Here is a 115,343-nt window from a genome sequence, read left to right as displayed (position 1 = left end):
TCGGCGCCGACCACCACGGCTACATCGGCCGGATGATGGCGATGTGCGCGGCTTTCGGCGACACCCCGGGCGTCAACCTCGAGATCCTGATCGGCCAGCTCGTCAACCTGCTCCGGGACGGGCAGGCGGTCCGGATGTCCAAGCGCGCGGGCACCGTGGTGACGATGGAGGACCTGGTCGAGGCCGTGGGCGTCGACGCCGCGCGCTACTCGCTGGTGCGATCGTCGGCCGACTCCTCGCTCGACATCGACCTCGACCTGCTCACCAAGCGCAGCAACGACAACCCCGTCTACTACGTGCAGTACGCGCACGCCCGCACCCGCCAGGTGGCGGCCAAGGCGGAGGCGTCGGGCGTGCCGCGCGAGCCGTTCGCCCCCGAGACGCTGGTGCACCCGAGCGAGTCGGCGCTGCTGGGCGGACTGCAGGAGTTCCCGCGCATCGTGGCCCTCGCGGCCGAGCTGCGCGAGCCGCACCGCGTGGCCCGCTACCTCGAGGAGATCGCCGGTCTGTACCACCGCTGGTACGACAACTGCCGCGTGGTCCCGCAGGGCGACGACCCGATCGAGGCCGTGCACTCGACCCGCCTGCGCCTGAACGACGCGACCGCGCAGGTCCTGCGCAACGGGCTCTCGCTGCTCGGCGTGACCGCTCCGGACCGGATGTGACCGCCGCCGACGCCGGTGCGCCGCGCCGCGGCCGCCGGATCGCGATCGTCGCCGTGATCGTGATCGTGCTGCTGGCGGTGGCCGCCGTCGTCGGCGACGTGCTCGCCCGCCGCGCCGTCGCCGACACCGCGGCGTCGAGCATCCGGGACGCGCTCTCGCTCCCCGCGGACCACCCCGTCGAAGTCGAGGTCGCTGGCTGGGCGGTGCTGCCGCAGCTGATCGCCGGCTCGCTCGACCGGCTCGACATCCGCAGCGAGGACGTCGCGTTCGGTGACCTGAACGGCGATGTCGAGGCGACTCTCGAGGGCGTCCCCGCTAGTGGCGACGGTCCGCTCGAGGCGGGACGCGCGACCGTGGCCCTCGACCCCGACTCGGTGAGCACGCTCGTCGCCGCGCGGAGCCAGGTGCCGATCGACGGAGTGACGCTCGATCCGCCGCTGGTGCGCGTGAACACCTCGGTCGACGTGCTCGGGCTCACCCTCGCCGCGGGCGTCGGCATCGAGCTCGGCGCGGCCGACGGCGCGATCGAGCTGACGCCGTCCGAAGTGACGGCGGGCGGCACCACGATCAGTGCCGCCGACGTCGAGGACCGCTTCGGCGCCGTGGCCGAGGGGCTGCTCGCCGCGCGCTCCGTCTGCATCGCCGACGCCGTGCCGCAGGGGCTCGGGCTCACCGACGTCACCGTGACGGCCGACTCGCTGGACGCCTCCTTCGACCTCTCTCCGACGTTCCTCAGCGACCCGGCGCAGCAGGAGACCGGCGTCTGCTCCTGACCCGGGACGGACGCGCAGCGCCCGACCGGTAGGATCGGAGCCCTGTGCCCGCGTGTCCCGCGGGCCGAACGCCGGCAGTGCGCGCACCGAGAGCACTGCCACCGACAGCACTCTCAAGGATCTTGCTGGCTTCAGGGGTCAATCCGGACTCGCTCGCCACGCAGTGACGCTCCCACTCTCTCCTGTGAGGTCTCACCCGTGGCACACGCCGACGCACCCGTCCGCGCCCCCCGTCATCCCCTCGCTCCGGACTGGCTGCACCGCCCCGAGGACGCGAACGCGCTCGCCGACGGCGTCTGGTCCGGCGGCACGCTCCGCTCGGCGGACGGCGTTCTCGAGATCGCCGGCGTCGCGGCCACCGAGCTGGCCGCCCGCTTCGGCACCCCGCTCTACGTCGTGGACGAGGACGACGCCCGCCGCCGCGCCGTCGCGACGCGGGAGGCCTTCGAGCGCGAGCTCGGCCGGATCGGCACCGGCGTCACCGTCTACTACGCCGGCAAGGCCTTCCTCTCCACCGAGGTCGCGCGCTGGATGCGCGCCGAGGGCCTGAACATCGACACCTGCAGCGGGGGAGAGCTCGCCGTCGCGCTCGCCGCCGGCGTCGAGCCCGAGCACATGGGCCTGCACGGCAACAACAAGTCGCTCGCCGAGATCGACCGGGCGGTCGAGGCCGGCGTCGGCGCGATCGTCCTGGACAGCGTGCTCGAGATCGAGCGGGTCGCCGCGGCGGCCGAGCGCCACGGCCGTGTCCAGCCGGTGCGGCTGCGGGTGAACAGCGGCGTGCACGCGCACACCCACAGCTTCCTGGCCACCGCGCACGAGGACCAGAAGTTCGGCATCACCCTCGAGGACTGCCCGGACGCCGTCGCGCGGATCCGCTCGCACGGGAGCCTGCGCTTCCTCGGCCTGCACTGCCACATCGGCTCGCAGATCTTCGGCTCGGCCGGCTTCGCCGAGTCGGCCTCGCGACTGCTTGCGGTGCACGCGGCGCTCCTCGCGGAAGGGCCGGTCCCGCAGCTCAACCTCGGCGGCGGCTTCGGCATCGCCTACACGAGCGCCGACGACCCGACCCCGATCGACGAGATCGCCGCGGCGATCGCGGACGCGGTCGGCGAGCAGTGCGCGAGCCGCGGGATCCCGGTGCCGCACATCGCCATCGAGCCGGGCCGCTCGCTGATCGGGCCCGCCGGGCTGACCCTCTACGAGGTCGGCACCATCAAGGACGTCGCGGTCGGCACGGACGGCGTGCGCCGCTACGTCAGCGTCGACGGCGGGATGAGCGACAACGCGCGGCCCGCCCTCTACGGCGCGGACTACACGGCGCGGATCGCCAACCGCGTCTCCGACGCCGAGCCGGCCCTCGTGCGCGTGGCCGGCAAGCACTGCGAGTCGGGCGACATCGTCGTCCACGACGACTTCCTCCCCGCCGACGTGCAGCCGGGCGACCTGCTCGCCGTCGCCGCGACCGGTGCCTACTGCTGGTCGCTCTCGAGCAACTACAACCACGTCGGCCGCCCCCCGGTCGTCGCCGTCCGGGACGGAGTCGCGCGCGTCATCGTGCACGGCGAGACCGAGGACGACCTCCTCCGCCGCGATGCCGGCATCGAACGAAAGGCCATCCTCCGATGATCGAGTACCGCAGCCTCCGCGTCGCCCTGCTGGGCGCCGGGTCCGTCGGTGCCCAGGTGGCGCGCCTCCTGCTCGACCACGGCGACGAGCTCGCCCAGCGCGTGGGGGCGCCGCTGGAGCTCGCCGGCGTGGCCGTCCGGGACCTGGACGCACCGCGCACCGCGGACATCCCGAGGGAGTACCTGACCACGGACGCCGAGGCGCTGATCCTCGGCGCCGACATCGTCGTCGAGTTGATCGGCGGCCTCGAGCCGGCGCGCAGCTACATCTTGAAGGCGATCTCCTCGGGCGCCGACGTGATCACCGCCAACAAGGCGCTGCTCGCCGCGCACGGCAACGAGCTGTTCGAGGCCGCCGACCAGGTCGGCGCGCAGCTCAACTACGAGGCCGCGGTGGCCGGGGCGATCCCGATCATCCGCCCGCTGCGCGACAGCCTCGCCGGCGACCGGGTGCACCGGATCCTCGGCATCGTGAACGGCACCACCAACTTCATCCTCGACCGGATGGACACCGAGCACGCCACGCTCGAGGAGGCGCTCGCGCTCGCCACCGAGCTCGGCTACGCCGAGGCCGACCCGACCGCCGACATCGAGGGCTACGACGCCGCGCAGAAGGCGGCGATCCTCGCCCGGCTCGCCTTCCACACCGACGTCCCGGTCTCGCTGGTGCACCGCGAGGGCATCACCGGCGTCACCCAGCAGCAGGTCGAGCAGGCCCGCGCCTCGGGCTACGTGATCAAGCTGCTCGCGATCTGCGAGCGCCTCGTCGACGCGAAGACGGGGGAGGAGGGCGTCTCGGCGCGGGTCTACCCCGCGCTCGTGCACCGCACGCACCCGCTCGCCGCCGTGCACGGCGCGAACAACGCCGTCTTCGTCGAGGCGGAGGCCGCCGGCAGCCTGATGTTCTACGGCGCCGGAGCCGGTGGCGTCGAGACCGCCTCGGCCGTGCTCGGCGACGTCGTCTCGGCCGCTCGCCGCCACGTCGTCGGAGGTCCGGGCCTCGTCACCAGCGCCAGCTCCGGACTCCCGGTGCTGCCGATCGGGCACGTCACCACCCGCTACCAGGTGACGCTCGAGGTGCTCGACCGCCCCGGCGTGCTCGCCCAGATCGCCGGCGTCTTCGCCGAGCACGGGGTCTCCGTCGAGACGCTCGTGCAGACGCCGCCCGTGCTCGACCCCCTCGCCGACACCGGTGCGGAGCGGCGCGAGCCGACCGCTACCCTGGTCATCGGCACGCACGCCGCGGCAGAGTCCGATCTGGCGGCCACCGTCACCGCTCTCCAATCCCACGGGTTCGTCGGCGCCGTGACGTCCGTTCTACGAGTTGAAGGAGCCTGAGATGGCCAAGCAGTGGCGCGGAGTCCTGCACGAGTACGCGGACCGCCTCGATGTCACCGAGGCGACCCCCGTCATCACGCTCGGCGAGGGCGGCACCCCGCTCATCCCGGCGGCGGCTCTCTCGGCCCGCACGGGCGCGAAGGTCTGGGTCAAGTACGAGGGCATGAACCCCACCGGCTCCTTCAAGGACCGCGGCATGACCATGGCGATCTCGAAGGCCGTCGAGCACGGCGCGAAGGCCGTCATCTGCGCCTCGACCGGCAACACCTCCGCCTCGGCCGCGGCCTACGCGACGCACGCCGGCATCACCGCCGCGGTGCTCGTGCCCGAGGGCAAGATCGCGCTCGGCAAGCTCAGCCAGGCGATCGCGCACAACGCGCAGCTGCTGCAGGTCCAGGGCAACTTCGACGACTGCCTCGACATCGCCCGCGACCTCGCGAAGAACTACCCGGTGCACCTGGTCAACTCGGTGAACCCCGACCGCATCGCCGGTCAGAAGACCGCCGCCTTCGAGGTCGTCGAGGTCCTGGGCGACGCGCCGGACCTCCACATCGTCCCGGTCGGCAACGCCGGCAACTACACCGCCTACTTCCGCGGCTACTCCGAGGAGCTCGAGCGCGGCGGGTCGACGAAGCTGCCCCGGATGTTCGGATTCCAGGCCGAGGGCTCCGCGCCGATCGTGCACGGCGCGGTCGTCCGCCACCCCGAGACCATCGCCAGCGCGATCCGGATCGGAAACCCCGCGTCGTGGGAGCTCGCGCTCAACGCGCGCAGCGTCAGCGACGGCTACTTCGGCGCGATCAGCGACGAGAAGATCCTCGAGGCGTACCGCATCCTCGCGGGCGAGGTCGGCGTCTTCGTCGAGCCCGCCTCCGCGATCAGCGTCGCCGGCCTGCTCGAGCGCGCCGAGGCGGGGGCGATCCCCAAGGACGCCACCGTCGTGCTGACCGTCACCGGCCACGGCCTGAAGGACCCGCAGTGGGCGCTGCGCACCGCGGACGGCGAGGACATCACGCCGACCGTCGTGCCCGTGGACACCGCGGCGATCGCCGACGTGCTGGGGCTGGCCGGCGCATGACCTCGGCGGTTCCCGTCGGCCGCTCCGTGCACGTCAAGGTCCCCGCGACCTCGGCGAACCTCGGCCCCGGGTTCGACACGCTCGGCCTCGCGCTCTCGGCGTACGACGAGCTCGAGGTCACGGCCGTCACGGCGACGGGCGCCCGGGTCTCGGTGCACGGCGTGGGCGAGGGCGAGGTGCCGACCGACGAGACGAACCTCGTCGTCCAGGCCATCGCCTACACCTTCGCCGACCAGCGGCAGGAGATGCCCGGCATCGACGTGACCGCGCGCAACATCATCCCGCACGGCCGCGGGATGGGCTCCTCGGGGGCGGCGATCGTCTCCGGGATCATGGCGGCGAAGGGTCTGCTCGACGGCATCGTCGAGCTCGACTCCGACGACCTGCTCCGGATCGCGACCGAGATGGAGGGGCACCCCGACAACGTCGCGCCGGCGCTCTTCGGCGGTCTCACCATCGCCTGGGTCGAGCCGGGTGCCGAGGGCGGACCGGAGGCGCCGCTGCGGCCGCGCTCCAAGAAGCTGATGGTGCACCGCGGCGTCTCGCCGGTCGTCTTCGTGCCCGAGCACACCATGTCGACCCGGCTGGCGCGCTCGCTGCAGCCGATCAGCGTCCCGCACGAGGACGCCGTCTTCAACGTGTCGCGCTCGTCGCTGTTGATCGCGGCCCTCATCCAGAGCCCCGAGCTGCTGTTCGCGGCGACCGAGGACAAGCTGCACCAGAACTACCGCGCGGCCGCGATGCCGCAGACCTCCGAGCTGATCGCGCTGCTGCGCTCGCACGGCTACGCGGCCGTCGTCTCCGGCGCCGGACCGAGCGTTCTCGTGCTCTGCAGCGACCCCGCGCAGCGCCTCGCAGCCGCGGATCTGGTGGCGGAGCAGGCGCACACGCCGTGGCGGGCGCACATGCTGGCCGTCGACTTCAAGGGTGCTACAGTGGGGATCGCATCCCGAGGAGCCGCGTAACGAGCGGAATCTGTCCGACGGATCGTCCCGATAATCACGGCCATCACATCGTGTGAAGGGCGCCCCTGCTTCTCGTGCAGATCAGCGCCTGGTCGCTCGTGCCCTCTCTGCGCTTCCCGAGGCAGGTCGAGCCGGCGACCGAGAGCATCGCGTGGATCAGAACTCGCGATGGACCCGCACGGCTGATGTGCTCTCCCGGTGAGCGATCGCTCCCGGGGGGAAGGAACCCCTCTCCAGTGACAGATGTCAACACCCGCGGTACCGCCGCGGACACCAACGCCGATCTCATCGGCCTCCGCGTCGCGGAGCTCCAGGCCCTCGCGACGAGCCTCGGCATCGGCGGAGCCTCCAAGCTCCGCAAGGGCGAGCTCGTCTCGGCCATCTCGGACCTCCGCGCCGGTGCGGACTCCGAGGGCGCCGAGCCCGCCGCTCCCGCCGAGGAGCAGGCGCCCGCCGAGCCCTCGGTCGCCGAGCAGTCCTTCGCCGAGCCGGCCGAGGCCGAGCCCGTCGTGGACGGCACGAGCGTCGAGGCCGAGCCCGCCGACGTCGCCGAGCAGAGCGCCCCGGCGCTCGAGACGCCCGTCGAGTCGACCGCGCCCGCCGAGAGCACGGAGGCGGACACCGCCGACGTCCTCGAGCAGGCCGCCACCACGGTCGAGGAGCCGGCGCCCGCCGCCGCCGAGGCCGCTCCGGTCGAGCTCGAGCTCCCCGTCGCCGCCGAGCCGGTGGCCGAGCCCGCCGCCGAGCGCGCGCCCCGTCGCCGCGGCTCGCGTCGCGCCTCCAGCGGCACCGTCGCCGCCGGCGAGCACCTGAACGTGCCGGCCGGCAGCGGTGTCGAGTCGCTCATCCCCGAGCTCCCGCCCGTCCTCGAGCAGGTCCCCGACGCCGAGCAGGCGCCGCGACCGGTCATCGAGATCGAGCTTCCCAACGGGCCGGAGTCGGACGACTCCTCCCGCGAGGGCGGCCAGCGCGAGCGTCGCGGACGCCGTCGCAGCCGCGGCGGCAGCGCCGAGCAGAGCGAGCAGCCCGAGACCACCGACGCCGTCGAGTCCTCCGCGCAGGACTCCGGTGACGAGCCGGACTCCGGCGACCGCCAGGACGACCAGCAGAACTCCGGCGAGCAGCAGGGCAACGGCGAGCAGCAGAACGGCGGCGACCAGCAGGGCACCGGCCGCGGCCGCAACCGCCGCAACCGCAACCGCCGCGGCGAGGACCGTCAGGCGAACGACGGCCAGCAGAACGGCCAGGGCGGCAGCGCCCAGAACAACGGTGGCCAGAGCAACGGCCAGAACGGCGGCGGCCAGAACGGCGCCGCGCAGAACGGCAACGGCCAGGCGCCGTCGAACCAGGGCGGCAACCAGGGCAACCAGGGTGGCCAGCCGCAGGGCGGCAACGGCCAGAACGCCCAGGGCTCCGCGCAGAACGGCCAGCAGGCCGACGGCGAGGACGGCCGCCGCAGCCGCTACCGCGACCGCAAGCGCCGCGGGGGAGCGGTCGGCGACGACTTCGAGCCCGAGATCAGCGAGGACGACGTCCTCATCCCGGTCGCCGGCATCCTCGACGTCCTCGACAACTACGCCTTCGTGCGCACCACGGGCTACCTGCCCGGTGTCAGCGACGTCTACGTCTCGCTCGGCCAGGTCAAGAAGTACAACCTGCGCAAGGGCGACGCCGTCGTCGGCGCCATCCGCCAGCCCCGCGAGGGCGAGGGCGGCGGACGCCAGAAGTACAACGCCATCGTCCGCGTCGACTCGATCAACGGCCAGACCGTCGACGAGGCCGCCGCGCGCGTCGAGTTCCACGACCTCACGCCGCTCTACCCGACCGAGCGACTGCGCCTCGAGACGGAGCCGGGCAAGCTGACCCAGCGGATCATCGACCTGGTCGCCCCGATCGGCAAGGGTCAGCGCGGCCTCATCGTCGCGCCGCCCAAGGCCGGCAAGACGATCGTCCTGCAGCAGATCGCCAACGCGATCGTGCAGAACAACCCCGAGGTCCACCTCATGGTCGTGCTCGTCGACGAGCGTCCCGAGGAGGTCACCGACATGCAGCGCACCGTGCGCGGCGAGGTCGTCGCCTCCACGTTCGACCGCCCGGCCGAGGACCACACCACGGTCGCCGAGCTGGCCATCGAGCGCGCCAAGCGCCTCGTCGAGCTGGGCCACGACGTCGTCGTGCTGCTCGACTCGATCACCCGCCTCGGCCGCGCCTACAACGTGACCGCCGCCCCCTCGGGCCGCGTGCTCTCCGGTGGCGTCGACGCGTCGGCGCTGTACCCGCCGAAGAAGTTCTTCGGAGCGGCGCGCAACATCGAGAACGGCGGCTCGCTCACCATCCTCGCGACGGCGCTCATCGAGACCGGCTCGAAGATGGACGAGGTGATCTTCGAGGAGTTCAAGGGCACCGGCAACATGGAGCTCCGCCTCTCGCGCCACCTCGCCGACAAGCGGATCTTCCCCGCGGTCGACGTCAACGCGTCGGGCACCCGCCGCGAGGAGATGCTCCTCAGCTCGGACGAGGTCAAGATCACCTGGAAGCTGCGCCGCGCCCTCGCCGGGCTCGACCAGCAGCAGGCGCTCGAGATCATCCTGTCCCGCCTGAAGGAGACGTCCTCGAACGTCGAGTTCCTGATGCAGGTCTCGAAGTCCGCCGTCGGCCCGACCACCGCGAACCACGGCAACGGCCACCACTAGCTGCTCCGACGTCCGCGGTCGCCCCTCCGGGGGCGGCCGCGGGCGTTTTCGCGTCCGTCGGCACCTTCGGTGCGATCATGCTGGTCGGCCAGCCCGCGCAGCGGGTCGCTCATGCTGGTCGAGCAGCCCGCGCAGCGGGCCGCCCATGCTGGTCGAGTAGCCCGCGCAGCGGACGTATCGAGACCCACCCCGTTGAGCACGTCGGTCTCGATACGGCGCTTGCGGCACCTGCTCGACCAGCATGTGCTGCCGGTCGAGCAGCCCATCAAGCGGGCCGCTCATGCTGGTCGAGTAGCCCGCGCAGCGGGCGTATCGAGACCCACCCCTCCACCACCACCCGGAAACCAGGAACCCCATGTTCGAATCCGTCAGCGTCCTCCTCGCCGAGCACGAGGACCTCCAGACGCAGCTGTCCGACCCCGCCCTGCACGCGGACGCCGCGCGCGCGAAGAAGGTCAACCGCCGCTACGCCGAGCTGAACCAGATCAAGTCGGCGCACGCCGCCTGGATCCAGGCCGGCGAGGACCTCGAGGCCGCGCGCGAGCTCGCCCGCGAGGACGACGCCTTCGCCGAGGAGGTGCCGGAGCTGGAGGAGTCCCTGCGCGTCGCGCAGGAGAAGCTGCGCCGCCTGCTCATCCCGCGCGACCCCGACGACGGCCGCGACGTGATCATGGAGATCAAGGGCGGCGAGGGCGGCGCCGAGAGCGCGCTGTTCGCGGCGGACCTGCTCCGGATGTACCTGCACTACGCCGAGGCGAAGGGCTGGAAGACCGAGATCCTCGACCGCGACGAGTCCGACCTCGGCGGGTACAAGAACGTCCAGGTCGCCATCAAGAGCAACGCGACCGACCCGTCGCAGGGCGTCTGGGCGCACCTGAAGTACGAGGGCGGCGTGCACCGCGTGCAGCGCGTCCCCGTGACGGAGTCGCAGGGCCGCATCCACACCTCGACGACCGGCGTGCTCGTCTTCCCCGAGGTGGACGCCCCGGAGGAGGTCGCGATCAACCAGAACGACCTCAAGATCGACGTCTACCGCTCCTCGGGCCCCGGCGGCCAGTCGGTCAACACCACCGACTCCGCGGTGCGGATCACCCACCTCCCGACCGGCATCGTCGTCTCGATGCAGAACGAGAAGAGCCAGCTGCAGAACCGCGAGGCCGGCATGCGCGTCCTGCGCGCCCGCATCCTCGCCCGCCAGCAGGAGGAGATCGCCGCCGCCGCCTCGGACGCGCGCAAGACGCAGATCCGCACGATGGACCGCTCCGAGCGGATCCGCACCTACAACTTCCCCGAGAACCGCATCGCGGACCACCGCACCGGCTACAAGGCCTACAACCTCGACGGCGTGATGAACGGAGCGCTCGACCCCGTGGTCGAGAGCGCGATCCAGTTCGACGAGGAGGCCCGCCTGGCCGACATCGGCTCCGACGAGTCGTGAGCGCGGTGACGATGGACCTCGACGCGCGTGCGCTCCTCGCGGACGCCGTCGCCCGGCTGACCGCGGCGCGCGTGCCCACCCCGGACGTCGACGCCGAGCTGCTGCTCGGCCACCTGCTCGGCCTCGGCCGCGGGTCGCTCCAGGCGCGGCTGATCACCGGTCTCTCGCTCGACGAGACGACCCGTGACGCCTACGATCACGCGATCGAGCGCCGGGCCTCGCGGGAGCCGCTCCAGCACATCACCGGCGTCGCGCCGTTCCGCTCGCTCGAGCTCGCGGTCGGTCCCGGCGTCTTCGTGCCGCGTCCCGAGACGGAGGGAGTGGCGCAGCTCGCCATCGACGCCCTCCGCGCGGTGGCCGACGAGTCGCCGATCGCCGTCGACCTCGGCACCGGCAGCGGAGCGCTGGCGCTCGCGCTCGCGCACGAGGTGCCGCACGCGCGGGTGATCGGAGTCGAGAACTCCGTCGACGCCTTCCTCTGGGCGCGCGGCAACCGCGAACGCCTGGGCCTGGAGAACGCCCGCATCGTCTTCGTCGACCTCGCGGACGCGCTGCCCGAGCTCGACGGCACGGTCTCCGTCGTCGTCTCCAATCCGCCGTACATCCCGTCGGCCGCCATCCCGCGCGACATCGAGGTGCAGCGCTACGACCCGCCGGCCGCGCTCTACGGCGGCGAGGACGGGCTCGACGTCGTTCGCTCGCTCTCGCGGACGGCGCTCCGGCTGCTGCGGGCCGGGGGAGTGCTCGTCATCGAGCACGGCGAGCTGCAGGGTGCGGAGATCCGCGCGCTGCTGACGGCCGACGGCTGGCGCGGGGCGACGACGCAGCGGGACCTGACCGGGCGCGATCGGTCGACGGTGGCGGTGCGCTGAGGGGCAGGTCTGTCCCCACTTGCACCAACTCGGTCGAGGCGACGATCCTCATAGATCCAGCCTCGGCGGAGCTCCGCCATCGGGGGCCCGTCTCCTCAAGTTTCGGGGACGCCCGTATCATCGAGATCGGGCTCATTCCGCTAGGCGGGAGAGCCTGCTGATCGAAGGGCCCATCCATGGACAACGGCACGCCGCGCGAAGCGGTCAATCTGCCGTTGAAAGTGGCTGTCGAACTCGCCCATGCCCTGGCGCAGCACATCGCCTCCGAGAGAGGCATCCGCGTTGTCTTCATCAAGGGGCCGATCGCGAATCACCATGGTCTTCGTCCAGAGAGGGTGTCGAGCGATGTCGATGTTCTGGTCGATCCGACGAGATTCGACGACTACGTCGCAGCGCTGGAGATCTACGGATGGCAGCGGCGACCGGGCTCTGCTGCTCATGAGGCGTTCGTCACTCACTCTGTCAGTCTCGCGAACAGCGGGTGGCCTCTGGACATCGACGTCCATCACGCCTACCCGGGAGTCTTCGCTTCGGACATGCAGCTGTTCGAGGTCGTGTGGCGGAACCGGACGTTCATGGAGATCGCCGGTCGACCGATCACGATCGCCGATTTCGACACGAGTCTTCTGATCGCTGTCCTCCATTCGCTGCGTTCGATGTACTTCTCCAGGCAGCAGCAGGAGTACCACTGGGCGGTCGAGGCTGTGCAAGCGCATTATCCTACAGTTGCCGAACGGTCTAGTCTGATCTCTTTGGTACAGGATCTCGGATGCGAGGAGCCGTTAGTCCCTTTCCTCACGGATATTGGCCTTCCCGTTACGGCTCCAGACACGCCGTCCGCCGAGTATTTGCGGTGGAAAGTGAAGTCCACCGAGCTGAACAGAGCGGCGAGCTGGCTCCTACTGATCAGTGAAGCAAGCGGTGCGGCTCGTCTTCGCTTCATGGTCAGGGCTGTCTTCCCGACCAGGCGGGACCTGGAACTCGATCATCCGACGGCCGCCGACGGTGTCGGCTCGCGAGCACGTCTACGTGTTCGACGGGCCCTTGCGGCAATCAGTGCCCTCCCCGCCGCGATCCGCATCGTCGGCGAGGCGAGGGACGAACGGCAGCCCTCCGTGGTCGCCAGGATGAGCCCGAGGACGACGGCGACCGGCCTCGTGCAGGCTGCGGCGAAACCGTCTGTTCCGGAGGTCGTGGCTTCAACTGATTACTCGGAAGATCGAGTCCCAGTTCTCAAGGAGAGGAGAGGCCGGGACGGCTCCTTCCTGTCACTCAAGCGAGCGGATGCAGTTGCCTACGTCGAAGGCACTTGCACTTATGTCTTGGGTTTGAGTGCGGCGCCGAGCAGACTGGCGCCGATTGTGTTGACCGGTACTGCACACGAGCTCTGGGTGGCAATCGAGGTCCCCACGACTCTGAACGCAGTCGTAACGGACATCGCCGACCGCACGGGGCTACCGGACTCGAGCTTGCGCGAGTCGATCGATTCCTTCTTCGTGCATTTGGCTCACCTCTCGGTTGTTGAGCGCGGTTGACACTGGGTGGGGGAGACCGTCTTCACGGTTTGCACCGTCGCTCGGAGACACATCTCGGGCGGCGCTGAGCTCCGAAGCGATGAGTCATGCGTCGGCCCCTCGTTCAGAGGCCGGTGACGATGAGAGACGCTCAGTGGCTCACTGGCGAAGGGGATCCGAGCCAGATTCATGTCTCTCCGACCTGTCCGGGGGCCGCCGAAATCGACGTCTCGCGATTTCATCAGGGATGAGCAAACGCTCACATCATCTCAGAGGTGACCTGTGGAACCGAACTCCCGCTTCGATTTCCCACGGCGGACGTTTCTTGGCGGCGGACTGGCAACGGTGCTCCTCGCGGCAGCCGGCGATGCGCTCAATGCTCCGCGCGCAGAGGCCGACGAAATTCATCCTCGTCTGATCGTGACCGGATCCTTCTTCGACGATCTTCGAGCGAGGGCTGCTACTGATAAGAGGATCGGAACTACAGCAAGTGTGCTGATCTTTCAGGCAAAGGCTCTCTCGGATATCTCTACCAATCCTCTCCCTAGTTACGGGGTTTCCGATGGCGTTCGCATGCTCGAGCAAGCTCGTTCAGTACTCGACAGGACCTACAAACTCATTTTCGCGTACCACTTCGCGGCAGATGAGGCGACCAAGGCTCAGCTCGGGGAGAGGCTGTGGAAGGAGCTGGAGGCCGCGGGGAACTTTCCTGATTGGAATAACACGCGTCACCTTCTCGACACCGCAGAGTTGTCGCATGCCTTCGCTGTCGCGTACGACTGGATGTATCCCTACTGGAGCCCGGAGCGAAGAGTTTTTCTTCAAACAGCGCTACTGCAGAAGGCACTGAGGCCGGCGGCGGCGCTCTACTCCTCCGGTACCGCCGGAACGTTTCTCGAGGACGGCACGAACAGGACGCTCGTGACGAACGCCGGTTTCGGCCTGGGGTCGCTGGCCGTTCAGGGTGATGTGACTGATTCCGCCACCGTGCAATACGTCCTCGACAACGCGGTGTCTCGATTGTCAGCTGGTGCCGGTCAGCTCGCGCCGGACGGCGGCTTCGCTGAGGGCCTCGCCTACTTCGTCTACGGTGTGGGGTACTTGGCGACGTTCATGGCGGCGCTCCGCAGCGTGACCGGCGGGTACCGCGGTCTGGATTCGATCGTCGGCCTCTCCGACTCCGGCCTCATGCCGATCCATCTCACCAGCCCGAGCGGCGATACGTCTTTCAACTTCGGGGACGCGGGAGAGCAATCGTCGCGCTATCGGAGTCCCGAGCTTCACGCTTTGGGAGCGATCTTCAATCGTCCGCTCTACGACTGGTATTCGGAGTATGACACTCCCGCTGAGGCGGAGATCGTGGATACCAAGGCGCTCCTTTGGTATCAGCCTGAGGCCGTGACGGTGAATCCCGTCTCCGGGACGTTGCCTCTCGATCGGTCCTTCCTCAACGGTCAGGTAGTCTCCATGCGCCAGAGCTGGGAGCAGCCGCTCGCAGCTTGGGTGGCAGTCAAGGCTGGAACGCCGGCCTCGAGCCATGGAGACGCCGACTCAGGGCACTTCGTCTTCTCGGCGCGTGGGCAGCAGTGGGCATTGGACCTCGGGATCGAGAATTACGACCTGCCAGGAATGGGTTCGGCGACTGCAGAAACGGTCAACCGCTTCTTCTACTACAGGAAAAAAGCTGAGGGTCACAACACTCTTGTCTTCAATCCGCGTCCGGGCCCGGATCAGGTCGCGAAGAGTGCGACGAAATATACGACTTCGATCTTCACGCCGGAAGAGGGAATCGCAATAGCCGACCTCTCGTCCGCGCAATCTGTCGTGACGAAGTGGTTGCGGGGTTTTCGCCTCTTCGATCAGCGCCGGCAGCTTCTAGTGGAGGACGAGGTCAGCTCGGGGTCGGTCTTCGAGGTGTGGTGGCTGATGCACACGAAGGCAGTCATCACCATCGCCGCTGACGGTAAGTCGGCGACTCTGTCGCGTGGCGATCAGAAGCTTCTCGCTCGGATCGTCGGAGACGCGGGACAGTTCGTAGATCTGCCGGCGGAACCGATGCCTTCGATGTCCAATCCGGATGGGCAGACGACCAATGACGACGTCCGTCGTCTCGCCATCCAGTATTCCGGCCGGTCCGAGTACAGGATCGCAGTCCAGCTCACTCCTGTGCGAACCGGAATGACAAATGCTGCGGCGGTTGTGCCGCGTCCTCTTCAAGAATGGTCATCGAACCTTCCGAGCGGGGCTCCCGCGCGCGCAACTTCCGTGTCAGTGAACAGTAAGAAACTGGCTTCTTTCCGATCGGACACATATTCATACGAACTCGAGGTTGCGATCGGAGGAGGCCTTCCCAAGCTCGCGGCCACAGGTGCGTCTGTGACAGTCGTGCAGCCCACGTCTGTACCAGGCACGGGACGAGTGACAGCGAAGGAGTCGGGACGGTCTACTACGGACTATGTATTCAACTTCACCCGCGGATCGCACGCGATCAGCGGGGTCAAGCAGATCAGCAGCGACTCCGGACATGACGTTTCGAACACGATCGACGCCACGAATGCATCCGCATTTGAGCGAAACAGGGCGGACGCGTGGCTGCAGTACGACATCGGCGGACAGAAGACCATCGGTAGTGTCTCCGTGGACTGGTTTCCCAGTGAGAGCAGTCAGTACGGTGATCCCGCGACCATTCGGTCGACCGTGTTCGAGATTCTCGTATCGCCCGACGAGCTCTCCTGGTCGAAGGTCTACAGCGGTAAATCGACGTCTTCGACTAGGTCTTCGGAGGAGAATTATGCCTTCACCGCCGTCGTAGGACGGTTCGTACGTCTACTGATGCGATCAACCGAGATCAATTCGATCGTGACTACAAAACATAAAGTACGGGACGTCCGCATCTTCGACCGTGCAGTGCCGATGGCTGTCACGCCGGACTACGGTGCTCTGTCATTCTCTGCGGCTGCTGGGTCGAAGACGATCGCCGTGGGCGAGACGACGACGATCGCCGTCTCGGTCGAGAGTCGGGCCCCGTCAGCCAAGATGGTGACCGAGTACTCGACATCCGACCCGACCGTTGCGAAGGTCAGCTCCAGCGGTGAAGTACTCGGAATCGCGCGAGGCGAAGCGACAATCGGGGTCATCAGGCGTTCCCCGGAGCGTCGGTGCACGTGGAGCCGAGTCGCTGTCACCGTGGCCGACTCGTCCGTCCACATCGTTCCCGTGGCAGGAGACGCACACGTCGACCGAGGGAACCCAACGACGAACTATCAGACCTCGACGAGCCTCGCGGTCAAATACCGCAAGAACGATCCGGCTCGGAACAGGGAAGCATATCTGCGATTCGACCTCGCGGCGGTGTCGGGCAACATCATCGGCGCGCGACTTCGATTTGTCGGCGGGACGCTCGATGCCGAGCCGACAGCTGTGGTGACAGCTCACGCGATCACCGGCGAGTGGGACCCTTCCACAGTGACTTGGAGTACGAAGCCGGCCATCGGTCCCGCGCTGGGCTCGACGACGTTGGACGCGGATCTCAACGTTCAGCGGGTGATTGATGTCTCGACTCATTTCACGCAGCAGGCCGGGATGCTGGAGGCGTCGTTCGCGTTGACGGAGGACAACCCTCCCGGTGGATTAGGCATGGCGGTGTTCATCAAGAGCAAGGAGAACGTCACGGCTCCGGTATTGGAGCTGGACGTCGAACCATCGAAGGAGAGTCGCCTGAGCGCTGCAGTGGACACCTACGTCGAGGAGGTGGCGGGCTCCGGACGCGACCGCTCCGGTGAGACCACGCTACGCGTCAACACTGCGACAGCATCGAGGGGCGCCCTCGAAGCCTATTTGCGCTTCGCGCTGCCGCCGGATCTTCAGCTGGAGACCATCGCGACCGCGACTCTCTTCGTCTCTGCTCGCCGGTCCGCGGCTGGAGGGCAGAGCGTTGTGGCGGTGAGCTCGAGCGAGAACTTCACTCAAGGTGGAATCGACTGGAACCGGCGGCCGGCCATCATCGCCGAGATCGCTCGCGGTGGGGTCGTCTACGAAGAGCGATGGATCCGGGCGGATGTGACGAGTCAATTGAAGTCCGCGGTCGAGAGCGGCACGGGAGCTGTGTGTGTCGCTGTGACAAAGGTCAGCGTTGAAGGCGGTGAAGTGTCTCTTCGCTCGAACGAGGCAGACGCGGACGTTCGTCCCTTCATCTCGATCAGCCGGCAGGCGTGAGGAGTGGTGGTGCACAACGCCGCTGCACCAGCGGCCTCGTCGGTTGAGTACTCGGCTAAGCTGGCGCAGTTTGGTGCTCAACGGCGAGTGGTTGGAACGTCTCCGCGCCGCGGGGCACGAATCGAGGGGGCTCAACTGCCGATCGAAGCGCTCGACCGACGGGACGGCGACGGGCGTCCTGCTGCGGTCGTCTGGAAGAACAGTTGGCTGTCGCCATCAGAGACCTTCGTGAGGGATCAAGTCGCTGCGATGCGGCAGTGGCGGCCGGTGCTCTTCGGGATCAGCGTCATGGCTGACGGTTTGCCGATGCCGGTCGACTGTGCGCCCTTCCCGGACTCGAAGGCCGGACTGGTGCTGAGGAAGATCCTCGCCCGCTTCGGCTACCCCGGGGTGTACGACCGTGAGGCTCATAAGAACAACGTTCGACTCATCCACGCTCACTTCGCTGGTGGTGGAATAGCGGCCGCTTCCCTCGCTCGGCGTCTGGACGTTCCGCTTGTCGTGACGTTCCATGGGAAGGACGTGACCGGGGACCCACTTCTTCCTGGAGCGGTGGGTCGGCGTTACCGCCGCAATCTGGGTCGCCTCTTCGACCAGTCCTCTACCCTCATTGCGGTTTCCGAGCACATCCGACGCCGGCTGATCGAGCTGGGAGCTCCGGAGGAGAAGGTCATCGTCCATCGGATCGGTATCCCGCTGCGAGCTGTGAAGGCGGACCAGCGACGTGCCGGCGTGCTTTTCGTCGGGCGGCTCGTCGAGAAGAAGGGTGTTTCGGACCTCTTGAACGCCATGGACCGGCTGCCTTCCGCGCTCCGCGAATCGGTTCCGCTGACGATCATCGGATACGGTCCGCTTGAGGGCGAGCTCCGTCGGCAGGCCGATCGGCTCGGCCTTCCCGATGTGCGCTTCCTGGGTCGTCTGGGTTCAGAGGAGGTCGCAGTGCACCTCGCATCGAGCCTTGTGTTCTGCGCTCCCTCCAAGACGGCTTCGGATGGAGACACCGAGGGCTTGCCAATCTCTCTTCTCGAAGCAGCGCTGCACTCGGCCGCCGTCGTGTCGACTGAGCATGCCGGGATCCCAGAGTTCGTTGCGAGCGGCGAGTCCGGTCTCCTCTCGCCGGAGGGCGACGTCGACTTGCTGACGGTGAATCTCGAAAGGATGCTCAGCGATGCGGCATTTCGAAACAGTGCAGCTGCAGCTCTGCGACGGACGCTCTTCGACGAGTACGACATTGCTGAGCAGACCAGGAAGCTCGAGTCGATCTACGATCGAGTCATCGGCGTTCCGAGCTGATGACGCGATCGTCGAAGGTTGACCATTACTCGGATCAAGGTCTCTTGATAACAAGCCGCACGGAAGATGATCGACCATGAGCTCTCGCAACAGCCTTCGACCGGTGGGAAGATCTAAACCTGTGAACGACGCGGGTCCGGCGGCTGGTGCCTCTCTCGCGACAACGAAAAGTGTGCAGCGACTCGCCCTCTGGTCAAGCCCGTTCATAGTCTTCGGAGTCTTCTACCTCGCAGCCGGAATCGACTCCACCGGGCTCGTTGCTGTTCTCGTGTCGATCTGGGCGCTGGGGTCCATCTATGCCGTCGAAGTGGTCGAGGCGCGGGGATGGGCGGCGACACTCGCCCTGTTCTCGGTCGCGGTGCTCAGCCCGATCAATTCGACGTCGACGGTCCGGGTCATCGGGCTGGCAGCAGCGACGATCGTCATGATATTGGTTCTCTTCAGATCATCTCGACCGAGGGTGCCGAAGTCGGGGCAGATTCGAGCCGGTGCGTGGCTGTTCACCTCGTACGTGCTGATCACTGTCGAGTCGTCAATCGGCGGCCAGACCACGGCGGCCCAATTCCTCGTCTTCCTTCTCGCCTTTCTGGTCGCAGCGGCAGTGTGTACGCTCCGGTTCACTCGGGAGGACGTGCGGACATTCATGTTCGGCATCTTCGGCCTCGCGGTGTTCGAAGTGATACTCGGTGTCATCGAACTCCAAACCGGTCGTGGACCTCTGTGGGCGCTCGTCGGACGGACAGAAGGACCCGGCCTCAGAAACACGTTCCTCGGATCGGGAGATTTCCGCGTTCTCGGCTCGCTCGGCCATCCGATCATCTACGGGATGATCGCCTGCATTGTGATCCTCTTCGCGGTCGACATGTCATTGGCCCTCGCGAGACGCTGGCGAATCGTCTTCGGCCTGGTAGGGGTCACGATGCTCGTGCTCTCGGGAACGCGCAGTGCAGTCGTCGCTCTGAGCGTGACACTGGTTTATCTCTTCATCGTCATCGCTCGCTCAGCCGTCACGCGTCTGAGGAACGCCTTCATCGCTCTGATCGGGACCGCCTTCACCGTGCTGCTCTTCCCCGGCCTTCTCAGCGCCCTGGACGACTCGACGGACTATCTGGTCAATTCCGGGTCCTACACTCATCGTCAAGGAGCTATCGAGGCTATTCCTCGCCTTCTCGCCCAAGAGGATCCGCTTCGCTGGCTGTTCGGTACAGGGTTCAATTCGCTGTCTCGCGCTTACGCCGAGGGTCTTCTGCAGAACGACGGACTGGATGTGCCCGACAACCAGGTCGTCACGTCGCTGGTGACCACTGGCGTGATCGGGCTGCTGGCCGTTGTCGGCCTCTTCGTCAACGCCATCATTCGAGGCTCACGTGCCTTCACGCCTTCGCTCGTGCTGGTAGCGATCATGTTCTTCTCGTTCGACGCCCTCGTCTGGCCGGTCGCACTCCTCCTGATCACGGTCTTCTGGCTCACCCCGAGGGAAGGGGCGGTGCTCGCCGAACCGGACGGCAAGTTAGCGGTGCCGAGCCGCTTCGACCACCGAGGGGCGCTCCGCCCTGCCTTTCGATCCTGACCACTGCACGCACTGAACTTTCGAGGACCTGCTAGATGAAAATTGCTATCACTAACGCCGTGCTGTCCAACACGGGCGATGCTGCGATCTTCCAGGGGATCATCGACTCGCTGGTCCATGCGGGCGTGTGCTCCTCTGACGACGTCATCGTGTTCGACGCGAATGCGGCTGTCACGAGGAGGCTCTACCCGGAGTGGACGATCTATCAGCAGCTCACCGTGGCGAAGCGTAGGAAGCCTGCACGACTCGGGATCCCCCTCCAGAGAGTCCGAGCATCTCTGGGACGGCGACTCGTCCGGCGTGATCCGCTTCTCGAGAGGTTACTTGCTTCTCCTCTTCTGGCCTGGACCGAGTACGCGCGTTCCTTTCGCGCCCTGTCGGCATGCGACCTCGTGATATCGAGCGGCGGGACTTACCTGGTCGACCATTACAACTTCGCTCCGAGGGTGCTGGAGTCGGAGATCGTGCGTGCGCTCGGGAAAGAGCTCATCCTGTGGACGCAGTCGATGGGCCCGTTCGCACGTCCGAGAGCCGCCGCGCAGGCGACGCGAATCAGTGAGCTGGTCGCGGGTGTCTACTTCCGCGATCAGCGATCCTCAGATGCGTGGGGACGTATCGATGTCGGCGGTGTCGTCGGTGACGTCGTCTCCGATGTCGTCTTCGCGCTCGACACACTCCGCGCCACCGGCCCTGACGCCCAGGGCTGGTCCGTGGGAGAGGAAGACGCTGGCGTGACGGCCGGCGGCAGGGCCCTGGTGTCGGTGCGCGAATGGGGCCGAGGTGTCGACTCGGGAGAGATGTCGTCCAACGCCTACCGAGAGATGATGCGCGAGGGCATCCGCACCATCCACGATCTGCAAATCGAAGCTGTCGCCCTGTCGACCTGCCAGGGGGTAGCCAGCTACGCATACGACGACTCCGCCGTAGCGCTCGACTTCTTCCGGGGACTCCCGGTCATCGTCGACCAGGACTTCCACACGCCGCGGCAGCTGCTCGAGGAGATAGCGCAGTCGAGACTCGTCGTCGCTACTCGCATGCATCTCGCGATCCTTGCGCTCATCTCACGACGGCCCGTCATCGCGATCGCCTACGAGTTCAAGACCATCGAGCTCTTCGAGTCGCTGGGACTCGGACATCTGGTGATCCGAATCGAGGACGCCGACCCGGAGTGGCTGAGGCGTACGATTCAGACCGTGGTTGCCGACCCGACGTCGGCGATGTTGAACGAGGACCAGTTGCAGGACCTACGTGCAAGCGCTCAGAAGCCGGCAGTCGCGCTAGCCAGTCGTGGCCGCAGTTGACAGTGGGCAAGGTGAGGACGGACTACGACTATCGGGATGACGATTCTCCAGGAGGTGGAGCGCGCAACGTCCGTTACAACATCCTGGCCCTTGTCGGCCGCCAGGGCCAGATCATCGTCTTCTCGGTCATTCTTGCGCGGATCCTGGGACCTGCGAGTTACGGTGTCGTGGCGCAGGCGAATGTGTACATGGCCTTCGCTGCCCTCCTTCTCGATCAGGGCCTGACTCCTGCCCTCATCAGTAGGAAAAAGGTCGATCGCACTCTCGTCGGTGCCGCGTCGTCAATAAATATCGGTCTCGCTTTCCTTTTGGGCGCAGCGACGATCCCACTCGCTGGTCCGGTGGCTGACTTCCTTCAGACACCGCAGCTCGTCGTCGTTCTTCCGGTGATGGCGATCGGGTTGCTCGTGAAGGGTTTCGCGATAGTTCCTCGCATGCTGTTGATGCGGATGTTGCGCTTCAAAGTCATCGCTGTCGCTGAGACCGTTTCTGCTGCCGTCGGCGGGGTCTCGGGCGTTGTACTCGCACTGACGGGCTTCGACTTCTGGTCGATCGTTGTTCAACTGATGGTGACAGATGCTGTTGCGCTCATTGTCATGTATGTCGCGGCTCGCCCTCCTCTGCCGAACCTGGCACTCGGAACACTTCGAGACACGATGAACTTCGGTATCAAAGTGTTTGCCGGCAATCTGCTCTCCTTCGGTTCGCGAAACATCGACAACCTGCTCGTCGGCAAGTTGTTCGGCGCCACCGATCTTGCGCTGTACTCCTTGGCCTATCGGGTCCTCTTGACGCCTGTCCAGATGATCGGCCAGGCAGTGACGCGTGTGCTTTTCCCCGCCCTGGCGAGAGTGAGAGACGTGCCTGGTGAAGGCGCCCGCCTCATCCAACGCAGCACCGCGACTATCGCCTTCATCTCCTTCCCTCTGATGTTCTTCATCGCGGTGGCGTCCTACGACGGCATTCAGCTCATCCTTGGAGAGGCATGGATCGGAGCGGTTCCGGTCCTGGCCGTGCTCGCTGTGACAGGCGCGCGTCAGGCGGTCACGTCCGTGAATGCGCCGGTCTTGCTGGGGTATGCACGCGCTGACATCCATCTTCGGTTCAACATCCTCGCGAGTGTCGTTCAGATCAGTGGGATCATCATCGGGTCTTTCTGGGGAATGCTCGGTGTCGCGGTCGGGTACACTATCGCTGGTATAGCCCTGATGCCGGTCATCCTCCTCATTCAAAGGCGTCTGGCAGCGCTTCCCGTGCGCCGTCAACTCGGCGCGTTCCTCCCTGCGATGCACGCCGCCACGTGGGCCGCGGGATCATATCTATTGCTCTATCTGATCCCTTTGTATCCGGCCGCGCGCATCGCGGTGGGCCTGCCTCTCTTCCTCGGGGTCTACTCCGCCGTCATGGTGGTCGTTCATCGAGCCGCCTGGCGCACCGCTATCGGGAACGCACTGGCTGTCATCGGCAGATAGAGCGGGGAGCAGCGCTGAACGAGATGTCGAGAGGGAGCCTCGCCGCCTGGCGAGTGTGTCTGATCGGTCGAAGGCTGACGGTCTTCATCCGGCGCGAGGTTCGGTCGCTCGAACGGCTCCACTGATCGCGTTCGATCGCACCGACCATCCTGGACTACCCTCGAAATAGACGCCGTCGGTGATTCCTCCATTACGACGTTCTTCACTGATCTCGTTCGCCAGGATCGTCACAGCGGAAGACGTGGAGCGGTCCGAGTCGGATCTGCCCTGGTTGGATATCCCATAAAGGGCTTGTCCGGCGACGGCGTCCTCGCGGAGGCGTCCCGTGTGATCCGAGAAGGAGATAACGTTGCTCTGCACTCTGATCTCCTGGGCGTGATAAATTGCGATTCCGCCGCGTGTCGAGTCGATGATGCGATTTTCCGTAATCGCGATGTTTTTTGCTGTGTAGTCGTCAGTCCATGTGAACTTATTGGTTCCCCTGGAATATGTCGCTGCCTTGTCGAAGACCCAGCCACAGACCGCTATGCCGAGGTGGGCACCCTCGATCTGATTATGCGTGACTGTGATGTTGCGCGGAGCCAAGGTGAGGTCTATTCCATACGCTCCTGCGTTAGAGACGACGTTGTGAGCGACCCGAACATGATTTGGTCCACGCTCTGCAGTTCCGATGTTACCGCCGACGAGAATACCGCTATAAAAGGAATTGTATATCTTATTCCGCAGGCAAAGTCCGCCCTCGTTGCCTCGCGAGACGGATACTCCGTTATCAGCTGAGTAGACGATGACGTTGTCGCAGAAGTAGACGTTCTCGTTGAACGTGAATCCGACGTCTTTGCATCGTTCGAACCTGCAGTGCGAAACCTTGACGCGGCCATCGGTGTTGAACACTCCGATCGGAAGCTCTTTCGTGCCGTAGACGTGGACCCCTCTGATGCTGACGTCCTTCACCTCTGGGCCCGAGGTGAGTCCCCGGTTCCCAATGAGCTTGACCGCGGCCTTAAGGACACCGGCGTCGTGCGCGGGCCAAGGGCGGCTGTCCCGGAGGCGTTCTGTTGCCTGCGCGTCCGTCAGCTCACTCATCCCTCCTGCGACGGAGAAGTCTTCGAACGACAAGGATCTCACTGCTCTGGTGCTGGCGGCCGACGTGGTGTTCGAGAACACGGCTTCGAGAGGTCCATCGAGCTTGGCGCTCGAGAAGACCGTCTTTCGGGCACCCTGACCGGAGATGGTGATGTCCTGCAGTCCACTGATCTCGAGCGTCTCGGTGATTCGGTATTCGGCTGCGGTTCCGAGGATCCGGCTGTAGCGGCCGGGCCCGTCGGCCACCGCGCGACTGATGGCTGCCTTCCATCTAGCGGTCGGGCTGTCTCCCGGTTGTTCTTCGACGATGAGCACATGCGCGTCGCGCTCGGGGTTCCCAAGGAACTCCACGTCTGCGGCACCGGCCGCGACACCCAACGTCGCCGCTGCCGCGAGTCCTAGGAACAGGCGCCGGCTTCTCTGTTCTTCGCCCACGTCGGGAACCTAGCTCCGGAAGGTGAACGCTCGTTCGTCGGGTACTCGGTGGATTTGAAGCCTCCGAGGGCCACGTGGAGCCGTCTCGCAGATGGCGACCCGAACCAGGCAGCAGCACACCGATCCGAGTTCGTGCGTGAGCAGAACCAGCTCCGAAGCACTCATCGAGCCTTCTGCAGAATCTCGAGTCGCTCGCAGATCCTGTCGACGGATCTATCGATGGAGAGCTCCAGCGCATTCGCCCGAACGTGATCGGAGACCCGACGGCGGAGCTCCGGGTCGCCGTAGAGACCCCTGACCGCAGCGATCCACGGCCCGATCGGCTCGGAATCGAGGACGAACTGTCGAGCGAGGGCTTCGTCGGTGAAGAGGAAGTCTGCTGCTCCGTAGTCCTTCGAGAGGATCACCGGAACCCCGCGAAGGGCTGCCTCGACTGCGCTCCGCCCGAAGGCCTCGCGCAGGGACGTCCCAAGGAAGACTGATGCACCGTCCCACAGTCTGTCGGGCTCCGTCCAACCGCACAGCTCCGCGTTGGGTGGGAGCGTCTGTTGAAGCGAGGACTCCAGTGGGCCACGACCGTAGATCTTCGCTCTGACGCCTAGTGCGCGGACGATCTCCGTGAAGAACGCCGGTCGCTTGTCGACGTCCAGTCGGCCAGCGAAGATCGCATCCCCGTCCGAGCCGAACTCCCCGTGAGAGGTTCGCGCCGCGTGCGGTACGCCGGCCGGAATGAGAGTCGGTTTACGTACAGATCTGATCGCTGCTGCGAGCACCGCGGTGGTCACCCAGACCTCATCAGCCGCACGCATCGCGCGAGCGACGAGGAGGAACTGCACTAGACGCCGAATCACAGTGGCCTCTCCCGCTGCGGGCCAGGGCAGCCCACGCACGAAGGAGACCCAGAGCCCGGGGAGTCCCGATCGAAGCCGGGTCATGGCGACATCGCTCTGACCGATCATGGTGATCACGACGTCCGCCGTCCGCACTTCGGGTCGGGAGAGCAGAAGGTGCTCGATCGCCGGAATGAGTGAGGCACCGTGCTGAGTGATGGTCGTCTCGAAGATGCCATCGGTCGTGTCGGGCGGGCCGCCCGCAGCGCCTGGGCGCATGGCGACGATGCCGTGCCAGTCCAGCCCCTTGGACCGTGCGCTCGTCACGAGATCGTACGTCGAGCGGTAGACGCCGCTCCTCGCGGTCAGCGGAACCGACACGATGCACACTCGCATAGGCTCACCGGCTCCTGACAAGATCAGAGACGAGTTTCACGGTCTCGGTCGCGTAACCCTCGGTCGAGAATCGAGCCACAACACTCTCACGTCCCGCCGATGCGATCAGAGTAGCGCCCTCGGGGTCCTCGATCAGAGCAGCGCATGCATCAGCCAGCCCCTTCGCGTCACCGGGCTCAAAGGTGGAGCCCACCAGGGGGCTGTCAACGATCTCGACAAGGCCTTGAGTCCGAGCGACCACGGTACAACGTGCTGCGGCCATGCCTTCGGCTGCGACAGTGCCGAACGGCTCCACGCGAGAAGGCACGATCACGATGTTCGCCGAAGCGAACGCCCCGACAGGGTCGGGGCTGAAGCCGGCGAACTCCACGTGGTCAGCGATCTCCAATCGTTGCGCGTCAGCTCTGAGCTGCTCGGGAAACCATTCGTAGCCGGGGAAGACATCCCCGACCAGGGTGAGGTGGACCGGGTAGCCCCTGCCTCGGAGGATGGCGGTGGCCTCGACCGCGGTGTCCGTTCCCTTGCGAGGGCTGATCCTTCCTACGAGGAGCAGAACCACCTTCGCTGCCACGGTGCTCGTCGGAGGGACCTCCAGGTACCGCGACCAATCTTTCCCGTTGTACAGCAGCGACGTCTTGGACTTGGTCCAGAGCCCGAAGCGGTGCACGTGCTCTTCGGTCGCCCGACTGTTACAGGGGATGGCGTGAGCGAACGTGAGCGGAAGGGAGAGGAGGCGCTTGAGCAGGTTCGAGAGTTCGGACTCTGCCTCTCTGACGTGAGCGATGACCCCGATGCGGGCAAGACGTCCGGCCGCGATCCACCACGGCTGAGTGATCGTGTTCACGTAGAGCAGGTCCGCGGAGGACCGACGGATCAGGCCGACGGCTCGGATCAGCGTTGCCGGCATCGTCGCGACGAGCCTCAGGAGCTGCAGCGGTCTGAGCAGCGACTTCCTCAGAACGGGGAGCGCGATGATCACCACATCCGCGCCCGCGTCCCTGAACAGATCCAGAAGTGGTCCGTCGTTCGGGACGGCGACGGTCACCTCGAACCCCGTTCGAGTGAGTGCAGCGACGGTCGCAACTGCCATTCGATCGCTGCCGTAGAGCTCCGCACCGGGATGCGCGAGAAGTACTCGGGTCACTTGATGGCCCTTCTTAGAGGGGGTTTTGTGGAGGACATAGAACACGTTTCCCGGGGGATGGCGGGCCTCACTTACCACGGTCGGCTGAGGAACTCTCGCTGTCCTCGTCATGCAATAGACTACATCGGAGAAGCCGGAGCGCCCGTCGTGTGAGTCCGGTTTAGCACCGGTGCTCGAAACGACGGAAGCGTCGTGGAGCCATGCCAGCGATCTGATCTCGATCTATTCATCCTTGATTGCCAGACGAAAGTGGTAGTGAGTGTCTCGTTCCGTCGCCATCATCGGCACTCGCGGCTACCCCAGCTACTACGGCGGCTTCGAGACTGCTGTGCGGAAAATCGCTCCGTATCTGGCGGAGCAGGGATGGGATGTCACTGTCTACGGACGCGATGGCTCGACCCGGCCCGACGACCCTGAGATCGATCGCCGTGTGCGGACCGTCGTGACTCCAGGTATCGAGTCGAAATCTTTGAGCACCCTGTCCTATGGCTTGATGGCCACATTACATGCCTTTTGGAAAAAGCCGGACGTCGCGATAGTCATGAACGTGGCTAACGGTTTCTGGCTCCCGCTCTTGCGTCTCAGGGGGATTCCGACTCTCGTGAACGTAGACGGGATCGAATGGGATCGCGCGAAATGGGGACGGGTCGCGAAAGTGATGTTTCGCGCCGGCGCCAAGATGACTGCCTGGTGGGGAGACCGACTGGTCTTCGACGCACGAGCGATCGGCCAGCGTTGGCGCGACGAGTTCGGTAGAGACGGGGACTTCATACCGTACGGAGGCGACGCTCCGGTCGCGCGAGAGGTCGAAGCTCCGCTCGTCCACCGCGAGTACGCCCTCATGGTGGCTCGTTTCGTTCCGGAGAACACGGTCAGCGAGTTCCTCGACGCTGCGCGGATCATCGCCGAGACGCATGACGTGGTGATTGTGGGTTCTACCGGCTACGGAGGTCCTCTCGATGAGCAGGCTCGACAACTCGGAGAGTCCAGCTCACGCGTCCACTGGCTCGGTCATGTGAGCGATGATGGTCGCCTGTACGCGCTGTGGGCACACGCGGGAGCGTACTTTCACGGTCATAGTGTCGGTGGCACAAACCCTGCGCTCGTGCAGGCGATGTCCTGCGCCGCCCCGACGGTCGCTCGCGACACGGTGTACAACCGAGAGGTTCTCGGAGAAACTGGGCTTTTCGTCGCTCCGACAACCGAGGCCATCGTCGAAGGCGTGCAGAATCTCTTGTCGAACCCTGTCCTGCAGGACCGATTGAGCAGAAGTGCGTTCGAACGCGGTCGGGCGGAGTACTCCTGGGAGAGTATCTGCGCGAGCTACGAGCGAAGCGCACTCGAGACGATCGACGCTTCGCGGAAGCGAGACCGAACATCGTCGCGACGGCAACATCTGTGAACACAGCTCGTTCGTCTTTCCGGCGGGACATCCACGGCCTTCGCGCAGTCGCTGTCGGACTCGTAGTGCTCTATCACGCCGGCGTCCCCTTCCTCGGTGGGGGTTACGTCGGCGTAGACATCTTCTTCGTGATTTCCGGATTCCTGATCACGAGCCACCTGTTGACTCAACTCGAACGGAACGGACGTCTCGACCTGGCGTCGTTCTACGCGCGCCGTGTGAGGCGAATCCTCCCCGTCGCCTTCTTCGTGCTCGTCTTCGCTGTGATCGGGTCGCTGGTTTTTCTCCCGCCCCTACGAGTGTGGGATGCCATGAGGGATGCTGCCGCGTCGGCGCTGTACGTGCCGAACGTGCTCTTCGCGTACGTCGGGACGGACTACTTGGCGGAGACGGCGCCGTCACCGTTCCAACACTTCTGGTCGCTCGGGGTCGAAGAGCAGTTCTACCTGTTCTGGCCGCTCGTACTCTGGCTCGTCTATCGCCTGACCCGCGGCGTGGGCCGGCGGTTCTCCTTGGTCATCGGAGCCCTCGTAGCGTTGAGTTTCGCTCTGGGGCTCGTTCTGACGACGATTTCGCAGCCGTGGGCGTTCTTCAGCTTGCCGACGAGAGCCTGGGAGTTGGGCGTGGGAGGACTCGTTGCGTTAGCGGTGTCCCGGTCGTTCACGCCGTTCTCGTCGGCGGTCAACGCAGTTCTGGGATGGCTCGGTCTCGGTCTCATCCTCGGTGCAGGGTCCCTCTTCGACTCGAGCACGTTGTTTCCGGGCTACGCCGCGCTGGTACCGACCGTCGGCGCAGCGATGATTATCTGGTCGGGTAGCGCTCACATCCAGCGTCCGTGGGGTCCGATCGTGGTTCTCGGCGCTCGGCCCCTGCAGTTCGTGGGGACGATCTCGTACTCGATGTATCTGTGGCACTGGCCGTTGCTCGTGATCCCAGCGGCGGCATCGCTGACACCGCTTCCGATCTGGACCGGCCTCGCGATCGCTGCTCTGACGGTTCCGTTGTCCTGGCTGAGTCATCGGTACATCGAGGAGCCCGCACAGAAGAGGGGCCCACTTGCGCGCGCGCGTCCACGCGCGTCACTCATCGCTGCCTTGGTGACATCCCTTGTCGTCGCGTCGGCGAGCCTCGGAAGTGGGGTGGTGTCCGACGCAAGGCCTCTCGACTCCGGCAGGTCAGCCGCACCGGTCTCGTTCTCGCCGCAGCCCTCGTTCTCTCGGTCGGTTCCCGACAACATGGTGCCTTCTCTTCGCGGTGCCGAGCAGTCGAATCCCGCCATCTATTCCGACGGCTGCCACCTCGACTACGCCGCTACTGACGTGCAGAACTGTGTCTTCGGGGATCCGGACTCACTTGAGACAGTGGCGCTCTTCGGAGATTCTCACGCGGCGCAGTGGTTCCCGGCTCTCTTGGATTGGGCCGACAGAGTCGGGGTGAGACTCGAGACATACACCAAGTCCGCATGCCCCTCCGCAGACGTCTCGACTCAGCTTCTCGGCAATGTTTACTCCGCGTGTGCGGAGTGGCGGGAGAAAGTCACGACGAAGCTCGCCGGCGAAGAAGTGGGACTGTTGATCCTCGCCAATTATTCGCGCCAGGAAGTGCTGACGTCGGACGATAAAAGCATCGCGGATTCATGGCGTGAGGGTGTTGAGTCGACTATTAGTCGAATAGGCGCAGAAAAGGCAGCGGTGATCAGGGATACGCCGTTCATGGGGACTTCGCCGGCGATCTGCCTTTCCGTTCACCTCGATGACTCAGAGCAATGTTCTGTCAGGCGTGCAGCAGCCGAAAACCCGATCGTAGACCGAGCGGAGACAGCAGCTGCCGCGGCAGTGGGGGCTGCTTTGATCGACGTCAACGATTACCTCTGCAGTGCCACGGTTTGCGGACCTATCATCGGAAACGTTCTCCTCTATCGCGATGCTCATCACCTCACAGTCGAGGCGAGTCGAATGCTGAGTGAGCCGCTGGGTCAGCGACTCCTGTCTCTAACGTCAGGCTGATCTGGAGAGCTGTTCTTTTCCTCCGTCCAGGTGCTGGCGGTTGCCGTGAAGAAGCTCTAGCGACCCCGGCGGTCGACTGCCGCGTGAAAGCCCCGCCGCTGCCCGTCGTCGGGGTCAATGTGTTCCTGGTGCCTATCGGCGTCGATGCGGGGGAGTCGCTCTCGCGGGTTCCCAAGGGCGGTGGCGGAGCCAGCCGCAAAGGTTGGAGCGTCCCCGATTTGTACCAGTCCGGCCGCTAACGCCCCGGCGAGGACGAGTGTGAGCAGTGCAACGCGTCGGCCACCTCTCAGTACTGGCCTCGGCCGTCGGCGAGGGGCGCAGCCGCGGGGGAGCGGAGGGTCGGGAGCGCGTTGACCCAGGGGAGGGCAGGATGCGCTCCCTTCGAGATGCGATTCGCCGTCCGGGTGACGTGAACAACGGCTCCCCACCGGGTCCAGCGAACAAGGTTCACAAGCCGTGCTTGCGCGACGCCTGACGTGCCCGGGACTGCATAGCGTCGTCTTCAGGCGCCCAGAATCGGCCGCCGTCCTGAGACGACGGCCGCGGCCCTCAGCAGCGCCAGGCGCTACGGGGTGGTGCTGATCTGTGCCGAGTACTTCGCCTCGGTCGCCGCCTTCTGCGGACGCCACCAGTCCTCGTTCTCGCGGTACCACTGCACCGTCGCGGCGAGGCCCGACTCGAAGTCCGTGTAGCGCGGCTCCCAGCCCAGCTCCGTGCGCAGGCGCGTGGAGTCGATCGCGTAGCGGAGGTCGTGGCCGGGCCGGTCGGTGACGTGGTCGAAGGCGTCGGCGCCCTGGCCGAACTCCTCCAGGATCAGGGTCACGACCTCCAGGTTGTTCTTCTCGCCGTCCGCGCCGATCAGGTACGTCTCGCCGATGGCACCGCGCTCGATGATCGCCCACACGCCGCTGTTGTGGTCGTCGACGTGGATCCAGTCGCGGACGTTCTCGCCGGCGCCGTAGAGCTTGGGCCGAACGCCGTCGATCACGTTCGTGATCTGCCGGGGGATGAACTTCTCGACGTGCTGGTACGGCCCGTAGTTGTTCGAGCAGTTCGAGATCGTCGCCTTCACGCCGAAGGAGCGGACCCACGCGCGCACGAGCAGGTCGCTGCCGGCCTTCGTCGAGGAGTACGGGCTGGAGGGGTTGTACGGCGTCTGCTCCGTGAACTTCGCCGGGTCGTCGAGCTCGAGGTCGCCGTAGACCTCGTCGGTCGAGATGTGGTGGTAGCGGACGTCGTGCTTCCGCACGGCCTGCAGCAGCGTGAAGGTGCCGATGATGTTGGTCTCGAGGAACGGCGTCGGATCGTTCAGCGAGTTGTCGTTGTGCGACTCCGCGGCGAAGTGCACGACCAGGTCGGTGTCGGCGACCAGCCGGTCGACCAGCTCGGCGTCGGCGATGTCGCCCTCGACGAACGTGATCCGGTCGGCGACCGGGGCGAGGGAGGCGCGGTTGCCCGCATAGGTGAGCTTGTCCAGCACGGTGATCCGCGCGTCGGGTCGCTCGCGGAGGGTCAGGTGGACGAAGTTGCTGCCGATGAAGCCGGCTCCGCCGGTGACGAGGATTCGCACGAGTGCTCCTGCTGTGAGTGGGAGGGACGGGGACAGGGGCTTCCAGCAGGGACGTTACCGCACCACGAGCGGACGCTTGGACGGCACCGCGGCGCCCACCGGCCGGGAGCGGCCCACCCGGCGCGGGCGACGTCCCGCGCACGCGGACCCGCGATGCCGCGCCCCGGGGCCGTTCTCCGACCGACGGCTCCTACGGTTTCCTGCGGCGCGGAACCGCGTCCCGGAGGACGGAGCACAGGCAGCGACCATGCGACCCGTCGTCGACCTCCCGCTCGCCGCCGCCGTCGGCCTCGTCCACGCCCTCGTGGACGACCTCGTCCGCGGCGCGGGGATCCGCGCCCTGTTCCTCAAGGGCCCGATCGCCGATGCGCACCGGATCCGCCGTCCCCATCCCTCCAGCGACGCGGACGTCCTGGTCGCCCCGGGCGATGCGGACCGCCTCCTCACCCTGCTCGGCGAGCGCGGCTGGTCGGTCCGGCCGGGGTCCGCCGCGCACCGGGCGTTCGTGACCCACTCGATCACCCTCCTCCACGCCTCCTGGCCCTGCGACATCGACGTGCACACCAGCTGGCCCGGCTTCTTCGTCGATCCGGAGCTCGCCTTCGAGGTGCTCTGGCGGACCCGCTGCGAGGTGGTCGTCGCCGGAGTGCCGGTGCGGGCGATCGGCTTCGACACGTCCGTCGTCGTCTCCGCCCTGCACAGCCTGCGCTCGCCGTATCAGCAGCGGAGCGAGGAGGAGTTCGAGGAGCTCGTCGCGGTGGTCGCGGCACAGGGCCGGGAGGAGGCGGTGGTCGCTCGAGCCGCGGAGCTCGGCTGCCTGGAGCCGATCGCCCCCTTCCTCGCGCGGATCGGCAGGACCGTCGCGCTGCCCGCCCGGCCGAGTCGCCAGTACGCGCTCTGGCGGCTGCGCACGCGCCGGCCGAGCAGGACGGCCGACTGGCTGCTGGCGATCGTCCAGGCGCCGACGCTCGCGGAGCGTCTCGTCGTGCTCCGGCGAGCGCTCCACCCCACCGGCCGGGACCTCGTGATCGACCACCCGCTGCTCCCGCCGACCGCCTCCGCTCGCCTGGCGATCCGTGCGCGGCGCTTCGTCGCCGCGACGCGTGCGCTCCTGCCCGCGATCCAGGACCTCGTGGCCGTGCGCCGCGCCTCCCGGGCGGACGCCGACGCGGCCGCTGCTCCGCGACTCGTGCCCGGAGGAACCGCACCCGTCGGCGGAGCTCCCGTGCCGGCGCCCGGCACCGAGCGGACGGCTCAGGCCACAGGGGTCGTCGTCGACGGCGCGCGGACGTCCTGCGGGCGGTCCGCGACGGGGTCCCGCGTGGCGGCGATGGCGACCCCGCAGGGCCTCTACCTCCTGCCCCTCCGTGCCCCCGCGGGCGCGCAGCCGGTCGTGCTGCAAGGGTCGGCTCGGCTGCTCTGGGAGCGGTTCTCCGCTCAGGACGCGGGCACGAGAGCAGAGGCCGCCGCGGTCGTGCGGACCGCGGACGACCTCGGCGACGTGCTCGCCGACGGCCGGCGGGCGGAGATCGAGCAGCTCCTCGACGAGCTCGTCGAGCTCGGCCTCCTGGCGTCCTGACCCCGCGACCCGGCGACCCGACCCGGGGAGCCGACGGCCCGCCCTGGGAGCCGACGGCCCGCCCTGGGGGATCGACGGCCCGACCCTGGGGACCGGCGGCGCGTCAGCGTACGGAGAGGAAGCGCCCCCGGCTGCCCGCGACGACGCCCCGGAGGATCGTGCCGGCCGTCGCAACCCGGCCCCATCGCAGGCCCCGGGCCGCCAGCGCGGCGCAGTAGATCCCGCGGTTCAGCGCGAAGACGGTGCTGCCGCGGCGCCCCTCCGTCCGGGCCAGCTCGAGGTCGAGGGCGGTCCGGTTCCGGACGGCGAGGTAGAGCTCGTGGGAGTTCGAGGAGTGCAGGAGCACGTCGGTCGCCGACGCGCGCTCGGTCGCTTCCCGGCGCCGGTCGAGTTCATCGATCCGGCTCAGAGGGTGCACATTGATCGTGAAGCCGGCCCGCGTGATCCGCCGCGTCCAGTCCCGGTCGTCACCTCGGAGCACGAACTCCTGACGCGGCGGCTCCACCTCCACGAGCGCGGCCCGAGAGACCAGCAGGCCGCCGTAGGGCGCGATCGGAACCACGATCGGCTCCTGCGGGCGCGCCCCGCAGCGGCCGCAGGCCCCGCGCCGGAGGAGCCGGCGCACGTCGTTGTCCAGGAACCGGCCGGGGCTCGGGAACACCTCGGCGGCGGGCCGACCCGTGACGAGCTGGGACTGGTAGAAGTCGGTCTCGCGCAGACTCGCGTGGCAGGCCCTCGGATCGAGCGCCAGGGGAGAGGTCAGCAGCACGGCGAGCGCGTCCGGCCGCGGCGCGGTGTCGTCCTCGAGGAGCCAGGCGTAGTCCAGCTCCTGCGTCCGGCAGTGCTCGATCGCGGCGCGGAAGCCGCCGGCGGTGCCGAGGTCGTTCGGAAGGACCGTGGCGCTCACTCGGGCGTCGAGGCCTGCCGGGAGCAGTCCGCGCAGCACGCGCTCCTGGCCGCCGTTGCCGCTGAAGACGACGTGCACCGAGTCGGCGCCGGCCTGCAGCGCCGCCTCGACGACGCGGGCGAGTGTCGCCGTGCGCTTCCCGGTGGACACGGTCACGGCGATGACCCGGGGTTCGGTGCCGTCAAGGCGTCGGAGCATGGCGATGGTCTCTTCTTCGGTGAGGGGCGGGAGCGAGAGGCGGGCGCCGAGAGCGGCGCCGCCTCGAGCGAGGAGGACAGGAACAGCACCGTACACGAGAAAATCAGGTGTGCTCGCTATTGCGAGAGATTCTCTCAGTTCCGCCCGTGCCGCGCACCGCAGCCCGCCCGATCGCCCGTGACCCGTGCCCCTCGTTAGGCGAGGACGACGTCGAGCACCCGCTCCGCGTAGGTGCTCCAGTCGGTGATCGACGTCGCCGCGGTGCGCGCCGACTCCGCGATCGCCAGCCGGGTCGCACGATCGAGCGGCTGCACCCTGCTGAGCGCTTCCCGGAGCGCCAGGACGTCTCCCGCGGTCAGGACCGTGCTGTGCCGCGGGTCGAGGAGGGCGGAGGCGCCGTTGGCGTCGGTCGTGATCACCGGGAGCCCGGAGGCCGCGGCTTCGGCGACGACCAGGGAGCAGGCGTCCTCCAGCGTCGGGAGGACGAAGGCGTCCGCGGCCCGGAACTCCCGCGCGAGCTCGTCCGCGGAGAGCGGGCCGGTGACGATCACGTTCGGCGGGGCACCGCGGAGCAGGCGCCGATCGAAGACTCCGCCGGCCAGGACGAGGTCCACCGGCAGTCCTCGAAGGGCTTCGAGGAGCTGGGGGATCCCCTTGCGGTGCGAGAGGTGGGCCGCGCAGACGACTCGTCGCCGCTCGGGGTCGCGATCGACGGACGGTCCGTCGGGAGTGAAGCCGGTCAGGCTCACGCCGTAGGGGATCTGCACGATCTTCGCGCGATCGACGCCGTACCGGGCCATCTGCTCCGAGACGATCGCCGAGGGGGTGAGGACGATGTCGGCGAGCCGCAGCTCCTTCTCGATCCGGCGCACGAGGCGCCCGGGGTAGCGCTCGTCCCAGGTCCGGCGGCGGGAGAAGTGCCGGAGGAGCTCGCCGTTGTGCGCGCGCGGATGCGCGTCCACGGCGTGGAGGACCCGCCGGGCGTCGGGGTGGGCGCGGAAGAGCGCGAGGCAGGCGCCCGGGAAGCCCAGCACGACCGCGCCCTCGGGGAGCTCGACAGCAGCCGCCGCCCGGTCGAAGAGGACCTTGGAGAGGTAGGACGCCCGCAGTGCGAGACCGGGACAGGGCAGCCGGAGACCCGCCCGGAGCACCGTCTCGGCCAGATGCGACACCTGCTCGACCCGGTGGGGACGGGACGCGGCGTAGCCGTCCCGGAGGACGCGCATCCGCCGCCCGAAGGTCGTGCGGGCTGCAGCGGACGGGAGGGGGAGCGACGCGGCGAGAGCGACCAGTCTCGTCCGCGGAAGGATCTCCGCGGCCAGAGCCCCGCGGGACGCCGCGCCGGCGACCAGGGCCCTGGCCGCCCCCTCGGAGTACGGGCTCGCGACGACGAGTTCGCGTCTCGGCGGCGTCATCGGCGTCATCGCAGCATCGCCCGGAGCTCCTCGCCGATGCGGCGCACGAACTCGGTCCGCGAGAACGCCGCCGTGGAGTGCTCGCGCGCGGCCCGTCCGAACGATTCGACGGCGGCGCGATCCAGCCCCTCGAGGGCCGCGACCCACTCCTCCACCGCGCCGGGGGCGAGCGTGCGCCCGGTGACTCCGTCCAGGACGATCTCCGGCAGCCCGCCGGAGCGGCTGACGAGGGCTGCTCGTCCGGCTGCGGCGGCCTCCAGGGCGATCGTCGGCAGAGGATCGGGCGACGTGCTGGGCACGACGACGACGTGCGCCGCGTCCAGCACTCGCCGCACGTCCTCGCACTCGCCGCGCACCTCGACGGACTCGCCGTTCCGCATGCCCGCCACGATGCCGGGGACGTCCACTCCGGCCCCGCAGACCGGAGGCCCGCCGAGGACGATCAGCCGCACATCTCGGCGCTGGAGGCGACTCCACACCCGGAGGAAGTGCTCGTGGCCCTTCCACGCGTTCCACCTGCTCGCCAGGACGAAGACGAGTTCGTCTCCCTGCGGGAGCGGGACCGGCGGTGCGCTCTCGAATCCGTTGTGGACGACGGTCGACCGTCTCCGGTTCGAGGCGGTCAGCGTGTCCGCGACCGCTCGGCTCACGACGACGAGGCGGTCCGCCGAGCGGAACAGCAGGCAGAGGACCAGGCGCTCGATCCCTCGACTGTGCTCGTGCAGGTGCAGGAGGGTCGGTGCACCGAGGAGGCGGGCGACGGGCAGCACGAGCGCGAGCGCGGCGGTGTTCACGTAGACGAGCGCCGGATCGAGTTCGCGGATCGCCCGGCCGGTCGCTGCGGTCCGCCGCAGGAAGGAGAGGAGGTGGCGCGGCCGGAGGTAGGCGCGCCGGAGCACGGGCAGCGGCATGCGGCGCACGGTGACACCGCGTTCCTCGAGCAGGCGGGTGAGGGGGCGAGCGGGGTAGTCCAGGTCGTCCGGGAGCCAGACTTCGGCCGTCACGTCCTCGGGGACCGCTCGCAGCGCCTCGAGGAGGACCCGATCGGCGCCGTAGGTCTCGTCGGAGGGATGGAGGAACAGGATCGTTCGCGGACAGGACGCCGCGGCCGGAGGGCGGGGACGGCGTCGCCGGCCGACGGACCCGCTCACCGGCTCGCCAGCGGGCGGCGGTGGGCGCGCGGACGGGGCGACCGTGCCGATGCGCCGTCCACCAGCCCGGCGAGGGTCTCCTCGTAGGCGGAGCAGACCGCGTCCCAGGTGTAGTGCTCGCGGGCGCGCTCGCGGGCCGCGTCGCTCGTGGCGCACTGCTCGTCGGGGGAGAGGAGCATCCGCTGCACCGCCGCGGCGATCGACGGAGCGTCCGGTGCGACGAGCACGCCGCCCTCCCCGAGCACCTCCCGGTTGTAGACGGTGTCGCGGGCGACCGTCGGAGCGCCGCAGGCCATGGCCTGGACCAGCGCGGGATTGGTGCCGCCGACGCTGTGACCGTGGAAGTAGGCGCCGGCGTGCTGCCAGAGCGAGAAGAGCCGGGCGTCGTCGCGGAGGTGACCGAGGTGGTGGATGCGCTCGTGGGAGGCCGCCAGGCGAGCGGCCCGCTGATCCAGCACGCCGCCGCAGCCGGTGGAGCCGACGATGACGACGTCGTGGGTGCGCGCGATCGCGGGAGCGGCGGCGAAGAACTCCTCGACGGTGTTCTCGGGCACGAACCGCGAGACGAGGAGGGCGTACGACCGGTGCCGGAGCCCGGGCTCCACGGGCAGGTCGGGCGGGACGTCTCCGCCGTAGGGCAGGAAGACGCCGTCGCGCTGGAAGTCGGTGCCCCAGCGCCGGGCGATCTCGTGCGAGTCGAAGGCGAGCTCGGTGGCGTGCGCCGCGGTCATCCGCGCGCCCCTCCGGAAGACGGACCGCGCGAGAGGCCCCCACTTCTCCCGCTCCCACTCCATGCCGTCCACGTTCACGAGGGTGGGGATGCCGGCTCGCTCGAGCAGGGGGAGGAAGAGGCCGTTCGCGGCGTTCATGACGAGTGCGACGTCGGGAGCGCGGCGCACCGCGTCGCGGGTCGCGCTCAGCCCGTGGCTCAGCGTGCTCAGCGACCGGGAGTCCCAGCCGGAGGTGACGACGGTGCGGACGCGCGGGTCCCGGCCCTCGGCGTCGTCGACGGTCGCTCCGGGGCGCCCGTAGACGGTGACGTCCCAGCCTGCGGCGACGAGGTGGGGGGCGAGCCGGCGGACCGCGGTCTCGAAGCCGCCGTAGTAGCTGGGGTAGCCGCGCGTGCCGATGACGGCGAGGGATTTCGGCATGGCGGGGACGCTATTCGCGCGGGACCGGGCGCCGACCCGGAGGGGCGTGTTCGTCGGGGAACTGGCGCGCAGCGCCGCTCGGACCGCGTCAGACGCGCCGGAATCGACGCAGCTGGCGCAGGATGCGCGTCAGCGTCGACCGGCGACGAAGACCCACGTAGGCGCTCGGCGACACGGCGATGAGGGCGAGTGCGGCCGCGACGGCGAGGTGCCCGTCGCGGACGGTGCGGAGGACGTCCCTCGCTCGGACGTCGGCCGAGACCTCCCGCTCGATCGTGCGTCCGGCATCGCCCGCGGACGGGTGCTCGGCGACGTGGTTCAGGGCCGACAGGTGGGCGACCCGCGCCGTGTAGGAGCTGACCGAGGGGTGCGCGGCGAGCAGGGGGAAGTCCGCCTCGAGCAGGCGCACGACGTGACGGACGTTCCTCGAGAGGTCCAGGAGGTCGACCCGCAGTCCGTCCGTGATCGCGCCGGGGCGGACCGAGTAGACGTAGAGCTCGCGATCGACGAACGAGACGGTGCGCGCACGCGCGAGCAGGACGGCCATCAGCGCCGTGTCCTCGTAGGAGCGGGAGCGGGGGAAGCGGAGGCCGGCGTAGAGCTCGCGCCGGAGGAGCTTGTTCCAGAGGAAGGCCCAGAGCCGGAACTCGAAGAGCTCGACCGCGGCGTCGCATCCCGTCCAGAGGCGGCCCCCGGTGTACGGCATCGCTCCGACGGGCAGCCGCTCGCCCGACTCGCCGACGGCGATCAGACCGGTGACGACGACGTCCACCTCGCCGGACATCGCGTCGACCATCGCCGCGAGCATGTCCCGATGGACGTGGTCGTCGGAGTCGACGAACCAGACGGCGTCTCCGGAGGCGCGCTCGAGGATCGTGTTCCGCACCTCGGCGAGCCCGAGATTCGACTCGTGCGTCACCACCAGCACCGAGAACGCCGGAGGCGCGTCCGCGATCGACGCGCGGACCTTCACCATCGAGTCGTCGGGGCTCGCGTCGTCGACGACGATCACCTCCACCGTGCATCCGGGCGGCAGCGCGAGCGCCCACAGCGAGGAGAGGCAGCGCTCGACGTACGCGGAGACCCCGTGGACCGGGACGCCGATCGTGACCGAGCGGAGACGCGCCGTGCTCGGGCGGGTCATCGGTGCCCGTTCGAGGCGCTCGCCCCGCCGCTCACCCGGCCGGTGCCCTCGAGCAGCTGCTGGGCGGCCGCGAGCAGGTCCGGTGCCACCGAGTCCGCGGTGAAGGCACCGATCCCGCGCATCGCGCGAGCGGTGAGGCGCTCCCTGAGCTCGGGCTCGTCGAGCAGTCGTCCGATCGCCTCGCTGAGCGCCGAGCGGTCGTCCCGAGGCACCATCAGCGCATCCACGCCGTCCTCGCAGAAGTCGTCGAAGCCGCTGCCGGTGGTGGCGACGAGCGGGGTTCCCACCGCCTTGACCTCGAGCGCCGCGTTCCCGAAGCCCTCCCAGCGTGAGGGACAGGTCACGACGGTGGCGGCCCTGATCGCGGCGAACACCCCGTCGCCTCCGACGTGGCCGAGGAACGTGAACCTGTCGCGGTGCTCGGCGGCGACCGTGCCGAGGAGCTCCGCCTCCGTCGGCTCGAGGAAGCAGAAGGCACCCGCGAAGACGAAGGAGACCTCCGGACGGGTCCGGGCCAGTGCCTCGAAGGCGTGCATCGCGGTCTCGACGCCCTTGCGCCGCTCGATGCGGCTGAGGAAGAGCACCACGGGACCCGGGCCGGGCGGCCAGCCCTCCGGGAGGTCGCCGCACCGCGCGCTCCGCTGCACCGTCGGCACGTCGATGCAGTTGCGGACGACGACCGAGGGCGGAAGCTCCGGGATCCGCGTCGAGTACCAGTCCCGGACCGCGCGGGAGATCGGCACGAGTCCGCGCGACCGTCTCATCTGGCGGGTCTCGAGGCGCTTCTGGAGCCCGATCAGGAGGCGCGTGCGGAGAGTCCGCCCTTCCGTCGACCGGCCCGCGATCCAGTCCGCGATGCGGTAGCCGGTCGCGAGGTTCGTCACGAGCGGCGCGTGCCGGGGGAGCAGTGCGCCCAGGCCCTCCCACTCCGCGAGGAAGATCACGTCGTAGCGGGTGCGGCGGACGAGGGCGCGCAGGTGGAGCGCCCGTTGCAGGAGCCGGCCGACAGCGGGCCGGCGGCGCAGCCGGACGTACTCGAGGATCCGCACGCCCTCGGGATCGAAGCCGTCGAGAGGCGGGTCGCAGGAGAGGACGACGAGGTCGACCTCGACGCCCGCTCTGACCAGCGCCGGCAGGAGCGAGGCGAAGCCGCGCCCGATTCCGCCGGTGTAGGGCGTCAGCCCCGCGTACTCCGTGGTGGCGACCAGCCAGCGGCGCGTCGATGTCATCAGCACTCCTCGGTGTCCGCCGGGGGCGGGGTGTCCAGCGGCTCGCGGGACGCTACCAAGACGCTCGCCGCCACTGCGGCGTGCGGCGCGGTCTCCGGGGCTCTTGGCGCGGCGCGGCCGGAACGACCCGGCTCGTCGCCGGTCCGGCTGCTCCGGCGCGCCCGTCCCGCGCTGCTGGTGCAGCGGGGCCCGAGCTGCTCGAGTGGCGCTCGCCGGGGCCGACGCGGCGCGGAGGGACGGGCGGGAGGGCACGCGGCGGTGCCGGTTCCGACCGGGCTTCCGCGATGGTCAGCAGGAGGGCGAGCGCCGGGATGATCAGAGAGGCCGGCGCCGATTCGAGGAGGTTGAAGGCCGACGCCGCCACCAGGTAGGCGACCAGCATCGCGGGGCCGGCCACCGCACCCCGGGCGATCGAGCAGATCAGGACGATCAGGAGGTGGGCCACGAGGAAGGTCGTGCCGATGATCCCGTAGCTGAACACCGTCTGCCACAGGCTGCTCTCGAGGACGTAGTTCCCCCCGCCGTTCTGCGCGAAGACGACCCCCGACAGTCCTCCTCCGGAGCCGAAGAGGCCCGACTCCGTCGGCAGCACCTTCAGACCGATCCGGAGGACCAGGTCGCGGACGTCCGCGGACCGTGCGCCCTCCTCCGTCTCGGAGCGGGGGTCGAGGGCCTGAGCGCCCACGGTCGACACGATCACGAGGAGAGGGGCGAACGCGACTATCAGTCTGACGAGCCGGCTGCCCGTGAGGCGGAAGACGGTCACGCCGCCCGCCACCAGGACGCCGACCGCGATCGCGACCATGGCGCTGCGTGATCCGGAGAGCAGCACTCCGGCGCAGCAGGCCGCGAAGCCGAGGAGGGCACCCGGCCGTCCGCCCTTGAGGAACAGCCCGAACGCGAGGGACCCGACCGACGCGAAGAAGGTCCCGTTCACCAGGGGGTGCCCGAGCATCGTCATGATCCGGTACACACTCCACTTCTGCGTGAGCGGGAACGGAGCGGAGGCGAAGATCTCGGCGTAGAGGTTCGACCGCGTCGTGAACTCGACCGTCCCGACGATCGCAAGGACGACCGACACGACGAGGAGGGCGGTGGTCAGCGGCCGGAAGACCGAGGGGTCGCTCATCCACAGCGGTAGGGCGATCAGCGCGATGACGACGACGGCCGTCCAGGAGACGATCGTCTCGATCTGCCCCTGCGGCCGGAGGACGGGGATCACCAGTGCGTAGACCGTGAACGCGATCGGCGCCATCAGCCGGGTCCTGCGGAGCCAGGGCGGTGGCGGAGCTCCGGTCGCGATCGCCAGGAGTGCCGCGAGGACGATGATCGGACTGAGGATCGGGAACGGCGCGGGCAGCGCCAGGTAGTCGAACGGGACGACCGCGTAGAGGACGAGCACGAGCGTCAGAGCGGCGGCCGGCGGGAGCAGGCGGGCGACGATCAGCACGCAGGCCGCCGCAGCGGCGAGCGCCGGGATTTGGAGCTCGCCGGTGACGACCGCGACCACCACGGCGCCGAGCAGGAGGACCGCCAGAGCGGGAAGCCAGACGGCGTTCGAGCGCTGCGCGGGTGGTCCGCCCGGGAGCGAGGACTCCGCGTGACCGGGCCGCTGCAGTGGCGGCGGTCGTCGTGGAGACCGTGCGAGCGATCGGCGGTGCGAGCCGGTGGGAGGTGGTGTCATGGCGGGTCGCCTCAGGGGTCGGGGGTGTCACGGATGGTCAGCTGTAGCGGGGGAGCGCGGCGCAGAAGCCTGCGGCGCCGATGAGCACGCCGGCCGCGAGGCAGCCGGAGACGCGCAGGAGGCCGGAGCGGCCGATGTCCTGCCCGACGTGCGGCAGGCGACCGGCGAGGGCGACGGCGTCGCGGAGGACGGCGGCGCACGCCCCCGCGAGCAGATCGGCGGCGACGGCGAATCCGGCTCCGATGCTGAGAGCGACGCCGATCCAGTGCCAGGGGACGAGCACGCTCGCGCGGCCCTGCACGATCAGGTACGAGGAGGCGCACCACAGGCAGGCGATCGGCGCGGAGGAGACGGAGAGGATCGGCACGATCAGCAGGGCGGGATGCCAGGAGGAGTCGAGGACGCGGCCGAGGACGAGGAGATCCAGGGTGACCATCGTCGTCTGGACGACCAGGGCGCCGACCGCCGCCTGCATCACGACGGAGCGGAGCACTGCGCGCCGCTCCTCGTCCGTCCGGGAGTTCGCCAGCCGGGCCCGGAGGACGTTCGCGAGTCCGAGGACGACGGCGTCCGAGACGGCGCGCGCGATCTGACTCGCGATCGAGTAGAGGCCGAGTGTTGTGGCTCCACCGAGGGCGGAGAGGACGATCCGCTCGGACTGGCCCTGCAGCCAGCCGAAGACGTTGCTCTGCAGGGTGGGGATCACGTAGTCCCTGAGCATCGGCCGACGTGGCAGGTCGGGAGTCGGCAGCGTCCCCCGTCTCGAGAGCAGGAGCAGGAGGATCCCCTCGGTCACGACGGTCTGGAGCGATCCCGCCGCGATGCCGAGGACGGGAGCGAGCGGGACGCAGACGACGATCGAGGCGATGCTGCCGAGGGCCTGGCCCCGCGCGATCGAGGCCCAGCGTCCGTCGACCTGCGCCCGGGTCAGTGCGGGCAGGATCGCTCCGTGGAGGGCGGCGACGGCGACGAACGGCAGGAGGGCGACGGCCTGCGCTGCGGACGCCGCCGACAGGGCCCAGAGCAGGCCGATCGCGACCGCCATCGCCGTCGCCCCGCCGACGGAGACGACGGCGGCGGCGCGCCGGAGCTGGCGCGCACCTCCCTCCCTCCGCCACATCGCGACGCCGAGCGGGCGCACCGTGTTCTCCCCGATCTCCTGCAGGAGGGAGAGCGCGAGGAACGCCATCGCGTACACGCCTGCCTCCGCGGGCGACACGTGGACGGCGACGACGAGGCCGACCACCGCGCTCGTGCCGCGGGAGACGAGCCGCTCGAGGGCGGCGTTCGAGGAGCTCCGCGCTGTCGAGGAGCGCAGCAGTGCGGCGACGCGGTGGATCATCGAGCTCCGGGGCGGGGAGCCTCGGACTCCGTCGCGCAGCAGGACGTCCGGTCCATCGAGGGAGCCTCCCGATCGGGGATCACGACGGCAGGCGAGCCGCCGGGACACGGTAGGTCGCCCAGTTCCGTCCCGCCCCGCGTGGCGCGTCCCGGGGCGCGGATCGCCCGCTTCCGTGCAGCGGGCCCCCTCTCGGCGCGGTCCCTCCGTGCAGGAGCCGTCCGCCGGAGCGGTGCGCGCCCTCCGGGTGGTCACCACCGGTGGTCCCGTATCATTGCGGCGTTATGTCACGCATCTACGACTGCTCCGTCGACACGGACCTCCTGACCGGCACCCGTCTCGCGCGCACCGCGATCGGCCGGGGCGAGCTCGTCGTCCTGCCGACCGACACGGTCTACGGGATCGCGGCCAACGCCTTCGACGCCGCGGCGGTGCAGCGCCTGCTCGACGCGAAGGGGCGCACCCGGCAGTCGCCGCCGCCCGTGCTGATCGGCGACGTGGCCGCGCTCGACGCCCTCGCGGAGAACGTGCCCGAGGCCGTCCGCGAGCTGGCGAAGGCCTTCTGGCCGGGTGGGCTCACGATCGTGCTGCACGCGCAGCCCTCCCTCGTCTGGGACCTGGGCGAGACCCGGGGCACCGTCGCCCTCCGGATGCCCGACAACCCGGTCACCCTCGAGCTCCTCGCCGAGACGGGGCCGCTCGCGGTCTCCTCCGCCAACCGCACCGGCCGCCCATCCGCCACCACCGCCCAGGAGGCGCTCGACCAGCTCGGCGACTCCGTCGACGTCTACCTCGACGCGGGCACCGCCGGCAGCCGCTACAGCGACCGCCCGGTCGGCGCCAGCGAGTCCTCCACCATCGTCGACGCGACCGCGCTCAGCTTCGAGGGCGGCACCCTGCGCATCCTCCGCCAGGGCGTCGTCTCGGCCGAGAGCATCCGCGAGGTCGTCGGCGACCTCCTCCTCGACGGCGTCGCCACGGCCGAGGAGCCCGAGGCCCCCGCACCGGTCGCGTCCTACGACGCCTCCACCGAGCTCAGCGACCCGACCGTCGAGGACGACGAGCCGGTCGCCGCCGAGGAGCAGCCCGCTCCCACGGCGCGACCGGACTGGGCGTCGCGCGCTCAGGTGCAGGACGAGCCGGCGGCGAGCGGCACCGCGCGCCCCGACTCCACCCCGGGTGAGTAGCCGATGATCACCTTCGTCCTGGTCTCGCTCGCGGTCGCGGTCGTGACCTGCGGGCTGTCGTGGGTCATCTGGAAGCTCAGCCTGCGGTACCGGCTCTACCCGGCGATCCGGGTGCGCGACATGCACACCCGGCCGACCCCGCGCCTGGGCGGGATCGCCATGTTCCTCGGGATCCTCGTCGGCTTCGGCATCGCCTCGCAGCTGCCTTACTTCCGGCTGGTGTTCGCCAACCCCGAGCCGATCCTCGCGATCCTCGGCGCGAGCCTCCTCATCGTCCTGATCGGCGTCGCCGACGACATCTGGGACCTGGACTGGACGACGAAGCTCGCGGGGCAGATGATCGCCGCGGGTCTCATCGCCTGGAAGGGCGTGCAGATCGTCTCGCTGCCGATCGGCGGCCTCACCGTCGGCTCGCCCTGGATGTCGCTGATCATCACCGTGCTGGCGATCGTGCTCGTGACCAACGCCCTGAATTTCATCGACGGTCTCGACGGCCTCGTCGCCGGCGTCGCGCTGATCGCCAACGGCGTGTTCTTCCTCTACAGCTACCTGCTGGTGCAGCAGACGTCGCCGACCGACTACTTCAACCTGGCCTCGCTGATCGCGGTCGTCCTCGTCGGGGCCTGCGCAGGCTTCCTGCCGATCAACTGGCGCCCGGCGAAGATGTTCATGGGCGACGGGGGAGCCCTGCTCGTCGGCATGCTGATGGCGACCTCCGCGATCGCCGTCACCGGCCAGATCGACCCCTCGCAGCTCGCGGCGAAGGAGCTGCTGCCCGCGTTCATCCCGATCATCCTGCCGTTCGCCATCCTGGTCGTCCCGCTGATGGACTTCGGCCTCGCGGTGATCCGGCGGCTGCGTGCGGGCAAGTCGCCGTTCAGTGCTGACCGCAAGCACCTGCACCACCGGCTGCTCGACATGGGGCACTCGCACCTGCACGCCGTGCTGATCTTCTACGCCTGGACGGCGGTCGTCGCCTTCAGCTGCCTGCTGATGTTCGTCGTCGACGTGCTCTGGGTGCCGCTCGCCTTCCTCGCGATCGGACTGCTCGCCTGCACCGTCGTCACGCTCCTCCCGCTCAGCCGCCGCAAGCGGCTCGAGGCGGCGGCGCAGTCGGCGGAGGCGTCCCCCGTCCTCGACCCCCTCGACCGCGCGTCCGAGACCGACACGCGCCGTCCGCCGATCGGGCTACCGCTCGGTCGCGACACGACAGCGCCGCACCAGGCGCGGAAAGAAGCATCATGACCGGAGCCTCCCCGGCCGCCCCCCGCCCCCAGCCCGCCTCGGTGCCCGTCCTCCGGCGCACGCTCGCCGTCGGCGGCGTCTTCGTCCTCGCTCTGGCCGTCGTCGGCGCGATCGTCGGATTCCTCGCCGCCGGCGGTGAGGGTGCCGTCGGCGCCCTGATCGGCGCCGTCGTCGGCGGGGTCATGGTGGCGCTCACCGCCGCCAGCATCCTCGTCGCCAACCGGATGGACATCGGCGGCTTCTTCGCCGTGGTGCTCGGCACCTGGCTCGCGAAGTTCGTCCTCTTCGTGATCGCGGCCCTCGTGCTGCGCGACCAGCCGTGGCTGAACAGCACCGCCATGTTCATCACGATCATCGCGGCGGTCCTCGGCTCGCTCGTGATCGACGTCCTCGTCGTCTCGCGCTCGCGCATGGCGAACGTCAGCGACATCGCCCGATGAGCGCCGCCCGAGTGGCGTCTGAGAGGATCACGATTCGGCTCTCAGGCCGTTCTGTTGCTACAGTAGGGTCCAATCCCCGCAGGCGACGTGTGCCCGTCCTCAGGTCGTCTCATCGTTGATGTCGACCGCCGAGTGCGAACGCCGTCCGAGCGGAATACCCCACCTTTCGTCGTCGCGAGAGCGTTGCGTCCGAACGATTCACGTCGTTCGTCTGCCACGTGCCACGCCCCGAATTCCAGGAGCTAGCGCTGTTTGCTAACGCTGTGACCCTGTTGGTCTCGTCCTCGACCGGTGAGAGTGACTTCCACACCCCGTCGATCTCCGAGTTCTTCCCGCCCGGTTTCCTCTTCGAGGGAACCCCTTTCGAGATCAACCGCGTCATGCTGGTCCGCTTCATCGCGGTCATCGCACTGATGCTGTTCTTCTACCTCGGGACGCGCAAGATGCGCATCGTCCCGGGACGCTTCCAGAGCGTCGTGGAGATGGCCTTCGACTTCGTCCGCGTGACGATCGCGAAGGACATCCTCGGCGAGAAGGACGCGCGCCGCTTCCTGCCGATCCTGGTGACGATCTTCTTCGCGATCATCGCGATGAACCTCACCGGCATCGTCCCGTTCCTGAACATCGCGGGAACGTCGGTCGTGGGCATGCCCCTCTTCCTCGGCCTGGTCGCGTACGTCACCTTCATCTACGCCGGCATCAAGGACCGGGGGATGGGCTTCTTCAAGAACGCCCTCTTCCCGCCCGGAGCCCCGTTCCTGATCTACTTCATCCTCACGCCGATCGAGCTGCTGCAGACGTTCATCATCCGTCCGCTCTCGCTCGCGCTGCGGCTCGTGATGAACATGATCGTCGGGCACCTGCTCCTGGTGCTGTGCTTCTCGGCCACGCAGTTCTTCCTCTTCAGCTCGCAGATCGACCCGGGCTTCAAGCTCTTCGGTGTCGTGACCTTCGCCTTCGGCGGCGCCTTCACGCTCTTCGAGCTGCTGGTCGCCGTGCTGCAGGCCTACATCTTCACTCTCCTCGCTGCGGTCTACATCCAGTTGGCCGTCGCCGAGGAGCACTGACCCCACTACTCACGGGCTCCCGCCCGTTCACACGATCACCCCACTGAAAGGACCCACTCGTGGACTCAGTCACCGTTCTCGCCGAACTCACCGGCAACATCGCGACGGTCGGTTACGGCCTCGCAGCGATCGGCCCCGGCATCGGTGTCGGCATCGTCGCGGGCAAGACCGTCGAGGCCATGGCGCGCCAGCCCGAGATGGCCGGCCGCCTCCAGACCACGATGTTCCTCGGCATCGCGTTCACCGAGGTGCTCGCGCTCATCGGTCTCGCCACCTACTTCATCTTCGCGGCGTAGTCGTGTTCAGCACCGCTGTGAACATCGCTGCGGAAGAAGGTGACGTCCCCGCGGTCATTCTGATCCCGGAGTTCTACGACTTCTTCTGGTCGGGGGTGATCTTCCTCATCCTGCTGTTCTTCTTCTGGAGGCTGGTCCTGCCGCGCATCCAGACGATGCTCGACGCGCGCTCCGCCGCGATCGAGGGGAACATCGCGAAGGCCGACGAGGCCCAGCGACAGGCTGAGATCGCACTCGAGAAGTACACCGCTCAGCTGGCCGAGGCCCGCGCCGAGGCCGGAGTGATCCGCGAGAAGGCGAACGCCGACGGCAACGCGATCGTGGCGGCGAAGAAGGAGCAGGCGCAGGTCGAGGCCGAGCGCATCCTCCAGAACGCGCACGCCCAGATCGAGGCGGACCGCCAGTCGGCCGTCGTCGCTCTGCGCTCCGAAGTCGGAACCCTCGCCATCGATCTCGCCTCCGGCGTCATCGGCGAGAGCCTCAACGACGACGCGAAGGCGTCCGCGATCGTGGACCGCTTCCTCGCCGACCTCGAGGCCTCGGAGAAGGCGAACAGCTGATGGGCAGCGCGTCCAGGCAGGCACTCGCGTCGGCGAAGGCGGAGCTCTCCGCCCTCGGCGGCCAGGCGTCCCTCGACACCGCCCGGCAGCTCTTCGAGGCGGCCCGGGTCATCGACGGGCAGGCGCAGCTGCGCACGGTCCTGTCCGACCCGAGCACCGACGCGGGCAGCAGGCAGGCCCTCGTCGCCCGGGTGTTCGCACCCTTCGGCGAGCCGGCCAAGCGCCTGCTGACCGTCGTCGTGGGCCACCGCTGGTCGAGCCCGAGCGATCTGATCGCCGGGATCGAGGAGGTCGGGGTCCGTGCGATCGCGTCCGCCACTCCGGAGGGCGTCTCGCTCGAGACCGAGCTGCAGACCTTCGGCGCAGTCGTGGCGTCGGATGCTCAGCTCGAGCTCGCGCTCGGCAGCAAGCTCGCCGCGGCGGACTCGAAGGTGGCGCTCGTGCAGCGCCTCCTCGAGGGCAAGGCCTCCGCGGAGACCCTCGCCGTCCTCCGCCAGCTGATCGCGCACCCGCGCGGTCGCCGCATCCCCGAGCTCGTCCGCTTCGCGGCGGGCGTCGTCGCCGACCAGGGCGGATTCACCCTCGCCACGGTCTCGGTCGCGGCTCCGCTGCACCCCGAGCAGCTCGACCGGCTCCGCTCGGCGCTCACGCGCCAGTACGGCCGCCCGGTCTCCGTCAACGTCCTGGTCGACCCCTCCCTCCTGGGCGGCATGCGACTGCACGTCGGCGACGAGGTCATCGACGGCTCCGTCTCGGCGCGGCTGTCCGACCTGAAGCTCCAGCTCGCGTCCTGACGGACGCACGTATCCTCAGGGAGCGGCTCGCGCCGCCTCCGACCTCCGCACCACCCAGGTCAGGCCCCGACGACCGCTTCGGCTCGCACGGACCCAACGAATAGGAATTCCCATGGCAGATATCACCATCAGCCCGGATGAGATCCGCGACGCGCTGAAGGACTTCGTCTCGTCGTACGAGCCGGGCAAGGCGTCCACCACCGAGGTCGGCTACGTCATCGACGCCGCCGACGGCATCGCCCACGTCGAGGGACTCCCCGGCGTCATGGCGAACGAGCTGATCCGCTTCTCCAACGGCGTGCTGGGCCTCGCCCAGAACCTCGACGAGAACGAGATCGGCGTCGTCGTCCTCGGCGAGTTCTCCGGCATCGAGGAGGGCATGGAGGTGACCCGCACCGGCGAGGTCCTCTCCGTCCCCGTCGGCGACGGCTACCTCGGCCGCGTCGTCGACCCGCTCGGCAACCCGATCGACGGACTCGGCGACATCGCCTCCGAGGGCCGCCGCGCCCTCGAGCTCCAGGCCCCCGGCGTCATGTCGCGCAAGTCGGTCCACGAGCCTCTGCAGACCGGCATCAAGGCCATCGACGCGATGATCCCCGTCGGCCGCGGACAGCGCCAGCTCATCATCGGCGACCGCCAGACCGGCAAGACGGCCATCGCGATCGACACGATCATCAACCAGAAGGCCAACTGGGAGTCCGGCGACGCGAACAAGCAGGTCCGCTGCATCTACGTCGCCATCGGCCAGAAGGGCTCGACCATCGCCTCGGTGAAGGGCGCGCTCGAGGACGCCGGAGCGATGGAGTACACGACGATCGTCGCGTCCCCCGCCTCGGACCCCGCCGGCTTCAAGTACCTCGCCCCCTACACCGGCTCGGCCATCGGCCAGCACTGGATGTACGGCGGCAAGCACGTCCTGATCATCTTCGACGACCTGTCGAAGCAGGCCGAGGCCTACCGCGCCGTGTCGCTCCTCCTGCGCCGCCCGCCGGGACGCGAGGCGTACCCCGGCGACGTCTTCTACCTGCACTCCCGCCTGCTGGAGCGCTGCGCGAAGCTGTCCGACGAGCTCGGCGCCGGCTCGATGACGGGTCTCCCGATCATCGAGACCAAGGCGAACGACGTCTCGGCGTACATCCCGACCAACGTGATCTCGATCACCGACGGCCAGATCTTCCTCCAGTCCGACCTCTTCAACGCCAACCAGCGTCCGGCGGTCGACGTGGGCATCTCGGTGTCGCGAGTCGGCGGTGACGCCCAGGTCAAGTCGATCAAGAAGGTCTCCGGAACGCTGAAGCTCGAGCTGGCGCAGTACCGCTCGCTCGAGGCGTTCGCGATGTTCGCGTCGGACCTCGACGCCGCCTCGCGCCGTCAGCTCGCGCGCGGCGCCCGCCTCACGGAGCTGCTCAAGCAGCCGCAGTACTCGCCGTACCCCGTCGAGGAGCAGGTCGTCTCGATCTGGGCCGGAACGAACGGCAAGCTCGACGAGGTGCCCGTCCCTGACGTGCTGCGCTTCGAGCGCGAGCTGCTCGACTACCTGGGCCGCAACACGCAGGTCCTCTCCACGCTGCGCGACACCAACGTGCTCTCCGACGACACCGTCGCCGAGCTGCACCGTGCCGTCGACGGCTTCAAGCTCGAGTTCCAGACCGGTGAGGGCAAGCCGCTCGCCTCGGTCGGGCGCGAGGAGCACAAGGCGATCTCGGCCGACGAGGTCGGCCAGGAGAAGATCGTCAAGGGCCGTCGCTAACAGCGGCCCCCTGACGATTCAGAGAAGGACAACAGGAGACACATGGGAGCGCAACTCCGGGTCTACCGGTCGAAGATCCGCTCGGCCCAGACGACCAAGAAGATCACCCGCGCCATGGAGCTGATCTCGGCCTCGCGCATCCAGAAGGCGCAGAACCGCGTCGCCGCCGCGGCTCCGTACTCGAACGCCATCACGCGCGCCGTGTCGGCCGTCGCGACCTACTCGAACGTCGAGCACCCGCTCACGACCGAGCGCGAGAAGCTCGACACGGCCGCGATCGTGATCTTCACCTCCGACCGCGGCCTCGCGGGCGCGTTCTCCTCGAGCGTGCTCAAGGAGGCGGAGGAGCTGGCCTCGCTGCTGCGCAGCGAGGGCAAGGAGGTCGTCTTCTACCTGGTCGGCCGCAAGGCGAACGCGTACTTCTCGTTCCGCCGGCGTCCGAGCGTCCGCATCTGGACGGGTGGCACCGACCAGCCGGTGTTCGAGACGGCGAAGGAGATCGCCGACGCGGTCGTCGACTCCTACAACCTCGATGACGAAGAGGGCGGAGTGGACGAGATCCACCTCGTGTACAACCGCTTCGTCAGCATGGTCACCCAGCAGCCGACCGTCGTCCGGCTCCTGCCGCTCGAGGTCGTCGAGGGCGCCGAGGATCAGAACACCGATCTGTACCCGCTCTACGAGTTCGAGCCCGACCCCGAGACGGTCCTCGACCGCCTCCTGCCGGTCTACGTCGAGAGCCGCATCTTCAACGCGATGCTGCAGTCGGCGGCGTCCGAGCACGCGGCGCGCCAGAAGGCGATGAAGTCGGCGAGCGACAACGCCGACACGCTCATCAAGACGTACACCCGGCTCGCCAACAACGCGCGCCAGACCGAGATCACGCAGCAGATCGCCGAGATCGTCGGCGGCGCCGACGCCCTGTCGTCCTCGAAGTAGACGGCGCACCTCCCCGACACGAAGCCTCCGCCCTCCGGGTGCGGTGAGACCACAGAAGGAAGAAGCAATGACACTGACCGCACCTGAGGCGGCGACCGGGACTCCGGGCGGGGCCGTTGGCCGTATCGCCCGCGTCACCGGCCCCGTCGTTGACATCGAGTTCCCCCACGACGCGATCCCCGAGGTCTACAACGCGCTCTACACGCACGTCGAGGTCGAGGGCGTCTCGTCCAAGCTGACCTTCGAGGTCGCGCAGCACCTGGGCGACGACCTCGTCCGCGCCATCTCGCTCAACCCGACCGACGGACTCGTCCGCGGCCAGGAGGTCCACGACACCGGCCTGCCGATCTCGGTCCCGGTCGGCGACGTGACCAAGGGCAAGGTCTTCAACGTGATCGGCGAGGTGCTCAACGCTGACGCCGACGGCACGATCAACGGACAGTCGTTCGAGATCACCGAGCGCTGGCCGATCCACCGCAAGCCCCCGGCGTTCGACCAGCTCGAGTCGAAGACCGAGCTCTTCGAGACCGGCATCAAGGTCATCGACCTCCTCACCCCGTACGTGCAGGGCGGCAAGATCGGCCTGTTCGGCGGAGCGGGCGTCGGCAAGACCGTCCTCATCCAGGAGATGATCCAGCGCGTCGCGCAGGACCACGGTGGAGTGTCCGTGTTCGCCGGTGTCGGCGAGCGCACCCGTGAGGGCAACGACCTCATCGCCGAGATGGAGGAGGCGGGCGTCTTCGACAAGACGGCCCTCGTCTTCGGCCAGATGGACGAGCCGCCGGGAACCCGCCTCCGCGTCGCGCTGTCCGCGCTGACGATGGCGGAGTACTTCCGCGACGTGCAGAAGCAGGACGTGCTGCTCTTCATCGACAACATCTTCCGCTTCACCCAGGCCGGCTCGGAGGTGTCGACCCTGCTGGGCCGCATGCCCTCCGCGGTGGGCTACCAGCCGAACCTCGCCGACGAGATGGGCGTGCTCCAGGAGCGCATCACCTCGACGCGCGGACACTCGATCACCTCGCTGCAGGCGATCTACGTCCCCGCCGACGACTACACCGACCCGGCGCCGGCCACGACGTTCGCGCACCTCGACGCGACGACCGAGCTCTCCCGTGAGATCGCGTCGAAGGGCCTCTACCCGGCCGTCGACCCGCTGACCTCGACCTCGCGCATCCTCGACCCCCGCTACCTGGGTGCCGACCACTACCGCGTGGCCACGAACGTCAAGCAGATCCTGCAGAAGAACAAGGAGCTGCAGGAGATCATCGCGATCCTCGGCGTCGACGAGCTCTCCGAGGAGGACAAGATCACGGTGTCGCGTGCGCGCCGGATCCAGCAGTTCCTCTCGCAGAACACCTACATGGCGAAGAAGTTCACCGGCGTGGAGGGCTCGACCGTCCCGCTGAAGGACACCATCGAGTCGTTCGACGCGATCGCCCGCGGCGAGTTCGACCACGTGGCGGAGCAGGCGTTCTTCAACGTCGGTCCGATCACGGACGTCGAGGAGAAGTGGGCCCAGATCCAGAAGGAGAACGGCTGATCATGGCCGCGTTCCTGAAGGTCAGCGTCGTCTCCGCGAACGCGGAGGTCTGGGCGGGCGAGGCGAAGCAGATCTCGGCTCGCACCGTCGAGGGCGAGATCGGCATCCTGGTCGGTCACGAGCCGATGCTCGCGATCCTCGCCTCCGGTGAGGTGCGCGTCACGGCCGCCGACGGGACTCGGATCACCGCGCAGGCGGACGACGGCTTCCTGTCCGTCGAGAACGACGTCGTCACCGTCGTGGCCCGCGAGGCCGCGCTGGTCTGACGACCCGCCGCCTCGAGCGGCGACCGGAGGGGCCGGGTGATCATCGCGATCGCCCGGCCCCTCCGTCGTGCGCGGCGTCCCCTCGCCGCGTTCCCCGCGTGCGCTCGCGCACGCCGTCCTCCCGAGGAGTTTCGTGCACGTCCTGCTTCCCCCGTCCGAGACCAAGCGCGACGGCGGCTCGGCCGAGTTCCGGGTCGAGGAGCTGTCGTTCCCGGGGCTGACCGATCGTCGCGTCGCCCTGCGCGACGCGCTGGTCGCGCTCGCCGGCGACCGGGACGCGGCGTCCCGCGCACTGAAGCTCGGTCCCCGGCAGTTCGGCGAGATCGAGCGCAACGCGGCGCTGCCGACCGCGCCGGCGATGCCCGCGGTGGACCGCTTCGACGGTGTGCTGTTCGACGCGCTCGAGGTGGCGTCGCTCTCGGCCGGTGCGCGCGGCGTCCTCGGCCGGATCGTCGTGGTGCAGTCCGCGCTCTGGGGTCCCGTCCGGGGCCTCGACGGCATCCCCGCCTACCGGCTGTCGCACGACTCGCGTATCCCCGGGATGCCGCTCAAGCGCTGGTGGGCTGCCGAGGCGGGGCGCGAGCTGTCGGCGCTCCCGGGTCTCGTCCTCGACCTGCGCAGCGAGTCCTACGCGGCGCTCGGGCCGCTGCAGCCGGGGGAGGGGCGCTTCTTCGTCCGGGTGCGGTCGCGCGACGCGACGGGGCAGCTGCGCAACCTCAACCACTTCAACAAGCAGGGCAAGGGTCTCTTCGTCCGCGCGCTCGCGGAGGACGGCGTCGAGACCGCCTCCCTCGCCGAGCTGATCGAGTGGGCGGCGTCCCGCGGGTTCGAGCTGGCGCCGAACGCCGGCAGCGGCGAGCTGGATCTCGTCGTGCGCTCGGCCTGAGCGTCAGGAGCGGGCGCGGAAGCACCCGGTGAGGTGGTCGTCGACGACGCCGGCCGACTGCAGCAGGGCGTACATGGTCGTCGCACCGACGAAGCGGAAGCCGGCCTTCCGGAGCGCCTTCGAGAGCGCGAGGGACGCCGGAGTGGAGGTCGGGACGTCGGCGGGGCGGACGATGCGGCCGGGCGGGGTGTCCTCCTCGAACGACCAGACCAGGCGGTCGATCGCGCCCTCGCCGTCGCGCTCGCGCAGGGCGACGGCCGCCTGCGCGTTGCCGATGGTCGCGAGGATCTTGGGGCGGCTGCGGATGATGCCGGCGTCGTCCATCAGGCGGTCCACGTCGTCCGCGTCCATCGCTGCGACGACGTCGAGATCGAAGCCGTGGAAGACCTCGCGGAACCGAGGCCGCTTGCGGAGGATGGTGATCCAGGAGAGCCCCGCCTGGAAGCCCTCGAGGCAGATCTTCTCGAAGAGCGGCCGGTCTCCGTGCAGGGGGACGCCCCACTCCTCGTCGTGGTAGCGGCGGTACTCGACGTCGTCGCCGCTCCAGCCGCAGCGGACGGTCCCGTCCGCGTCGGTGATCAGCCCGTTCTCGGCCGTCATCGGTGCGCGATCCCCTCGTGATCGAGCAGCCAGGCCTTCGTGGCGACGCCCTCGCCGGCACTGAAGCCGGTGATCCGGCCGTCTCCGGCCAGCACACGGTGGCAGCCGACGAGGATCGGGATCGGGTTCGCGCCGACGGCGCCGCCGATGGGCCGACCGGAGCGGAGCCGTCCCGTCGCCTGCCCGAGGGCACCGTAGGAGGTGATCTCGCCGAAGCCGATCCCCTGGAGCGCTCCCCAGATCTCCAGCTGGAAGGGCGTTCCACGGAGCAGCAGCGGCAGGTCGAAGGTGCGCCGCTCGCCGGCGAAGTACGCATCGAGCTGGTCGACCGCGGTGCAGAGGACGGGGAGCGAGCTGTCGGGCAGGTGGTCGTGCGGGAGGGTTCCGCCGTTCTCGATCGCGAGCGAGACGATCGACTCGCCGTCGCTGCCGACCTCGATCCGGCCGAGGGGGCTGACGGTGCGACGCACGTGCAGGGGAGTCGTTCTCATGCCACGAGAGTAGCCGCGGCCCACGTGGGCGACCGGCGGGAATCGGACATCGGTGGACGGCTCCGCAGCTCGGCGGCCTGTGGAGGACGGAACGGGCGCGTCGAGATCCACCGGCCTCGCAGTCCCGCCGTGCTGACGGTGGGCGGGTCTCGATACGCCCCTGCGGGGCTACTCGACCAGCATGTCCGCGCGATCGGCTGCGGCCGGTCGATCAGCAGGTGTGCGCGCGTCCGGGCGCGGTGGGCCTGCGTCCTCCACAGGTGGCGTTCCGGCGATCTGTCTTCCGGTCGCCGTGGGCCCCGTCCCTCAGCGACGCCGGGCCCGCGACCGTTGCCGCATGACATCCACTGCATCGCCTCCGGTCCACCCCGTCGATCACAGCGCCGTGCTCGCGGCGATCCCTCGGCTGCTCGGGCATCCGCCCCACGAGAGCGTCGTCCTCCTCCCGGTGAGAGGCGGGACGCCCACCGGCGCCCTCCGCTTCGACCTCGCTGTCGGCGATCCGACACGAGCCGCTCGGGCCTGGATCGGGGCCCTCGGGCGCTTCGGGCGTGTGGAGTGCTTGGTGATCGTGCTGTTCTCCTGCGGCCGACGCGTTCAGTCCGCCGGTGCGCTGATCGGCGCGCTGAGCAGTCGAGCGCAGGAGCTCGGAATCGCCGTGGAGGTGCTCGTCCCCGCCGGCCCGCGCCGCCCGAGCCGACCGGGCGGCGGAACGACGGTCCGCGGGACGTCCGGCGAGACCCCCTCGGCGGAACTGCTGCCCGCCGTCGACCGAGGGGAGGCGCTGGCTATCGCGGCGGAGGTGGACGCGCTGCTCGACCGGCACCCGCGCGCTCGTCTCCCCGAGGCGGTGACGGCCGACGTCGAGTCCCTTCTGCTGCGTGCAGCCGCGGGTCGTCCCTGGCAGCCGCGGACCCGCGCGCTCGCCGCGCTCATCGTCGGTGCGCAACGGCGGGAAGGGCGGGAGCGGGTGATCCGACTCGTCGCCTCTCCCGACCGCGCCGCTGCGCCGTCCGTCATCGGGCTCATCGCGCACGCGGCCGCGGCGGCGCCGGGGACCGAGCGGGGACCGCTGCTGGTCCTGCTCGCCACGCTCCACTGGTCGTCGGGGTCGATCCGCTCAGCGGCGCTCCTCGCGCGGGAGGCGGTCCGCCTCGACCCGCACGATCACGACTCGCGGATCCTCGCAGCCGCTCTCGAGGGCGGCGAGCCGTGCCCGTGGGCCGCCGAGGGCCGCCGTGCCGCGTGAGGCGCGTCCGGCGTGCTCGTGCGCGCCGCCAGTCCCTCCGGCGGCGCACACGAGCACGTCAGAGTCGCGCCCAGGCCTCCGTCAGCACGGAGCGCAGGATCTGCTCGATCTCGTCGAACTCCTTCGGTCCGATGGTGAGCGGCGGCGCGAGCTGCACGACGGGGTCGCCGCGGTCGTCCGCCCGGCAGTACAGGCCGGCGTCGAAGAGCGCCTTCGAGAGGAAGCCGCGGAGCAGGCGCTCGGACTCCTCGGCGTCGAAGGTCTCCTTGGTCGTCTTGTCCTTGACCAGCTCGATCCCGAAGAAGTAGCCCGCGCCGCGGACGTCGCCGACGATCGGCAGGTCGAGCAGCTTCTCGAGCGTGGAGCGGAAGAGCGGCGAGTTCTCCCGCACGTTCTCGTTGAGCTTCTCCTCCTCGAAGATGTCGAGGTTCTCCAGCGCGACCGCGGCCGAGACGGGGTGCCCGCCGAAGGTGTAGCCGTGCGGGAAGGAGACCTCGCCGTGCCGGAAGGGCTCGTAGATGCGGTCGCTGACGATGGTGGCGCCGATGGGGGAGTAGCCGCTGGTCATGCCCTTCGCGCAGGTGATCATGTCCGGCACGTAGCCGTACTCGTCGCAGGCGAACATGTGGCCGATCCGCCCGAAGGCGCAGATCACCTCGTCCGAGACGAGGAGTACGTCGTGCCGGTCGCAGATCTCGCGCACCCGCTGGAAGTAGCCGGGCGGTGGGGGGAAGCAGCCACCGGAGTTCTGCACCGGCTCGAGGAAGACGGCCGCGACCGTCTCGGGGCCCTCGAACTCGATCATCTCCTCGATGCGGTCCGCGGCCCAGACGCCGAAGGCCTCCAGGTCGTCGCCGTGCTGGGGCGCGCGGTAGAAGTTGGTGTTCGGCACGCGGAAGCCGCCGGGCACGATCGGCTCGAACATCGCCTTCATCGCCGGGATGCCGGTGATCGCCAGGGCGCCCTGCGGGGTGCCGTGGTAGGCGACCGAGCGCGAGATCACCTTGTGCTTGCCGGGCTTGCCCTGGAGCTTCCAGAAGTGCTTCGCCAGCTTGAAGGCCGTCTCGACGGCCTCACCGCCACCGGTCGAGAAGAACACGCGGTTGAGGTCGCCCGGTGCGTGATCCGCGAGGCGATCGGCGAGCTCGATCGCCGAGGGCGTCGCGTATGACCAGAGCGGGAAGAACGAGAGCTCGGCCGCCTGCTTGGCCGCGGCCTCCGCGAGCCGACGCCGGCCGTGGCCCGCGTTGACGACGAAGAGCCCGGAGAGCCCGTCGAAGTACTTCCGGCCCGTGCTGTCCCAGATGTGGTGGCCCTCACCCCGGGTGATGATGGGGACCCCCGCGCCGGAGTCCATCACCGACTGCCGGGTGAAGTGCATCCAGAGGTGGTCCTTGGCCTTCTTCTGCAGCGCCGCGTCGTCGAAGCCGGCGGGGGCGTCCTCGCCCTTCACCGGATCGCCGGACGCGAGGCCCTGGCTCGAGAATGCTGTCTCTGTGGTCATCGGTTACCGCGTTCCCCAGTTGTAGAACTGCTTGTGGAGTTTCAGATAGACGAAGGTCTCGGTCGAGAGCACCCCCGGGAGCGACCGGATCTCCTGGTTGAGCAGGGCGATCAGGTCGTCGTCGTTCTCGCAGACGACCTCGGCGAGGATGTCGAACGTGCCGGCCGTCAGCACCACGTAGTCGACGGCGGGGATCGCCGCGAGGCTGTCCGCCACCACCCTGGTGTCCCCCGTGACGCGGACCCCGATCATCGCCTGGCGGTAGAAGCCGAGCTGCATCGGGTCGGTCACGGCGACGATCTGCATCACGCCCGACTCGGTCAGCTTCTGCACCCGCTGGCGGACCGCCGCCTCGCTGAGCCCGACCGCCTTGCCGATCTCGGCGTAGGAGCGCCGGCCGTCGGCCTGCAGCTGCTCGATGATCGCCTTGGACACGTCGTCGAGCTGGAGCGGGCGCGGCGCAGGAGGGCGGGAGGGGCTCATGCGATGATCCTGGCAGCCTCGGCGGGGCCCGGCAAGTGAATCCGCATCGGTGAGGCGTCCCGGATGACGGAATCCACTGTCGCGGAAGCGCTCTCGCCCACGCGGAGGACGGTCGGTCCGATCCTCCGCGGGAGCGCTGCGGAGCGCCGCTGAGCGGGCGTCGCCGGTGCTCGCACAGCCGCTAGCATCGGAGGGATCGGCCCGCATGCGCGGAGCCGGCGGAGGCGAGGAGACGCGATGACGCAGATCGGCCGCAGCCGAGCGTCGGTGACCGTCCCCGTCTCGGCCTGGTCCTCGGACACGCCCTCCGCGGAGGTCACCCTCGGCTGGGCGGCGCGCACCGAGGTCGGCCTGGTGCGCAGCGCCAACGAGGACAGCTACCTCGCGAAGACACCGCTCTTCGCCGTCGCCGACGGGATGGGCGGTCACGCGGCCGGAGAGGTGGCGAGCGACGCCGTCGTGTCCCGGCTCTCCCTCGCCGCGACCGGCAGCACCGTGGGAGCGGAGGAGATCGACCGCGCACTCCGTGAGGCGGTGGACGACATCGCCCGCCAGTCGCGCACCGCCGACGGCGGGACCGGGACCACCGTCACCGGAGCGGCACTGACCGCCGTGGGCGGCGAGCCCTACTGGTCCGTCTTCAACATCGGCGACTCGCGCGTCTACCTCTGCGTTCAGGGCGCCCTGGTCCAGCTGACGGTCGACCACTCGATCGTCCAGGAGCTCGTCGATGCCGGCCTGATCACCCGGGACGAGGCCGACGTGCACCCGCACAGCAACGTGATCACCCGGGCGGTCGGCTTCCACGAGCCGCCCGTCCCCGACTACCGCCTGGTCCCCGTCATCGCCCCGTCGCGGCTGCTGATCTGCTCGGACGGCCTGACCAAGGAGCTCACGGACGCGGGCCTCGAGCACGTGCTCTCCACCGCGGAGACGGCCCAGGACGCCGCCGACGGACTGGTCGAGGCGGCGCTCGGCAACGGTGGACGCGACAACGTGACGGTGATCGTCGTCGACGTGCTCGCCGTCACCGGCGAGAGCGACTGATCGAGGACCCGGGAGGCCCGCCGGAGCCCCGGGTAGCATGGGTCGAGGAGGGGTGGTCTCGGTGATCTGCAGCACGTGTGGCTCCACCCTCGATCCCGGGGCGATCCTCTGCGGAGAGTGCGGCACCTCGGTGGCCTCGCACGCGACTCCCGGCGCCTCCCGCCCCGCGTCGACCGGCGACACCACCGTCCTCGACCCCTCGCGCCGTGCCTGGCTCCCCGGTCTCGCGCCGGGCCGGCACCGGCGGCCCGCTCCCGGGGCGCCCATGGCGCCGCCGAGTCAGGGGCTCGTGAAGCTGATCTTCGCCTCCGGGCAGCACGCCATCGTCACCGGCAGCGGTCTCATCGGCCGTCAGCCGCTGCCGGATGCGGGCGAGACCTTCCGGCACATCCTCGCGGTCCCCGATCCGACGCGCTCGCTCTCGAAGACGCACCTCGAGTTCGGCTTCGACGAGGGCGGCCTGTGGGTCAGCGATCGCTGGTCGGCCAACGGCACCGTGCTGGTCGCCCCGACGCAGGCTCCGCTCCCGCTCGAGGCGGGCCGCCGCTACCGTGCGAAGATCGGCAGCAGGCTCCTGCTGTCCTCGGTGGAGATGGCGGTGGAGCGGGTCGACGGCTCCTCCACAGCCTCGAACCGTCCACCGATCACCCGCTGACCCACCGCGCGCGGCCGGCGTCCGCTTCGCTGGTCGGATGACGATCCAGCACCCCCGGGCACGGCTCCTGCCGCCCACTCCGCCGAGCACGCCGCCGCGGCCGCCGTTCCCGTGGATCGCGGCGCTGACCCCTGTGGTGTCGTCCCTCGTGCTGTACGCGCTGACCTCGTCGCCGTACACGCTGGCCCTCGCCGCTCTCGGGCCCGTGATCGCGCTCGCCTCCTTCCTCGACGCGGCCCGTCTCCGTCGTCGCACCGCGCGGCGGGAGGCGGAGCGCTATTCCCGGGAGCTCGCGGAGCACACCGTCGCGACGGCCAAGGCGCGGGCGGAGGAGGTCGCCGCCCTCCGCCGCGCGTCGCCGCTCCCGCTCGACGTCCTCGAGCAGCGCGTCCCGGCGGACGCCCGCTGGCGCCGGCCGGCGGCGGGACTCGAGGTCGTGCTCGGTCGGGCGAGGGGGACCGGCGAGGGCGCATGGGAGGACGGGGAGGTGCTGCTGGCAGGGATGTCCTCGGGGATCGGCGTCGTCGGCCCCGCCGTCCTCACCCGCGCGCTGGTGCGGGGGCTCCTGGTGCAGATCGCGGAGCTCGTGGCGCCGGAAGCCCTCCGCATCGAGCTGCCGGCCGGAACCGGCTGGCGCTGCCTCCGCGCTCTCCCGCACACGCGGTCGGTCGGCGCGCCGCTCACCCTCGCCGTCCTGGAGGAGGACGCGGCGACCGAGGCGGACGCCGTCCTCGCCCTCGCCGGCACGGCGGCCGAGCTGCCGAAGCGGTGCCGCTGCATCGTGCAGCTCGGCGGAGTCGGCGTCGCGAGCGTCGTCGGCCGGAGAGGGCCCGGTACCACGGAGCCGCTGGTCGTCGACTTCGTGGCCGCGGAGCAGGCGCGCGGCTACGCCGAGTCGCTCGCCGCCGCCCGTGGCGTGGGACCGGCGGAGCTCCCGGGGACGGTGCTGCTCTCCGACCTCGGTGACCGGGACGGACCCGACGACGGCACGGGCCTCCCGGTGCTGCTGGGGCGGACGCCGAGCGGCCCGATCGAGATCGATCTGGTCCGCGACGGGCCGCACGCCGTGGTCGGCGGGACGACGGGGAGCGGCAAGAGCGAGCTCCTGATCGCCTGGGTCGTGGGACTGGCGATCCGGCACCCGCCGACCGCCGTGACGTTCCTGCTCGCGGACTTCAAGGGCGGCGCGGGGTTCAGCGCGCTCCGGCCCCTCCCGCACGTGACCGGGGTGATCACCGATCTCGACACCGAGGGGGCTCTCCGCGCCTTCACCAGCATCGCCGCCGAGCTGCGGCGTCGCGAGGTGGTCCTCGCCGAGCGCGGCGTCCCGGACATCGCCCGGCTGGCACCCGGTGTGCTCGCCCGGCTGGTCGTCGTCGTCGACGAGTGCGCGGTCGTGCTGGAGCGCGCACCGGAGCTGCACCGCACCTTCGCCGACATCGCCGCGCGCGGGCGCTCGCTCGGCGTCCACCTCGTGCTCTGCACCCAGCGGCCGGTCGGCGTCGTCCGCGACGCGGTCGCGGCGAACTGCGGTCTCCGGATCGCGCTCCGGGTGCACGACGCCGCCGACTCGCGAGCACTGATCGGCTCGGACGCCGCCGCGCGGATCCCGCACCGCGCGGCGGGTCGGTGCGTGGTGTCGATCGGTGGACGCGGCCAGCTGATCCAGGCGGCCCTCGCGCAGGAGGACGACATCGCCAGGGCGAGGCGGAGCGGCGCCGGGTCGGCCCCGGCGCACCGGCCCTGGCTCGACCCGCTGCCCGACCGGATCCCCCTGCCGGAGCACCGGCGGACGGGCCGGATCGCGCTCGGCGTCGTCGACCGCCCGGCCGAGCAGCGCCAGGACGTCGTCCACCTCGATCACCGCTCCCTCCTCGTCCTCGGAGCAGCGGGCTCCGGTCGCAGCGGCGCGCTCCGCACGGTCGCCGCGCAGCTCGGCGCTCGCACGGTCGGCCCGCTCGACGCCGAGGGGGCCTGGGACGCGATCGTCGCCGAGGAGGGGCCGTCCGGTCCGCTCCTGCTCGACGACCTGGATCTGCTGCTGCGACGCTGCACCGAGGACGAGCGCCGGCGACTCCTCGACGCCCTGCAGACGGCGCTCCGCTCCGGCGGGGAGCCGATCGTCGCCACCGCCCGCCGGGCGACCGACGGTCTCGCCGGTCTCCGGGACTCCTTCGACGACGTCCTGCTGCTGCGCGCCGCACACCGGCAGGAGCACCAGCTGCTCGCGCTGCACGGCGAGCCGTACCGCGGCGACCTGCCCCCGGGCGGCGGCTGGTGGCGCGGGGAGCGGATCCAGGTCTTCGCGCCGCCGCCGTCGCCGTCGGGCAGGCGTCCGGCGGCCGTGCCGGTCGTGCCGACGGGCGAGGAGCCCACCGCCGTCCTGACGAACCGCGCGGGAGCGTTGCGGGCGAGGCTCACCGCGGCCGGTGTCCCCGCGCTCCCGGTCCCGGCGGTGGTGGACGGGCTGCCTCCGGCCGGGGCGGCGATCCTCGGGTCGGTCGCGGAGTGGTCCGTGGCGAGGGCGCTCCTCGCCCGCCTCCGCGCAGGTGCGCCCGTCGTGCTCGACCTCCCCCCGGCCGAGGCGCGGGTCGTGCTGGGTCCGCTCCCGCCGGCACCTCTCTGCGCGGGCGACAGGGTGCTGCTCCTGGTGGACGACCGTCTTCGTCGTGCGCGCTGGCCGGACGCCCCGGCGTCCTGACCATCGGCTCCGAACGGGAGGAATCCGTGGTCGGAGAGCCCTCGGAGCGCGGATTTCGTGACAATCATGTTTCCAGATCACCGATCTCCTCCGTCCGTCATCGACAGACGTCCGAGCACTGTGCCAGTATTTCCCCACGTTCACGCCGGTGGGCCCGAGCACCGACGCAGTCAGGAGCCGCAGCCATGACCCGTCCTCTCCCGAGGGACCCCGTCCTCCGCGAGGCCATCGCCGTCGCACGATCCCGCGAGCGGGAGCGGCGCGCGATGCTCTCGCGGCGCGCGGTCCTCGGCGGCCTCGGGCTCGGCGTCGGCGCGCTGGCGCTCGCCGGCTGCGCCCCGGTCTCGCGGGCCGCCCCCACCGCCGCGGTCGACGAGTCCGCCTCCGATCCCAGACTGGTCTGGGACAACTGGCCGGCCTACCTCGACGAGGACGACGACGGCGGCTACCCGACGCTGACGGCGTTCGAGGAGCAGTCCGGCATCTCCGTCACCTACAACGTCGCGGTCGACGACAACAACTCCTACTACGGCAAGGTCAAGGACCAGCTCGCGCTCGGCCAGTACATCGGCGCCGACACCGTCTGCCTGACCGAGTGGATGGTCTCTCGGCTGGCCCGGCGCGGCTACATCCAGGAGCTCGACCACGCGAACATCCCGAACATCGCGAACCTCACCCCCTCGCTCGCGAACCCGGACTTCGATCCGGGCCGCCACCTCTCGCTCCCGTTCCAGGCCGGCTTCGCCGGGATCTGCTGGAACAAGGAGAAGCTGCCGAACGGACTCGCGAGCGTCGAGGACCTCTGGGATCCGGCACTGCGCGGCCGGGTCGGCGTGCTCAGCGAGATGCGCGACACCATCGGGCTGATCATGCTCGCCCAGGGCACCGACATCGCCGGCTCCTGGGGGGACGACGAGTTCATGAACGCGATCGACGTCTTCCGGAAGCAGGTCGACGAGGGCCAGATCCGCAACATCAAGGGCAACGCGTACCTGAACGACCTGCAGAACGAGGACACCCTCGCGGCGATCTGCTGGTCCGGCGACATCACGCTGATCAACACCGAGGCCGGCGACAAGTGGGAGTTCGCGCTCCCCGACTCCGGCGGCACCCTGTGGAACGACACGTTCGTCGTGCCGATGGGCTCCCAGCGCAAGGCCAACGCGGAAGCGCTGATGAACTACTACTACGAGCCGGAGGTCGCCGCCGAGGTGGCCGCCTGGGTCAACTACATCACCCCCGTCGACGGAGCGAAGGACGCCATGGAGAGCATCGACCCGGAGCTGGCCGAGAACCAGCTGATCTTCCCCGACGAGGACACGCTCGCGCAGTCCCACATCTTCCGGACGCTCACCGCGGACGAGGAGAAGGACTACCAGGCCGAGTTCCAGAAAGTGCTGCTGGGCATCTGATGGCGATGGGAACCTTCGCCGAGCGCGGCGCCGACCTCGAACTGGTCGGGATCAGCAAGCAGTACCCGGGCTTCACCGCCATCGACTCGCTGGATCTGACGATCCCCGCGGGCTCCTTCTTCGCCCTCCTCGGGCCCTCCGGCTGCGGGAAGACGACCACCCTGCGCCTCGTCGCGGGCCTCGAGGAGCCCAGCGCCGGCCGGATCCTCATCGGCGGGAAGGACGTCACGGCCACCAAGACCTTCCAGCGCCCGGTCAACACGGTCTTCCAGTCCTACGCGCTGTTCCCGCACATGTCGATCCTCGAGAACGTCGCCTTCGGCCTCAAGCGCCGCCGGATCGACGACCCGGTGGGCAAGGCGCACGAGGCGCTCCGGCTGGTCGAGCTCGACCACCTCGCACAGCGCCGCCCGGCCCAGCTCTCCGGCGGGCAGCAGCAGCGGGTCGCCCTCGCCCGGGCCATCGTCAACCGGCCCGCGCTCCTGCTCCTCGACGAGCCGCTCGGCGCGCTCGACCTCAAGCTCCGCCGCCAGATGCAGCTCGAGCTGAAGTCGATCCAGGAGGAGGTCGGCCTCACCTTCCTGCACGTCACGCACGACCAGGAGGAGGCCATGACCATGGCCGACACCGTCGCCGTGATGAACAAGGGCAGGATCGAGCAGATGGGCGCCCCCGAGGCGCTCTACGAGCTCCCGCGGACGGTCTTCGTCGCGAACTTCCTCGGCCAGTCGAACCTCTTCACCGGTGAGGTCGTCGCCTCGACCGCCACCGCGCTGACGATCGCGGCCGGTGACGCCCGGATCGTCGTGCCCACCGCCCGTGCCGCTCGCGAGTCCGGGGAGATGACCATCGGCGTCCGCCCCGAGAAGCTCCTCCTGCTCACCGAGGCTCCGGCCGACACGCCGGACCGCAACGTGCTCGGGCCGGGCCGCGTGGTCGACGTCTCCTTCAGCGGCGTCAGCACCCAGTACACGATCGAGATCCCGACGCTCGGCTCGATCGTCGTCTTCGCGCAGAACATGGTCTTCGGGCCGGTCGTCGGCGAGGGCGCGCAGGTCTGGGTCAGCTGGAGCATCGAGCACGGCTTCGGTCTGGCCGACGAGCCGGGCACCGTGCCCCGCTTCGCCGCCGACGACTCCACCCGCTCGATCGCCCTGCAGAAGCGCGGGCTGCTCGCCGGACGCACCGGAGGGGCGTAGGCATGGCCTTCGCCGCGTTCGCGACCGGCTCTGCCGACACGCTCGATCCGCCGGTCCGCCGGCGGTCGACGATCGCCCTGGTGCTCCTGCTGCCGGGCATCGTCTACATGCTGCTCTTCTTCCTGACGCCGCTGATCTCGCTCGTGCTGACCTCGTTCCAGGTCGAGGTGCCGGACGGCGACATCGGCGAGTACGCGCCGGGCTTCGCCTGGCAGAACTACCTCGTCGTGATGGCCGACTACTGGCCGCACGCGATCCGCTCCTTCGGCTACGCGCTGATCGCCACGGTGCTCGCGCTCGTCATCAGCTACCCGCTCGCCTACTTCATCGGGGTGAAGGCGCGGCCGTGGCCGCTGCTGCAGAACCTGCTGCTGACGCTGGTGATCGCCCCGTTCTTCATCAGCTTCCTGCTCCGCACCCTGGCCTGGAAGCAGATCCTCGCCGACGAGAGCCCGCTCGTGCAGGCCCTCAAGACCGTCGCGATCCTGCCCTCCGACGGCCACCTCACGGGGACCCCGATCGCCGTCGTCTTCGGCATCACCTACAACTTCATCCCCTTCATGACCCTGCCGCTGTACACGACGCTGGAGCGGCTGGACACCCGGCTCCTCGAGGCCGGCTCCGACCTCTACGCGCACCCCGCCTCGGTGTTCTGGAAGGTCACCGTGCCGCTCTCGATGCCCGGCATCGTCTCGGGGACGCTGCTCACCTTCATCCCGGCGGCGGGCGACTACATCAACGCGAGCCGGGACTTCCTCGGCTCGTCGCAGACGTCGATGGTGGGCAACGCGATCGAGGCGAACTTCCTCACCCTCGAGAACTATCCGGCCGCGGCCGCGCTCTCGATCGTGCTGATGGCCGTGATCCTGGTCATCGTCGGCTTCTACGTGAAGCGCAGTGGAACGGAGGACCTCCTGTGACCGCCACCGCCGACCGCCCCGTCGCGAGCGCCCAGGAGGCGCTGGGGGCACCCGCTCCGGCGCCGGTGCGAGGCCCGCGCCGCTTCAAGGGCCTCGGGCTCGGGATCTACACCGCCCTCGCCCTGATCTTCCTGCTGATCCCGATCGGCTACACCTTCGTCTACTCGTTCAACGACTCGGGCAAGAGCAACCTCGCCTGGCGGGGCTTCACCTTCGACAAGTGGGTCTCGGCCTGGACGAGCGAGGAGGTGATGACGGCGTTCGGCAACAGCCTGCTGGTCGGCGTCGTCGCGACGGTGCTGGCCACCGCACTCGGGACGATGATCGCCATCGCACTCGTGCGGTTCCGCTTCCGGTTCCGCTCGGCGATCAGCCTGCTGCTGTTCCTGCCGATGGCCACTCCAGAGGTGGTGCTCGGCGCCGGACTCGCAGCCCAGTTCCTCGCGCTCGGCACCGAGAAGGGCCTGGTCACGATCATCCTGGCGCACACGATGTTCTGCATCAGCTTCGTCGTGGTGACGGTGAAGGCGCGTGTCGCGAGCCTCGACCCCCGGCTCGAGGAGGCGGGGCGCGACCTCTACGCCTCACCGGCCCAGGTCTTCTGGCGGATCACCTTCCCGCTGCTGCTGCCCGGCATCCTCGCGGCGGCTCTGCTCTCGTTCGCGCTGAGCTTCGACGACTTCATCATCACGAACTTCAACTCCGGGTCCGTCACCACGTTCCCGAAGTACATCTACATCGCGGCGGCCCGCGGCATCCCCGCCGAGGCGAACGTGATCGCCTCGGCGGTGTTCGTGCTGGCGATCCTCATCGTCGTCGTCACGCAGGTGTCGGCGGCCGCCCGGGCGAAGCGGCTGGCGAGGCAGCAGTAGCGGCGCGCCCGGCCGCTCCGGCGGTGCCCCCGCGAATCAGACGTAGGAGGCGCGGACCGCGCCGACCGGCTTGCCGCCGCCGGTGACGACCGGATTGAGCCGCACCAGCACCTCGTTCGCCGCGGCGCGATCGACGGTGCCCGCCTCCACCAGCAGCTTGAGCGCGACCACCGTGGCGGCGCGCAGGCTGCCGTCGAGGATCTTCAGCGCGACCGTCGTTCCGTCGGGCGAGGCCATCACGAGCACTCCCTCCGCGCCGAGCTTCGCGACCAGGCCGAGCCGCTCGATCACGACGGTGTTGTCGCGACCCGGCCCGTCCAGGGCCCACGCGTTCTCGAGGATCGCCTCGGTGAGCACGCCCGCCTGCCGGTAGAGACCGAACGGGGAGGCGGGGGAGGAGGAGACGATCCGCGAGATCCCCTTCGCCAGCGCGGTCAGCGGCAGTGCGTGCACCGGCGCGCCGCAGCCGTCGACGGCCGAGCCGGCGATCCGCTCGCCGGTCAGACGCTCGATCGTGTCCACGATGTGCTGCTGCAGCGGGTGCGAGCGCTCGAGGTAGTCGTCGGTGCTCCAGCCGTTCTGCACGCAGGCGAGCAGCATCGCCGCGTGCTTGCCGGAGCAGTTCATGTACAGCGGGTCCGCGCTGGCTCCGGCGCGCAGCAGCTTGGTGCGCGAGGCCGAGTCGCTCGGCCAGTCGGCCGGGCACTGCAGGGCGGTGTGGTCGAGCCCCGCGCGGAAGAGCAGGTTCTGCACGAGGGCGACGTGCTGGGGGATGCCGGCGTGGCTCGCGGTCGCGATCACCGCCTCCGCCCCGCTCAGCTCGACGCCGGCGGTCATCACGGCGAGGGCCTGGAAGGGCTTCAGGCAGGAGCGGGGGAGGACCGGCGCCGTCGGGGTGCCCAGCGTGCGGGCGACGCGGCCGTCGGAGTCGAGGAGCACGGCCGACCCGGCGTGGCGCGACTCGACGAAGCCGGAGCGCTCGACCACCGCCAGTTCGACGGACTCGGCGAGGGTGAAGGTACCTGCGGACATCCCCCCATCTTGCCCGACGGCCCGGCGCCTCCTGGGCGGAGGGGCCGGGCCGTCGACGGAGCGGGCGGGGCTCAGAGGGTCGCGAACGCCTCGCCGAGCACGGCCACGGCCTCGTCCAGCAGCTCGTCCGTGAGGGCGAGGCTGGGGAGGAAGCGCACCACGTTGCCGTAGGTGCCGGCGCTGAGCACGAGCACTCCGTGCTTGGCGGCGTAGTCGATGATCGCGGCGACCGCCGCGGTGTTCGGTCGCTTGGTCGTCTGCGCGGTCCCGGGCTCGACGAGCTCGATCGCCATCATCGCGCCGATGCCGCGCACGTCGCCGATGATGTCGTAGCGCTCCTGCAGGGCGTGCAGCGCGGCACCGAGGCGGGCGCCGATCCGGTCGGCCTCGGCGAGGAGGCCGTCCTGCTCGATCCGCTCGAAGACGGCGACGGCGGCGGCCGCCGCGACGGGGTTGCCGCCGAAGGTGCCGCCGAGGCCGCCGGCCTGCGCGGAGTCCATGATCTCGGCCCGGCCGGTGACGCCGGCGAGCGGCAGGCCGCCCGCGATGCCCTTGGCCGAGAGCACCAGGTCGGGGACGAGGCCGAAGTGCTCGCTGGCGAACCAGGCGCCGGTGCGGGCCATGCCCGACTGGATCTCGTCGGCGACGAAGACGATGCCGTTCGCGGTGCACCACTCCTGCAGGGCCGGCAGGAAGCCCTGCGCCGGGACCATGAAGCCGCCCTCGCCCTGGACGGGCTCGACGACGAGGCAGGCCAGCGCGGAGGCACCCACCGTCTTCTCGAGGTACGAGATCGTCTGCTCGGCCGCCTCGGCGCCCGAGAGGCCGTCGTGGTATGGGTAGGAGCTCGGCGCGCGGTGGACGTCGCTCGCGAACGGGCCGAAGCCGAGTCCGTAGGGGAGCGCCTTGAAGTTCATCGCCATCGTCAGGTTCGTGCGGCCGTGGTAGGCGTGGTCCAGCACCGCGACGCCGGGGCGGCCGGTGTGCTTGCGGGCGATCTTGACCGCGTTCTCGACGGCCTCGGCGCCGGAGTTGACCAGCACGGTCTTCTTCGCGTGGTCGCCGGGGGTGTGCTCGCCGAGCAGCTCCGCGACGCGGATGTACGGCTCGTAGGGCGTGACGGTGAAGAGCGTGTGGGTGAGGCGGCCGAGCTGCGCGGTGGCGGCGGCGACGACCGCGTCGTCGGTGTGGCCGATCGTCGTCACGCCGATGCCGGCGCCCAGGTCGATGAACTGGTTGCCGTCGACGTCGACGAGGATCGCGCCGTGCGCGCGGTCGATGTAGACGGGCAGCGCGGTGCCGACTCCGGTGGGGACGACGGCGAGGCGGCGCTCGTGCAGGGCCCTCGATCGCGGCCCCGGGATCTCGGTCGCGACGCGACGCTCCTGGGGGACGGCCGACGTGGGAACCTGGGGGGCGAGCGTGTCTGTCATGGTCCCCCGAGTGTACCCGCGGGCCTCGGAGGAGCAGTGGTCCAGACCGTCGAGACCGGCCTGAACCACGGCCGAGAAGGAGGATTCCGATGCAAGCGGAGCACGATTACGCCGTATCCGTCGTCTGGGAGGGCAATCGCGGCACCGGCACCAGCGGCTACCGGGACTACGGGCGCCAGAACGTCCTCGTCGCCGAGGGCCCGCCGCCGATCCTCGCCTCGGCCGACAAGCCCTTCCGCGGCGACCCGGACCGCTGGAACCCCGAGCAGCTGCTGCTCGCCGCCCTCGCGCAGTGCCATCTGCTCTCGTTCCTGCACGTCGCGGTCAAGAACGGCGTCGTCGTGACCGAGTACGTCGACGACGCCGCCGGGCGGATGGTGCAGGAGGGCGAGGGCGGGCGCTTCGTCTCGGTGACCCTCCGGCCGCGGGTCCGCGTCGCGCACGAGTCGATGGTCGAGCTCGCGCAGTCGCTGCACGGCGAAGCCTCGCGGCTGTGCTTCATCGCGAACTCGGTGAGCTTCCCTGTGGGACACGAGCCGCAGACCTCGGCGGCCGACGCGCACTGATCCGGGCGGGCTCGGGCAGCGGCGACCGGAGCGGTCAGCGCCGCTCGTGCGGCAGCGCCCGCCGGATCTTCTCCACCGTGGTGACCGGCGGCGACTCGTTGTAGACGCCCGCCGCCTCCTGGCCCGAGAGCGCGTGGATCGCGGTCATCACCTCGTCGGTCGCGTGCCGGCGCGCGCGACCCGAGTCGGCGGAGCCGTGCCGGGAGAGGTCGAGCGGATCGCCGAAGCGCACCGTGATCCGGTGCAGGCGGGGGATCCTCGAGCCGACGGGCTGCAGCTCCTGGGTGCCGACCAGCCCGACCGGCACGACCGGTGCGCCGGTGGTGAGGGCGAGCCACGCCACTCCGGTGCGCCCGCGGTAGAGGCGGCCGTCGCGCGAGCGCGTGCCCTCGGGGTAGACGGCGAACGCCTCGTCGCGCTCGAGGATCGCGCGGCCGAGGTCGAGGGCCTCCTGCGCGGCCTGGCCGGCGCCGCGCTCGACGGGCACCGCTCCGACCGCCGTGAAGAACGAGCGCGACGCGGCGCCGCGTGCTCCGGTGCCGGTGAAGTAGTCGGCCTTCGCGAGGAACTGCACCGGCCGCGGCGCCAGCAGGGTCAGGACGGGGGAGTCGATGAACGACAGGTGGTTGCTGGCGAGGATGACCCGGCCGGTGCGCGGGACGTTGTCGCGGCCCTCGACGATCGGGCGGTAGATCATCCGGCCGAGGCGGCTCATCGTGAAGCGGGCCACGCGCGCGGAGACGCCGATCCCCGGGGGTGTCGGCGGTGCGGGAGCGTCGTCGGTCGGCATTCGCCCGACGCTACCGGCGGGTGCATGCCGCTCGGGTCATGCTCCGCCGACCGCTCCGCCGGGGCCCTTCTCGCGGGCCGGGGCGGACGACCGCGGGCCGCCCCTCGTGACGAGGAGCGGCCCGCAGGGCGACGCAGAGGGAGTGACTCAGCCGAAGGTGGCGAGCGCCTCCTCGATGACACCGGCCGCGTCGTCGATCAGCTCCTCGCTGATGACCACGCTCGGCATGATGCGCAGGACGCTGTCCCAGCTGCCGGCGTCCAGGGCGATGACGCCGTTCGTCGTGACGTGCTTGAGGACGGCGGAGAGCGCCTCCGGGTTCTGCTTCTTCGTGCCGGGGTGCACGAGCTCGACGCCGAACATCGCGCCCTTGCCGCGGACCTCGCCGACGACGGCGAAGCGCTCGGCCCAGTCGCCGATGCGGGCCTGCAGGGCGCGCTCGACGCGCTGCGCCTCGGCGATGAGCCCCTCGGACTCGATCGCCTCGAAGGTGGCGAGCGCGGCCGCGGTCGAGACGGGGTTGCCGCCGAAGGTGCCGCCGATGCCGCCGGGCTGGACGGCGTCCATGATCTCCGCGCGGCCGGTGACCGCGGCGAGCGGGAAGCCGCCGGCGATGCCCTTGGCGGTGGTGATCAGGTCCGGGACGACGCCGAAGTGCTCGATCGAGTACCAGGCGCCGGTCCGGGCGATGCCGGCCTGGATCTCGTCGGCGACGAAGACGATGCCGTTCTCGGTGCAGAACTCCGACAGCCGCTCGAAGTAGCCGGCCGCCGGGATGATGATGCCGCCGTCGCCCTGGATCGGCTCGACGAACAGCGCCGCCAGCTCCTCGGCGCCGATGTGGGTGCGGATGTAGTCGATCGAGCGCTCGGCCGCCTCCTCGCCCGTCATGCCCTCGGGATCGCGGAACGGGTAGCTCATCGGGAGGCTGTAGATCTCACCGGGGAACGGGCCCATGCCGGCCCGCTCGGGCCAGGGGCGGTAGGTCATCGCCATCGTGAGGTTGGTGCGGCCGTGGAAGGCGTGGTCGAGCGAGGCGATCGCGCGGCGACCGGTGTGCTTGCGGGCGATCTTGACCGCGTTCTCGACAGCCTCGGCGCCGGAGTTGACGAGGATCGAATGCTTCTCGAAGTCGCCGGGGGTGATCTCGCCGAGCTTCTCGGCGACCCGCACGTAGTTCTCGTAGGGGGTCACCGTGAAGAGGGTGTGGGTCAGCTTCTCGGCCTGCGCGGCGGCGGCGGCGGCGACCGCGGGGTGCGCGTGGCCGATGGTGGTGACGCCGATGCCGCAGCCGAGGTCGATCAGGCGGTTGCCGTCGACGTCGACCAGGACGGCGCCCGAGGCGTGGTCCATGTAGATGTTCGCGAGGGTTCCGGCGCCGCGGGAGACGCTGGCGACGCGGCGCTCCTGCAGCGCGATCGAGCGGGGGCCGGGGAGCTCTGTGACGAGCGCGCGGGACTGGGGGACCGAGAATTCACGCATTCCTCCATGCTAGGCGCGGCTCCCGGGGAGGGGGCCGGGGACGCTCCGGGGCGGCGCGACCGGGTGGGCGCCGTGGAGGGATCGTTCAGCCGGGGCAGAGGCGCAGCCCGCAGGATGGACCGATCCCCTCGACGTCGTCCCGCTCCCTGCCGGGCAGGAAAGGTGCACCCGTGCGCAGAACCCTCGCGATCCTCGCCGTCCTCGGCGCCTCCCTCGGCCTCGCGGCCTGCACGCCGGGCACCCCCGGCACCCCCGAGGCGACCCCGAGTGCGAGCCCGACTCCGCTCTCCTGCATCTCCTCCGGGGACGCGTCCGAGGCGGTGGACGCGGCGGGCGACTTCGGGACCAAGCCGGTCACCGTCTTCCCCACCCCGATGAGCGTCGACGCGACCGAGGGCACCACCGTCATCGACGGCACCGGCGAAACGGTCGCCGAGGGCGACACCGTCCTCGTCGACTACACCCTCTACAACGGCACGAGCGGCGCGGAGTTCTCGGCGAGCAGCTACGCCTCCGGGGGCCGCGCGGCCTTCGAGGTCGACACCGAGCAGTACCTGGCCGGCCTGGTGAAGGCGGTCAACTGCGCCGCCGTGGGCTCGCGCGTCGTCGCGGTCGTCCCGCCCGCCGACGCGTTCGGCGACGCCGGCAGCACCGACCTCGGGATCGCCGCGGACGACTCCATCGTGATGGTCATCGACGTCGAGGGCATCGTCCCCTCGGCCGCGACCGGCGAGCCGCAGGCCCCGGTCGACGGGCTGCCGACGGTGGCGCTCGCCGAGGACGGCGCCCCGACGGTGACGATCCCCGCGACCGACCCGCCGGCCGAGCTGCAGCTCGAGGTGCTCAAGAAGGGCGACGGGCAGACCGTGGCCGACGGCGACTCGCTGATCGTCCAGTACCAGGGCGTGGTCTGGGGCACCGGCGAGGTCTTCGACCAGAGCTGGGGCAAGGGCACGCCCGCGTCCTTCGGCACGGGCGACGTGATCGAGGGCTTCAAGGAGGCGGTGGTCGGCCAGACCGTCGGCTCGCAGGTGCTCGTGGTCATCCCGCCGGACAAGGGCTACGGCGAGGCGGGCAACGCGAACGCGGGCATCAGCGGCACGGACACCCTCGTCTTCGTGGTGGACATCCTCGCGGTGAGCTGACCCGGAGAGGCTCCCGGCCCGGGAGGGCCGGGTGCCGCCGTGCCAGGATGGGCGGATGCGCAGGGTCATCATCCTCGGCTCGACCGGGTCCATCGGCACGCAGGCCCTCGACGTCATCGGCGCGAACCGCGACCGCTTCGAGGTGGTCGGCCTGGGCGCCGGATCCAACCGAGAGGTCGTCGCCCGGCAGGCGCGCGACTTCGGCGTCGAGCACACCGCCTTCGGCGCCGCGGAGGCCGAGCAGCTGATCCGCTCGGTCGACGCCGACGTCGTCCTGAACGGCATCACCGGCTCGGTCGGACTCGGCCCGACACTCGCCGCGCTCGAGGAGGGCCGCACCCTCGCCCTCGCGAACAAGGAGTCGCTGATCGTCGGCGGCGAGCTGGTCACCTCGCTCGCCGCTCCCGGCCAGATCGTGCCCGTCGACTCCGAGCACTCGGCGATCGCGCAGGCGCTGCTCGCTGGGGAGCACCGCGAGGTCCGCCGGCTGGTGCTCACCGCGTCGGGCGGTCCCTTCCGGGGGCGCGACCGCGCCTCCCTCCGCGACGTCAGCCCGGCGGAGGCGCTCGCGCATCCGACCTGGGACATGGGCCTCGTCGTCACCACCAACTCCTCGACGCTGGTCAACAAGGGCCTCGAGGTCATCGAGGCGCACCTGCTCTTCGACGTGCCCTACGACCGGATCGACGTGACCGTGCACCCGCAGTCGATCGTCCACTCGATGGTCGAGTTCGTCGACGGCTCCACGATCGCCCAGGCGTCGCCGCCCGACATGCGGCTGCCGATCTCGCTCGGCCTCGACTGGCCGCACCGCGTCGCCGGCGTCGGCGTGCCGCTGGACTGGACCCGCGCGCAGTCCTGGACGTTCGAGCCGCTCGACGAGGAGGCCTTCCCCTCCGTCCGGCTCGCGAAGAAGGTCGGAGTCGCGGGGGCGTCGTACCCGGCCGTCTTCAACGCCGCGAACGAGCAGGCCGTGCAGGCGTTCCACGCCGGTCGGATCGGCTACCTGGACATCCTCGCGACGGTCGAGGCCGTCGTCGACGCGCACTCCGTCGACGGCGAGCTGACCCGCGAGTCGCTGGCCGAGGCCGAGGCCTGGGCGCGCCGCACGGCGGACGCGCGGATCGCCGCCGCCTGAGCGCTTCAGCCGGGCGGCAGCCGCACCATGCTGGTCGAGTAGCCGCGGAGCGGCGTATCGAGACCCACCCACCGGACGACGGTGGATCTCGATACGCCCTCTCCGAGGGCTACTCGATCAGCATGCCGATGCCGGTCCGGCGGTCCGCCCTCAGGCGAGCGCGCTCTCGACGGAGGACCGCAGGCCGGCGGCACGGCGCGCTCCGGGCGCGAGAGCAGCTCGATCGCGTCGCCGGCCTCGACGGGCTGATCGCGCCCTCATCGCGATCCTCCAGCGCCTCTCCAGCCGAGGGTCCACCCCGCGGCCTACAGTGACCGAGTGGAATCCGTGCTGCTCTTCGTCCTCGGCGTCGTCATCATCGCCGTGGGCGTCGCCCTGTCGATCGCGCTGCACGAGGTCGGGCACCTCGTTCCGGCGAAGCTCTTCGGGGTCAAGGTCACGCAGTACATGATCGGCTTCGGCCGGACGGTCTTCTCCGTCCGCCGCGGCGAGACGGAGTACGGCGTCAAGGCGCTGCCCCTCGGCGGCTACATCGCGATGATCGGGATGTACCCGCCCAAGCACCCGGGCGACCGCGTCGGCGAGTCGAGCACGGGCTTCTTCAACGGGTTGAACGGCAACGAGTCGGCGCCCGACCCCGAGCCCCGCCGTGGCGGCTACGCGACCATGATCGACGAGGCCCGCGCCGCCAGCGCCGAGACCATCGGCGAGGGCGAGGACCATCGCGCCTTCTACCGGCTCGCGGTCTGGAAGCGCGTGATCGTGATGTTCGGCGGCCCGTTCATGAACCTCGTGATCGCCACCGTCCTCTTCGCGGTGCTGCTCTGCGGCATCGGCGTCGCCCAGAACACCTCGACCATCTCCACCGTCTCCCAGTGCGTGGTCCCGGCGAGCGACACCACCACCGAGAGCTGCTCCGCCGACGACCCGCTCGCGCCCGGCGCCGCCGCCGGCATCCTGCCCGGTGACACCATCACGGCGATCGACGGCACGCCCGTCTCCTCCTGGAACGACCTCACCCCGATCATCCGCGCCTCCGCAGGCGTGCCGCTCAGCGTCGCCGTCGAGCGCGACGGCCAGCCCCTCACCCTGACGATCACCCCGGCCGAGAACGAGGTGGCCGTCACCGACGCCGCGGGCAACGCGGTGCTCGACTCCTCCGGCGCGGTCGAGACGCAGACCGTCGGCTTCATCGGCATCTCGCCGACCCAGGCCCTCGTGCAGCAGCCGATCACCGCGGTCCCCGGCACCGTCGGCGAGAACATCAGGAGCGTCGCGGGGGTCATCCTCAACCTGCCGCAGCGCCTCATCGACGTCGCGCAGGCCGCCTTCGGGACCGAGGCCCGTGACGCGAACGGACCGATCAGCGTCGTCGGCGTCGGCCGCATCGCCGGCGAGATCGCCGCCTCCGATCAGCTGCCCGTCGTCTCCAAGGTGCAGACGATGGTCGGCGTCCTCGCCTCCCTCAACGTCGCGCTCTTCGTCTTCAACCTCGTCCCCCTCCTCCCCATGGACGGCGGCCACATCGCCGGCGCCCTCTGGGAGGGCCTGCGCCGCCGCATCGCCAAGCTCTTCGGCCGCCGCGACCCCGGCCCCGTCGACATCGCCAAGCTCCTCCCGCTCACCTACGCGGTCGTCCTGCTCCTCGGCGGCATGAGCGCGCTGCTGATCTACGCCGACATCGTCAAGCCGATCACGCTGTTCTGAGCTGTCTTGCGAGCCGGTCCCTGCCCGGCTCGCCGCGGTCGGCTTCGCGACGGGTTGCGTGGGGAGGAGCGTGTTGCGGTCGGCTAGCGCGAATCGCTGGCACGCGATTCGCGCGTTCGCCTTGGAGGTGGCGCCGGTCCCTGCCTGGCTCGCCGCAGTCGGCTTCGCGACGGGTGGGGTGGGGAGGAGCGTGTTGCGCACGGCTAGCGCGAATCGCTGGCACGCGATTCGCGCGTTCGCCTGGGAGGTGGAGCCGGTCCTCGCCCGGCTCGCCGCGGTCGGCTTTGCGACGGGTGGGGTAGGGAGGAGCGGGTTGCGGTCGGCTAGCGCGAATCGCTGGCACGCGATTCGCGCGTTCGCCTGGGAGGTGGCGCCGGTCCCTGCCCGGCATGCCGCGGGAGGTCGGTCTGGTCTGCAGGCGAGGGGGCCGGGAGGAGTTGAGGGGACAGGAGTGGACGCGTGGCGGGCGGGGGATCGCCTGCGGATCGGACGTCGGCCGATCGCTCGCTCGGGGAGGCAGGGCCGGCGCGGACGGCGGAGATCGGCGGGACCTGGGAACCGGGGGAGCGGCGGCGTCCGGCCGTGCGGCGCGCGTACGATGGGGCTCGTGCCTGCTGTGAATCTGGGTTTGCCCAAGGTCCCCGTGACCCTCGCCCCCCGCCGGAAGACCCGTCAGATCAAGGTCGGGAAGGTGCTCGTCGGCGGTGACGCTCAGGTCAGCGTCCAGTCGATGTGCACCACGCCGACCACGAACATCAACGCGACGCTCCAGCAGATCGCCGAGCTGACCGCCTCCGGCTGCGACATCGTGCGCGTCGCCGTGCCGAGCCGCGACGACGCGGAGGCGCTGCCGATCATCGCGAAGAAGAGCCAGATCCCCGTCATCGCGGACATCCACTTCCAGCCGAACTACGTCTACGCCGCGATCGACGCCGGCTGCGCGGCCGTCCGGGTGAACCCGGGCAACATCCGCAAGTTCGACGACCAGGTCGGCAAGATCGCCGCCGCCGCGAAGGCCGCCGGCGTCTCCCTCCGCATCGGCGTCAACGCGGGCTCGCTCGAGCCCAGTCTCCTGCAGAAGTACGGCAAGGCCACCCCCGAGGCGCTCGTCGAGAGCGCCGTCTGGGAGGCGAGCCTCTTCGAGGAGCACGACTTCCACGACTTCAAGATCTCGGTCAAGCACAACGACCCGGTGATCATGGTCCAGGCCTACCGCCAGCTCGCCGAGCGCGGCGACTGGCCGCTGCACCTCGGCGTCACCGAGGCCGGCCCCGAGTTCCAGGGCACGATCAAGTCGGCGACGGCGTTCGGCATCCTGCTCGGCGAGGGCATCGGCGACACCATCCGCGTCTCGCTCTCCGCGCCGCCCGCGCAGGAGGTCAAGGTCGGCCTGCAGATCCTGCAGTCGCTCAACCTCCGCGAGCGCAAGCTCGAGATCGTCTCCTGCCCGAGCTGCGGCCGCGCGCAGGTCGACGTCTACACGCTCGCCAACGACGTGACCGCCGGTCTCGAGGGCATGAGCGTCCCGCTCCGCGTGGCCGTCATGGGCTGCGTCGTCAACGGACCGGGCGAGGCCCGCGAAGCCGACCTCGGCGTCGCCTCCGGCAACGGCAAGGGCCAGATCTTCGTCAAGGGCGAGGTCATCAAGACCGTCCCCGAGTCCGAGATCGTCAAGACGCTCATCGAGGAGGCCAACCGCCTGGCCGCCGAGATGCCCGCCGACGACACCTCGACCGGCTCCCCGGTGGTCGTCGTCTCGAAGTGACCGCGGGCGGTGGACCGGCACCCGCCCGGTCCGCCGCCACCCCGGACCGCGCGGGACACCCCGCCGCGGACTCCGGATAGGATCGTCCCTCGTGGTTACCCGTCTCTCGCACCTGTTCGTCCGCACCCTCCGAGAGGATCCGGCCGACGCCGAGGTCGCGAGCCACCGCCTCCTGGTCCGGGCCGGCTACATCCGCCGTCAGGCCCCCGGCGTCTTCGCCTGGCTGCCCCTCGGTCTCAAGGTCAAGCGCCGCATCGAGGCGATCATCCACGCCGAGATGGCGGCCGCCGGCGCGCAGGAGGTCCACTTCCCCGGGCTGCTGCCCCGCGAGCCCTACGAGCTCTCCGGCCGCTGGACCGAGTACGGCGACGGCGTCTTCCGCCTGAAGGACCGCAAGGACGCGGACTACATGCTGGCGCCGACCCACGAGGAGTTCTTCACCCTCCTGGTCAAGGACCTCTACTCGTCCTACAAGGACCTGCCGCTCTCGCTCTACCAGATCCAGGACAAGTACCGCGACGAGGCGCGCCCCCGCGCCGGCCTCCTGCGCGGCCGCGAGTTCACCATGAAGGACGCCTACTCCTTCGACTACACCGACGCCGGTCTCGACGCGAGCTACCAGGTGCAGCGCGACGCGTACGAGCGCATCTTCGCGCGGCTCGGCCTCGAGTACGTGATCGTGCAGGCGGACGCCGGCGCGATGGGCGGCTCGCGCAGCGAGGAGTTCCTGCACCCGACTCCGGTCGGCGAGGACACCTTCGTGCGCTCGGCCGGCGGCTACGCGGCCAACGTCGAGGCGTACCGGACCCCCGTGCCCGAGGCGCTGCCCGTGGACGGGCTCGCCGAGGCGCGCGTCTTCGACTCGCCCGGCACCCCGACCATCCAGTCGCTCGTCGACCTCGCCAACGCCCAGGAGCCGCGCGCCGACGGCCGCGCCTGGACCGCCGGCGACACGCTCAAGAACGTCGTCCTCGCGCTCACCGCGCTCGACGGGACCCGCGAGCTCGTCGTCGTCGGGCTGCCCGGCGACCGGGACGTCGACCTCAAGCGTGCCGAGGTCGCCTTCGCCCCCGCCGAGGTCGAGGCCGCGACCGAGGAGGACTTCGCGAAGCACCCCGCGCTGGTCAAGGGCTACATCGGCCCGTGGTCGGCCGAGGGCGCCGTCCTCGGGGAGGAGTCCGCGAGCGGCATCCGCTTCCTGCTCGACCCCCGCGTCGTCGAGGGCACCTCCTGGATCACCGGAGCGAACACCGCCGGGAAGCACGTGCTCGACCTCGTCGCCGGCCGCGACTTCTCCGGCGACGGCGTCGTCGAGGTGGCCGACGTCCGCAGCGGCGACCCCGCTCCCGACGGCTCCGGCCCGATCGAGACCGCCCGCGGCATGGAGATCGGCCACGTCTTCCAGCTGGGCCGGAAGTACGCGGACGTGCTCGGCCTCAAGGTCCTCGACGAGAACGGCAAGCTCGTCACGGTCACCATGGGCTCCTACGGCATCGGCGTGACCCGGATCCTCGCGATCATCGCCGAGAGCAACCACGACGACCGCGGGCTGATCTGGCCCGAGAACGTCGCACCGTTCGACGTGCACGTGATCGCGACCGGCAAGGACCCGGCGGCGCTCGCGCTCGCGGAGTCGGTCGGCGCCTCGCTCGAGGCCGCGGGCCGCGACGTGCTGATCGACGACCGGCCCAAGGTCTCGCCGGGCGTCAAGTTCGGCGACGCCGAGCTGATCGGCGTGCCGCTGATCGTCATCGCCGGCCGCAGCGCCGCCGACGGCATCGTCGAGCTCTGGGATCGGCGCACCGGCGAGCGCGAGCAGCTGCCCGCCGCCGAGGCGCTCGCCCGCCTCGGAGCCTGAGCGCCTCCGGTCCCTCCGTCCCGTCCGCCCTCAGCGCGGTCGGTTATGCTCAATGGTCCCGACGCGCGGGCCCGGCTCCTGCCGTGGCGCCGCCGGCGCCGGACCGGTTTTCGACGTGGTCGCGCTGCGCCGCCACGCCCCAAGTGAATAGAGAGAAAGGCCCGCCCATGGACATCGACCTGAGCGTTCTGCGCCTGCTGGAGCGCGAGCGCGAGATCCCCTTCGAGGAACTCGTGCAGATCATCGAGCAGGCGATCCTCACCGCCTACCTCAAGCACATCGGCCAGGCGGACGACGCCGACAAGGCCACCGCCGTGGACGCCCGCGTGCATCTCGACCGCAAGACCGGGCACGTCAGCGTGTTCGTGCCCGAGATCGACGAGGAGGGCGCCGTCGTCGGCGAGTCCGAGGACTCGCCGCGCGACTTCGGCCGCATCGCGGCCTTCGCCGCCAAGCAGGTCATCAACCAGCGGCTGCGCGACATCGGCGACGAGAAGGTCCTCGGCGAGTTCAAGGGCCGCGAGGGCGACATCGTCGCCGGCGTCATCCAACAGGGCCCCAACCCGAAGATGATCCACGTCGACCTCGGCTCGATCGAGGCGATCCTCTCGCCCGAGGAGCAGGTGCCCGGCGAGGACTACAGTCACGGCCGCCGCATCCGCGTCTACGTGACGAGCGTCAGCCGGGGCCCCAAGGGCCCGTCGGTCCAGGTCTCGCGGACGCACCCGTCGCTCGTCCGCAAGCTCTTCGCCCTCGAGGTCCCGGAGATCGCCTCCGGCGTCGTCGAGATCGTCTCGCTCGCCCGCGAGGCCGGCCACCGCACCAAGATCGCCGTGCGGGCGACCGAGCCGGGCGTCAACGCCAAGGGCGCGTGCATCGGCGAGCTCGGCCAGCGCGTCCGCGCGGTGACCGCGGAGCTGAACAACGAGAAGATCGACATCGTCGACTACTCCTCCGACCTGCCGACCTTCGTCGCCAGCGCGCTCTCGCCCGCCAAGGTGACCAGCGCCTTCGTGATCGACCAGAGCCTCAAGGCCGTCCGCGCCCTCGTGCCGGACTACCAGCTCTCGCTCGCGATCGGCAAGGAGGGCCAGAACGCCCGACTCGCCGCCAAGCTCACCGGCGCCAAGATCGACATCCAGCCCGATTCGGTGATGGACGGGGAGTGATCCCCGCTGTCGGCGGTGCGGGGAGGCGCTCCCGGGAACGAGGGAGTACAGTGGAACCCGTCAGAACGTGCGTCGGCTGCCGTCTGCGCGCCCCAAGGGCCTCACTTCTGAGGCTCGTCCTCCCCTCGAACGTCCTCGTGGTAGATCCGCGGGGTGTCCGTGCTGGGCGGGGAGCGTGGCTGCACGACGCGTACGACTGCTACGAGCTCGCGGTGAAGCGCCGCGCGTTCAGCAGGGCGTTCCGGACGCGCGAGAGCGTGGACGCGAGCGCCGTGGAGCAGTACGTCACCCGTGACCTGACCGGCTCGGCTCCTCACCCTGAGGAACCGGCCAGGCGAACGATCACACCGCAGAGAGAACAGGCAGAACGGCCCGTGAACTGATCATGAGCAACGACTGATGAGCGGCTCGAAATGAGATCCGTCCGTTTGTGATGGCCTGCCCCGTCTTGGGCGCAGGTCCGAGACAGGAGAGAAGTGGCTAAACCACGCGTGCACGAGATCGCCGCCGAACTCGGCGTCGACAGCAAGGTCGCACTTGCGAAGTTGAAAGAACTGGGCGAGTTCGTCAAGGGACCGTCCTCCAGCATCGAACCCCCCGTCGCCCGCAAGCTCCGCCAGGCCCTCCAGGGCAGCGCGAGCACGGGTGCATCGTCGACCCCGTCGGCGCCCGCCGCCGGCACCGCCCGTCCGGGGGCTCCCCGCCCCTCGGGTGCCCGCCCCTCCGCGCCGATGCCCGGCCCGGCCAAGCCGCCCACCCCGGCGCCGGCTCCGCCGATGTCGGTCGCCGAGCGTCAGGCGGCCGCTCAGGCCGCCCAGGAGGCCGCGGCCGCGGCTCGCGCCCAGGCCGCTGCGAACGCCCCCGCCGCTCCGGCTCCGACCGAGGCCGCCGCTCCGGCGCCCGCGGCCGAGAAGCCCGCCGCAGCGACCCCCGCCGCCTCGCCCGCCACCCCCGGCGGACCGAAGCCGGCGACCCCGCGTCCGGCCCCGGCGGCAGCCCCGCCGAAGTCCGGCGGCAGCAGCTCCGCTCCCGGCGGCTCCAGCCGTCCCGGTGGCGCCCCGCGTCCGGGCAACAACCCCTTCGCGAGCAACCAGGGCATGGGCCAGCGTCCCGCGACGCCCCCGCGCCCGGGCAACAACCCGTTCGCCAGCTCGCAGGGCATGGGCTCGCGCCCGACGCCCAGCAACATCCCCCGTCCCGCGGCTCCCCGCCCCGGTGCGCCCCGACCCGGTGGACCCGGCATGGGCCAGCGCCCCGCCGGCTTCGGCCAGCGTCCCGGCGGTCCCGGTGGCGGAGCCGGTCGTCCCGGCGGCCCCGGCCGTCCGGCCGGCGGCGGATTCCAGCGTCCCGGCGGCGCCCCCGGAGCGGGTGGCGGCTTCGCCCCTCGTCCCGGTGGCGGCGGCGGTCGCGGTCGCGGCCCCGGCGGTGGTACCGCTGGTGCCTTCGGTCGCGGTGGCGGCAAGAGCAAGGCCCGCAAGTCGAAGCGCACGAAGCGTCAGGAGTTCGAGCTCAGGGAGGCCCCGTCGCTCGGCGGCGTCAGCGTCCCCCGCGGCGACGGCAAGACGGTCATCCGTCTGCGCCGCGGCGCGTCGATCTCGGACTTCGCCGACAAGATCGAGGCCATGACCGGCGTGCCGGTGCCCCCCGGCAACCTGGTCACCGTCCTCTTCGCCCTCGGCGAGATGGCGACGGCGACCGAGTCGCTCGACGAGGCCACCTTCGAGGTGCTCGGCGGTGAGCTCGGCTTCAAGATCCAGGTCGTCTCGCCCGAGGACGAGGACAAGGAGCTCCTCGAGGGCTTCGGCCTCGACCTCGAGCAGGAGCTCGAGGACGAGACTGACGAGGACCTCCAGATCCGTCCCCCCGTCGTCACCGTCATGGGTCACGTCGACCACGGAAAGACGCGCCTGCTCGACGCGATCCGCAACGCCAACGTCGTCGCCGGCGAGGCGGGCGGCATCACGCAGCACATCGGTGCGTACCAGGTCGTCGCGGAGCACGAGGGCATCGAGCGCCCGATCACCTTCATCGACACCCCGGGTCACGAGGCGTTCACCGCCATGCGAGCCCGCGGTGCCCAGGTCACGGACATCGCGATCCTCGTGGTCGCGGCGGACGACGGCATCATGCCGCAGACCATCGAGGCTCTGAACCACGCCCAGGCGGCCAACGTGCCGATCGTGGTCGCGGTCAACAAGGTGGACAAGCCCGACGCCAACCCGGCCAAGGTGCGCCAGCAGCTGACCGAGTTCGGCCTCGTCGCCGAGGAGTACGGCGGAGACGTCATGTTCGTCGACGTGTCGGCCCGCGCGAACACCGGCATCCAGGACCTCCTGGACGCCGTGCTGCTCACCGCGGACGCCGGTCTCGACCTGCGCGCCAACCCCGACAAGGAGGCCCGCGGAGTCGCGATCGAGGCCAAGCTCGACAAGGGACGCGGTGCCGTCGCGACGGTCCTCATCCAGTCGGGAACGCTGCGCGTCGGCGACGCGATCGTCGCGGGAACGGCCTACGGCCGCGTCCGTGCGATGGCCGACGAGAACGGCGTCGCCGTGCTCGAGGCCGTGCCGTCGCGACCGGTGCAGGTGCAGGGACTCTCGTCCGTGCCCCGCGCCGGCGACACCTTCCTCGTCACCGAGGAGGACCGCACCGCCCGCCAGATCGCCGAGAAGCGCGAAGCCGCTCAGCGCAACGCCCTGCTGGCCAAGGCCCGCAAGCGCATCTCGCTCGAGGACTTCACCCGTGCTCTCGAGGAGGGCAAGGTCGAGTCGCTCAACCTCATCATCAAGGGCGACGTGTCCGGTGCCGTTGAGGCGCTGGAGGAGTCGCTCGTCAAGATCGAGGTCGACGACTCGGTGCAGCTGCGCATCATCCACCGCGGTGTCGGTGCGATCACGGAGTCCGACGTCAACCTCGCGACGATCGACAACGCGATCATCGTGGGCTTCAACGTCCGCCCCGACCCGAAGGCCCGCGAGCGCGCTGCTCGAGAGGGAGTGGACATCCGCTTCTACTCGGTCATCTACAACGCGATCGAAGAGGTCGAGAACTCGCTCACGGGCATGCTCAAGCCCGAGTACGAGGAGGTCCAGTCCGGTGTCGCCGAGATCCGCGAGGTGTTCCGCTCCTCCAAGGTCGGCAACATCGCGGGTGTCATCGTCCGCTCCGGCACGATCACCCGCAACTCGAAGGCGCGCGTCATCCGCGACGGCGTCGTCGTCGGGGACAACCTCGCCATCGAGTCGCTGCGTCGCTTCAAGGACGACGTCACGGAGGTCCGTACGGACTACGAGGCCGGTATCGGTCTCGGCAAGTACAACGACATCCAGATCGGCGACGAGATCGAGACGATCGAGATGAAGGAGAAGCCGCGAGGCTGACCCTGATGCTCACTGGAAGGCCCGGGTCCGCCCGGGCCTTCCGGCGTTCCGGGGGTCCTTGCTTCCGGCTTTCGGCCGCTGGTCCGACGAGGGATCGGGAGGCCACTCCTGCCCTCGCGCGACTTCCCGCGGGCCTGCGGCCCGCCCGCCAGACCCGAGCCTGTCGCGCGAGGGCAGGAGTGGCCTCCCTCCCTGCGGGAGGATCGCTCCGCCAGCACGTGCAGAGGGGGCCCGGTCTCCGAGGCATGTCGCGTCGGGTACCTGCACCAGCACGTGGGGTGGGGCGCCTGCGCGGGAGGGGGACCGGGAGCAAGGACTTCCGCCTGTACGGACGGGAGGTGCGGGTGGGGTGTCTCGTCGCGGCTCCTGGCTCGGGTCTGGCGGGCGCGGCGCAGCCGCGCGGGAAGGAGCCGCGGCGAGGCACCCCACCCGCGCCGGCAGCGCCGCGCAGAACCGTCGAGCACAGAGCAAGCCCCCGGCAGGACTGCCGGGGAGTGGTTAGATGGCGAGCCGAACGGTTCGTCGAGAGAGATGAGGACCAGCCATGGCAGATCCGGCACGGGCGAGGAAGCTCGCCGAACGGATTCAGGTGATCGTCGCCAAGCGGCTCGAGCGCGGACTCCGCGACCCCCGACTCGGCTTCGTCACCATCACCGACGTGCAGGTGACCGGTGACCTGCAGCACGCCTCCGTGTTCTACACGGTCTACGGCACCGACGAGGAGCGCGCCGACTCGGCGCTCGCCCTGAAGGCGGCGACCGGCATGCTCCGCACGGAGGTCGGCAAGAACATCACGGCGCGGCTGACGCCGTCGCTCGAGTTCATCCTCGACGCGATCCCGGAGAACGCGAAGCACATCGAGGACCTCCTCGCGACGGCGCGCAACCAGGACACCCAGGTGCAGTCGCTCGCCGCGAAGGCGGACTACGCCGGCGACGCGGACCCCTACGTGAAGCCGCGCGAGGACGAGGACGAGGACTAGGCAGCAGGCCTGAACACCGCGGAGCCCGTGGCGACGTCGACCGATTCCAGGACGACGACGACACGGGCTCCCGGCGTCTGCGGCACCGGGACGTCGACGGTCATCTCCGGGTCGAGCAGCTGGACCTGCGAGCGGGTCCTCGCGGAGGAGACGACGACGCCCTCGAAGGAGGCGCCCTGGCGGCCGCGGAGGATCGCGGCCTCGACGACGGCGGTGGCGGCGCGGGAGGCGGCTCCGGAGCGGCGGTCGCTCGCGGTCATCAGCGCGGGCAGCTCGGGCAGGGCCGTGCGGAGCCAGGCCGGGAGCTCCGCTCCGGTCGAGATCGCGAGGCAGGTGGCCAGGCCGAAGCGGTCGACCAGGCGGCGGAGCGGGGCCGTGACGTGCGCGTACGAGGCGGCGAGGGCGGACTGCTCGGGCTGCTCCGGGGCGGCGCCGTCGAAGGCGGTGTAGCCGGCTCCGCGGAAGAGCGTCGCCGCGGCCGACATGATCGCGAGCTGGGCGGGGTCGGCGGTGTCGAGGCGGCGGAGGTAGGCGCCGTAGAGCTCGTCGGCGCCCCAGGGGACGCCGAGGGCCTCGGTGCGGGCGCGGAAGGCGGCGACGGTGTCCTCATCGGCCGCGGGCATGGTGCGGAGGATGCCGACCCCCGCGTCGAGCATCATCGTCGCGGCCGCCATGCCGGTGAGCAGCGAGACCTGGGCGTTCCAGCCCTCCGAGGGGAGGGGTGCCCGGCGCTCGATCCGGTAGCCGCCGTCGACGGCGACGATCTCCTCCTCGGGGAGGGCGAGGCTCGCTCCGCCGCGCTCGGCCTCGCGGGCGAGGCGCTCGGCGCCGAACCAGGGGAGGAGCGCGATCGAGGGGTGCGGGTCGCCCGCGTCGACGCTGCGCTGGACGCCGGCGTAGTCGAGGCGGGCCGTGCTGCGGACCAGGGCTCGCTCGAGGCGGACCGCCCGCGGCTCGGCGGCGTCGTCGAGCTCGAGGGTCCAGACCAGGGCGCGGCGCTCGACGTCCGGGAGCAGCGAGGCGGTGCCCTCGGAGAGGGCCGGCGGGTGCAGGGGGACGCGGCCGTCGGGGAGGTAGTAGGTCTGGCCGCGGCGGCGGGTCTCGGCGTCGAGGGCGCCGCCGGTGCGGACGACGGCCGGCACGTCGGCGATGGCGTAGCGGAGCACGACTCCGGAGGACCGCCGCTCGAGGTGCACCGCCTGGTCGAGGTCGAGGGAACCGGGCGGGTCGATCGTGACGAAGGGGACGCCCGTGAGGTCGATCCGGCCCGCGTCGTCGGCCGTGCTGTCGGCCTGCTCGGCCTCGGCGAGGGCGTCGGGCGGGAAGGCGCCCGGCAGGTCGTTCGCGGTGCGGACGGCGGCGAGCGCGCTGTCGAGCTCGGCGTCGGGGCGGGGGAGTCGGAGTCGGCGACCGGTCACGGCGCCACGCTACCCGCCTCGTCCGACACCGGAGCGCCGCTCAGGAGTGGGGGAGCAGGTAGCCGTCGTCCGGCGCGCCTGTGGCGAGGCCGTCGGCGAGGAGGCCGGCGAGGGCGCGGTCGCGCTGCTCGGCGTCCGGCCAGAGCGAGGCGATCTCGGCGGCGGTCACCGGGCCGTGCGCGGCGCGGAGCTCGGCGAGGATCAGGCCGCGCACCTGCCGGTCGGAGCCCTCGTACTTCTTCTGCCGTGCCTTGACGGGGCCGTCGTAGGCCGGGTAGCCGTCGGCCCGCCAGGCGCAGGCGTCCCGGATCGGGCAGGCGTCGCAGCGGGGAGCGCGGGCGGTGCAGACAATCGCGCCGAGCTCCATCGCGCCCGCGTTGAAGGCGGCGGCGTCGGCGAGGTCGTCGGGGAGGAGCGCCTCCATCGCGGCGAGGTCGGCCTTCGCGCGCGGCGGGCCGGGCTCGGCCGCGCCGTCGATCGCGCGGGCGATCACCCGCCGGACGTTGGTGTCGACGACGGGGTGGCGGTGGCCGAAGGAGAAGACGGCGATCGCGCGCGCGGTGTAGTCGCCGATGCCGGGGAGGGCGAGGAGCGTGTCGACGTCGTGCGGGACGACACCGCCGTGCTGCTCGGTGATCGCGACGGCGCAGGCGTGCAGGCGCAGGGCCCGTCGCGGGTAGCCGAGCGACTGCCAGGCGCGCACCGCCTCGCCCGGGGGGACGGCCGCCAGATCCGCCGGGGTCGGCCAGCGCTCGAGCCACTCGGCGAGCCGCGGGATCACCCGGACGACCGGCGTCTGCTGGAGCATGAACTCGCTGACGAGGGTGCCCCAGGCGGGGAAGCCCTCGCGGCGCCAGGGCAGATCGCGGGCGTTCTCGCGGAACCAGTCGACGATCGCGGCGGAGAGTGCGGGCGTCGGTGCGACGGGCACCGATGCGACGGGCATCGGTGCGCTGGGCATCGGTGCGCTGGGCGTCGATCCGGTGGGCATCAGGTCACCCTAGGCCGTCCCGCGTATCGTGGGCGAATGACCAAGTGGGCTCCGCAGAAGGCCGATGTGCTCGACGCTCTCGCGGCGGAGGTGCTGCACAACTACGGGCACGGCCGCGTGGCGGTCGGGATCGACGGCGACGACCCGGAGGTGTCCGGCGCGTTCGCGCTCGCGCTGGCCGAGGCGATGCGCCGGGCGGGCCGGGACACGGTGGTTGCGCACCTCGCCGACTTCCGCCGTCCCCGGGCCGAGCGGGAGGATCCGTCGATCCCGGAGGCGCAGCGCGCCTACCTCGCGGGCTACGACTACGAGCTGCTGCGCCGGGTGCTGCTCGATCCGTTCAAGCTGGGCGGCAGCACCGGCTTCGTCCTGGCCGGCTACGACGGCGTGCGCGACGAGGCGCGGCAGGCGCGCTGGCGCACCGCCGGCCGCGACGCCGTGCTGCTCGTCGACGGGCCGTTCGCCCTGCGTCCCGAGCTCCGCGGAGCGTGGAGCACGTCGATCCGGCTCGACACCCAGGAGCCGCCCGTCGACGAGGCCTACCGGGCGAGCACGGATCCGAAGCGGATCGCGGGGATCCTGGTGGACGTCCGCGACCCGGAGCACCCGCGCCGGCTCTTCGCCGACTCCTGCTGAGTCGTCCCGGTCTCCTCCGCTAGACGGAGGACGCCCGCCGGACCACGTCGTCCGCGGGCAGGAACGTGCCCGAGCGCTCGACCTCGTGCACGAGCTCGACGAGCAGCTGGTTGACCGGCGCCTCGCGGCCGAGGCGGTGCGCCGTGCGGACGACGGCGCCGGCCAGATGGTCGATCTCGCTCGGGACTCCGCGCCGCACGCTCTGCAGCGTGGACCCCGGGTTCGGCACGTCGCCCATCCGGGTCGCCATCCGCCGCGGCAGCAGCTCGACGACCGGCAGCGGCGCCGCCGCGAGCGCGCGGATCCGGGCGCCGGAGAGGCCCTGCAGTGCGCCGAAGCGGACGCCGGCGGCCAGGCCGGTCCGCGCCGCCTCCCGCATCGCCCGCGCGAGCAGCCGGCGCAGGCCCGGGTGCGCGATCGTCTCCTGCACGGAGAGCCCGGTGATCGCGGGCAGCGCGTTGACCTCGTTGATCAGCAGCTTCGTCCACTGCGCCCCGAGGAAGTCGTCGGTGGTGGCCGTGGGCACCGCCTCGCCGAGGATCGCGGCGGCCCGGCGGACGTCGTCGTCGGCGGGGCGGCCGGGGACGCCGAGAGTCGTCGTCGCCGGGGCGGTCACCGTGACGCGGCCGGGCTCGAGGTGGCTGGCCGCGAAGAGGGCGAGCGCGCCGACGAGGCGGGCGTCGCGGACCTGGCGGGCGGCGGCGTCCAGGCCGTCGAGCCCGTTCTGCACCACGACCAGGAGCGTGCCGTCGACCGTGCGGCGGTTGGCGCGGAGCGCGTCCTCGGCGTCCTGCGCCTTCGTGCAGAGCACGGCCATATCGGGAACGAGGTCGAGCGTCTCGCCGCAGCGCACCCAGGCGGTGTGCTCGCCCCAGGCGCCGTCGAGGCGGAGGCCCTGCCGCCGGATCGCCGTGAGGTTCTCGCCCCGGGCGGTCACCTCGACGTCGTGTCCTGCGCGGTCCAGGAGAGCGGCGACGGTGCCGCCGACGGCGCCCGCTCCGAGTACGGCGATCCTCATCCGGACAGCCTAGAACCGCGGCGGGCGGCGGCCGTGCCGGGCGCGGGCTCCGCGGGGCCGACTCCCGAACTGCGCGTGTATCCTCGCACCCGTGCTCGAGACTCCCAGCCCTTCTGCGGCGGCTCCGAACGGGATCCTCCTGCTGGACAAGCCGGGCGGGATCACCAGCCATGACCTCGTCTCGCGGACCCGCCGCCGCGCCGGGACGCGCAAGGTCGGGCACGCCGGGACGCTCGATCCGATGGCGACCGGGCTGATGATCCTCGGCCTCGGCCCCTCGACCCGGCTCCTTACCTACCTGGTCGGCCTCGACAAGGAGTACGAGGCGACGATCCGCCTCGGCGCCGCGACGAGCACCGACGACCGCGAGGGCGAGACGCTCACGACCGCCGAGCCCGGCGCGGTGGCGGCGCTCACCGCCGAGGCGGTCAACGCCGTCGTGGCGACCCTCACCGGCGCGATCGAGCAGATCCCGAGCGCCGTCAGCGCCATCAAGGTGGACGGCCGGCGCGCCTACGCCCGGGTGCGCGACGGCGAGGAGGTCGTGCTTCCGGCGCGTCCCGTCACCGTGAGCGCCTTCGACGTCCTCGAGCGCCGGGAGGCCGACGGCTTCCTCGACCTCGACGTCCGCGTCACCTGCTCCTCCGGCACCTACATCCGCGCGCTCGCGCGCGACCTCGGCGCCGCGCTCGGCGTCGGCGGGCACCTCACCGTGCTCCGCCGCACCGCCGTCGGCCCGTTCCGGGTCGCCGAGGCCGGCGTCATCGACGAGCTCGACGTCCCCGCCGCCCTGCTCACGCCGACGGCGGTCGCGGGCGAGCTGTTCCCGCTGCTGCACCTGGACGCCGGCGAGGCGGTCGACCTCGCGAACGGCAAGCGGATCCCGGTGCCCGAGGCGTTCGCGGGAGCCAAGGGCCTGCTCGCCGCCGTCGGTCCGGGGGAGCGCCTGGTCGGCCTCGCCGAGCGCCGCGGCGCCGCGCTGAAGAGCGTCGTCAACTTCCCCACCGAGGACCTCCGGGTGGCGACGTCGTGATCGATTGGTTCACCACCCTCCAGGTCGGCATCGCCGTGGCGGCGGGTCTGCTCTGCCTGGTGCTCGGGATGATCGGCCGGCGCCCCTCCGACGTCACGGTCGGGGCCACCGCGATCGTCGAACTGCTGCTGATCGTCCAGCTCGCCGTCGCGATCGTCTCGCCCCTGGTCGGCAACCGGCCCTCGGGCAGCCTGCCGGAGTTCTACATCTACCTCGTCTCGGCACTGATCCTGCCGCTCGCCGCCGGCTTCTGGGCCCTGATCGAGCGCAGCCGGTGGAGCACGGTCATCCTCGGCGTCGTCTGCCTCGCGATCGCCGTGATGGTCTACCGGATGCACCAGATCTGGTTCTTCCAGGCCGCCTGACGCTCCCGATCCCCGGCCGAGGGGGAGAGGGCGCAGCGAGCGCCTACCATTGACCCTGCGATGTCGAACCAACCCAGCGATGCGCCCGGACGGGCGGCCCAGGACCCAGCTCTGCCACACCCCGATCAGCGACCCGCCCGCTCGGCGCGGTCCCGGGGGATCGGCAGCCTCCTCGTCGTCGTCTACGGCATCCTCGCGCTCGCCGCCACGGGCCGCTCGGTCTTCCAGATCATCGACCGCTTCGACGAGGCGCCGCTCGCCTTCTCGCTCTCGGCGCTCTCCGCCGTCGTCTACATCCTCGCGACCATCGCCCTCGTGGCGCCCGGCCGGGTCTGGCAGCGCATCGCCTTCGTGACGATCACCTTCGAGCTGGTCGGCGTGCTCGTCGTCGGCGCGATCAGCGTGCTGGCGCCGCAGCTGCTCGGGCTCTCGAGCGCCGATCCGTTCGGCCGGCAGTCGACGGTCTGGGCGGCGTTCGGCGCGGGCTACCTGCTCATTCCGCTGGTACTGCCGGTGCTCGGGCTCTGGTGGCTGCGGGTGCAGGGCCGGCGCTCCGCCGCGGGGACGCAGGCCTGATGCGCGTCGAGCAGCGCCCGGCCGACCTCACCGGCATCGGCCCGTCCGCGGTCACCATCGGCAAGTTCGACGGCGTGCACACCGGCCACCGGGCCGTCATCGACACCCTGCACGCGCGGGCCCGCGAGCGCGGTCTCGCGGCGGTCGTCGTCACCTTCGACCGCAATCCGCTCAGCGTCATCGCTCCGGAGAAGTGCCCGCCGGCCTTGGTCGGCAACGAGCAGAAGCTCGAGCTGCTGGCCGGGACGGGGATCGACGCGACCCTGCTGCTGGCGTTCGACGAGCGGTTCCGCGCGCTCACCCCCGAGGAGTTCGTGCAGCAGGTGCTCGTCGACGCCCTGGAGGCGCGCGTGGTGCTGGTCGGCTCCGACTTCCGCTTCGGAGCGCACGGCGCCGGCGACGTCGCGATGCTGCGGGAGCTGGGGGAGACCCACGGCTTCGAGGTCGAGCTGATCGACGACGTGCGGCCCGAGCACGGCCGCCGGGTGTCCTCCACCTGGATCCGCGAGCTGCTCGCCGAGGGCGATGTCGAGCACGCGACCTGGCTGCTCGGCCACGAGCCGGTGGTGCGCGGCGTCGTCGTGCACGGTGCCAAGCGCGGCCGCGAGCTCGGCTTCCCGACCGCGAACCTCTCGCCCGAGTCGCAGGGGCTGATCCCCGCCGACGGCGTCTACGCCGGCCGCTTCGTCACCGAGGGCCGCAGCTACCCGGCCGCGATCTCGGTCGGCAGCAACCCGACCTTCGTCGGCGTGCCGCCCAAGCAGGTCGAGGCCTACCTGCTGGACGAGACGATCGACCTCTACGACCGCGTCGTCGACGTGGCCTTCGTCTCGCGCATCCGCGGCCAGGTGGCCTACGAGGGCGTCGAGCCGCTGATCCGGCAGATGAACGACGACGTCGAGAAGGTCCGCACGATCCTCGGCGCGGAGCGACCGGCCGGCTGACGCTCCCGGACTCGGCGGGGCGGCTCCGGCGGTCCTAGCAGTGGCCGGAGCGGCGCACCAGCGGGAGAGCGCCCAGGGGCGGCGGCGTACCGTGGCTCGCATGAGCGAATCCTCACCCGCCCCGTCGCGCCCCTCGGACCCGTCGCGCCCTCTGGCGCTCGTCACCGGAGCGACCGGCTACATCGGCGGCCGCCTCACCCCGCGCCTGCTCGAGGCCGGCTACCGGGTCCGCGTGCTGGTCCGCGACCCGCGGAAGCTCGCCGAGGTCCCGTGGGCCGAGGAGGTCGAGGTGGCGCAGGGCGATCTCAGCGACCCGGAGTCGCTGGCGGCCGCGTTCGAGGGCGTCGACGTCCTCTACTACCTCGTGCACTCGATGGGCTCGGGCGCCGACCACGCGCGCTTCGAGCAGGTGGAGAGCCGCGCCGCCATGAACGTCGCCGAGGCCGCGCTCGCGGCCGGTGTCGACCGGATCGTCTACCTCGGCGGCCTGCACCCGGACGTCGAGAAGCTCTCGCCGCACCTGCGCTCGCGGGCCGAGGTCGGCCGCATCCTGATGGCCTCCGGCGTGCCGACGATCGCGCTGCAGGCCGGCGTCATCATCGGCTCCGGCTCGACCTCGTTCGAGATGGTCCGCCACCTCACCGACGTCCTGCCCTACATGCCCGCCCCGCAGTGGGTCCGCAACTTCATCCAGCCGATCGCCGTGCGCGACGTGCTGCACTACCTGCTCGGGGCCGCCGCCCTCGAGGACGCGACGCTGAACCGCACCTTCGACATCGGCGGGCCGGACGTCCTCCGCTACGGCCAGATGATGAACGGCTACGCGGTCGAGGCGGGGCTCGCGCAGCGGCCGATCGCGTCGCTGCCGGTGTTCACGCCGTGGCTCGCCTCGCAGTGGGTCAACCTGGTGACGCCCATCCCGCGCTCGCTCGCGGTGCCGATCATCGCCTCGCTGCAGTACGACTGCGTCGTGCGCGAGGACGACATCCGCGGGCTGATCCCGGACCCCGAGGGCGGGCTGACGCCGTACCGCCGCTCGGTCCGGCTCGCACTGGGCAAGATGCAGGCGGGCGAGATCGAGACCAGCTGGCAGAACGCCGAGGTCGTCGGCGCCCCCAGCGACCCGCTGCCGAGCGACCCGGAGTGGGCCGGCCACACGGTCTACGTCGACCTCAAGGTGCGCCGGACGGACGCCGACCCGGCGAAGCTCTGGCGGGTCATCGAGGGCATCGGCGGCACCAACGGCTGGTACTCGTTCCCGCTGGCCTGGGCGATCCGCGGCTGGATGGACAAGCTCGTCGGGGGAGTGGGCCTGCAGCGCGGGCGCCGCGACTCCGAGCGGCTGCACGCGGGCGACGCCCTGGACTTCTGGCGCGTCGAGGCGATCGAGCGGCCGAAGCTGCTCCGCCTGCGCGCGGAGATGAAGGTGCCCGGCGGTGCCTGGCTGGAGATGCGCGCGGAGCCCGGCGAGGACGGCGGATCCGTGTACACCCAGCGTGCCGTGTTCTTCCCGCAGGGGCTCGGCGGGCGGCTCTACTGGTTCGCCGTGCTGCCCTTCCACGGCGTGATCTTCAACGGGATGGCCAACCGCATCACGGCCACCGCGACCGACCTCGCCGACGCCGGCGAGGAGCGCTCCCCTGGTGGGCGCGGGGCGCAGCGGTGACAATGGAGGGGTCCGCGGGCGGCGACGCCGCCTCGGACGCGAACGAGAGGAGCACGATGAGCGAACGATCGGACACGGACGCGGGGCGCGATCTCCAGCTGGGAAAGGTCGCCTTCATCGGCGACAGCATCATCCAGGGCGGGTCCTGGGACGAGTGGTTGACTGCGTCGACGGTCGTCGACGAGGGCATCGGCGGAGCGACCAGCGACGACGTCGTCGAGCGGCTGCCCGAGCTCGTCGAGGCGGCGCCCGACACGGTGGTGCTGCTCGTCGGGACGAACGACCTGGCCTACCACCGCACGACCGAGCACATCGTGCGCAACATCGAGACCATCGTCGCGACCTTCCGCCGCGACCTCCCCGACGTGCGGATCCTGGTGACCTCGATCCTGCCGCGCGCCCGCGAGTTCGGCGCGCAGATCCGCGAGGTCAACCGTCACCTCTGGCAGTTCGCGCCCACGGCGCACGCCGGCTACCTGGACCTCTGGCCGGTGCTCGCCGGCGAGGACGGCGCCCTGCTCGAGCAGTACTCGCCCGACGGCCTGCACCTCAACGAGGCCGGCTACGGCGCCTGGCGCGAGGCCCTCGGCCCGGCCCTCGACTCCGTGCTGCGGATGCCGCCGCGCACCCGGCCGATCACGCTGCCGTACGACGAGTTCGCGCGGCCGAAGACGGCGTAGCGCCTCACCGCCGAGCAGCTCTGCGGAGCCGGAGGGAGCCGTGACCGAGGGGTCCGGCTCCCTTCGTCGTTCCACGGCGCTCGGGAGAGTGCGCGGCGGGGCACGGCTCTTCGGGGATCGATCAGCGGTTCTTGCCCGGGGCATAGGCGGCGACGGCACTGTCGATCGTGCACCCGGCCGGGTGCGCACGAGAGCCGGAGGCGCAGCATGAGCAGCACGATCGAGAACCAGGCACCGGGGACGGCGGAGTGGCCGCCGCCGACGGCGGGGACTGCGGCACCGAGCGCGTCGGAGCCCGCGCAGCCGCGTCAGCCGCTCTGGCGACGGCGCCGCGTCCGCTGGATCGCGCTCGCCGTCCTCGCCGGTCTGCTGCTGCTGGGCGGCGGCTTCGGGATCGGCTACGCCGTCGGGAACTCGGTCGGGTCGTCCGCCGTTGGCGGATTCGACCCGTCGCAGCGGGGCGGGATGCCGGACGGCGGCTTCCCCGGCGGTGGTGGTCCCGGGTCGTTCGGCGGCCAGGGGAGCGGCACCGGGACGGACTCCGGGACCGGGTCGGACACCGGCACCGGTGCCGCGAGCGGGACGGCGAGCTAGGCGAGCACCCGAAGGAAGACCGGACATCTACTCGGGGTGTGCGGGGGCGCGGATGGCGGTATTCCCATTGCATCCCCTCGTTTTATTCACTGCTCGGCCCTCCTGGCCGATGGAGTACGACCTGCGACCCGACGTGATCGAGGTCGAAGGCGTCGCCTACATCGCTGAGGGCAGCCAGCTCGGTTACTTGCGCGAGGGCGTCTCGACCGCGATCGGCTGGCGCGAGTGAGGGTCGTCGGCTACCTGCGGGTCTCGACTGTCGGGCAGGAGTACGGCATCGAGGCTCAGCGCGCAGCGATCGCCGCCACAGCCGAGCAGCGCTGGTGGGACGTCGAATGGATCGAGGACGCTGGCCGGTCCGGGAAGGACATCAACCGGCCTGGCATCACCCGTGCCCTGTCGATCCTCCGAGCCGGCGAGGCCGAGGCTCTCGTCGTGTCGAAGCTCGACCGGCTCAGCCGAAGCCTTGCCGACTTCGCTCGGCTACTCGAGACGGCAGGGAAGCAGGGGTGGGGAGTGGTGGCGATCGACCTCGGCATCGACACCACCACCCCGACCGGCGAGCTGGTCGCGAACATCATGGCCGCTGTCTCCCGCTGGGAACGGCAGATGATCGGCGTCCGCACGAGGGAAGGGCTGGCCGTCGCGAAGGCGAAGGGCAAGCGCCTCGGCTCACCTGTCCTGACGAGCCCTGAGACCGCCGCTCGGATCATCGAGGAGCGCCGAGGCGGCGCAACCCTGGCAGCGATCGCCGAGGGCTTGAACAGGGACTCAGTGCCGCGCGCCGGGGGAGGGGCGAAGTGGTATCCGAGTAGCGTGAGCAAGGTGGCGCGGCGAACAGTGGGTTAGACCATGCACTTAGCTACGGCTTCGTGAAAAAGCTGCCCTGTTGAGGTCGACCCTTCTCGTCGAACCACGTCAGCTCGAAATGGATCCCTCCTTCGATGCCACCAGCTGTGAGGGAGCCGGAGAAGTATCCATCGCTCTCCCCAGATAAGTCGACGAAGTGCGCTCCGTCTTCATGGATGAAGTCGGAGTCGCCGGTGACGTGCACCTCTCGAGCGACGCTTCGCGCGACCATGTTTCGTATCTTGAAGGTTCCGGTCCAATCCTCCGAGATAGTCCATCTGGGCCTCGGAAGGGGAAGTGCCCGCACTTCTCTCTCGAGGTCAGCTCTGGCGCTCGCGAGTTGCTCTTCCAATTCCGCCCGGCCGACCGCGGCTTCCTCTTTGCCCTGTTCATAACCTGCCTTCTGGGCAAGGTCACGCACGTCTTCGATGGCGGCGACGCGCTCCTGAGCCTCGGCCAGCCGCTGTCTGACTGCCGACAGCTCATCGAGGATCTGCTTCCGCTTGGCAGCGCCTTCCGCGACGCCCTGGTCGTAGCCAGCCCGCCCAGCTAGGTCTGAGACTTCCGCTTGTGCTCGGCGGTAAGCGTCATCGATAGCAGCCTGCGCATTGGCCTCTGCAGCTTCGACGTTCCGCCTCCCGGTCTCCAGTGCTTCCTCATACTGCCTCGTCCATGCCCTATCTGCGGCTTCGAGACGGGCGGTCGCTACCTTTTCTGCTCCGGTTCGACCAGCTGTGTGTGCACGTCTGAAGCGTTCAGCATCTCGGACACGTACGCGGGCCCACGTGGTCAAGTACGGAACCGGTATCTTTCGCCACAATTTCGCCACACCAGCCGATACCGGTGCGCGCCAGCGCGGCACCCTCGAGACGACGAACGTGATCAGCGCAAGAGCGGCCGCGACGATGAGGCCACCGACGACGTTCGAGCCGAGCTGCGTCTCGGACCATCGCCAGAAGTCGTCCCAAGTCACGGGCTGAGTGTACCGGCATGGCACACGCACAGACCGGTGGCGCTGTTGCTCGTGTTCCGCCATGCTCGGAAGATGCCTGACCTTCGATTCCGTATCGCGTCCATCACAGCGGCTGCTGGTCAAGAGGCGATCCTGCCGCAAACGGGTGTCACCTGCATCGTCGGAGGCAATAACGCGGGCAAGTCGCGATTGCTTCGCGATATCGTGACGTCAATAAGTGGATCTAGTTCAAACTTTGAAGACGTGGTGACCCTCTCAAATCTTGAGCTCAGCAAGGACACTTTTTCGGAGAGTGAGCTCCGGGCGTGGCTCGAAGGGCGCTTCGGACCCGCTGACGCGAGGGGCGAAATTCCCTCGTGGGGTCCTAGCACGACTAGTCTCAATATCGTTCTGGCGATGGCGGCGATGGGGAATATCACCAATCTCGCAAACTACTTCCTGAGATACGTTGCGGCCTCAGAATCTGTGAGTTTTGCCAGCGGTGAGTATATGCCAATGGGAGGGGATTGGGGGCCCTTCTCTATGATGTATAAAGACGGCTCCATTGTCGAGCAACTATCCGAACTGAGTCAAACATATTTCGGTGATGGTCTGACTTACGACCGAGTGAATCTGAATCCTCGTCTGCGATTTGGTCTTGTCGATCACAGTATCGAAGTCCCCCGTATCGATAACCCGACTCGGGAATATAGCGAGGCTGTGCTAGCGCTTCCGCCCCTTGGATCCCAAGGTGACGGAATCAAGGCCTTTGCGGGTATTGCTCTCCGCCTGATAACCGATCCTGCACAGGTGTTTCTTTTTGATGAGCCTGAGACATTTCTTCATCCTGCGCAGGCGCGCGCGCTTGGTGCCTGGATTGCTCGGATCGCACGTGAGCGAGATTTGCAAATCATCCTGTCGACGCACGATAAGGATCTCGTCCTAGGAATCATGGAGGAATCACGCGCGACGGCCGCGTCGTTCGTTCGTATCTCGCGCCCTACTGATGTATCGAGCTTCGCGACGCTTGACGCTACCGAAGTGGAGGAGGCGTGGAGCGATCCGACTCTTCGCTACTCGAACGTGCTTGACGGTTTGTTCCACCAGACGGTGGTGGTCTGCGAGGGGGACGCAGATTGCCGTTTCTTCTCCGCGGCTCTTGACGAGCACGCGGCACGACTTGGACGACGGTACGGAGCTTCCGAGGTGATGTTTATTCCAACAGGGGGGAAGCAGAATCTCCAAAAGCCCGTCAAGGCTCTTCGTAGTCTAGATGTTCAGGTGAAAGTGATTGCGGATTTTGATCTAATACAGGAGCGATCAGAAGTTCGCGCGCTGGTTGAGGCAGTCGGAGCGAACTGGACCGAATCACTGCAGACGAACTTCGGCGTATTTCGTGGCTGGCTCCGACGCAACATCAGCGATTGGGAAATCGTGAAACATGGAGGGGTGTCTACCATCCGCGACGCAGTGGCGACCCGCGCAGCCAACGAGTTCCTCAGTGAGCTAGAGGCGCTTGGGATCCACGTCCTTCGTATCGGAGAGATGGAGGACTTCGACCACACGCTCGATGTGCCAAAGGCGGCACCTTGGGTCTCGGCCGCGATCGAGAATGACGTCCATGCCACGAACCGAGACGTGCAAGATCTCATGACGCGGATGTTCCCCTGGGTTGCGAAGGCGCAGGTCAGCTGACGATTACGACGCGCTGGCCCATCAGCGCATCTCGGTGATCGAGCTTTCGCTCCGCGAACGACTCCACCGTCTCGCCTGAGCGCTGGCGCACGTAGCTGCCCATGCCCTTCGGGAACTCGTGCACCTCGACGCGCTGAATCAGCACGCGTAGGAAGTTCCGGCGGCGCTCCGGGGACCAACTGCGCCAGTCGAGGCCGTCCGCGAGTGCGTCCGTCATGATCGAGGTTCCGAGGAGCGCGTCGATCTGCCTCGTCGTCTCGTCCGTCTCCACGCGCACACGTTCGACATGCTGCGCGTGCTCACGCTCGGACAGCGCGCCGCGGATGAAGAGGTCGTCCGCTCGGCTCTTCTGATCGCGCAGGTCGTCGCGGTGCGCTTCGAGCTGGGCGATCTTCGCGTCGTCGGCAGGGTCCTGCTCTGCGAGTCGCGTGCGCAGGCGCGGGTTCTTCTCGTCGAGCGACTTCATCACCACGTCGAAGACGTACGTCTCCAGATCGTCGTGGCCGATCACCATGCTTCCGCAGGCGCCGTCACCGTTGACGATCTTCGTGCACTTCAGCGCTGGGCGTCCGTGCTGCATCGTCGTGATCAGGCGCTTCCCGCACCGACCGCACACGCTCAGCCCACCTGCCATCGAGTACTTGCTTCCCTTCACGCCGGGGGAGTTGGTGTTCTTTCGCGAAGGGCCGCCGAACAGGGAGGCGAGACGCGCGGAGTTCGTGCAATCGAGGATCGGCTCGCGATGTCTTGGACCTCCCGCTCGTGGAGGAAGAGTGACTGCCCGTCGAACCGTGGCTCGGCTTCGCGCCGCGGCCGGGACGGCGAGCTAGCCGAGCGCCTCGCGGAAGGCGGCGAGGGCGTCGTCCGAGAAGAGCACGAAGCGGACCTCGTCGAGGGTGCCCAGGCCGTCCTCGGCGGCGGCGAGCCGGACGGAGTCGACGGCGATGCGCGCCGCGCTCGCCATCGGCCAGCCGTAGACGCCGGCGGAGATGGCGGGGAACGCGACGGTGCGGGCGCCGAGGGAGCGGGCGACGCGGATCGACTCGGTGTAGGCGGAGGCGAGGACGGCCGAGCGGTCGTCGCTCCGCGAGTAGACGGGGCCGACGGTGTGCACGACCCAGCGGGCGGGCAGGCGGCCGGCGGTGGTCGCGACCGCGGAGCCGGCGGGGAGTCCGTCGCGCAGGTCGCCCGCCCGGAGGCGCCGGCACTCCTCGAGGATCTCGGGGCCGCCCGCGCGGTGGATCGCTCCGTCGACCCCGCCGCCGCCGAGCAGCGACGAATTGGCGGCGTTGACGATCACGTCGACCTGCTCGCGGGTGATGTCGCCGCGGACGGCGGTGAGCGCGGTCACGAGCGGTTGTTCGAGAGTTCGAAGATCTTCACGAGCTCGGTGATAGCGGCCTCGCGCGCGTCGCCGCCCTCGTCGAACATCGCGGTGACGTGGGTGCGCAGGTGGTTCTCGACGATCAGCTTGTTCAGCGAGCCGAGCGACTTCTGGATGGCGAGTGACTGCGTGACGATGTCGACGCAGTAGTCCTCGTTCTCGATGGCCTTCTCGAGGCCGCGCATCTGGCCCGCCAGGATGCGGGCGCGGTGCAGGGAGCGCTTCTTCAGATCCTCGATCACCCGCACAGTTTACGCCGGAGCGCCGATACCCGGCGGGGGTATCCGCCCGCGAGACGACGCACACTGTGATCCGTGAACGCGTCGGCACCCGTTTCGCGTCGTCTCGATCGGGGTGCGGAGGTCGAGTGGACCCGCGCTGGGCTGTGCCGGCCTGTCCGGACCCGATTCGCGTCCGTTCGCTCACGAGCGGGGCCGCGAGCCGTTGAGTCGACGCTCGATGGGGTCTGCGGGCGCACTCGCGCCCCGTACGGGTCGATTCGCACGGAGCGAGGAGGCCGAACGGACAGCTGCTGGGGCCCGAGGGTGGGTCGGGACCCGATCCGGGTCTGTTGGTGACGGCGCGGGGGCGTGGCTCCGCGAGTGGACGCGGACTGGTGCCCGTGCGCGGGCGTGCGCCCGGTCCGGGTCGGTTCGCGCGAGGGGCGGGAGCCGAACGGGCCCGTGCAGGCTTCCACAGCGGAGCGGTCGGGACCGCCCCGTACGATCGACGGGTGAACGCTAAGAAGTCCGGCCCCCCGCGCGGCGGCACGACCGCCCGCTACCCGTCCCGCTCGAGCGCGCGGATGGCGCTGGCGCCGGGGATCCTCGAGGCGATCATCCTGCTCGCGGGGCTCGCGCTGGTCGGCGGCGACGCCTACGACTTCGTGCGCTACCCGGTGGCGATCCTCGCGGCCGTCATCGGCTGGTTCGCCATCCAGGCGAAGGCCTACTACTGGCTGATCGGGCTCGCGCCGATCGTCGTGCTCTGGAACCCGGTCTTCCCGTTCTCGTTCCCGGACGCCGTCTGGTCCTCGCTGCACCTCGCCGCGGTCGGCGTGGTCGTCGCCGCGGGCCTGATCATCCGGGTGCGCGTCGCCGAGTGATCCCGGGACCGCTGAACGCGCCCGGAGGCGCGGGGTGCGGCCGATCCGGCGCTGAGGAGTAGACTCGACGCGCACCCGCACGCCGGGGATGCTGCGACCGGGTCTCAGACCCGTTGCTCGGAGCTCTCGACGGCCACCGGGCGCATCGGTGCCCGTCTCGTCCCAGGCGTGACGCGGCCAGTGCAACACCCGCAGTGCAGGCAAGACACGCACAGCACGCAAGACACGCACAGTGCAATGCGACGGTAGAGCGCGGGAACCCCTCCTCCGCCCCCGTCCACGTCGAGGAGGAGCATGGCTCGCAGCGGCCAGCGTCAGTCCGGTCAGTCGCGTCGTTCGACGAGCGCGAGCCCGGGAACTCGGCCCCGATCGCGCCCGCGCGGCGTCGACAACTCCGGGATCATCCCGATCCTCGCCCGTCGCGTGCGCGAGGTCGAGGCGAAGGCCCAGACCGGCAAGGTCGGGCCCACCAATCGCACGAAGTTCCTCGTCATCGCCCTGCTGATGCGCGAGGAGCGCAAGCGGGTGAAGAGCGACACCGAGCTGAGCGACTCGCAGCGCGCGGAGGAGATGAAGCGCCTCGACGGCATCGCGACGATCCTCGCGAAGACCGCCGCACGCGACACCAGCCTGATCGCCCTGCTCGAGTCGGAGGCCGGCATCACCGCGGCCGCGCAGAAGCTGCGCCGCGACTGGCTGCTGGAGGCCGGCGCCGAGCTGAGCCCCGACGAGCTGCTGATCGTGACCGAGCCGGAGCCCAAGCCGGAGGTGCCGGTCAACCAGGTCGTGCCGCCGTCGGTGCGCGCCCGCCAGCTCGCCAACCCCTTCCTCCCGCCGGACTTCTCGATCGCCAGCGCGCCCACCCCCGCCCGCCGCCGCCTCGACGACTGGGAGCTGCTCGGTCCGCTCTTCAAGGCGTTCGAGTACGGCGCCGGCGGCCGCGCCGCCAGCATGGAGCTGCCCGAGCCGCCGAAGATCGACCGGGTGACGCCGCGCGGGCGCGACCTGATGCCGCACCAGGCCCGCTTCATCGAGGGCGCGCGCGAGGGGCACCGCAGCTTCCTGCTCGCCGACGAGCCGGGCCTCGGCAAGACGGCGCAGAGCCTGCTCGCCGCGTCCGTCACCGGCTCCTACCCGCTGCTGGCCGTCGTGCCCAACGTCGTCAAGATGAACTGGGCGCGCGAGGTCGAGCGCTGGACGCCGCAGCGCCGCGCCACCGTCATCCACGGCGACGGCGGCACGCTCGACGCCTTCGCCGACGTCGTGATCGTCAACTACGACATCCTCGACCGGCACATCGGCTGGCTCGGCAGCCTCGGCTTCCGCGGCATGGTCGTCGACGAGGCGCACTTCATCAAGAACCTCCGCTCGCAGCGCTCGCAGAGCGTGCTGGCGCTGGCCGCGAAGATCCGCGAGACGACGCCGGGCCACGACCCGCTGATGATCGCCCTCACGGGAACGCCGCTGATCAACGACGTGGACGACTTCCGCGCGATCTGGCGCTTCCTCGGCTGGATCGACGAGACCAAGCCCGGGCCCGAGCTGATGAGCCTGCTCGAGGACACCGGGCTCACCCCCGCGGACACCGGCTTCTACCCGGAGGCGCGCGAGGCGGTCATCGACCTCGGCATCGTCCGGCGGAAGAAGATCGACGTCGCCGCGGACCTGCCCTCGAAGCGGATCGTCGACCTGCCGGTCGAGCTGGACGACGACCTCGGCCGCTCGATCCAGAAGGCGGAGCGCGAGCTCGGCGCCCGGATGCTGCAGCGCTACAAGGCCGTCACCGCGTCGATCACGCACGAGCTCGACGACGACGAGCGCGAGCGCTTCGTCCGCATCGTCGCGCAGAGCGAGCTCGAGGAGTCGAAGTCGGCCAAGACCGGCGAGAACGTCTTCACGATGGTGCGCCGGATCGGCCAGGCCAAGGCGGCGCTCGCCGCCGACTACGCCTCGCAGCTGGCCCGCTCGGTCGGCAAGGTGGTCTTCTTCGCCAAGCACATCGACGTGATGGACCAGGCGGAGGAGACCTTCGAGAAGCGCGATCTCACCTCGGTCTCGATCCGCGGCGACCAGACCGCGACGTTCCGCCAGGCGCAGATCGACGCGTTCAACGAGGACCCCGACGTCTCGGTCGCGGTCTGCTCGCTCACCGCGGCGGGCGTCGGCGTCAACCTGCAGGCGTCGTCCAACGTCGTCCTGGCCGAGCTGTCCTGGACCTCGGCCGAGCAGACGCAGGCGATCGACCGCGTGCACCGCATCGGCCAGGAGGAGCCGGTCACGGCCTGGCGCATCATCGCGGCGCACACGATCGACGCCAAGATCGCCGAGCTGATCGACGCGAAGGCCGGCCTCGCCGCCCGCGCCCTCGACGGCGCGGACGCCGAGGTCGCCTCGGCCGACACGGTTCAGCTGGACGCGCTCATGCACGTCCTCCGCGAGGCGATCGGCTGAGCGGAGCCGCGAAGAAGTCACGCTCGAAGAGGCTCGAGCGCAGGAACGCGTCGCCCATGGCGGCGCGTTCCGTGTTCGTGCCGCGGGCGGCGGCCGCCTCGGTGATAGCGATCGCGCGCTCGGTCGCGACGGCGAAGGCAGGATCCGCGTAGGTGACGAGCCAGTCCGCGTAGGGGTGCCCGGGCCGGTTCGCCGCGGCGAGGCGCTCGCCGATGTCCGCGTAGAGCCAGAAGCACGGCAGCAGCGCGGCGACGATCTCGCCGTAGCTCCCTCTCGTGCCGACCGCGAGCAGGTGGTCGACGTAGCCGCGGGTGACGGGGGAGGCCGTCGCGGTGCGCTCGCCGAGGCGGTCGCGGTGCAGCTGCGCCTCCGCCGCCAGAGCCGAGGCCGAGGACTCCGCCCAGAAGACCTGCTCGGCGGTGCTCGGCGCCCGCTGCGCGGCGACCGCGAGGACGCGGGCGTACTCGGTGAGGTAGAGCGCGTCCTGCTCGAGGTACCACTCGAAGTCGCCGCGGTCGAGGGAGCCGTCGCCGAGCGCCGTGACGAACGGCAGGGCGTCGATCTCGGCGCGGAGCTGCTCCGTCTCGGTCCACATCCGCTCGCAGAACGCCGGGGCGCGCAGGCGGTGGAAGTGGTCGATCGGACCGTTGCCCTCGCCGACACGGAGCGCGTCGGCGCCGCGGAGGGCGCCGTTCAGCCAGTCCTTCGCCTCGGTCAGCGCCTGGGCGAGTGCATCAGGAGTCGCCTCGCCACCGGCGAGGAGCGTCGCCATCGCGGAGGAGAGCGAGCAGCCGGTGCCGTGGGTGTTGCGGGTGGCGACGCGCTCGCCCGGCACCTCGCGCACGCCGCCGTCCGGAGTGACGATCGCGTCCGGCGTCGCCGGGCCGTCGAGATGCCCGCCCTTCACCAGGACCGCGGTGGAGAGATCCCGGGCCACGGAGCGGGCCTGCTCGAGCGCGGCGGACCAGTCGGCGGCCGGCTCCGCTCCGGCGAGCACGGCCAGCTCGGGGAGGTTGGGCGTGACCAGGCCGGCACGGCGGACGAGCGCGCGGACCGCCTCCTCCGCCTCGGGGTCGAGCAGGCGGTGACCGCTGGTCGCGACCATCACCGGGTCGACGACGACGAGCGGCGGGTGCACGGCGTCGAGCCAGTCGGCGATGACCGCGCCCAGCTCGGCGTTCGCGATCATGCCGATCTTCACGGCGTCGATCTCGACGTCGTCGCTGACCGCGTCGAGCTGCTCGCGGAGGAAGGCGGCGGGCGGCAGGTGGATCGAGCGCACGCCGCGGGTGTTCTGCGCGACGAGGGCGGTGACCACGGCCATCCCGTAGCCGCCGAGCGCGCCGATCGACTTGAGGTCGGCCTGGATGCCGGCGCCGCCGGTCGGGTCGGTGCCGGCGATGCTGAGGACGCGGGGGATCGGGCGGGGCTGCGGGAGCGCGGCGCTCATCGGTCCCACTCCGCCCGGAAGGCGCGGGCCGCGGACTCCGGATCGTCGGCCGCGCAGATCGCGGAGACGATCGCGAGACCGGCCGCGCCGGCGCGGCGCAGGGTCGCGGCGTCGCCGGCCGTGACGCCGCCGATGGCGACGCAGGGGAGCGGCGTCGAGGCGGCGAGGGCGGCGAAGCCGTCGATGCCGAGCGGGACCGGGTGGTCGGGCTTGGTCGCCGTCGCCCGGATCACGCCGACGCCGAGGTAGTCCACGGTGCCGGCGGGCAGGGCGTGCGCGGCGGCGAGGTGGGCCGGGGTGTTCGCCGTCAGCCCGATCACCGCGCCGGCGCCGAGGATGCGGCGCGCGGCGAGGACCGGGAGATCGGACTGGCCGACGTGCACGCCGTCGACGCGGGCTCCGGCCAGGCGGGCGGCGAGGACGACGTCGACGCGGTCGTCGACCAGCAGGGTCGTGCGCTCGTCGAGGACGGCGGCGACGGCGCAGGTGAGGGCGACGAGCTCGGCGGCGGTCGCCTCGTGGTCGCGGACCTGGACGACGCGGACGCCGCCGGCGACGGCCGCGGCGACGACGGCCGGGACTCCGCGCGGACCGCAGAGGCGGGTGTCGGTGACGAGCTGGAGCGAGAGGTCGATCATGCGATCCGCGCTCCGCTCTCGACCTCGTCGGCGGTGAGTGCGGCGAGAGCGTCCAGGAGGCCGACCGCGAACGAGCCGGGGCCGGCGGCGGTGACGGCGGCCTGCTCGGCGGCGAGGCCCCAGACCACGGAGGCGGCGACCGCAGCTCCGAGCGGGTCGGAGCCGCCGGCGCCGAGGAAGGCGGCCATCACGGCGCCCAGCGCGCAGCCGCCGCCGGTGACGCGGGTGAGCAGCGGGTGCCCGCCGGTGACGCGGACGACGCGCTCGCCGTCGGTGACGACGTCGACGGCTCCCGACACCGCGACGACCGACCCCCACCTCTGAGCGAGCGCGACCGCGGCGTCGAGCGCCTCCTCCGGGCCGTCGACGGCGTCGACTCCGCGACCACCCGCGCCGAGGCCGGCGAGGGCGAGGATCTCGGAGGCGTTGCCGCGGATGATCGCGGGTCGCGCCTCGAGTAGCTCCGCCGCGAGCGCGGTGCGCACCGGCAGCGGGCCGACGGCGACCGGGTCGAGCACCCAGGGGGTGCCGGCCGCGCTCGCCGCCGCGACGGCCTCGCGGGCGCCGTCCCGCTGCTCCGCGTGCGGGGTGCCGAGGTTCACCAGCGTCGCGGAGGCGATGCCGGCGAAGACGCCGGCCTCGCCGGGCAGATCGCACATCGCGGGGCTCGCGCCGAGCGCCAGCAGGCTGTTGGCGGTGAAGCCGGTGACCACCGCGTTGGTGATGCACTGGACGAGCGGCGCGGTGCGGCGCAGCTCGCTGAGGTCTCGGGCGACGGCCGCGCCGTCGAGGAGGGTCGGGTGGGCAGGCGTGCGAATGCTCATTCGCGACATCCCTTCGCTAGTACGAACTAGATCAGGTTCGACGGGTCTCATCTCAGCCCTGGTGGGCACCCCGTGTCACTGCCGACGACCCTAGCGGGTCGCTCCGTCACGCCGTGAGGATCCTGCTGTCTCCGCGGTCGCTGACGACGACCTTCAGCCCGGTCGGCAGCCGCTCGCGCATCGCGTCGACGTGGCTGATCAGGCCGATGGTGCGCCCGCCCGAGCGCAGCGCGTCGAGCGTGCCGAGCGCCGTCTCCAGGGTCTCGGCGTCGAGCGAGCCGAAGCCCTCGTCGATGAACATCGTCTCGAGCGAGACGCCGCCGGACTGCATCGTGACCACGTCGGCCAGGCCGAGGGCGAGGGCGAGCGAGGCGAGGAACGTCTCGCCGCCGGAGAGCGACGCGGGCTGCCGGCGGGCGCCGGTGAAGGCGTCGAGCACGTCGATCCCGAGCCCGGAGGCGGCGCCGCGATAGGCGAGCGAGTCGTCGTGCACGAGCGCGTAGCGGCCGCTGGTCATCGCGTTCAGCCGCAGGTTCGCGGCGGCCACGATCTCCTCCAGCCGCCCGGCGAGGGCGAACGCCTCGAGGTCCATCCGGCGGGTGTTCTGCCCGCGGCCGTCGATCGTCTCGGCGAGGGCGCGGAGCTCCTCGTGCCGGCGCAGGCGCTCGTCGAGAGTCGCCAGTCGCTCCTCGGCGCGGCCCGACAGCTCGGCGAGCCGGGCGGCGCGGTGCTCGAGCACCGAGTGCCGCGAGCGGGCCTCGTCGCGGCGGGCGGAGGCGGCGCGCGCGTCCTCCTCCGCGGCGGCGAGGTCGACGGGGGCCGTCGGCAGGCCGGCGAGCTCGGGGTCGGCCAGCACCGAGTCGACGGCGCTGCGGCGGCGCTCGTGCTCGGCCACCACGGCCTCGGCGCGGGCGCGCTCGCCCGAGGTGAGGGCGGCGGACTCGGCGTCGTCGGCGCTCGCGAAGCCGCGGTCGGCGACCACCTCGGCGAGCTGGACGTCGGCGCTCTCGGCGGCCTCGCGGCGGGCGGTCGCCGCGTCCTCGGCCTCGACGAGCGCGTCGGCCAGGCGGCGCTGCGCGGTGAGGGCCGCGACGCGGTCGGCGATGCTGGTGGCACCGTCGCGGTGGGCGTCGATCCGCTCGCGCAGGAGGCGCAGCGCCTCGGCGGCGAGGGCGGCGTCGGAGCTGAGGCGCTGGTGCTCGGCGCGGGCGGTCTCGAGGGCGGCCGCGAGATCCTCGCTCCGGACACGGAGGTCCGACCGCTCGCGCCGCAGCTCCTCGAGTCGCGTCGTGGCACTCCGGGACGCAGTGAGCCGCGCCTCGGCATCGGCGCGGGCGGCCTGGAGTCCCTCGGCGGTCGTGCTGCCGGCCCGCTCCTCGAGGGCCGCCAGGGCGAGCGCGCCGGTGCTCTCTGCCTCGCGCGCGGCGTCCATCGCTGCGGCGGCGCGCTCGACGGCGGTGCGCGCCTTCTCGATCTCGCCGGTGCCGACGGGAGGCAGATCGCCGTGCTCGGCGGGGCGCGGGTGCTCGCAGGAGCCGCAGACGGGGCAGGGGTCGCCGGGGACGAGCGCTCCGGCCAGTTCGCCGGCGAAGCCCGCGAAGCGGCGGGCGACCAGCTCGGTGTGCTCAGCGGCACGGACGCCGTGCGCCCGGGCCGCCTCGGCGTGGGCGGAGCGGAGGCGATCGAGCGCGGTCGCGGCGCTCGCGCGCTCGGCGGCGGCGCGGATCCGGCGCTCGAGCGCGGCCAGCTCCTCGGTGCGGGCCGGCAGCGCCGACGCGTCCGGCGCGAGCGCGTCCTCCTCCGCGGAGAGCGCGTCGAGAAGGGCGGGCAGCGCTCGCAGGTCGCGATCGAGGACGGCCAGCGCGGCGGTGGACCGCTCGCGTGCGGTGACGGTCCGCTCGGCGCGGCGGACCGCCTCGGGCAGGCCGCGCTCGTCGGCCAGCGCATCGGTCAGCGCGCCGAGCGTGCCGGCGAGGCGCTCCGCGGCCCGGGTGGCGGCGGCCCGGTCCGCGGGCTCGTCGAAAGCGGCCGTGAAGGCGGCGGCGGCGCTGTCGCGGCTCCGGTCGGCGGTGGCGGACCTGTCGGCAGCCGAGCGAGCGCCCTTCAGCAGCGGCAGCACGCCCTCTGCTCGTCGGGCCCGCTCGATCCGCTCGCGCTGCTGGACCACCAGCGATTCGGCGACCGCCAGCTCCTCCGCCTCGATCAGCGCGGTCCGGCGGCGGTCCTGCGCGCGCTTCACCTGACGCGTCTCGTCCCGGGCGGTCTCGGCCGCGCGGCTCGCGGCGTCGGCCTCCGCCACCTCGTCGCGGGCGAGCGCGAGGGGAGCGTCGAGCCGGGTCACCAGGGCGCGGAACCACTCCGCATCGGGCGGTGTCGGCGCCGTCTCCTCGTCACCGGTGAGCCGGACGGCCTCGTCGGCCAGCGCCGTCACGGCCGCGCGCTCCTCCTCGAGCGCCGCTCCGCTCTCCTGCCGCTGCTCGACGAGCCGCCGGCGGAGCAGGTCGTAGCGCTCCGTCGCGAAGAGGGTGCGCAGCAGCCGCTGCCGGTCGTCGTTCTTGGCGAGCAGGAACTCGTGGAAGCGGTTCTGCGCGAGCAGGATGACCTGGAGGAACTGGTCCTTCGTCAGGCCGACGATCCGGCCGATGTCCGTCCCCGTCTCCCGCGCGCTGGAGGAGAGCCCCCGCCACTCGCCGTCGACGTGCTCGAGCAGCGCGACCTTCGCCGCCTGCCGGGTGGTGCCGCCGCCGCGCTTGGCCGGCCGCTCGTACTCCGGCGAGCGGCGCACCCGGTAGAGCCGGCCGGCCGCCTCGAAGTCGAGCTCGGCGAACGTCTCGTCCTCGGGGGCGCTGTGGTCGCTGCGCAGGCGCGAGGCCGTGCCGTCGAAGCGCGGCACCGAGCCGTAGAGCGCGAAGCTGATCGCGTCGAGGATCGTCGACTTGCCGGCGCCGGTGCGCCCGGCGATCAGGTAGATCCCGACGTCCTCCAGGCGGTCGAAGTCGATCTCCTGCTCCGCGCGGAAGGGGCCGAGACCGGCGAAGGAGAGGCGGCGGATCCTCACCGCAGCGCCTCGGCGTCGACCTGCGCCAGCGCGTCGAGCGCGAGCGCGCGCTCGGTCTCGCTCGCGCCGTGTCCGCCGCGGACGTGCGCGAGGAAGTCGTCGATCACCTCGACGTCGCTGCGCCCGCGGATCCGCTCGGCGTAGCGCCGCTCGTCGACCGCCGCGTGCGGGGGCCGGTGCTCGAGCGTCGCGCAGCCGGGGAAGCGGGACTGCAGCCGCGCCATCGCGTCGAGCGGGCGGACCTCGTCCGTCAGCACCGCCGAGACCCAGTCCGGCTCGTACTCGGCGAGCGACGGGTCGCTCAGCAGCTCGTCCAGCCGTCCCTCGATCACGCTGAGCCGCCGCGGCACGGGCAGCGCCGACCAGGACACCTCGCCGAGCCCGTCGGCGCCGAGCTCGACCAGCCAGCCGCCGCGCGGCTTCGACGCCTCGCCGAACGAGTAGTGCAGCGGAGCGCCGGAGTACCGCACGTTCGGCAGCAGCTCCGCGCGCCCGTGGATGTGCCCGAGCGCCGCGTAGTCGGCCGCGGCGAAGTGGTCGACCGAGACGTAGTCGATCCCGCCGGCCGTGATGTCGCGCTCGACCGTGCCGGCCGGGGCGCCGACGGCGAAGCAGTGCGCGAGCACCACCCAGCGCCGCCCGGCCGCCTCGGCGTGCGCGCGGATGCGGCGCATCGCGAAGGCGAGGACGTCCTCGTGCCGGCGGAGCGACTCCTCCGGGTGCCGGTGCCGGTAGAGCGCGGGCTCGAGGTAGGGGATGCCGTAGACGCCGACCTCGAGCCCGCTCCCGTCGCGGAGGACGACCGGCTCGGCGTAGGCCTCGGGATCGGTGAGCACGTGCACGCCGGAGCCGCGCAGCAGCCCGGCCTGGAAGCCCAGCCGGGCGGGGGAGTCGTGGTTGCCGCTGGTCAGCACGACCTCGGCGCCGGCCGCGCGGATCGCCTCGAGCGTGCGGGTGAGCAGGGTGTAGTGCTCGGCCGCCGGCACCGCGGAGTCGAAGACGTCGCCCGCGATCAGGACGACGTCGACCGCCTCGGAGCACACCGTCTCGACCAGCGCGTCGAGCACGACGCCGAGCGCGGCGACGCTCGAGTGGCCGTGGAAGGTGCGGCCGATGTGCCAGTCGGAGGTGTGCAGGAGCTTCACGACCGTCCTTTCGCGGGGTCTGCGGGTGTGCGGTGGCGCTCCCTGTCGTGCCCCTCCAGGCTACTGAGCGGCTCCGACACCGGACGCCGCCCGAGCCGTCGGCGCCGGACACCTCCCGTTCACCCGCGGGTGCAGAATGGGTCGTCGGTCGATCGAAGGAGGCCCCGCGTGAAGCTGCCCCGAGTGCCCTCGACCCTCCTCGGTCTCGGCTCGCGCACCCGCGCCGCCGCCGAGGACACCAGCCCGATCGAGCGGATCCGCCCCGAGGAGGAGCCGGTCCGCCGGAGCACCGTCGACAACGCGATCTACCAGGACGGTCGGCGCGTCGTCTCGCCGCACAGCATCCCGGAGGCGCTCGCCGCCCTGCAGAAGCTGCCGGACGCGATGGCCTGGATCGGCCTCTACCGTCCGACCGAGGCCGAGCTGGCGGCCCTCGAGGACGAGTTCTCGATGCACCCGCTCGCGATCGAGGACGCGATCAGCGCGCACCAGCGGCCCAAGCTCGAGCGCTACGGCAGCGACATGTTCGTGGTGCTGCGGGCCGCGAGCTACGCGGACCAGCGCGAGGAGGTCGACTTCGGCGAGCTCCACCTCTTCGTCGGGCCGAACTTCGTCGTCACCGTCCGCCACTCCGAGAAGCCCGACCTCTCCCTGGTCCGGCGCCGGATGGAGGCCGACCCCGAGCTGCTGCGCAAGGGCCCGGTGGCGGTTCTCTACGCGATCCTCGACGCGGTCGTCGACCAGTACGCCCCGGTCGTCGCCGGCCTCGAGAACGACATCGACGAGATCGAGGCGCAGGTCTTCGAGGGGGACCCCGCGGTGTCCCGGCGCATCTACGAGCTGTCCCAGGAGGTGCTCGACTTCCAGCGGGCGACCCGTCCGCTGACCGGCATGCTCGGCCGGCTGGTCACCGACTTCGACGTCTTCCGCGAGGACGTCGAGTTGCGCCGCTACCTCCGCGACGTCGCCGACCACGTCGCTGTGGTCGACGAGCGCGTCGAGGGCTTCCGGACGACCCTCCGCGAGATCCTCGCGGTGAACGCCACGCTGGTCGCGCAGCGCCAGAACGAGGACATGAAGAAGCTCGCGGAGGCGGGCAACCAGCAGAACGACGAGGTCAAGCGGATCTCCGCCTGGGCCGCCATCTTCTTCGCGCCGACCATGATCTCCAGCGTCTACGGCATGAACTTCGACGCGATGCCCGAGCTGCACCTCGCCTGGGGCTACCCGGCGGTGCTCGGGCTGATGGTCGCCTCGAGCGTGGTCCTGCACCGGCTGTTCAAGCGCTGGGGCTGGCTCTGAGCCGCGGCCGACGGCCGCGCGCGCTGTCAACACCCTGACGGGTCCGGCCGCCCCGCGTAGCGTCGGTCCGAGCCGCCCTCCGCGGCCCGAGTGCAGGGAGACCCGATGAAGCGAATCGATGTGCCGGCGATCGAGCGGACCTCGCTCTGGCGGCAGGACGCCGCTCCGATCCCGGGCGACGCGTTCGTGCCGGGCGCGCACTACGACGACGTGATCGTCGGTGCCGGCCTCTCGGGGCTGGTGACGGCGCTCCTGCTCCAGCGCGGCGGCCGCCGCGTCCTCGTCCTCGAGGCCCGCGAGGTCGGCGCGGTCGCGACCGGCAGCAGCACCGCCAAGCTCAGCCTCCTGCAGGGGACGCACCTCTCGAGGATCGCGGCCCGCAACACCCCCGCGGTCACCCGGGCCTACGTCGCCGCCAACCTCGCGGGCTTCACCTGGCTCGTCGACTACCTCCGCGAGGCCGGCGTGCCCGTGCAGCGCCGCACCGCCTACAGCTACGCGCAGACCCCCGACGGGGTGGACGCGGTGCTGCGCGAGCACGAGACGGCCCGCCGCTTCGGCCTGGCCACCCGCCTCGTCGGCTCGCTCGACACGCCCTTCCCGAGCACCGCCGCGGTGGCGCTCGACGACCAGGCGGAGTTCGATCCGATGGCGGTGCTGACGGCGCTCGCCGCCGACTTCCGGGCCGCGGGCGGCGTGCTCGTGCAGGGCGTCCGCGCGCTCGGGCTGAGCGCCTCCTCGCCCGTGCGCGTGCGGACCAGCGCCGGGGACGTGACCGGCGAGCGGGCGTACCTGCTCACCGGCACGCCGATCCTGGACCGCGGGCTCTACTTCGCCAAGCAGGTCGCCCTGCGCTCCTACGCGGTGGCCTTCCGCGGTGCCGAGACGATCCCGGACGGCATGTACCTCTCCGTCGACGGGCCCTCGCGCTCGATCCGCGACGTGGAGCGGGACGGGGAGCGGCTGCTGCTGATCGGCGGCAACGGCCACGTGGTCGGCCGGCGCGCGCGGACGCAGGAGAGCGTCGACGACCTGATCGCCTGGACCCGCCGCTCCTTCCCCGGTGCCGAGCCGATCGCGCAGTGGAGCGCGCAGGACTACGAGGCGTTTCACCGGGTGCCGTTCGTCGGCTGGCTGCCGCGGGGTCGTGGGCGGATCTTCTTCTCCTCCGGCTACGACAAGTGGGGGATGACCAACGCGGTGCAGGCGGCGCTGACGCTCGTCGGCGACTCGAGGGGCGAGACGCCGCCGTGGGCGAAGGTCCTGCACCGCCGCCCGACGCTGCCCCGGGTGATGGCGGAGGGGGCCGGAGCGCTCGCCGCGGTCGGCGCCTGGTACGCCCGCGGCTACTGGTCGGCCCTGCGCGCGCCGCGCTCGGTGGATGTGGTGCCGGAGGAGGGGCACGGCGCGCTCGCCCGCGACGGCCTGCAGCCCGTGGCCGTCTCGACGGTCGAGGGCCGCCGCTGCGCGGTCTCGGCGGTCTGCCCGCACCTGGGCGGCGTCGTCACCTGGAACGACGCCGAGCGCAGCTGGGACTGCCCCCTGCACGGCTCGCGCTTCGCGGCCGACGGGTCGGTGCTGGAGGGGCCGGCAGTCACGCCGCTCGCGCCGGTGCGCTGACGACCTGCGGCGCTGACGACCTGCGGCGCCGGTCGCCCGGTAGGGTCGGCGCATGGGGGACACACTGCACATCCGACGACCGATCGCGTCTCGACTCGTGGCGACCGCTCTCGGCCTGGCCGTCGCTGCCGTCGCGCTGGCGGGCTGCACGAGCGGGGGCGGCGCTGAGGCGCAGACCCCGGCGCCGACCGTCACGGTGACGGTCGAGCCGACGGCCCGCGGCACCGTCCCGGGCGAGCAGGACACCAGCGTGTCCTACGTCTGCGGCCGCTACAGCTCGCTGCTCAGCATCGGCTGGACCATGCAGTGGTTCCACGACCGCGGCGACGTCTCGGACGAGGCGTACCAGGTGTTCCTCGAGCGGCAGGCCTTCCAGCTCCAGACGGTGCGGATGCAGAACCCGGAGCCGGACGAGACCGGCGTCTCCGCCGCGTCCTCCGGCATCCGGACCTACCTGCAGGACGCCCAGGCGGCCGCCGGCCGATGGACGTACGACCCGTCCTCACCGGAGTGGAGCACCCTGCAGTCCGACCTCGGGGTCGGCTGCGCCGCCGCCGGCTCGACCCTCGCCTCCTACGCCGAGCCCGAGATGGGCGGCTGAGCCGCCGGCCCGAGAGCACCTGCCGATCGAGCAGCCCGCGCTGCGCGCCACCCAAGTTAGTCGAGCAGCCCGCGTTGCGGGCCGCCCCTGTTGATCGAGGCGCCCGCGGAGCGGCCCCCTCATGCTGATCGAGTAGCCCGCGGAGCGGCCCCTCATGCTGATCGAGTAGCCCGCGGAGCGGGCGTATCGAGATCCGCTGTCGCCGGGAGTGCGGGTGATGGTGGGTCTCCTAGGAAAACATGGTGACCTCAGGCCGCGGCTCGTGGTGTGAGTTGGACGTCGTAGCCGAGGGATTTCAGCTGGTTGAGGGCCTTGTT

Annotated in this window: 95 protein-coding genes and 1 riboswitch (1 of these 96 running past the window's edge); of the genes, 63 read left to right on the top strand and 32 right to left on the bottom strand. The window is 70.5% G+C overall.

Annotation, left to right across the window (positions count from 1 at the left end):
- From argS to EDF43_RS04220, 15 genes are all read left to right on the top strand, one after another.
- Window positions 1-665, top strand: partial view of an arginine--tRNA ligase gene (gene argS, locus EDF43_RS04290; protein WP_132435770.1) — the 3' portion only. 994 nt of this gene lie to the left of the window's left edge; only the last 665 of its 1,659 coding nucleotides appear in the window; its start codon lies off the left edge, out of view; the stop codon is at window positions 663-665.
- Window positions 662-1,438 carry a DUF2993 domain-containing protein gene (locus EDF43_RS04285; RefSeq protein WP_132435769.1) on the top strand — a complete coding sequence of 259 codons (777 nt, stop codon included), beginning with the start codon at window positions 662-664 and terminating at the stop codon, window positions 1,436-1,438. Before argS ends, EDF43_RS04285 begins: the two co-directional genes overlap by 4 nt.
- Before the next feature lie 198 nt (window positions 1,439-1,636).
- Complete coding sequence (lysA, locus tag EDF43_RS04280) at window positions 1,637-3,067, top strand: diaminopimelate decarboxylase (RefSeq protein ID WP_132435768.1); 1,431 nt, start codon at window positions 1,637-1,639, stop codon at window positions 3,065-3,067.
- Entirely contained in the window at window positions 3,064-4,404 is a 1,341-nt protein-coding gene (locus EDF43_RS04275) for a homoserine dehydrogenase (RefSeq protein WP_123445472.1), read from the top strand. The genes lysA and EDF43_RS04275 overlap by 4 nt, the downstream gene beginning before the upstream one ends.
- Before the next feature lies 1 nt (window position 4,405).
- Window positions 4,406-5,482 carry a threonine synthase gene (gene thrC / locus EDF43_RS04270; RefSeq protein ID WP_132435767.1) on the top strand — a complete coding sequence of 359 codons (1,077 nt, stop codon included), beginning with the start codon at window positions 4,406-4,408 and terminating at the stop codon, window positions 5,480-5,482.
- Window positions 5,479-6,447, top strand: a complete 969-nt coding sequence (thrB, locus tag EDF43_RS04265; RefSeq protein ID WP_123735337.1) for a homoserine kinase — start codon at window positions 5,479-5,481, stop codon at window positions 6,445-6,447. Before thrC ends, thrB begins: the two co-directional genes overlap by 4 nt.
- A gap of 236 nt (window positions 6,448-6,683) precedes the next feature.
- Window positions 6,684-9,140 (top strand): transcription termination factor Rho, encoded by a 2,457-nt coding sequence (gene rho / locus EDF43_RS04260; RefSeq protein ID WP_243646227.1) that lies wholly within the window; start codon window positions 6,684-6,686, stop codon window positions 9,138-9,140.
- 355 nt (window positions 9,141-9,495) lie between these two features.
- The gene (prfA, locus tag EDF43_RS04255; RefSeq protein ID WP_123445476.1) at window positions 9,496-10,578 is read left to right on the top strand and encodes a peptide chain release factor 1; all 1,083 of its coding nucleotides are present in this window, start codon (window positions 9,496-9,498) and stop codon (window positions 10,576-10,578) included.
- Window positions 10,579-10,589: 11 nt separating this feature from the next.
- A complete protein-coding gene (gene prmC, locus EDF43_RS04250; RefSeq protein ID WP_132436067.1) occupies window positions 10,590-11,450 on the top strand; it encodes a peptide chain release factor N(5)-glutamine methyltransferase in 861 nt (286 codons plus the stop codon).
- Window positions 11,451-11,626: 176 nt separating this feature from the next.
- Complete coding sequence (locus tag EDF43_RS04245) at window positions 11,627-12,985, top strand: nucleotidyltransferase family protein (RefSeq protein WP_132435765.1); 1,359 nt, start codon at window positions 11,627-11,629, stop codon at window positions 12,983-12,985.
- A 261-nt stretch (window positions 12,986-13,246) separates the two neighbouring features.
- A complete protein-coding gene (locus EDF43_RS04240; protein ID WP_132435764.1) occupies window positions 13,247-17,179 on the top strand; it encodes a DNRLRE domain-containing protein in 3,933 nt (1,310 codons plus the stop codon).
- Between the two features lie 3 nt (window positions 17,180-17,182).
- A complete protein-coding gene (locus EDF43_RS04235; RefSeq protein WP_132435763.1) occupies window positions 17,183-18,472 on the top strand; it encodes a glycosyltransferase in 1,290 nt (429 codons plus the stop codon).
- A 121-nt stretch (window positions 18,473-18,593) separates the two neighbouring features.
- Window positions 18,594-20,042, top strand: a complete 1,449-nt coding sequence (locus EDF43_RS04230) for an O-antigen ligase family protein (protein ID WP_165909017.1) — start codon at window positions 18,594-18,596, stop codon at window positions 20,040-20,042.
- Window positions 20,043-20,077: 35 nt separating this feature from the next.
- Entirely contained in the window at window positions 20,078-21,343 is a 1,266-nt protein-coding gene (locus EDF43_RS04225; protein ID WP_132435761.1) for a polysaccharide pyruvyl transferase family protein, read from the top strand.
- Between the two features lie 11 nt (window positions 21,344-21,354).
- Window positions 21,355-22,815, top strand: a complete 1,461-nt coding sequence (locus EDF43_RS04220) for a lipopolysaccharide biosynthesis protein (protein ID WP_165909016.1) — start codon at window positions 21,355-21,357, stop codon at window positions 22,813-22,815.
- 84 nt (window positions 22,816-22,899) lie between these two features.
- Here EDF43_RS04220 and EDF43_RS04215 read toward each other — a convergent pair whose 3' ends face one another.
- From EDF43_RS04215 to EDF43_RS04205, 3 genes are all read right to left on the bottom strand, one after another.
- Entirely contained in the window at window positions 22,900-24,333 is a 1,434-nt protein-coding gene (locus EDF43_RS04215; protein WP_132435759.1) for a right-handed parallel beta-helix repeat-containing protein, read from the bottom strand.
- A gap of 161 nt (window positions 24,334-24,494) precedes the next feature.
- The gene (locus tag EDF43_RS04210) at window positions 24,495-25,544 is read right to left on the bottom strand and encodes a glycosyltransferase family 4 protein (RefSeq protein WP_165909015.1); all 1,050 of its coding nucleotides are present in this window, start codon (window positions 25,542-25,544) and stop codon (window positions 24,495-24,497) included.
- Between the two features lie 19 nt (window positions 25,545-25,563).
- Window positions 25,564-26,814, bottom strand: a complete 1,251-nt coding sequence (locus EDF43_RS04205; RefSeq protein WP_132435757.1) for a glycosyltransferase — start codon at window positions 26,812-26,814, stop codon at window positions 25,564-25,566.
- 148 nt (window positions 26,815-26,962) lie between these two features.
- Here EDF43_RS04205 and EDF43_RS04200 point away from each other — a divergent pair, with 148 nt between their 5' ends.
- Both EDF43_RS04200 and EDF43_RS04195 read left to right on the top strand, forming a co-directional pair.
- Entirely contained in the window at window positions 26,963-28,105 is a 1,143-nt protein-coding gene (locus tag EDF43_RS04200) for a glycosyltransferase (RefSeq protein ID WP_132435756.1), read from the top strand.
- Complete coding sequence (locus EDF43_RS04195; protein ID WP_165909014.1) at window positions 28,102-30,111, top strand: acyltransferase family protein; 2,010 nt, start codon at window positions 28,102-28,104, stop codon at window positions 30,109-30,111. Before EDF43_RS04200 ends, EDF43_RS04195 begins: the two co-directional genes overlap by 4 nt.
- Before the next feature lie 565 nt (window positions 30,112-30,676).
- On the opposite strand, the gene rfbB is transcribed toward EDF43_RS04195, so the two are convergent.
- Window positions 30,677-31,681, bottom strand: coding sequence for a dTDP-glucose 4,6-dehydratase (gene rfbB / locus EDF43_RS04190; protein ID WP_132435754.1), 1,005 nt, complete (start codon window positions 31,679-31,681; stop codon window positions 30,677-30,679).
- Between the two features lie 247 nt (window positions 31,682-31,928).
- Here rfbB and EDF43_RS04185 point away from each other — a divergent pair, with 247 nt between their 5' ends.
- The gene (locus EDF43_RS04185) at window positions 31,929-33,260 is read left to right on the top strand and encodes a nucleotidyltransferase family protein (RefSeq protein ID WP_132435753.1); all 1,332 of its coding nucleotides are present in this window, start codon (window positions 31,929-31,931) and stop codon (window positions 33,258-33,260) included.
- A gap of 103 nt (window positions 33,261-33,363) precedes the next feature.
- On the opposite strand, the gene EDF43_RS04180 is transcribed toward EDF43_RS04185, so the two are convergent.
- From EDF43_RS04180 to EDF43_RS04145, 8 genes are all read right to left on the bottom strand, one after another.
- Window positions 33,364-34,365: a glycosyltransferase gene (locus tag EDF43_RS04180; protein ID WP_132435752.1), complete on the bottom strand. Its 1,002-nt coding sequence runs from the start codon at window positions 34,363-34,365 to the stop codon at window positions 33,364-33,366.
- Between the two features lie 194 nt (window positions 34,366-34,559).
- Window positions 34,560-35,780 (bottom strand): glycosyltransferase family 4 protein, encoded by a 1,221-nt coding sequence (locus EDF43_RS04175; RefSeq protein WP_165909013.1) that lies wholly within the window; start codon window positions 35,778-35,780, stop codon window positions 34,560-34,562.
- Between the two features lie 5 nt (window positions 35,781-35,785).
- The gene (locus tag EDF43_RS04170; protein WP_132435750.1) at window positions 35,786-36,784 is read right to left on the bottom strand and encodes a glycosyltransferase family 4 protein; all 999 of its coding nucleotides are present in this window, start codon (window positions 36,782-36,784) and stop codon (window positions 35,786-35,788) included.
- A gap of 143 nt (window positions 36,785-36,927) precedes the next feature.
- Window positions 36,928-38,082 (bottom strand): glycosyltransferase, encoded by a 1,155-nt coding sequence (locus EDF43_RS04165; RefSeq protein WP_132435749.1) that lies wholly within the window; start codon window positions 38,080-38,082, stop codon window positions 36,928-36,930.
- Window positions 38,083-38,170: 88 nt separating this feature from the next.
- A complete protein-coding gene (locus tag EDF43_RS04160) occupies window positions 38,171-39,226 on the bottom strand; it encodes a glycosyltransferase family 2 protein (protein WP_132435748.1) in 1,056 nt (351 codons plus the stop codon).
- On the bottom strand, window positions 39,223-40,455 hold the full coding sequence (locus EDF43_RS04155) for a glycosyltransferase family 4 protein (protein WP_132435747.1): 1,233 nt from the start codon (window positions 40,453-40,455) through the stop codon (window positions 39,223-39,225). The genes EDF43_RS04160 and EDF43_RS04155 overlap by 4 nt, the downstream gene beginning before the upstream one ends.
- A gap of 52 nt (window positions 40,456-40,507) precedes the next feature.
- Entirely contained in the window at window positions 40,508-42,139 is a 1,632-nt protein-coding gene (locus EDF43_RS04150; protein ID WP_132435746.1) for a hypothetical protein, read from the bottom strand.
- Window positions 42,140-42,176: 37 nt separating this feature from the next.
- Window positions 42,177-43,481, bottom strand: coding sequence for an oligosaccharide flippase family protein (locus EDF43_RS04145; RefSeq protein ID WP_132435745.1), 1,305 nt, complete (start codon window positions 43,479-43,481; stop codon window positions 42,177-42,179).
- 281 nt (window positions 43,482-43,762) lie between these two features.
- Here EDF43_RS04145 and EDF43_RS04140 point away from each other — a divergent pair, with 281 nt between their 5' ends.
- The 12 genes from EDF43_RS04140 to yaaA all read left to right on the top strand — a co-directional run bounded on the left by EDF43_RS04140 (window position 43,763) and on the right by yaaA (window position 54,451).
- Complete coding sequence (locus EDF43_RS04140) at window positions 43,763-44,665, top strand: L-threonylcarbamoyladenylate synthase (protein ID WP_123445500.1); 903 nt, start codon at window positions 43,763-43,765, stop codon at window positions 44,663-44,665.
- Between the two features lie 3 nt (window positions 44,666-44,668).
- On the top strand, window positions 44,669-45,910 hold the full coding sequence (locus tag EDF43_RS04135; protein ID WP_123735361.1) for an MraY family glycosyltransferase: 1,242 nt from the start codon (window positions 44,669-44,671) through the stop codon (window positions 45,908-45,910).
- A complete protein-coding gene (locus EDF43_RS04130; protein ID WP_132435744.1) occupies window positions 45,907-46,350 on the top strand; it encodes a hypothetical protein in 444 nt (147 codons plus the stop codon). The genes EDF43_RS04135 and EDF43_RS04130 overlap by 4 nt, the downstream gene beginning before the upstream one ends.
- Window positions 46,351-46,613: 263 nt before the next feature.
- Window positions 46,614-47,417: a F0F1 ATP synthase subunit A gene (gene atpB / locus EDF43_RS04125; protein ID WP_123445503.1), complete on the top strand. Its 804-nt coding sequence runs from the start codon at window positions 46,614-46,616 to the stop codon at window positions 47,415-47,417.
- 59 nt (window positions 47,418-47,476) lie between these two features.
- Window positions 47,477-47,713 (top strand): ATP synthase F0 subunit C, encoded by a 237-nt coding sequence (locus tag EDF43_RS04120; protein WP_055794702.1) that lies wholly within the window; start codon window positions 47,477-47,479, stop codon window positions 47,711-47,713.
- 2 nt (window positions 47,714-47,715) lie between these two features.
- On the top strand, window positions 47,716-48,273 hold the full coding sequence (locus EDF43_RS04115; protein ID WP_243582674.1) for a F0F1 ATP synthase subunit B: 558 nt from the start codon (window positions 47,716-47,718) through the stop codon (window positions 48,271-48,273).
- The gene (locus EDF43_RS04110; RefSeq protein ID WP_123735363.1) at window positions 48,273-49,067 is read left to right on the top strand and encodes a F0F1 ATP synthase subunit delta; all 795 of its coding nucleotides are present in this window, start codon (window positions 48,273-48,275) and stop codon (window positions 49,065-49,067) included. Before EDF43_RS04115 ends, EDF43_RS04110 begins: the two co-directional genes overlap by 1 nt.
- Window positions 49,068-49,179: 112 nt before the next feature.
- Complete coding sequence (gene atpA / locus EDF43_RS04105; protein WP_132435743.1) at window positions 49,180-50,817, top strand: F0F1 ATP synthase subunit alpha; 1,638 nt, start codon at window positions 49,180-49,182, stop codon at window positions 50,815-50,817.
- 42 nt (window positions 50,818-50,859) lie between these two features.
- Window positions 50,860-51,756: a F0F1 ATP synthase subunit gamma gene (locus EDF43_RS04100; RefSeq protein ID WP_123445506.1), complete on the top strand. Its 897-nt coding sequence runs from the start codon at window positions 50,860-50,862 to the stop codon at window positions 51,754-51,756.
- A gap of 67 nt (window positions 51,757-51,823) precedes the next feature.
- Window positions 51,824-53,299, top strand: a complete 1,476-nt coding sequence (gene atpD, locus EDF43_RS04095) for a F0F1 ATP synthase subunit beta (protein ID WP_123445507.1) — start codon at window positions 51,824-51,826, stop codon at window positions 53,297-53,299.
- 2 nt (window positions 53,300-53,301) lie between these two features.
- Window positions 53,302-53,565 (top strand): F0F1 ATP synthase subunit epsilon, encoded by a 264-nt coding sequence (locus tag EDF43_RS04090; RefSeq protein ID WP_123735364.1) that lies wholly within the window; start codon window positions 53,302-53,304, stop codon window positions 53,563-53,565.
- 133 nt (window positions 53,566-53,698) lie between these two features.
- Window positions 53,699-54,451 (top strand): peroxide stress protein YaaA, encoded by a 753-nt coding sequence (yaaA, locus tag EDF43_RS04085; RefSeq protein WP_132435742.1) that lies wholly within the window; start codon window positions 53,699-53,701, stop codon window positions 54,449-54,451.
- A gap of 3 nt (window positions 54,452-54,454) precedes the next feature.
- Here the strand turns inward: yaaA and EDF43_RS04080 are convergent, their stop codons facing one another.
- Together EDF43_RS04080 and EDF43_RS04075 are read right to left on the bottom strand one after the other, a co-directional pair.
- The gene (locus EDF43_RS04080; protein WP_132435741.1) at window positions 54,455-55,051 is read right to left on the bottom strand and encodes a DNA-3-methyladenine glycosylase I; all 597 of its coding nucleotides are present in this window, start codon (window positions 55,049-55,051) and stop codon (window positions 54,455-54,457) included.
- Window positions 55,048-55,542 carry a methylated-DNA--[protein]-cysteine S-methyltransferase gene (locus EDF43_RS04075; protein ID WP_123735367.1) on the bottom strand — a complete coding sequence of 165 codons (495 nt, stop codon included), beginning with the start codon at window positions 55,540-55,542 and terminating at the stop codon, window positions 55,048-55,050. Before EDF43_RS04075 ends, EDF43_RS04080 begins: the two co-directional genes overlap by 4 nt.
- Window positions 55,543-55,879: 337 nt before the next feature.
- On the opposite strand from EDF43_RS04075, the gene EDF43_RS04070 reads away from it, so the two are divergent.
- On the top strand, window positions 55,880-56,791 hold the full coding sequence (locus EDF43_RS04070) for a DUF4192 family protein (protein ID WP_165909012.1): 912 nt from the start codon (window positions 55,880-55,882) through the stop codon (window positions 56,789-56,791).
- A 58-nt stretch (window positions 56,792-56,849) separates the two neighbouring features.
- On the opposite strand, the gene EDF43_RS04065 is transcribed toward EDF43_RS04070, so the two are convergent.
- Together EDF43_RS04065 and EDF43_RS04060 are read right to left on the bottom strand one after the other, a co-directional pair.
- Complete coding sequence (locus tag EDF43_RS04065; RefSeq protein WP_123445513.1) at window positions 56,850-58,295, bottom strand: aspartate aminotransferase family protein; 1,446 nt, start codon at window positions 58,293-58,295, stop codon at window positions 56,850-56,852.
- Between the two features lie 3 nt (window positions 58,296-58,298).
- The gene (locus EDF43_RS04060) at window positions 58,299-58,778 is read right to left on the bottom strand and encodes an Lrp/AsnC family transcriptional regulator (RefSeq protein ID WP_123445514.1); all 480 of its coding nucleotides are present in this window, start codon (window positions 58,776-58,778) and stop codon (window positions 58,299-58,301) included.
- A 237-nt stretch (window positions 58,779-59,015) separates the two neighbouring features.
- Between EDF43_RS04060 and EDF43_RS04055 the strand changes: the two genes are divergently transcribed.
- The 7 genes from EDF43_RS04055 to EDF43_RS04030 all read left to right on the top strand — a co-directional run bounded on the left by EDF43_RS04055 (window position 59,016) and on the right by EDF43_RS04030 (window position 67,584).
- Window positions 59,016-59,825: a protein phosphatase 2C domain-containing protein gene (locus EDF43_RS04055; RefSeq protein ID WP_123735369.1), complete on the top strand. Its 810-nt coding sequence runs from the start codon at window positions 59,016-59,018 to the stop codon at window positions 59,823-59,825.
- Window positions 59,826-59,955: 130 nt separating this feature from the next.
- The gene (locus tag EDF43_RS21695; protein ID WP_165909011.1) at window positions 59,956-60,480 is read left to right on the top strand and encodes a hypothetical protein; all 525 of its coding nucleotides are present in this window, start codon (window positions 59,956-59,958) and stop codon (window positions 60,478-60,480) included.
- Between the two features lie 37 nt (window positions 60,481-60,517).
- Window positions 60,518-63,181: an FtsK/SpoIIIE domain-containing protein gene (locus tag EDF43_RS04050; RefSeq protein ID WP_165909010.1), complete on the top strand. Its 2,664-nt coding sequence runs from the start codon at window positions 60,518-60,520 to the stop codon at window positions 63,179-63,181.
- A 185-nt stretch (window positions 63,182-63,366) separates the two neighbouring features.
- Entirely contained in the window at window positions 63,367-64,593 is a 1,227-nt protein-coding gene (locus EDF43_RS04045; RefSeq protein ID WP_132435738.1) for a spermidine/putrescine ABC transporter substrate-binding protein, read from the top strand.
- Entirely contained in the window at window positions 64,593-65,792 is a 1,200-nt protein-coding gene (locus tag EDF43_RS04040; RefSeq protein WP_132435737.1) for an ABC transporter ATP-binding protein, read from the top strand. Before EDF43_RS04045 ends, EDF43_RS04040 begins: the two co-directional genes overlap by 1 nt.
- 2 nt (window positions 65,793-65,794) lie before the next feature.
- The gene (locus EDF43_RS04035; protein ID WP_123732044.1) at window positions 65,795-66,712 is read left to right on the top strand and encodes an ABC transporter permease; all 918 of its coding nucleotides are present in this window, start codon (window positions 65,795-65,797) and stop codon (window positions 66,710-66,712) included.
- A gap of 104 nt (window positions 66,713-66,816) precedes the next feature.
- The gene (locus tag EDF43_RS04030; RefSeq protein WP_243646240.1) at window positions 66,817-67,584 is read left to right on the top strand and encodes an ABC transporter permease; all 768 of its coding nucleotides are present in this window, start codon (window positions 66,817-66,819) and stop codon (window positions 67,582-67,584) included.
- Window positions 67,585-67,620: 36 nt separating this feature from the next.
- Here EDF43_RS04030 and EDF43_RS04025 read toward each other — a convergent pair whose 3' ends face one another.
- On the bottom strand, window positions 67,621-68,616 hold the full coding sequence (locus EDF43_RS04025) for an asparaginase (RefSeq protein ID WP_123732045.1): 996 nt from the start codon (window positions 68,614-68,616) through the stop codon (window positions 67,621-67,623).
- A gap of 71 nt (window positions 68,617-68,687) precedes the next feature.
- Complete coding sequence (gene gabT / locus EDF43_RS04020) at window positions 68,688-70,049, bottom strand: 4-aminobutyrate--2-oxoglutarate transaminase (protein ID WP_123445522.1); 1,362 nt, start codon at window positions 70,047-70,049, stop codon at window positions 68,688-68,690.
- An 89-nt stretch (window positions 70,050-70,138) separates the two neighbouring features.
- Here gabT and EDF43_RS04015 point away from each other — a divergent pair, with 89 nt between their 5' ends.
- On the top strand, window positions 70,139-70,615 hold the full coding sequence (locus EDF43_RS04015) for an OsmC family protein (RefSeq protein WP_132435736.1): 477 nt from the start codon (window positions 70,139-70,141) through the stop codon (window positions 70,613-70,615).
- A 34-nt stretch (window positions 70,616-70,649) separates the two neighbouring features.
- On the opposite strand, the gene EDF43_RS04010 is transcribed toward EDF43_RS04015, so the two are convergent.
- Together EDF43_RS04010 and EDF43_RS04005 are read right to left on the bottom strand one after the other, a co-directional pair.
- The gene (locus EDF43_RS04010) at window positions 70,650-71,330 is read right to left on the bottom strand and encodes a lysophospholipid acyltransferase family protein (protein ID WP_243582723.1); all 681 of its coding nucleotides are present in this window, start codon (window positions 71,328-71,330) and stop codon (window positions 70,650-70,652) included.
- 222 nt (window positions 71,331-71,552) lie between these two features.
- Window positions 71,553-72,887, bottom strand: coding sequence for an aminotransferase class III-fold pyridoxal phosphate-dependent enzyme (locus EDF43_RS04005; RefSeq protein ID WP_123702939.1), 1,335 nt, complete (start codon window positions 72,885-72,887; stop codon window positions 71,553-71,555).
- Window positions 72,888-73,057: 170 nt separating this feature from the next.
- Between EDF43_RS04005 and EDF43_RS04000 the strand changes: the two genes are divergently transcribed.
- The 9 genes from EDF43_RS04000 (at window position 73,058) to rbfA (ending at window position 86,031) form a co-directional block, all read left to right on the top strand.
- On the top strand, window positions 73,058-74,032 hold the full coding sequence (locus EDF43_RS04000; protein ID WP_132435735.1) for an FKBP-type peptidyl-prolyl cis-trans isomerase: 975 nt from the start codon (window positions 73,058-73,060) through the stop codon (window positions 74,030-74,032).
- Between the two features lie 55 nt (window positions 74,033-74,087).
- The gene (locus EDF43_RS03995; RefSeq protein WP_132435734.1) at window positions 74,088-75,170 is read left to right on the top strand and encodes a 1-deoxy-D-xylulose-5-phosphate reductoisomerase; all 1,083 of its coding nucleotides are present in this window, start codon (window positions 74,088-74,090) and stop codon (window positions 75,168-75,170) included.
- Between the two features lie 318 nt (window positions 75,171-75,488).
- Complete coding sequence (locus tag EDF43_RS03990) at window positions 75,489-76,877, top strand: site-2 protease family protein (protein ID WP_165909009.1); 1,389 nt, start codon at window positions 75,489-75,491, stop codon at window positions 76,875-76,877.
- A gap of 607 nt (window positions 76,878-77,484) precedes the next feature.
- Window positions 77,485-78,642, top strand: coding sequence for a flavodoxin-dependent (E)-4-hydroxy-3-methylbut-2-enyl-diphosphate synthase (ispG, locus tag EDF43_RS03985; protein ID WP_132435733.1), 1,158 nt, complete (start codon window positions 77,485-77,487; stop codon window positions 78,640-78,642).
- A gap of 91 nt (window positions 78,643-78,733) precedes the next feature.
- Window positions 78,734-80,500 carry a proline--tRNA ligase gene (locus tag EDF43_RS03980; RefSeq protein ID WP_123735377.1) on the top strand — a complete coding sequence of 589 codons (1,767 nt, stop codon included), beginning with the start codon at window positions 78,734-78,736 and terminating at the stop codon, window positions 80,498-80,500.
- A 167-nt stretch (window positions 80,501-80,667) separates the two neighbouring features.
- Entirely contained in the window at window positions 80,668-81,669 is a 1,002-nt protein-coding gene (gene nusA / locus EDF43_RS03975) for a transcription termination factor NusA (RefSeq protein WP_123445531.1), read from the top strand.
- On the top strand, window positions 81,666-82,052 hold the full coding sequence (locus tag EDF43_RS03970) for a YlxR family protein (protein WP_308197497.1): 387 nt from the start codon (window positions 81,666-81,668) through the stop codon (window positions 82,050-82,052). The genes nusA and EDF43_RS03970 overlap by 4 nt, the downstream gene beginning before the upstream one ends.
- Window positions 82,053-82,145: 93 nt before the next feature.
- Entirely contained in the window at window positions 82,146-85,049 is a 2,904-nt protein-coding gene (gene infB, locus EDF43_RS03965) for a translation initiation factor IF-2 (RefSeq protein ID WP_132435732.1), read from the top strand.
- Between the two features lie 544 nt (window positions 85,050-85,593).
- Window positions 85,594-86,031, top strand: coding sequence for a 30S ribosome-binding factor RbfA (rbfA, locus tag EDF43_RS03960; protein WP_123445535.1), 438 nt, complete (start codon window positions 85,594-85,596; stop codon window positions 86,029-86,031).
- Here rbfA and EDF43_RS03955 read toward each other — a convergent pair.
- Together EDF43_RS03955 and EDF43_RS03950 are read right to left on the bottom strand one after the other, a co-directional pair.
- Window positions 86,028-87,449, bottom strand: a complete 1,422-nt coding sequence (locus EDF43_RS03955; protein WP_132435731.1) for an RNB domain-containing ribonuclease — start codon at window positions 87,447-87,449, stop codon at window positions 86,028-86,030. The two genes, rbfA and EDF43_RS03955, sit on opposite strands and share 4 nt — an antisense overlap.
- 40 nt (window positions 87,450-87,489) lie before the next feature.
- Window positions 87,490-88,395: an A/G-specific adenine glycosylase gene (locus EDF43_RS03950; protein ID WP_132436065.1), complete on the bottom strand. Its 906-nt coding sequence runs from the start codon at window positions 88,393-88,395 to the stop codon at window positions 87,490-87,492.
- 81 nt (window positions 88,396-88,476) lie between these two features.
- Here EDF43_RS03950 and EDF43_RS03945 point away from each other — a divergent pair, with 81 nt between their 5' ends.
- Complete coding sequence (locus EDF43_RS03945) at window positions 88,477-89,076, top strand: hypothetical protein (protein ID WP_123445537.1); 600 nt, start codon at window positions 88,477-88,479, stop codon at window positions 89,074-89,076.
- 19 nt (window positions 89,077-89,095) lie between these two features.
- Here the strand turns inward: EDF43_RS03945 and EDF43_RS03940 are convergent, their stop codons facing one another.
- Entirely contained in the window at window positions 89,096-90,094 is a 999-nt protein-coding gene (locus EDF43_RS03940; RefSeq protein ID WP_132435730.1) for a 2-dehydropantoate 2-reductase, read from the bottom strand.
- 91 nt (window positions 90,095-90,185) lie between these two features.
- Here EDF43_RS03940 and truB point away from each other — a divergent pair, with 91 nt between their 5' ends.
- From truB to EDF43_RS03900, 8 genes are all read left to right on the top strand, one after another.
- On the top strand, window positions 90,186-91,127 hold the full coding sequence (gene truB, locus EDF43_RS03935) for a tRNA pseudouridine(55) synthase TruB (protein WP_132435729.1): 942 nt from the start codon (window positions 90,186-90,188) through the stop codon (window positions 91,125-91,127).
- Window positions 91,124-91,492 carry a hypothetical protein gene (locus tag EDF43_RS03930; RefSeq protein WP_123735382.1) on the top strand — a complete coding sequence of 123 codons (369 nt, stop codon included), beginning with the start codon at window positions 91,124-91,126 and terminating at the stop codon, window positions 91,490-91,492. The genes truB and EDF43_RS03930 overlap by 4 nt, the downstream gene beginning before the upstream one ends.
- 60 nt (window positions 91,493-91,552) lie before the next feature.
- Window positions 91,553-92,068, top strand: a complete 516-nt coding sequence (locus EDF43_RS03925) for a hypothetical protein (RefSeq protein ID WP_243646225.1) — start codon at window positions 91,553-91,555, stop codon at window positions 92,066-92,068.
- Window positions 92,068-93,012: a bifunctional riboflavin kinase/FAD synthetase gene (locus EDF43_RS03920; RefSeq protein ID WP_123445541.1), complete on the top strand. Its 945-nt coding sequence runs from the start codon at window positions 92,068-92,070 to the stop codon at window positions 93,010-93,012. The genes EDF43_RS03925 and EDF43_RS03920 overlap by 1 nt, the downstream gene beginning before the upstream one ends.
- 100 nt (window positions 93,013-93,112) lie before the next feature.
- The gene (locus EDF43_RS03915) at window positions 93,113-94,678 is read left to right on the top strand and encodes an SDR family oxidoreductase (RefSeq protein ID WP_132435728.1); all 1,566 of its coding nucleotides are present in this window, start codon (window positions 93,113-93,115) and stop codon (window positions 94,676-94,678) included.
- A 56-nt stretch (window positions 94,679-94,734) separates the two neighbouring features.
- Window positions 94,735-95,358 carry a GDSL-type esterase/lipase family protein gene (locus EDF43_RS03910; RefSeq protein WP_123445987.1) on the top strand — a complete coding sequence of 208 codons (624 nt, stop codon included), beginning with the start codon at window positions 94,735-94,737 and terminating at the stop codon, window positions 95,356-95,358.
- 207 nt (window positions 95,359-95,565) lie between these two features.
- Entirely contained in the window at window positions 95,566-95,952 is a 387-nt protein-coding gene (locus tag EDF43_RS03905; protein ID WP_123735384.1) for a hypothetical protein, read from the top strand.
- Between the two features lie 225 nt (window positions 95,953-96,177).
- Complete coding sequence (locus EDF43_RS03900) at window positions 96,178-96,801, top strand: recombinase family protein (RefSeq protein WP_207901625.1); 624 nt, start codon at window positions 96,178-96,180, stop codon at window positions 96,799-96,801.
- 13 nt (window positions 96,802-96,814) lie between these two features.
- Here the strand turns inward: EDF43_RS03900 and EDF43_RS03895 are convergent, their stop codons facing one another.
- On the bottom strand, window positions 96,815-97,774 hold the full coding sequence (locus EDF43_RS03895; protein WP_132435726.1) for a hypothetical protein: 960 nt from the start codon (window positions 97,772-97,774) through the stop codon (window positions 96,815-96,817).
- Between the two features lie 36 nt (window positions 97,775-97,810).
- Here EDF43_RS03895 and EDF43_RS03890 point away from each other — a divergent pair, with 36 nt between their 5' ends.
- Window positions 97,811-99,448: an AAA family ATPase gene (locus EDF43_RS03890; protein ID WP_132435725.1), complete on the top strand. Its 1,638-nt coding sequence runs from the start codon at window positions 97,811-97,813 to the stop codon at window positions 99,446-99,448.
- Here the strand turns inward: EDF43_RS03890 and EDF43_RS03885 are convergent.
- The 3 genes from EDF43_RS03885 to EDF43_RS03875 all read right to left on the bottom strand — a co-directional run bounded on the left by EDF43_RS03885 (window position 99,441) and on the right by EDF43_RS03875 (window position 101,074).
- Entirely contained in the window at window positions 99,441-100,082 is a 642-nt protein-coding gene (locus EDF43_RS03885) for a zinc ribbon domain-containing protein (protein WP_165909008.1), read from the bottom strand. The genes EDF43_RS03890 and EDF43_RS03885 overlap by 8 nt on opposite strands.
- 192 nt (window positions 100,083-100,274) lie before the next feature.
- Window positions 100,275-100,799: an O-acetyl-ADP-ribose deacetylase gene (locus tag EDF43_RS03880; RefSeq protein WP_123735389.1), complete on the bottom strand. Its 525-nt coding sequence runs from the start codon at window positions 100,797-100,799 to the stop codon at window positions 100,275-100,277.
- Complete coding sequence (locus EDF43_RS03875) at window positions 100,796-101,074, bottom strand: metal-sensitive transcriptional regulator (protein WP_132435723.1); 279 nt, start codon at window positions 101,072-101,074, stop codon at window positions 100,796-100,798. The genes EDF43_RS03880 and EDF43_RS03875 overlap by 4 nt, the downstream gene beginning before the upstream one ends.
- Before the next feature lie 491 nt (window positions 101,075-101,565).
- On the opposite strand from EDF43_RS03875, the gene EDF43_RS03870 reads away from it, so the two are divergent.
- Together EDF43_RS03870 and EDF43_RS03865 are read left to right on the top strand one after the other, a co-directional pair.
- Window positions 101,566-101,937 carry a DUF6804 family protein gene (locus tag EDF43_RS03870; RefSeq protein WP_243646224.1) on the top strand — a complete coding sequence of 124 codons (372 nt, stop codon included), beginning with the start codon at window positions 101,566-101,568 and terminating at the stop codon, window positions 101,935-101,937.
- A 294-nt stretch (window positions 101,938-102,231) separates the two neighbouring features.
- Window positions 102,232-104,388, top strand: coding sequence for a DEAD/DEAH box helicase (locus EDF43_RS03865; protein ID WP_123735390.1), 2,157 nt, complete (start codon window positions 102,232-102,234; stop codon window positions 104,386-104,388).
- On the opposite strand, the gene thiD is transcribed toward EDF43_RS03865, so the two are convergent.
- From thiD to EDF43_RS03840, 5 genes are all read right to left on the bottom strand, one after another.
- Window positions 104,357-105,838, bottom strand: coding sequence for a bifunctional hydroxymethylpyrimidine kinase/phosphomethylpyrimidine kinase (thiD, locus tag EDF43_RS03860; protein ID WP_132435722.1), 1,482 nt, complete (start codon window positions 105,836-105,838; stop codon window positions 104,357-104,359). The genes EDF43_RS03865 and thiD overlap by 32 nt on opposite strands.
- The gene (gene thiE / locus EDF43_RS03855) at window positions 105,835-106,476 is read right to left on the bottom strand and encodes a thiamine phosphate synthase (protein WP_132435721.1); all 642 of its coding nucleotides are present in this window, start codon (window positions 106,474-106,476) and stop codon (window positions 105,835-105,837) included. Before thiE ends, thiD begins: the two co-directional genes overlap by 4 nt.
- A complete protein-coding gene (thiM, locus tag EDF43_RS03850; protein WP_132435720.1) occupies window positions 106,473-107,300 on the bottom strand; it encodes a hydroxyethylthiazole kinase in 828 nt (275 codons plus the stop codon). Before thiM ends, thiE begins: the two co-directional genes overlap by 4 nt.
- Window positions 107,292-107,383, bottom strand: a riboswitch (TPP riboswitch). Its footprint overlaps the gene before it by 9 nt.
- 23 nt (window positions 107,384-107,406) lie before the next feature.
- Window positions 107,407-110,358, bottom strand: coding sequence for an AAA family ATPase (locus tag EDF43_RS03845; protein WP_132435719.1), 2,952 nt, complete (start codon window positions 110,356-110,358; stop codon window positions 107,407-107,409).
- A complete protein-coding gene (locus EDF43_RS03840) occupies window positions 110,355-111,503 on the bottom strand; it encodes an exonuclease SbcCD subunit D (protein ID WP_132435717.1) in 1,149 nt (382 codons plus the stop codon). Before EDF43_RS03840 ends, EDF43_RS03845 begins: the two co-directional genes overlap by 4 nt.
- A gap of 246 nt (window positions 111,504-111,749) precedes the next feature.
- Between EDF43_RS03840 and EDF43_RS03835 the strand changes: the two genes are divergently transcribed.
- From EDF43_RS03835 to EDF43_RS03825, 3 genes are all read left to right on the top strand, one after another.
- Complete coding sequence (locus EDF43_RS03835; protein WP_243646239.1) at window positions 111,750-112,805, top strand: magnesium and cobalt transport protein CorA; 1,056 nt, start codon at window positions 111,750-111,752, stop codon at window positions 112,803-112,805.
- A 105-nt stretch (window positions 112,806-112,910) separates the two neighbouring features.
- Window positions 112,911-114,425 carry an FAD-dependent oxidoreductase gene (locus EDF43_RS03830; protein ID WP_132435713.1) on the top strand — a complete coding sequence of 505 codons (1,515 nt, stop codon included), beginning with the start codon at window positions 112,911-112,913 and terminating at the stop codon, window positions 114,423-114,425.
- A gap of 52 nt (window positions 114,426-114,477) precedes the next feature.
- Window positions 114,478-115,026 (top strand): hypothetical protein, encoded by a 549-nt coding sequence (locus EDF43_RS03825; RefSeq protein ID WP_132435711.1) that lies wholly within the window; start codon window positions 114,478-114,480, stop codon window positions 115,024-115,026.
- Window positions 115,027-115,343 lie beyond the last annotated feature (317 nt).

It is taken from the genome of Rathayibacter sp. PhB179, from assembly GCF_004345345.1.
GTDB lineage: Bacteria > Actinomycetota > Actinomycetes > Actinomycetales > Microbacteriaceae > Rathayibacter > Rathayibacter festucae.
This window is presented reverse-complemented; position numbering and strand designations above follow the sequence as displayed.

Excerpts from the sequence above, each read along its gene's own strand:
- EDF43_RS04090 (WP_123735364.1), top strand. The coding sequence starts at position 53,302 with ATGGCCGCGTTCCTGAAGGTCAGCGTCGTCTCCGCGAACGCGGAGGTC.
- EDF43_RS04185 (WP_132435753.1), top strand. The coding sequence starts at position 31,929 with ATGCGACCCGTCGTCGACCTCCCGCTCGCCGCCGCCGTCGGCCTCGTC.
- EDF43_RS04245 (WP_132435765.1), top strand. The coding sequence starts at position 11,627 with ATGGACAACGGCACGCCGCGCGAAGCGGTCAATCTGCCGTTGAAAGTG.
- EDF43_RS04130 (WP_132435744.1), top strand. The coding sequence starts at position 45,907 with ATGACCGGAGCCTCCCCGGCCGCCCCCCGCCCCCAGCCCGCCTCGGTG.
- thrC (WP_132435767.1), top strand. The coding sequence starts at position 4,406 with ATGGCCAAGCAGTGGCGCGGAGTCCTGCACGAGTACGCGGACCGCCTC.
- EDF43_RS04070 (WP_165909012.1), top strand. The coding sequence starts at position 55,880 with ATGACATCCACTGCATCGCCTCCGGTCCACCCCGTCGATCACAGCGCC.
- EDF43_RS04060 (WP_123445514.1), bottom strand. The coding sequence starts at position 58,778 with ATGAGCCCCTCCCGCCCTCCTGCGCCGCGCCCGCTCCAGCTCGACGAC.
- gabT (WP_123445522.1), bottom strand. The coding sequence starts at position 70,049 with ATGACAGACACGCTCGCCCCCCAGGTTCCCACGTCGGCCGTCCCCCAG.
- atpA (WP_132435743.1), top strand. The coding sequence starts at position 49,180 with ATGGCAGATATCACCATCAGCCCGGATGAGATCCGCGACGCGCTGAAG.
- thiE (WP_132435721.1), bottom strand. The coding sequence starts at position 106,476 with ATGATCGACCTCTCGCTCCAGCTCGTCACCGACACCCGCCTCTGCGGT.
- EDF43_RS04065 (WP_123445513.1), bottom strand. The coding sequence starts at position 58,295 with ATGACCACAGAGACAGCATTCTCGAGCCAGGGCCTCGCGTCCGGCGAT.
- EDF43_RS03915 (WP_132435728.1), top strand. The coding sequence starts at position 93,113 with ATGAGCGAATCCTCACCCGCCCCGTCGCGCCCCTCGGACCCGTCGCGC.
- EDF43_RS03830 (WP_132435713.1), top strand. The coding sequence starts at position 112,911 with ATGAAGCGAATCGATGTGCCGGCGATCGAGCGGACCTCGCTCTGGCGG.
- EDF43_RS03905 (WP_123735384.1), top strand. The coding sequence starts at position 95,566 with ATGAGCAGCACGATCGAGAACCAGGCACCGGGGACGGCGGAGTGGCCG.
- EDF43_RS04050 (WP_165909010.1), top strand. The coding sequence starts at position 60,518 with ATGACGATCCAGCACCCCCGGGCACGGCTCCTGCCGCCCACTCCGCCG.
- thiD (WP_132435722.1), bottom strand. The coding sequence starts at position 105,838 with ATGAGCGCCGCGCTCCCGCAGCCCCGCCCGATCCCCCGCGTCCTCAGC.
- EDF43_RS04150 (WP_132435746.1), bottom strand. The coding sequence starts at position 42,139 with ATGACACCACCTCCCACCGGCTCGCACCGCCGATCGCTCGCACGGTCT.
- EDF43_RS04015 (WP_132435736.1), top strand. The coding sequence starts at position 70,139 with ATGCAAGCGGAGCACGATTACGCCGTATCCGTCGTCTGGGAGGGCAAT.
- EDF43_RS04160 (WP_132435748.1), bottom strand. The coding sequence starts at position 39,226 with ATGACCCGCCCGAGCACGGCGCGTCTCCGCTCGGTCACGATCGGCGTC.
- EDF43_RS03910 (WP_123445987.1), top strand. The coding sequence starts at position 94,735 with ATGAGCGAACGATCGGACACGGACGCGGGGCGCGATCTCCAGCTGGGA.
- nusA (WP_123445531.1), top strand. The coding sequence starts at position 80,668 with ATGGACATCGACCTGAGCGTTCTGCGCCTGCTGGAGCGCGAGCGCGAG.
- EDF43_RS04165 (WP_132435749.1), bottom strand. The coding sequence starts at position 38,082 with ATGCCGAAATCCCTCGCCGTCATCGGCACGCGCGGCTACCCCAGCTAC.
- EDF43_RS04035 (WP_123732044.1), top strand. The coding sequence starts at position 65,795 with ATGGCCTTCGCCGCGTTCGCGACCGGCTCTGCCGACACGCTCGATCCG.
- EDF43_RS04005 (WP_123702939.1), bottom strand. The coding sequence starts at position 72,887 with ATGCGTGAATTCTCGGTCCCCCAGTCCCGCGCGCTCGTCACAGAGCTC.
- EDF43_RS03885 (WP_165909008.1), bottom strand. The coding sequence starts at position 100,082 with ATGGCAGGTGGGCTGAGCGTGTGCGGTCGGTGCGGGAAGCGCCTGATC.
- EDF43_RS04145 (WP_132435745.1), bottom strand. The coding sequence starts at position 43,481 with ATGATCCACCGCGTCGCCGCACTGCTGCGCTCCTCGACAGCGCGGAGC.
- EDF43_RS04205 (WP_132435757.1), bottom strand. The coding sequence starts at position 26,814 with ATGACGAGGACAGCGAGAGTTCCTCAGCCGACCGTGGTAAGTGAGGCC.
- EDF43_RS03865 (WP_123735390.1), top strand. The coding sequence starts at position 102,232 with ATGGCTCGCAGCGGCCAGCGTCAGTCCGGTCAGTCGCGTCGTTCGACG.
- EDF43_RS03920 (WP_123445541.1), top strand. The coding sequence starts at position 92,068 with ATGCGCGTCGAGCAGCGCCCGGCCGACCTCACCGGCATCGGCCCGTCC.
- EDF43_RS04075 (WP_123735367.1), bottom strand. The coding sequence starts at position 55,542 with ATGAGAACGACTCCCCTGCACGTGCGTCGCACCGTCAGCCCCCTCGGC.
- EDF43_RS04010 (WP_243582723.1), bottom strand. The coding sequence starts at position 71,330 with ATGAGCCGCCTCGGCCGGATGATCTACCGCCCGATCGTCGAGGGCCGC.
- EDF43_RS04080 (WP_132435741.1), bottom strand. The coding sequence starts at position 55,051 with ATGACGGCCGAGAACGGGCTGATCACCGACGCGGACGGGACCGTCCGC.
- prfA (WP_123445476.1), top strand. The coding sequence starts at position 9,496 with ATGTTCGAATCCGTCAGCGTCCTCCTCGCCGAGCACGAGGACCTCCAG.
- EDF43_RS03940 (WP_132435730.1), bottom strand. The coding sequence starts at position 90,094 with ATGAGGATCGCCGTACTCGGAGCGGGCGCCGTCGGCGGCACCGTCGCC.
- rbfA (WP_123445535.1), top strand. The coding sequence starts at position 85,594 with ATGGCAGATCCGGCACGGGCGAGGAAGCTCGCCGAACGGATTCAGGTG.
- EDF43_RS04140 (WP_123445500.1), top strand. The coding sequence starts at position 43,763 with ATGTCACGCATCTACGACTGCTCCGTCGACACGGACCTCCTGACCGGC.
- EDF43_RS04055 (WP_123735369.1), top strand. The coding sequence starts at position 59,016 with ATGACGCAGATCGGCCGCAGCCGAGCGTCGGTGACCGTCCCCGTCTCG.
- EDF43_RS04110 (WP_123735363.1), top strand. The coding sequence starts at position 48,273 with ATGGGCAGCGCGTCCAGGCAGGCACTCGCGTCGGCGAAGGCGGAGCTC.
- EDF43_RS03995 (WP_132435734.1), top strand. The coding sequence starts at position 74,088 with ATGCGCAGGGTCATCATCCTCGGCTCGACCGGGTCCATCGGCACGCAG.
- EDF43_RS03950 (WP_132436065.1), bottom strand. The coding sequence starts at position 88,395 with ATGCCCGTCGCATCGGTGCCCGTCGCACCGACGCCCGCACTCTCCGCC.
- EDF43_RS04225 (WP_132435761.1), top strand. The coding sequence starts at position 20,078 with ATGAAAATTGCTATCACTAACGCCGTGCTGTCCAACACGGGCGATGCT.
- EDF43_RS04180 (WP_132435752.1), bottom strand. The coding sequence starts at position 34,365 with ATGCTCCGACGCCTTGACGGCACCGAACCCCGGGTCATCGCCGTGACC.
- thrB (WP_123735337.1), top strand. The coding sequence starts at position 5,479 with ATGACCTCGGCGGTTCCCGTCGGCCGCTCCGTGCACGTCAAGGTCCCC.
- EDF43_RS04275 (WP_123445472.1), top strand. The coding sequence starts at position 3,064 with ATGATCGAGTACCGCAGCCTCCGCGTCGCCCTGCTGGGCGCCGGGTCC.
- EDF43_RS03825 (WP_132435711.1), top strand. The coding sequence starts at position 114,478 with ATGGGGGACACACTGCACATCCGACGACCGATCGCGTCTCGACTCGTG.
- prmC (WP_132436067.1), top strand. The coding sequence starts at position 10,590 with ATGGACCTCGACGCGCGTGCGCTCCTCGCGGACGCCGTCGCCCGGCTG.
- EDF43_RS04135 (WP_123735361.1), top strand. The coding sequence starts at position 44,669 with ATGATCACCTTCGTCCTGGTCTCGCTCGCGGTCGCGGTCGTGACCTGC.
- EDF43_RS04025 (WP_123732045.1), bottom strand. The coding sequence starts at position 68,616 with ATGTCCGCAGGTACCTTCACCCTCGCCGAGTCCGTCGAACTGGCGGTG.
- EDF43_RS03945 (WP_123445537.1), top strand. The coding sequence starts at position 88,477 with ATGACCAAGTGGGCTCCGCAGAAGGCCGATGTGCTCGACGCTCTCGCG.
- EDF43_RS03925 (WP_243646225.1), top strand. The coding sequence starts at position 91,553 with ATGTCGAACCAACCCAGCGATGCGCCCGGACGGGCGGCCCAGGACCCA.
- EDF43_RS04040 (WP_132435737.1), top strand. The coding sequence starts at position 64,593 with ATGGCGATGGGAACCTTCGCCGAGCGCGGCGCCGACCTCGAACTGGTC.
- EDF43_RS04155 (WP_132435747.1), bottom strand. The coding sequence starts at position 40,455 with ATGACATCGACGCGCCGCTGGCTGGTCGCCACCACGGAGTACGCGGGG.
- atpD (WP_123445507.1), top strand. The coding sequence starts at position 51,824 with ATGACACTGACCGCACCTGAGGCGGCGACCGGGACTCCGGGCGGGGCC.
- EDF43_RS04045 (WP_132435738.1), top strand. The coding sequence starts at position 63,367 with ATGACCCGTCCTCTCCCGAGGGACCCCGTCCTCCGCGAGGCCATCGCC.
- EDF43_RS04100 (WP_123445506.1), top strand. The coding sequence starts at position 50,860 with ATGGGAGCGCAACTCCGGGTCTACCGGTCGAAGATCCGCTCGGCCCAG.
- EDF43_RS04175 (WP_165909013.1), bottom strand. The coding sequence starts at position 35,780 with ATGACGCCGCCGAGACGCGAACTCGTCGTCGCGAGCCCGTACTCCGAG.
- thiM (WP_132435720.1), bottom strand. The coding sequence starts at position 107,300 with ATGAGCATTCGCACGCCTGCCCACCCGACCCTCCTCGACGGCGCGGCC.